Source organism: Amycolatopsis thailandensis (assembly GCF_002234405.1).
Lineage (GTDB): Bacteria > Actinomycetota > Actinomycetes > Mycobacteriales > Pseudonocardiaceae > Amycolatopsis > Amycolatopsis thailandensis.
Genome location: NZ_NMQT01000073.1, coordinates 1 through 112,283 on the forward strand (window position 1 = coordinate 1; position 112,283 = coordinate 112,283).

Below are 112,283 nucleotides of genomic sequence, written 5' to 3' on the forward strand. Positions count from 1 at the left end.
AGGGGGCCTTCACGTACTTGCGGGGTTATTCGGTGAAGTCGCCGGTGGCCTTGCGGACCTTGGTGAGCAGGTCGGTCAGCTGCTCGGTCTGCTTGCCGGTGAGCCCGGTCAGCCCGAAGTCGATCTCGGTGACCGCTTTCGTGGCCTCTTCGCGGCGTGCGCGGCCTTCGTCGGTGATCTCGACCAGCGTGGTCCGGCGGTCGGTCGGATGCGGGACGCGCTTGACCAGACCGTCCTTTTCCAGCCTGTCGACGATGTTGGTGACGCTCGTCGGGTGCAGCTGCAACCGCTCGCCCATCACGCGCATCGGCAGGTGGGACGCGCGGGCGAAGGTCAGCAGGACCAGCGCCTCGTACCGGGCGAAGGTCAGCCCGTGCGGTTTGAGCGCGCCGTCCACGGCGGACTGGATGATCTGCTGCACGCGCATGATCCCGGTCACCGCGGCCATGGTTTCGGACGGCCCGATGCGGGCCTCCCACAGCTGCGCCGCGCGGGCGATCGGGTCGAACGGCAACGGACGGCTCATGGCGTTCGAAGTTACCAGCGGGTACCCGTGCCATGGCGCGCGACCGGGTGTTATCCGTGGGAAAAGTGTCCGAACGAGGAGCAGAAGATGATCGTGGCTTTCAGTGTCAGCCCGTCCGCGGCCGAGGAGGACGGCGGTGTCAGCGAAGCCGTCGCCCGCGCGGTGAAAGTGGTGCGCGAGTCCGGCCTGCCGAATTCGACCAACGCGATGTTCACCAACATCGAAGGAGAGAGCTGGGATCAAGTGATGGACGTCGTCAAGCGCGCCGTCGAGGCCGCGGGCGAGGGATCGTCACGGGTCGGGCTGGTGCTCAAGGCCGACATCCGGCCGGGTTACGAAGGTCAGCTGACGGCGAAGGTCGAGCGGGTCGAGAAGCACCTGGGCGGCTAGGGGAGCGGCGGGGTGAAGGACACCAGCCACAGCTTGTCCTTGACCGCGATGGCCAGCGGGTAACCGAACGCGGTGCCATCGCCGAGCTTCCCGCTGACGGTCGCCGAAGTCGGCGCCAGATCGTCCGGCGCGAACTTCACCGTGACGTCGTGGGCGCCGCGGCCCGCCAGCGCGTCGAGATAGGACTTCGCGAAGTCGTCCGCCGAGGCGGGCGGGTAATCGATTAGCTCGGAGAGGGCCTCGGCGTCGTGCTCGTTGAGCGCGGCGGTGAGGCCCTCCCGCAGCTGTCCCGGGCTGGCGACACCGGGATCGGGTTGATGGGCGATCAGCACCGTGATGACGCTCACCCACGTGACCGCGATGGCGACGGCCACGGCCACCGTGGCCGTCCTGCGTGTCGGAATGTCGATCACCCCCTCGCAGCGAGCCTGCCGGACGGGGACCGTCCTGCCAAGCGGGCAGGCGGGGGCATGCGGTGAAACGGTCGGGGATGCGTGCCAGGATGGGGACCGTGACACACCCTCGCGGATCAGCATCGAAGACGGCGGCCCTGTCCGCCGCGCTTTCCGGCGCGGTCGACCTTTCCGCGCTCAAGGCGCGTGCCGAGGCGCCCCAGAAACAGCCTCCGGCCCCACCGCGGGCCCCGGCCGCGGACGGTGCCGCACCGGGCGGCCCCGCGACGGGCGGCGCCGTGATCGACGTCACCGAAGCGACGTTCCAGACCGAGGTCGTCGAGCGATCCCTCCAGCAACTGGTGGTCGTCGACCTGTGGGCCGAATGGTGCGGGCCGTGCAAGCAGCTCAGCCCGGTGCTGGAACGCCTGGCCGCCGAGTCCGGTGGCGCCTGGGTGCTCGCGAAGGTGGACGTCGACGCCAACCCGCGCATCGCGCAGCTCTTCGGCGCGCAGTCGATCCCGACTGTCATCGCCATCGGCGGCGGCCAGCCGGTCGACGCCTTCTCGGGCGCGCTGCCCGAACCCGAGATCCGCAAGTGGCTCGGTTCGCTGCTCGACGCCCTGCGCGACAGGCTGCCCGGCATCAAGGCCGCCGAACAGAACGGCGGCGGCGTCGAGGTGCCGGAGGACGAGCGGTTCACCGAGGCCGAGGAGGCCTTCGAACGCGGTGACTTCGCCGCGGCGCAGGCGGCCTACGAGCGCATCCTCGACGTCGAGCCGGCGAACGAGGAGGCCAAGACCGCGCTCGCGCAGGTGAAGTTCACCGCGCGCGCCGAGGCCGCGGGCCCGGACGCGATCGCGAAGGCCGACGCCGACCCGGCCGACCTCGACGCCCAGCTCGCCGCCGCCGACCTCGAAGTCGCCGGGCAGCAGCCCGAGGCGGGCTTCGCGCGGCTGATCGCGGCCGTGCGGCGGACCGCGGGGGACGACCGCAACAAGGCGCGGGAGCACCTGGTGGCGCTGTTCGAGCTGTTCGACTCCGCGGACGAGCGCGTGATGAAGGCGCGGCGGGATCTGGCGAGCGCGCTCTACTGAGCTTGGGTACCGCGCTCTACTGAGCTTGAGTACATGAAGGCCCCCTTCCTTGCGCTAGACGCTGTGAAGGGGGCCTTCATGTACTTGGGGCGGCGGCGTGCCGGGCCGGGGTGAAGGGGCTCCCGGGTGCCCCGAATGTGGCATTGGGGACACTCAACGTCCCCAATGCCACATTCGGCGCACACCCCAACTACACGCCCGGCTCGGGGCTCGGGTGCGGGAGGGCTCGGGTGCGGGAGGTGCAGGGTGCGGGTTTGGGGAGAGCGCGGCCCCCTCAACGCTATGAAAGGCCCCTTCATTGCAAAATTTGCAATGAAGGGGCCTTTCATGGCACTTCAGGGAGTCGTGACCGGGCCGATCAGCCGTACTGGGTCGAGCACACCGACGAGCTCTCCAGGTAGCCCTTCCGCAGTGCCTCGATCCGCTCGAAACCGTTGTCCACGCGCTTGCCGTTGACGTCGGCCGAGACCAGGCTCTCCGGGCTCAGCAGGTCCGAAATGGCCTCGTCGAGGTCACCGGCGGACAGCCGCAGCGTCGCGCCGGGAACCGAGCTGGCCTTCGCCCACGCACCGACCAGGCAAGCGGTGCGCAGTCCCGCGTTCGCGTTGTCGATCGACGCGCCGACACCCTTCTGGATGCCCATCGCGTAGCGGGACGCGATTTCGGAGAACGCGGCGAAGTCGCCCTTGCCCTCGCTGTGCCCGCTCTTCCACTCGGCTTCCTGGTCGACCGGCTGGGCGAGTTCGCGCAGCTTGGCCATGTCGATGCTGACCGTGTTGTTCGACGGGCAGTACGACGCGGGCGGGGTGCTGGGGCCGCCGGAGCAGCTGCCGTTGCCGTCCTCGGTGATCTCCGGGCCCGGGACACCGGCGCCCTTGAAGGCGTCGTCGAGGCTCTTCTTCAGGATCCCGATGATCTCCGCGTCGAGCTTCGAGTCGCCCTTGCCCTTGTCACCCTTGTCGAACGGGCGCTCGGTGATGCGCGCCTTGATGTTCTCCTCGTTCATCGCGGCGCATTCCTTCGGGCCCTTCTCGAACCCGACCTGGAACGCGTACGTGCGGTCGAACGCGGTGCCGTGCGCGCCCTGCTTCGTCGCGCTGGTGCCCGCCTGGTCGCGGATCAGGAACAGCGACGCCATGACCTGGTTCAGGCCCTCGGAGGTGGAGAGCCGGTAGAACTTGCTCTTCTCCTCGGCGACCCAGCGGAAGTAGCCGCCGGCGAAGCAGTCGGCCTGCTGCTCCTTGACGATCGACGGGGTGTTCTTCTTGATGTTGGCCTTCTCGCCGAGCCGGTACTGCACGGCGTGCCCGAGTTCGTGCGCGAGCACGACGGCGCTCGCCATCTTCCCGAAGCGCTCGCGCAGCATCGGCAGCAGCACGCCGCGGTCCCACGCCACCGAGTCGTCCGGCGGGCAGTAGAAGGCGTTGACCAGGCCCTTGACGCTGCCGCACTTGGTGTCTTCGTCGTCGGAGCGCGCGCTGTAGGACAGCAGCGACTTCAGCGGCTCGTACTGCTGGCCGAAGTCGCGCGGCATGACCTCGGTCCAGTAGGTCTGCGCGTCGGCGATCGCGGCGATGGCGAGCTGGTCGTCTTCGGAGCCGTCCTCGTTGCGGACCTGCAGGTCCGGCTTGGGGGCGTCCGGCTTCAGCCCGCTCTCGAAGTGGGTGACCGGCAGACCGGCGATGTCACCGGCTCCCGGCTGGCTGCCCTGCTGGCCCCCGGCGGTGCCGCCCTTGTCGTTGCAGGCGCTGAGCCCGAGAGCCATCACCGCCACGATCGCGATCAGAGCCGGGCGGCGAAAGCCCCGCAATCCCCCTTGGATCATCTTCACTCGCTTGTCGTCAGGGCCCCGACCGGGCCGCGCGTACACCGGCAAGCAGGGACCCTACCCAGCGCTTATGGCCCGCGTGCAGGTAATCCCCGAAGTGGGTCTTGAGCGGGGTGGGGGCGGTCCCGATATGGTCGCTCCTCATGAGAGCAGTCCGCCGGTTCACCGTCCGCGCGAGCCTGCCGGAGTCGCTCTCCGGCCTCGGTGACCTCGCCACGAATCTGCGCTGGACCTGGCATCCGCCCACCCGCGACCTGTTCGCGTCGATGGACGCGGAGCTGTTCAACCGGGTCCGCGATCCGCTGCGGATGCTCACCGCCCTGCCGCCTGCCAGGCTCGACGAGCTGGCCGTCGACGAAGCCTTCCTCGCCCACGCGCGCGAAGCGGTCGCCGACCTGGACCGGTATCTCGCCGAGCCGCGCTGGTACCAGAAGCAGGAAGACGCCGATCTCCCGCCGGCCGTCGCGTACTTCTCGATGGAGTTCGGCGTCACCGAAGCGCTGCCGAACTACTCCGGCGGCCTCGGCGTGCTCGCCGGGGACCACCTCAAGGCCGCGTCGGACCTCGGCGTGCCGATGATCGGCGTCGGGCTGCTCTACCGCGCCGGGTACTTCCGGCAGGCGCTGTCGCTCGACGGCTGGCAGGTCGAGCACTACCCGGTGATCGATCCCAACGCCTTCCCGCTGGAACTGCTGACCGACGGCGGCGAACCGGTGGTGGTCGACGTCGCCATGCCCGCCGGGCGGACCCTGCACGCGCAGATCTGGAAGGCCCGCGTCGGCCGGATCCCGCTGCTGCTGCTCGACACCGACACCGAAGCCAACGACGAGGATCTGCGCGCTGTCACCGACAGGCTCTACGGCGGTGACGCGGACCACCGCATCCGGCAGGAGATCCTGTCCGGGATCGGCGGCTTCCGCGCCGTGCGGCGGTACTGCGAGCTGACCGGGCACCCGCAGCCGAAGGTGTTCCACACCAACGAAGGTCACGCCGGGTTCCTCGGGCTGGAACGCGCCCGCGAGATCATCCAGACCGACGGGCTGGCGTTCGACGAGGCGCTGCCCGCCGTCCGCGCTGGCACCGTGTTCACCACGCACACGCCGGTCAGCGCGGGTATCGACCGGTTCCCCGTCGACCTCGTCCAGCGGTACTTCACCGACGGCAGGCTGGTCCCGGACGTCGACCCGCGCCGCGTGCTCGCGCTCGGCGCGGAGGACAACCCCGGCCTGTTCAACATGGCGCACATGGGTTTGCGGCTCGCCCAGCGCGCGAACGGCGTCTCGGCGCTGCACGGCCGGGTGTCGCGGAGGATGTTCTCCCGGCTGTGGCCGGGGTTCGACTTCGACGAGGTGCCCGTCTCGTCGGTCACCAACGGCGTCCACGGCCCGACGTGGGTGGCGCGCGAACTGAGCGCGCTGCTCGGGCGCAATCACGAGGAACTCGGTCTCGACGGCGCGCAGGGGAAGCCGCTGCGGGACGGCGTCAGCGACGAGCAGCTGTGGGCGCTGCGGCGCGAACTGCGGGAGAAACTGGTCGCCGAGGTGCGGCGCCGGGTGCGGGCCGCGTGGATGCAGCGCGGCGCGTCCGCGCTCGAACTCGGGTGGACCGACACGGTCTTCGACCCGGACGTGCTGACCGTCGGTTTCGCGCGCCGCGTGCCGACGTACAAACGGCTGACACTGATGCTGCGCGACCCGGAGCGCCTGCGCGCGCTGCTGCTCGACGAGCGGCGGCCGATCCAGCTCGTCGTCGCGGGCAAGTCGCATCCGGCCGACGAGGGCGGCAAGCAGCTGATCCAGCAGATCGTCCGGTTCGTCGACGATCCCGAGGTGCGGCGCCGCATCGTCTTCCTGCCGGACTACGACATGTCCATGGCGCGCTACCTCTACCGCGGCTGCGACGTCTGGCTGAACACGCCGGTGCGGCAACTGGAGGCGTGCGGGACCTCGGGGATGAAGTCCGCGCTCAACGGCGGCCTCAACCTGTCCATCCGCGACGGCTGGTGGGACGAGTGCTACGACGGCAGCAACGGCTGGGCGATCCCGACCGCGGACGGCGTCACCGACCCGCTGCGCCGGGACGAGCTGGAAGCAGCGGCGCTCTACGACCTGCTGGGCCACCAGATCGCGCCGCTGTTCTACGATCGCGACGCCGGCGGTGTGCCCGGCGGCTGGCTGTCGATGGTGTGGCACACCCTGGAGACACTCGGGCCGCGCGTGCAGGCCGCGCGGATGGTGCGGGAGTACGTCGAGTCCGGTTACCTGCCCGCCTCGCGGATGGTCGCGGAGGCGACGGGTGACGGGTATCGCGGCGCGCTTTCGCTGGCCGACTACCGGACCAAACTCGACGTCTCCTGGCCGCGGGTGCGGATCTTCGACACCGAACTGCTCGTCGAGGACGCCGCCCCGCTGGTCACCGGGACCGAGGTGACCATCCGGGCCCGGATCGACCTCGCCGGCCTCGAACCGTCCGAAGTGGACGTTCAGGCCGTCGTCGGGAAGGTGGGCGACGGGGACGAGCTGACCGGGCCGCTCACCGTGCCGATGTCCGGTGACGGGATCGGCGCGTTCGCCGCGCGGCTGAAACTGCCGCATCCGGGCTCGATCGGCTACACCGTCCGGGTGCTGCCGAAACACCGCCTGCTCGCCACACCGGCCGAACTCGCCCGGGTCGTCCACGCGTAAGCCTTCGTCAAGCCGGTACCGAACAAAAGAAACCGTCGATTCTCGATTTCCGCCGAACAATGCGGAACAGGCAGGTGAAATACACTTTGCCGGGCCGATCCTGAATCGCGGAGGAATGGTGGCTTCGGCGAAGGAAACGAAAACATCGCGCAGGGCCAAGGACCGGCTGCACCACGTCCACGCCCGGGCCGGGATCCAGCAGGACGGGTTGCGCCGTGCGCTGGGGCCGGAACTGCGGGCGATCTGGGGAGTCGCCGACGACGCCGAACCCGGCCGGGTGCGCGAGATCGTGCTTTTACGGCTGAACCGCGTGCTCGAACGGTTCGCCGATCCGCTCATGCCCGAGATCGTCTGGACCGCCTACAACCTCGGCGTGGATCCGGTGAACGGCGGCGCGGGCATGGTCGGCCGGATCAGGACCATGGTCGGGCGCGGCCGGGTGGCGGTCTCCGAGCGGACCTGCACCCGCCGGTTCTACGACTTCCTGGGGACCGTCAAGAACAGCTTGGACGGTTTTCAGGAAGACCTCACCGGAGAGGACTTCAGGCTCGCGTCGCGGTGGATCTCCGGGAACGTCCGCCCGGAGCGGGAGGAGACCGACGGCGGTCTGCGCGATCCCGTTCCCTCGGTCATGCGGATGTTCCTCGACGGCACGGTGTGGGGCCCCTCGGACGAGGCAGGCGCGCCGGTCCCGGCCCGGCTCGGCGCGCACGGCGACTGGCTCTGCGTCTTCACCGACGAGCGCCTGCTGGCCGAGTACCGCGCGCTCACCGGCGCCGGCTGGGCGCGGATCCGCCCCCGGACCGGCCGCGAGGTCGTACTCGCGGCCGCCAGGCGTGAGGTGGCGACGGGCGTCCTGGTCAACCCCAGGCCGTCGCGGGGCACCGGGATCCACGCGGCGCTCCCGCTCTCACCGGACTCGATCGCCCGGCTGGCGGTCCGCCGCTAGGGAACCGCGGGGGTGCCGCCCTCTCGGACCGGCAGGCCCGCCGAACGCCAGGCGCGGAACCCGCCTTCGAGATCGGTGGCGCCCGGCAGCCCGAGCCGCCGCAGATCGGCGGCGGCCAGGCTCGACGAGTACCCCTCGTTGCACACGACGATCACCGTCGAGTCCGGTTTCACCTCCGGCAGCCGCCATTCGCTGTCCGGCGCGAGCCGCCACTCGAGGTGGATCCGCTCGACGACCACCGAACCCGGGATCTCACCCTCTTCGAGCCGGTTGACGTGCGGGCGGATGTCCACGATCAGGGCGCCGTCGCGCTGCAGCCGTTGTGCCTGCTCGGGCTCCGCCCGGTTCAGTCCGGACCGGGCGGCTGCCAGCAGGTCGTCGATCGCGCTCATGCGCCCAGTATCGGGGCCAGCGAGGGGATCTCGGCGGGGACTTCGGTGAGGGAGCCGTACTCCCGGGTCGCGACCAGCGGCGGCGAGTAGGCGTGGACGCTGGCGGCGGGCTCGGAGCCGATGCCGGTCACCTGGTGCGCGCGCCCCGCGCCGAAGCCGATGCCCTCACCGGCGACGTGCGTGCGGCGCCGGATCGGGCCGCCGGGATAGCGGTACTCCTCGCCGAGCTCGCCCTGAAGCACGGTGAACGAGCCGGACGCGCCACCGTGGTCGTGCGGTTTGGTCTGCTGGCCGGGCAGCCAGGACAGCAGCCACAGTTCGACACCGTCGGTCAGCGCGAGCCGCGCCCACCATCGGCGCTCCTCGTCGAACCGCAGCAGGCCGCGCAGGCCCCCGGTCAGTTCGGTGGTGACGGTGGAGGTCAGATCGGCCAGCTCCCGGGGTGTCCAGAGCAGGCGCTCGGGGTGCAGCAGCTCGGGCAGCAGCGGATCGGTCAGCTGCGGGTGGATCTCGAAGTCCTGGCGGGACGAGACGGACGTGGTCACGGTGAGGCTCCTCGTGAAGGTTCGCGGGCAGGGCCGAACGCGGCGCGACACGGGTCTTCCCGGCACTCGGGGTGCCGGGCAAGAGCGGGAAATCAGCCGTGTCGCGCGGTGGTACACCCGGACGAGGCGACGAGGAGCAGGTCGATGGTGCGACGGCGCCAGAAAGAACCCCCGATGACGGGGAAGGCGGCGGCCACGGACCTGATCACGTCTTCGATGTTGCCACAGGCGCCACCGCGGCGGTTATTCCGGAGAGCTCTGTCTCACTCCCTGGACCTGCCGCTTTCCGCCGACCGGCGGCCCGGTGCACACCCGCGCGCGTGTCCGGACACAATGGGCGCGTGAGCGAGCCGATCCAGCCCAGCGAACTTGACGACCTCGTGGTGAGGATGACCGGTGTCGGGGTCCGCCGAACAGGCAACGACCTCCTCGCCGACCTCGACTGGACCGTGGAACTGGACGAGCGCTGGGTGGTGCTCGGCCCGAACGGCGCGGGCAAGACCACCCTGCTCCGGCTGGCCGCGGCCGAACTCCACCCGACCTCGGGAACGGTCGACCTGCTCGGCGACCGGATCGGCAAGGTCAACATCTTCGAGCTGCGCCCGCGGATCGGGTTCACCTCGGCCGCGATCGCCCAGCGGGTGCCCGCCGAGGAACGCGTCCTCGACGTCGTGGTGAGCGCCGGGTACGCCGTCGTCGGCCGCTGGCGTGAGGAATACGACAGCCTCGACACCGACCGCGCCCGCGAGCTGCTGGCCGCGCTCGGCATCCCGCACCTGGCCGAACGCACCTTCGGCACGCTGTCGGAGGGCGAGCGCAAGCGGACGCTGATCGCGCGTTCGCTGATGACCGACCCGGAGATGCTGCTGCTCGACGAGCCCGCCGCCGGACTCGACCTCGGCGGCCGCGAGGACCTCGTCGCCCGCCTGTCCGAGCTGGCCCTCGATCCCGAGGCCCCGGCCATGGTGCTCGTCACCCATCACGTGGAAGAAATCCCGCCGGGATTCACCCACGCGCTGCTGCTGCGTGACGGCCGCGCGGTCGCGTCCGGTCTCGTCGACGACGTCGTGACCAGCGAAAACCTGTCCAAGACGTTCGACCAGGATCTCCTGCTCGAACGGTCCGGTGATCGCTTCTTCGCCCGTCGCCGCTGACGGGTCGTACTGACCGGTAGCCTGCAATCTGTCTTGGACGGTTAAGGAGGACGGCGTGGGAGAGTTCGTAAGTCTCGAGGTCGAAGGCGGGGTCGGGACGATCCGGCTGGACCGCCCGCCGGTCAACGCGCTGAACAACCAGGTGCAGGCCGAGCTGGCCGAAGCGGCCCGTGAGGCGTCCGAGCGCGACGACGTGCGCGCGGTGATCCTCTACGGCGGCGAGAAGACCTTCGCGGGCGGCGCGGACATCAAGGAGATGGCCGAGCGCACCTACCCCGAGATCGCGAAGTTCGGCGCGGCGCTGACGGCGTCGCTGGCCACCATCGCGAACATCCCGAAGCCGGTCGTCGCGGCCATCACCGGCTACGCGCTGGGCGGCGGGCTCGAACTCGCGCTGACCGCGGACCGCCGGATCGCCGGCGACAACGTCAAGGTCGGCCAGCCGGAGATCCAGCTCGGCGTCATCCCCGGCGCCGGCGGCACGCAGCGCCTCGCGCGGCTCATCGGCCCGAGCAAGACCAAGGACCTCGTGTTCACCGGCCGCTTCGTGAAGGCCGAAGAGGCGCTGGCGCTGGGCATCCTCGACGAGGTCGTGGCGCCGGACGACGTCTACGCCGCCGCGCACAAGTGGGCCTCGCAGTTCGCGAACGGCCCGGCTGTCGCGCTTCGTGCCGCGAAGGCCGCCATCGACGGCGGTCTCGACACCGACCTCGCGAGCGGTCTCAAGCTCGAATCCCACCTCTTCGCCGCGCTGTGGGCGACCGAGGACCAGCGCAACGGCATGAAGTCGTTCATCGAAAACGGCCCTGGCAAGGCCACCTTCGAGGGGAAGTAAGCACGATGACCCAGGTGAACGACCCGGCGCCGAACCCCCACGCCACCGCCGAAGAGGTCAAGGCCGCCTTCGACGACCCCAAGCTCGCCAACGTGCTCTACCACGACTGGGAAGCCGGGACCTACGACGAGAAGTGGTCCATCTCCTACGACGAGCGCTGCATCACCTACGCGACGGACGTGTTCAACGCCGTCGCCGGTGAAGACGGCCAGCCGTACCCGACCGCGATGGAACTGGGCAGCGGCACCGGTTTCTTCCTCCTGAACCTGATGCAGGGCGGGGTGATCAAGAAGGGGTCGGTCACCGACCTCTCGCCCGGCATGGTCCAGGTCGCGCTGCGCAACGCCGAGAACCTCGGCCTCGACGTCGACGGCCGGGTCGCCGACGCGGAGCGGATCCCTTACGAGGACAACAGTTTCGACCTCGTCGTCGGGCACGCTGTGCTGCACCACATCCCGGACGTCCGCGCGGCGTTCGCCGAGGTGCTGCGGGTGCTGAAGCCGGGCGGCCGGTTCGTCTTCGCGGGCGAGCCGACGAAGGTCGGCGACTTCTACGCGCGCAAACTCGGCCAGATCACGTGGTATCTCACCACGAACCTGACCAAGATCCCGGTGCTCAACGGCTGGCGTCGTCCGCAGGAGGAACTCGACGAGTCCTCCCGCGCGGCCGCGCTGGAGGCCGTGGTCGACATCCACACCTTCGACCCGTCCGACCTCGAGTCGATGGCCCGCGGCGCGGGCGCGCAGGACGTCCGCGCGGTCACCGAGGAGTTCGCCGCCGCGCTCGCGGGCTGGCCGATCCGGACCTTCGAAGCCGCCGTGCCGCAGGAGAAACTGACCCTGCGCTGGCGTCTGTTCGCGTACCGGCTGTGGCTGCGACTGTCCGCTTTGGACAAGAAGCTGCTCGCGAAGGTGCTGCCACGCGAACTGTTCTACAACGTGATGATCACCGGCACCAAGCGTTCCTAGGTGCCTTACGCGTTCACCCTCGACGACGTCGCCTTCCTGCGCTCCGGCGCGGGAAGCGCGGCGCTCGCCGAATGCTCGTCCCTGCCGCTGACCGACAAGACCCGCATCGCCGACGTCGCCGCCGTCCGCCGGATCGCCCCGGACCACGCGGCCGCGGTGCTGGAAACGGTGGTGCTGCGGCGGAAGTCGTCGGCAAAACTGGACTCCGCGGACTCGTGGCTGTTCACCGGCGACGCCCTTCAGCAGGCCAGCGCCACCCTCGTCGCCCTGCACCGGGCGTCGCGACTGGCGGGCCGCGACGTCCACGACGTGACGTGTTCCGTCGGCGCGGACCTGATCGAGATCGCCCGGGTCGCTTCCCGGGCGATGGGCTCGGATCTGGACGAGGTCCGCCTGGCGATGGCGCGCCACAACGCTTCCGAGGCCGGGGTTTCGCCGGTTTTGGCGCGTGCCGACGCGTTGCGGCCGGTCAGCCGGTCTTCGGTCGTCGTGGCCGATCCCGCCCGCCGCGACTCCGCCGGGCGCCGGGCGTGGAAGCCCGCCGATTTCCTGCCGCCGCTGGACGGTCTTGTCGAGGCGTACGCGGGCCGCGAGCTTTCGGTCAAATGCGCGCCTGGCCTGGATTTCTCCATCGCGCCCTGGGCGGACGAGGTCGAACTGGTCTCTTTGGACGGCCAGGTCCGCGAGGCGTGCCTGTGGCGCGGGGTGGGCTCGACGGTTTCCCGCCGCGCGACGGTGTTGCGTTCGGACGGTGCACAGTGGACGATCACCGACGCCGATCCCGACGAGATTCCCCTGCGTGAGCCGGGGGAATGGATCGTCGACCCCGACGGCGCCGTCGTCCGGGCCGGACTCGTGCGGCATTACGCGGCGCGGCATGGCTTGTGGCAGCTCGACGAACGCATCGCGTACCTGACCGGGGACGTACCGCCACCGGGAATCCGGGCGTTCCGGGCGTTCGAGTACGGACCGTACAGTGAGAAGAATCTTCGTGTACTGCTGAAAAAACACGATATCGGTCGGCTGGAGATCCTGGTCCGCGGTCTCGACATAGACCCGGATGCCTTGCGGCGCAAGCTGAAACCTCGCGGTGGTGAAGAAGCTACTTTGGTTCTGACCAGAATCGGCCGTTCTGGAGTAGCGTTCCTTTGCCGCGCACAGCTGACGTGAGGAGCACTTCCATGAGCCGGTTCACCGGTCTGCTGAAACTGGCCGCAGCGGCGGCCGCCGGAGCCGTCCTCGCGGGCGGTGCCACCGCCATCGCGAACCAGGACGACGCGGCCTGGCGGCGCGGGCACGAGCCCGCCAACATCGGCCAGGTCAAGCTCGATGTGAAGGCCTACTACGGCGACGTCGTCGTCGACGGCAAGCACCAGTACTCGGACGGCAGCCGGTTCGTCTCCGACACCAAGCGCCAGGTCGCCGACGCCAAGCGCTATCTGCAGCGGAGGCTGGATCGCGGCGTGAAGAACCCCGCCGTCGTGTTCGACGTCGACGACACCGCCGAAGTCACTTATGGCTGGGAGGTCGACAACGACTTCGGTTTCGATCCGGTGAAGCAGCAGGAAGCGATCGACAAGGGCACGTTCGTCGCGAACAAGCCGGTGCTCGAACTGGCGAACTGGGCGGCGCAGCGCGGCGTGAAGATCTACTTCCTGACCGGCCGCAACGAGTTCCAGGGCCCGCAGTCGCTCAAGAACCTCGCGAACGAGGGCTACCCGGCGCCGGCGGGCGCGTTCTTCAAGCCGAAGACCACCGCGCCGGACTACCTGCCGTGCGGCCTGACCTGCACCACCGTCCAGTACAAGTCGGGCACGCGGAAGCGCATCGCCTCGACCGGCGCGACCATCGTGGCCAACTTCGGCGACCAGTTCAGCGACCTCGAAGGCGGTTACGCCGAGTTCCCGGTGAAGCTGCCGAACCCGATGTACTACCTGCCCTGAGGGGAATATCCGCGCGGGCCGCGTCGCTGTGACGGGTAGCGGAGAAACCCCCGAGGGAGCTGATCCATGCCTGACAAGAAGGTGCTGAAGCCCAGCGCGAGCCACCCGATCACGGTGGCGCCGAACGAGGCGCGAGTGGTCGTGACGGTCGGCGGGAAGGTCGTGGCGGACAGCGCGAACGCGCTCACGCTGCGAGAGGCGAACTACCCGCCGGCGCAGTACATCCCGCGTGCCGACGTCGACTTCGGCGTGCTGGAGCGGACGGAACACTCGACGTATTGCCCGTTCAAGGGCGACGCGTCGTACTACAGCATCCGCACCGGGGACGGCGTCGCCGAAAACGCCGTCTGGACCTACGAGGCGCCGCACGACGCTGTCGCCGAGATCAAGGACCACGTCGCGTTCTACCCGACGAAGGTGGACGCGATCGAAGAGCGCTGACCGCCGCCTCGCGCGTGCAATGAAGGGGCCTTTCATAGCAAAATTTGCTATGAAAGGCCCCTTCATTGCACGGGGGAGCCCTTCCGGAGCGCGGTCACACGAGGTGATTGATCCGGTCTCCGTCGGCGGCGAGAGAGGTGTCGGGCTCGATCCGCCAAGCGTCGAGGCCGGGTGTGTCGAGGAGCGCGTCGATCAGGGCCTCTTCGCCCGCGACCAGCGTCGAATTGAAGTCGACCTCGGTGGCCACGCACCACGCGCGGTCGTCCGGCCAGAACAGGTTGGGCGACTGCGCCTCGAACCAGCTCGGCCGGGGCCGCCAGCCGAGTTCCGTCGCCGAGGCCAGCGGCCCGGTGAACAGCAGGTAGTCGCGGCCGGGATGGCGCAGGCGCGGCGCGTCGAGGTGCTCGCGGGACAACGTCCTCTCGTCGGCCCAGCCGTAGCCCTCCCAGAGGCAGAACCAGGCGTCCGAAGCGGACGTGTGGTCGCCCAGGACGGCCAGCAGGGCGATGAGGCTGTGCGACGGCAGCGTGCCGCGTCCCGGCGGTGAACCCCGCCAGAGCGAGCCGGTGAGGTTCACCGGATCCGGCGAGCCGACGAGCGTGTGCCACTGCATGGCGCCGTGGGCGCGCCGTCCCGTTTCGGCCGCGGCTTCGCGCCAGCTCGCCCAGCCGCCGCGGTCGCGTTCGGCGGGATGGCAGAGCCGGGCGTAGGCGGCGTAACCACGTGGGACGGTGCGGCACGCAGCGCCGAACGCCCCGCCGAGCCTGGGGGAGATCCACTCGGCGGGGGACGGGTCGAGCACCGGCCGCAGCACGACGGCAAGTCTTCAGGAAGATCAAGTGACGCGCATCTTGTCGTTCTTGTCGGTGGGCGGGGGCATACTGCCGGGCGTGGGTGTTCCGCTGCGCCGCCGTTCGGGCCGTTCGGTGTACCGCGAAAGCACGCCGGTCGCGGAGGTGGCCGGCGTGGTCGAGAGTGCCTGGACGGGCTGGGTGGGGTGCCGTCGTCCGCTGCGGGTGTTCCCGGACGGTTGTGTGGACCTCGTCTGGGACGGGCGAGGGCTCGCCGCGGTCACCACGGTGCGCGGCGTGCTGAGACACGAGCTGCCGTCGGCGGAGTGGACCGTCGGGCTCCGGCTGAGGTGCGGTGTCGGCGGCGCGGTGCTGGGGCTGCCGATGACGGACCTGACGGCGGAGGCCACTCCGCTGCGCGACCTGTGGGCGGGAAGGGCCCGTCGCGCCGAAGCCAGGCTGGCCGAGTGCGGGGCACCGGGCGAGGCGCGGTCGCTGCTGGAGGAGCTGGTCGCCGAAAGGCTGCGGGACGTCGAGCTGGACGGTCTCTCGATCGCGGCCGCTCGCGCGCTGCGTTCGCCGGGTGCCCGCGCCGATCGGGTGGCGGCGGCGCTGGGCGTGAGCGAGCGTGGCCTTCGGCGGCACGTGCGGCACGAAATCGGCGTCGGTCCCAAGGAATTGCAGCGGGTGCTGCGGTTCCGCCGGTTCCTCAACCGGGTCGAGGCCGTCGCACGGGACCGTTCGTCACTCGCCGACGTCGCCGCCGAAGTGGGCTACGCGGACCAGTCCCACCTCGGGCGCGAATGCCGTCGGCTGTCGGACTCGTCGCCCGGCGCCCTCGTGCGATCGTGGACTGGCCGAAACGTTCCAGACTGAGCCTGGCCGCCGAGGCGAAGATCGGGAAGTGCCCGAACCTTTCCGCGTCACCATCGACATCCGGACCGACGATCTCGACATCAATGGGCACGTACGCGGCCCCGCCTATCTCGCGTACGCCGATCACGCGCGCTGGGAAAGCGTCTGGGCGGCCGGGGTGGACCCGCTGGCGCTCAAGGCCGCGAATCTCGGTCCGGTCAACCTCGAAACGACCATCCGGTTCCGCCGGGAACTCCGGGCCCGCGCACGGATCGACGTCCTGACCCGGTTCGTCTGGGAACCGGGCAAGATCTCGCTGGTGGTCCAGGAGTTCGTCACACCGGACGGCACCGTGGTGGCCGAAGTCGAAAGCCTCTCCGGGCTGCTGGATCTCGAACACCGCCGCCTGGTCCCGGATCCCGCGCTGCACTGGCGGAAGTACGCGGCGCGGCCGGAGATCCTCGGCCTGACGTGATCACCCGCCAGTTCTCCGCTGGTAAAGGCTGGTCGGCCAGGTCAGCTCGGGCGGATCCGCCACGTGCTCGAATCCCGCGCGTACGTAGAGCGCGCGCAAGGCGGGGTTGTCGCGCGTGGTCGCCACCCGGACGAAGGATTTGCCCCGCGCCGCCGCCCGCTCCCCGGCCCAGTCGATGATCCGGACCCCGAGCCCGGCTCCGGCCGCTTCCCGCGCCACCGCGAGGCGTCCCAGGTAGTAGGCCGGTTCCGTGTTTTCACCCCAGAGATCCGGCTCCGCTTCGGTGACCACGCAAGTCGCGATCGGCTTGTCGAGCCTGGTGATCAGCAGCGCTTCGCCCAGTGCGATCTGACGGTTCACCGATTCCCGGGGAAAACGTCGCGGCCATTGACGGATTCCGCGTCCGGTCAGCCACGCGGCGGCTTCGGCGAGGAGGTCGAGCACCGCGTCCTCCTCACCGGGGCGGGCCGGGCGGATGGTGGCGTCCGGGGTGAGCGGCTCGGGGCCGGCGATGATCGGCATGGCTCGATGATGCCTCGTGGCCGGGCCGTGGTGGTTGGATATCCGTCATGGGGGATGTCATCGACGAGAACCTCGTACGGAAGTTGATCGCCGCGCAGTTTCCTCGGTGGGATGGGGCGCCGGTCGGACGGTGGCCGTCCGGGGGCACGGTCAACGCCATGTTCCGGCTGGGCGACGACCTGGTCGTGCGGTTGCCGCTGACGGAAAGCGGCGCGGAGGACGTGGTGCTGGAGCGGACGTGGCTGCCCCGCATCGCGCCCCGGTTGTCCACGCGCATCCCGGAGTCGCTCGGGGCGGGGCAACCGGGCGAGGGCTACCCGTGGCCGTGGTCGGTCTATCGCTGGCTGCCGGGCGAGAATCCGCGGCCGGACGGCCCTTCGCAGTTGGCCGAAGATCTGGCCGAGTTCGTGCTGGCGATGCGGAGCATCCCTCTGGCGGGAGCGCCGAGGGCGTACCGCGGCGGGCCGCTCGCGGCGCTGGACACGGCCACCCGGTCGGCGATCGAGAGCCTGCGCGTCACCCCGGAGGAGAACGTCGACTGCGACGCTGTCCTTCGGCTCTGGGAGAACACGTTGCGAGCCGCAGACAGTGACGACGCGCAGGTATGGCTGCACGCCGATCTGATGCCGGGAAACCTGCTGGTGGACGGCGAAAGGCTTTCCGCGGTGATCGACTTCGGCTGTATGGGAGCGGGTGATCCGGCCTGCGATCTGTTCCCGGCGTGGAACCTGCTGTCCGACGAAGCGAGAGAAGTCTTCCGGGAAGCGCTGAAGGTGGACGAAGCCACCTGGAGCCGAGGCCGCGCGCGGACGCTTTCGCAGGCCCTGATCGCGTTGCCGTACTACCGGAACACGAACCCGGCGATGGCGGGCAACGCACGGCACGTGATCCGGACGGTGCTCCGGGAAATCACTTGATGCGCCGCCTACGGTTGCGGCATGACGAGGACGTTCCGGCTGGCCGAGGTCACCGCGGCCAACTTCGACGACGCGATCGGTGTGCGGGTTCGTCCTGACCAGAACCATCTGGTCGCGTCGGTCGTGAAGTCTCTCGCCGAGGCATACGTGTACCCCGGCACGGCCTGGCCCCGGCTCATTCTCGACGGTGACCGGCCGGTCGGTTTCCTCATGGCCTTCCTCGACATCGACTTCGCCGGTGACGGAACGGGCACCGATCTCCGTTCGGGTCTCTGGCGGCTCAACATCGCGGCCGGCGAGCAGGGCCGTGGCTGCGGCCGCTTCGCGGTCGAGGCTGTGTCCGCCGAGATCCGGCGTAGGGGCGGTAGCCGCATGACCACCACCTGGCATCCGGGCGAGGACGGGCCTGAGGGGTTCTACCTGAGGCTCGGTTTCGTCCCGACTGGAGAGACGAGCGGTGATCAGATGGTCGGTGAGTTGGCGCTGGACTAGGTTGCTCGCACCGGACCCGGCGCCGCTGACCGCCGCCCGCGAAGCGGACAAGCGCGTGGTGGGGGCCTGTCGGCACTTCGCCGTGCTTAGGTGCGCTATCGCGGAATCGCCGCTCGAGTCCACTGTGACCGGTGCGGACTACGATGCCTTGCTCGATGAGCTCGCGGGCGCGTGTGCCACCGACGATCCTGAGAACGTCACCGCGCTTTACGGTCATCAGGATCTACGCGTGCCGGAGAGCCTGAGCCGCTGACGAAGTCGGATCAGATCACTTTGCGGGAGGGCTGGCGGGGTTCGGCCTATGTCCTGAGGTGCATCGTGTTGCGTCTCGGTTCCCCGGTGGGGTCGAGGTAGGCGGGGGCGGTGAATTCGGGTAACCCGTCTAGGGCGATCTGGACTTTCCATTCGCTGTGGTGGATCAGCCGGTGGTGTTTGGTGCAGAGGAGCACGAGGTTGTCGATCTTCGTTTCGCCGTGGTGCCGCCAGAAAACAATGTGGTGCGCGGTGCAGCGCGGTACGGGCATGTCGCAGCCCGGGAACGCGCAGCCGCCGTCGCGGATCGTCAACGCGTACTTCTGCGCTAACGACACTGTTCGTTTGGATCGGCCGATGTCGAGTGGTTCGCCGGCGGTGCCGAGAACACCCGGCCTCACCCGAGCATCACACGCCAGAATCCGGGCGTCAGTCGCACTGATCGGCCCGACCAGATCCAGGTGAGCTTCACCGATATCCCGGATCAGGTCCTCATACGACATGGTGACCAGGATGTGGGTGGCTTCCCCGGCCTGACCGGGAAGATTCCGGCTGGTCGTCTTCAACCGCACGTAATCGGTGAAAGCATCCCCGTAGCGTTCGTCCTGGGTGCGGGAGTCCCGCACCCCGTCGATCGCCTTGTGGGGTTTGGCCAGCGGGTCGAGGTCGGACTTCAACCGCGCGTAGGTTTCCAGGTCGAGGGTGGCTTTCAGACCGAGGGTTCCGTCGCGGTGTTGGACGAACCGCAACTCCGGCCGCACATCCTTCGGGTCCTCGTTGCGGGGCTCTTTCCCATCAGGATCGAGCTTGTCCAACAGCCGCCGCCCGGCCCGGGCGATCGCGCGGGGCCCGGCACGGCGGGCGAGGTCGACCAGGATCTTCTCCCCGCCCCGCACCTCCTCCTCCGGCACACCCGACGGGATCCGCGCCAGAGTGCGGATGATCGCGTCGATCTGCGAACCACCGATCGCGCCTTCCGCAGCGGCCTCGGCGGTCAACGGCGCCAACGGAGGCTCAGGATCCCCGCCGATGGACGGACCGGGATGCAACGCCAGCACCCGATCCGCACGATCCTTGGCTTCCTTGTCCGACACCAGGAAATCCTCGAAAATCATCGCCGCCAACGTCGAATGACCACTGCACCCACGAACACCGCGAGCATTGATCTCCGCGAGGATCGCGTTCTGCTCCGCATCCACCCGACGTTTGACGACCTCTAGTTCCTGTTTGCGGGCATGCAACGCAGCCGTGTCGACGCGCCACCACTCGGTGCGCGTCGTCTCGGGTCTGTCGCTGTCGGCCACGAAATCAATGATACTCCGATTCGAACACTTGTGCTATGAAATATTAGGGGTAATTGTTCAAGTTCATTGGTTTTCGTTGGTGTGCCTTGGAATAATCTTGTTGTGAGAGAAGGGGGTGGCTGTCATATGGCAGGCTTGCGGCGTTGTTTGCCGCGTAGGCGGTGGAACTCGCTCGTGCTCGTGAAGAAATCACTCGGCTGTAGGGCAAGGTTGCCCAGCTGAGGTGCCGGCTGGGGATGACGGCGCTGCCTGAACGGTCGACCTTGTGCTAACCTCGACCCCGAGCCCCGTATGGGCCTACGCATGGAGGTAGCGGCTACTCGGCCACCAGAGATCGGCACACACCGTCTCTTGTCTTCGCTCATCCCCCGTCAGTGGGATGACGTCTCCATGCGTGCGCTCAGAACCCGGGTGTACCAAGACTTGTGCCCTTTTCCGGTGATCGTTCCGCGTCCTCCTGTCGACACAGCGATGGGAAAGGACAGCATTGACCGGCTTCAACGACCAAGTGATCAGTGAATTCAGGCAGAACAAGGGAAAACTCGGCGGCATGTTCGAGGGGTGGCGGCTGATCCTGCTGACCACCACCGGTGCCAAGAGTGGTGAGCGGCGCACGAATCCGTTGGGGTACCTCGAAATCGACGGCAAGACCGTCGTCGTCGCTTCGAACATGGGAGCGCCGAGGCATCCCGGCTGGTATCACAACATCCGGCACGATCATCGCGTCACGATCGAAACCGGGACCGAAAGCTACGAGGCGATCGCTGCCATCCCGCCCGCAGCGGAACGCGACACATTGTTCGCGAAGGTTGTCGCCGAGGATCCCGGATTCGCCGAGTATCAAGCGAAAACGACGCGTGAGCTGCCCGTCGTGATCCTGCACCGGATCGACGACCGGGTGCGGGGAATGGGGCACTTCCTGGTGGAGGTCCACGAGTGGCTGAGGGAGGAACTCAAGACAGTGCGCGCCGGGGTCGAAGACCTGGTGGCGGGCCGTGCCGATTCGCTCACCCTGGAGAAATCCTTGCGGGCACACTGTGTTTCGTTCTGCGAGGCGCTGACCAAGCATCACACCGGTGAGGACATGGGCGCGTTTCCGATGCTGGCGCAACGGTTTCCCGCGCTCGCGCCGGTGTTGGCGAAGCTTGGGGAGGACCACGTCGTCGTCGCGACGTCGCAGAAGCGGATCCGTGAACTCGTCGAGGGTTACGTCCACGGCGAGAGCGACCCGATCCGGTTGCGCGACGACTTCGACGAGCTCGCAGGCAAGCTGGAAGCCCATTTCGCCTATGAAGAACGAACCGTCGTGACAGCACTCAACGTGACGGCACACGGCTGATCGGGTGGATGCCCCGGGGACCGGCCCCGGGGCGTGTACCGTGGTAAACGGCGACGCCCCCGGGGCGCGACGCCGCGAGACGGTGGAATTCGCCCCTGGTCTCGCTGAAGACCGCGCGACAGCGGTCCCCTTTCGAAAGGTTTCATCGTCAGTACTCACAACACGAACAGTGCGCTGTTCAGTCATCCGCTCGAAGCCCAGGCCGAGCGATACGACCACAAGACCGCCCAGGGTGAGCGATACATGGATCTTTTTCGCGAACCCTCTTATCCCGCAATGGAACCTTCGGCCGACGCCGTTCGTTGAACAACCTGGTCCAACGTTTTGGGTGTCGTGTTGTCCAAGCACGCTCGCGCAGAATTCGTCGCGGGCATGCCTTTTCGTGCGCCGCGTCGTGCTCAGGCTCTCGCAGCTGACACAAGCCTCGGCCCTCGACAAGAAACGGCGACATGACCTCAGTTTTGAGACTCTCGGACACCGAAGAGCGGCGGACGCCGCAACCCTTGATGTCCGGGGAGCAGTCCCGCACCGAAAACCTCCTCGTCAAGCTGTTCGCGGTGGTCCCTCTGCTGGCGCTGGCCGCCTCCGTCCCCTTCGCGTGGGGCTGGGGACTAGGCTGGGTGGACCTCGGCCTGGCCGTCGGGTTCTACTTCCTGACCGGTCTCGGCGTGACCGTCGGTTACCACCGCTACTTCACCCACGGCGCCTTCAAGGCCAACCGCGGCCTTAAGATCGCCCTCGCGGTCGCAGGCAGCATGGCCATGCAGGGCCCGGTCATCGGCTGGGTGGCCGACCACCGGCGCCACCACGCGTTCGCCGACCGAGAAGGCGACCCGCATTCCCCGTGGCGGTTCGGCACCACCCCGGCCGCGCTCGCCCGCGGCTTCTGGCACGCCCACATGGGCTGGCTGTTCGAACGCGAGAAGACCAACGCTCGAAGGTTCGCCCCGGACCTGCTCGCCGACCGTGACCTCGCGCGCGTCGACAGGCTGTTCCCGCTGCTCACCGTCGTGACCCTGCTCGCGCCCGCCGTCCTCGGCGGCGTGATCACCTTGTCGTGGTGGGGCGCGGTCACCGCGTTCTTCTGGGCGAGCCTCGTCCGGGTGGCGCTGCTGCACCACGTCACCTGGTCGGTGAACTCGCTGTGTCACCTGATCGGCGACCGCCCGTTCGCCGCCCGCGACAAGTCCGCGAACTTCTGGCCGCTCGCCATCGCCTCGATGGGCGAGTCGTGGCACAACTCCCACCACGCCGACCCGACCGGCGCCCGGCACGGCGTCCGCCGCGGCCAGCTCGACATCTCCGCTCGGTTGATCCGGCTGTTCGAGAAGGCGGGCTGGGCGACAGACGTCCGCTGGCCGAAGGCCGATCGTCTCGGCCGCAAGCTCAACCCCGGCCACACTCTGTCACTGCGGCGGAGCACCTGAGCCGTTCACGATGGCGTCGATCAGCTCCGGCCCGTCGGAGAACGCCGGGTCGTTGTGATCGGCGCCGGGAACCTCGACCACCGTGGCACTCGCCGCCCGCGCCACTTCGCGGCTCTGCTCGGCCGGGACGACCGAGTCCGCGGAGCCGAAGACGACGGTGACCGGCGCCTCGACCCGCGCGACGTCGCCCCGGGTCGGGAACTCGTCCCGCAGCAGCCACCGGACCGGCAGGAACGGGTAGTGCCGCTGCCCGACCGAGGCGAGGTCGACGAAGGGCGAGCGCAGCACCAGAGCGGATGGCGGACGTTCGACGGCCAGCTCGGCGACCACCGCCGAGCCGAGGCTTTCGCCGAAGTACACCAATGGCGCACCGGCTTCGCGCGCCAAGAACTCCTGGGCGGCGCGGACGTCCAGCGCTAGCCCGTCCTCGGACGGGTCACCGGGATTACCCCCGTACCCGCGATAGTCCACGAGCAGCACCGACAGGCCGCGTGCGGTCAGCGCGCGGGCCAGCGGCGCCCGGTACGACCTATTGCCGGCGTTGCCCGGCGCCACCAGGACGGCCGCCTTCGCGGAGACGACCGGGAAGTACCAGCTCGCGAGGTGTAACCCGTCCGCGGTGGTGAGCGTGACGTCCCTGCCACCGGGCAGCACGTCGGCCGCGCCGGGCAGCGGGCCGCCCTCGGGGAGATAGATCAGCTCGCGCTGAAACGCGAACGCGCCGCCGAAGACCACGCCGACGATGGTGACCGCCACCGCCGTCCCGATCGACACCCGCCTGCGCATACCTCCATCATGCTCGTCACGAGTCCGGTTTGCCCTGTTCGGTGATCGCGCCGGTCACCACCGAGACCACGACGCACAGCGCGATGACGACCTCGGCCCAGAGGAAGGCCGTGTAGTCCAGCAGCGACCCGATCGGTGGCGAACCCGGGGCCAGATTGCGGAATCCGGCGAGCGCGAACAGGGTCGCGGCCATGAACCCGAACGACGGCCAGACCAGGCCGCGCCGTCGCGCGATCAGATGCCGGGCGCCGAAGAACACCGCGATGGCGAGACCCCACATGGTGATCATCATGAACAAGGCGAAGACCAGCACGCTGGTGGAGCGGCTGAACCGGACGTCGAGGCCGCCTTGGTCCTCCGTCGCGCGATAGTCCTTGACGGAGAAGGAGAACAGACTGTCCACTTTGTCCAGTGTGAACAGCACAGGCGCGGGTTCCCCGTTGTGGACGGCCGCGAACTCGATCCGCGCCTCGTAGCCGTCGAACGGGTAGTCCGTGACGGCTCCGCCGGTCAGCGCGATCGGGATGTCGAGACTGGAGATCCGCTGGTGCGCCGGGAAGACGCGGTCGTCGCGAAGGCTGGACGAAGACAGCAGCCGCAGTTCGCCGGCCGGCGCCACCCCGTCGTCTTCCCCGAACCGCCCGAGCGGGACGACCAGCACGCGCAGCACGGCCTCCCGCGCGGCGGCGTCCACCTTGAGGACGGAGGCGTTGACCTCGACCCGGTCCGGCGCGTGCGACCCGGCCCAGTGCCCGGTGTCGCCCGCGGTCCGGTCCGCGCTGTACAGCCACAGGCCGAGAGCGGCGGCGATCACCACGGCGGGTACGACGGCGATGGCCTTGACCGCCGGAGTGATCTTTCGCATGGCGGCCATCGTGGCAGTCCGGAGCCGGTTCGGCCGCGATTGTCATGCCGAAGGGTGATCAGGGCTTCGTCATGGCGAGACCGAACCGCGCGAACAAGGCCGGGTCGATGAAGGAGGTGATTTCGCGGATCCTGTCGTCCCGCAGGGACAGCACGTTGATCGACCAGGCGTGGTGGACGGCGTCCGCCGATTCGCCGACGTAGCAGGCGAAGGCCGGCTGGCCGTTGGCGGTGATGATCTCGTTGCGCCAGCTCGGGCATCGCCCGAGCGGGACCTCGGCGGCGAAGTCGGAGACGGCCTCGATGCCGCGATACCAGTGCGCGAGCGGCGGCATGGACCAGGTGACGTCTTCGGTCAGCAACGCCACGAGCGCGTCGGCGTCGCCGCGTTCCAGCGCGGAGGCGAAGTCCGCGGCGATCTCGCGGATCCGCGCGTCTTCGAGCTTCCGCGGCGTCCGCTGCCTGCCCCGTGACGGGGCCTTCTCGGCCACGATCGCCCGTGCGCGCTGCAGCGCGCTGTTCACCGCCGCAGCCGATGTGTCCATTATGGACGCGATTTCGGCGGCGGAGAAGCCGAGGACGTCGAAGAGCAGCAGCGCCGCCCGCTGGTTCCCCGGCAGATGCTGGAGCGCGGCGACGAACGCCAGCTCGACGGCCTCACGCTGCTCGTACCGGGTGTCCGGCCCGGCCGGGCCCCAGCCCAGGCTCCCGTCGGGGTACGGGCCGAGCCACGCGACCTCGGTCATCGGGGCGTGTTCGAGCACCGCCCGGTCACTCGACGGGCCGAGGTCCATCGGCAGGGCGCGCCTGCCGCGTGCGGCGGCGGTGTCGAGGCAGGTGCGGGTGGCGACGGTGTAGAGCCAGGTCCGCATCGAGCTCCGGCCCTCGAAGCGTTCCAGGCCCTGCCAGGCCCGCAGGAGCGCGTCCTGCAAGGCGTCGTCGGCGTCGTGGGCCGAGCCCAGCATGCGGTAGCAGTGGGTGTGCAATTCGCGGCGCAGCGGCTCTACCAGACGGTCGAACGCCGCGCCGTTTCCGTTGCGGGCTTCGGTGACGTCCGGGTCCTCGGCGCGCGGGAGATCTTCACTCACGGTCAACGATTGTGCTCTTACTTGGCGCGGAGCGCGGTGACCGCAGGGGTGAACATCGTCGTCTTGATCGCGGCCAGCGTGCCCCGGTCCTTGCCCGCCAGCGGGCGGACGAGGTCGGCCGCGTACTCCAGCAGCGCGGACTTCTCGGCGACGGCGTCCACGAGCCCCAGGTCCCGCGCGTCCGTGCCGCCGAAACGCCGTCCCGTGGTCATCGACGCGAGCGCGGCGGCGGGGGTGATCTTGCTCTGGATGAGCCCGGCCATCCCCGGCGTGAACGGGATGTTGATGTCGGCTTCGGGGAAGCAGAAGAAGCCGCGGTCGGCGCGCATCACGCGGAAGTCGTGCGCCATCGCCAGCATGGCCCCGGCGCCGAAGGCGTGCCCGTTGATCGCGGCGACCGTGTGCACGCCGAGGGTGAGCACCCGGGCCAGCAGTTCGTGGACGTCGGCGACGTACTGCGCGGCCTGGGCGGGGTTGCCGGTGAGCCATTCGAGGTCGAGTCCGTTGGAGTAGAACTTCCCGGATCCGACCGTGACCAGTACCGCGGGATCCGGATAGGCGACGACGGTGTCGAGCTGGGAATGGACGGTCTCCAGCCAGGACGGCGAGAAGCGGTTCTCGTCGTCCCCGAGGTCCAGCAGGAACACCGGGGCGTCGTGGCGAAGGGTCGGCATGGTCAGTCCTTTCGTGGGGGTGGGAGCAGGAGTATGGCGTGGACCGCGGCGGCGAGGCGGACGCGGGAGTCTTCAGGGATCGGCTCACCCGAGGTGAAGGCGCGGCGGAACAGGGCCGTCGGCAGATCGACCACGCAGGTGGTCAGTACCTCGACCGCTTGCGCGTCCCGCCGGTCCCAGAGCCGTTCGGCGAGCCTGACCAGCAGTGCGACCAGGCGTTTGTCGAGCGCCAGGAGATCTCCGGCGAGGTCTTCGGGGACCTGCGGGCCGAGCAGGTGCTCCTTCTTGACGGTGATGAGCAGACGGGCGGCCTCCGGCCTGCGGCCGGCGAAAGCGGCCGGTGCGTCCGCCGCCGCGGCGACCGCGGCGGCCGGGTCTTCGGCCTGCTCCGCCAGTTCGGTCTGAAGGTCGAGGAATCCGCTCGCCGCCCGGAGCCAGACGTGGGCCAGCAGGGCGCCGAGTGAGCCGAAAGCGTGGTAGATCGTGCCGTTCGGGACTCCCGCGGCGGTCGCGAGCGACCGGACGGTGACGCCTCGGGCGCCGCGCTCGACGACGAGGCGCTCGGCCGCGTCGAGCAGCCGGTCCAGGTCGTGCACGCGGGGGCGGGCCATGGCGCGAGAATAACAGAGCGCTTGCTCTAAAACCGGGGAACGACGCCCGCGAACGAGCTTTCCGAGGGTGTGACGTGCTTCACGCGCCGCGCTGTCACATCGGTCCGGAGGCAGGGGTCAACCCGACGAACCACCGAGACCCCAAGGAGAAACCGAAATGACCACCGCATACGTCATCGTCACCCTCTTCGGAGCGTTCATGGCCGCCTTCTCGGCCGCCTCGATCTTCTTCCGCGCCAAGTGGGTCGTGCAGCCGCTCGCCGATTACGGCGTTCCGCGCACCTGGTGGACCCCGCTCGGCGTCGCCAAGGCGGCGGGCGCGCTCGGCCTGGTCGCCGGCCTGTGGGTGCCCGCGCTCGGTGTCGCCGCCGGGATCGGCCTGGTGCTCTACTTCGCCGGTGCCGTGATCACGGTGCTCCGCGCGCACTGGCCGTCGCACGTCGCGTTCCCGCTGATGTACCTGGCGCCCGTCGCCGCTTCGCTGGTGCTCGGCTTCGTCGCCTGAAGTCAGACGCTGCGCAGCACCGAGACCACGACACCCAGCACTGCCGCACGATCCCCGTCTATGACCTCGTAGGCGGGGTTGCGCGGTTCGAGGTACACGTGACCGTCGCGGCGGCGGTACACCTTCACCGTGGCCTCTTCGTCGATCATCGCGGCGACGATCTGCCCGGAGTGCGCCTCCTGCTGTTGCTTCACCACGACGATGTCGCCGTCGCAGATCGCCGCGTCGATCATCGAGTCACCGCGCACCCGCAGCCCGAAGACGTTGCCCCGCCCGGTGAGTTCACGCGGAAGGGTCATCACGTCGTCGACGTGCTCGACGGCCGAGATCGGCGTGCCCGCGGCGATGTCACCGACGACGGGAACCGGCACGGAGTCCTCTGTGGATTCCCGGGAGGTGGTCCCGTGCAGGAAGGCGCGGACGTCGATGGGGCGGGAAATGGAGCTGCTGCGGCGGAGGAAACCCTTCTCCTCCAAGGCCGCCAGATGCTTCGACACCGAGGACGTCGAACGCAGTCCGACCGCTTCGCCGATCTCGCGCGTGCTCGGCGAGTACCCGTGCTCCACCACCCATTCGCGGATGGTCAGCAGGATCTTCTGCTGGCGCTCCGGCAGCGAAGCGGCTTCCTCGAACACGTCAAGATCGTGGTAGGCGGTCATCAACGGAATGGTAGTTCGTGCAGGCCGCCGCGATCGCGGCCGGTGGCCCTCGACCGGACGTGCACGTGAGTCAGGACGACCAAGGGACTGGTCTCGCTCAGGAAGCTCTGCTCCACCAGATCGAAGACCTCCCAGGTGGCGCTCATGGCGGCGAAGAAGCGTTCCATGTCTTCGTGGCCGCGCCAGTGAAGATCGGCCGGATGGCCGCCCGCCCGGGCCGAAAGTCCGATTCCTCGAACGCCTCCGCGAGGTTGACTCGAAGGTATGAACACGAAGATCACCGCCGCCGTCCTCGCCGCCGCGACGGCCACCGTCGCCCTGTCCGGATGCGGCCTCAGGGAAGGCTTGACCGAAAAGGCCAACGGGCACGTCAAGACGGTCGGCTACACGACCGGCGCGGCGGGCAAACGCGACAAGGACGCCCGGCTGCCGGAGTGGGTGCCGGACCGGGCGCGAGCGGTCACGGAGGTCATCCGGACGACGGGTTCCGAGCGGATCCTGCGGTTCACCGGCGGGACGCTGCCCGCCGACTGCGCCCCGGGGGCGGCCTCGACCCAGCCGGCCACGCTCGCGGCCCAGTGGTGGCCGCAGGGGCAGGAGAGCCGGACGGACAAGGTCTGCGGTGACTGGCACGTGCTCGTTCAAGGTGACGACGTGTTCGCGTTCAAGCCGGAGACGCTGGTGAGCACGAGGTCTTGAGTCACTCGTGCGGGGACAGCGCGTCGACGCACGCGGCGAGGTCGTGCAGCAGTCTGTCCCGCTGGGCCGCGGCAAGCGGTTCGAGCATCCGTTTCTCCACCTCGCGCACGAGACCGCTGGCGGCGCGGAGCTGAGCGCGCCCGGCGGGGGTGAGCGTGCTGGGCAGGGCGCGGCCTTGCGGCGCCGTCGTCGGACGGGTGACCAGCCCGCGGTCCTGTAATCCGCGCAGCACCAGGTTCATCGACTGCCGGGTGACGAACACGGCCCGCGCCAGTTCCGCGTTGGACAGCCCCGGCCGCTGTGACAGCACTTCGAGGCAGGAGTACTGCGGCACCGTGAGGTCGAGGGGGCGCAATGCGGCGTCCATAGCCGTGCGAAGCGCCGTCGCCGCTCGTTTCAGCAGGTACCCCACCGACTGGTCCAGCGGGCCGACCGTCTCGCCTTGACTCATGTCAGCATCATGACATATCTTAGCCATGTCAACACCCTGACATGGAGGACGACATGACCGTGACCGGACCCGATTTCTTCTCACTGCAAGTACGCGACCTCGACCGCGCCGCCGCGTTCTACGAGACCCACCTCGGACTGAGCAGACTGCCCGTCGCGCCGCCCCACGCGGTCGTGTTCGGCACCAAGACGATCCCGTTCGCGGTGCGGGAACCCGTGCCAGGCACCGACCTCGACGCCATCTCCCCGCGGCCGGGGTCGGGCGTGGCGCTGTGGCTGCACGCCGACGACACCCAGGCGCTGCACGACAGGCTGGTCGACGCGGGCGTCACCATCCTGACGGAGCCGTTCGACGGGCCGTTCGGCCGCACGTTCGCCTTCGCCGACCCGGACGGCTACGCGATCACCGTGCACGACAAGGCCTGAGCTCACCTGCCGGAGTCGCGAGTCGGAGGAGCCCGCGGGGCCCTTCTTCGGCTGACAGGGCGTGCCAGGCCGGTGCCAGCGTCGTGTGCGTGACCTGCCAGCGGATCGCGACAGTCTCTGGAATGTCATTCCAGTCGCGAATCCGAGGAGTCACCATGAACACCCCCGTCACGATCATCGGCGCCGGTCTCGGCGGCCTCACCCTGGCCCGCGTCCTGCACGTCCACGGCATCCCGTCGGAGGTCTACGAGGCGGAAGCGTCCCCGACCGCGCGGCTGCAGGGCGGGATGCTCGACATCCACGACTACAACGGTCAGCTCGCCCTCGCCGCGGCGGGACTGATGGACGAGTTCCGCGGCATCGTCCTGGAGGGCCGTCAGGCGCTGCGGGTCCTCAACGTCGACGGGACCGTCCTGTTCGAGCGTGAGGACGACGGCACGGGCGGCCGTCCCGAGGCGCAGCGCGGCGACCTGCGGAAGATGCTGCTCGACTCGCTCCCCGAGGGCACCGTCCGCTGGGGGCACAAGGTCGCCGGCGTCCGGACGCTCGACGACGGCCGTCACGAGGTGACGTTCGAAAACGGCACCCTCGTCGTCGCCGGGCTCCTGGTCGGCGCGGACGGCGCGTGGTCGCGCGTCCGGCCGCTGCTCACCGGCGCCGTCCCCGAGTACAGCGGCACGTCGATCGTCGAGACCTATCTGTACGACGCCGACACCCGGCACGCCGCCGTGGCGGAAACGGTCGGCGGCGGGTCGATGTTCGGGAACGGGAGCACGCCGGGCATGGGGATCAACGCCCACCGGGAAACCGGCGACACCTTGCACGCCTACGTGGAGCTCGTCCGGCCGCTGGAGTGGTTCGACGCCATCGACTTCTCCGACGCCGAGGCGGCCAAGGCGCGGATCGCCGCCGAGTTCGAGGGCTGGTCGCCCGAGCTCACCGCGCTGATCACCGACAGCGACATCGCGCCGATCCACCGTCCCGCCTACGCCCTGCCGTCCGGGCTGCGGTGGGATCGCGTCCCGGGCGTGACCCTGCTCGGCGACGCCGCCCATCTCGCGCTGGCGAACGGGGAAGGCGCCAACCTGGCCATGCTCGACGGCGCCGAGCTCGGCAAGGCCCTCGCGGCGCGTCCCGGCGACGTCGAGGCCGCGCTCGGCGAGTACGAGCAGGCCATGTACGTCCGGTGCGAAACGCCCATCGAAGAGGACTTCCTGCTCGAAAGCATCTTCGGTGACGAGATCCCTCAGCAGCTGCTCGACATTTTCGAGCGGCGGGACTGAGTCAGGCCCAGCCGAGCTTTTCGTAGAACGGGGTGATCCACGCCCGGAACCGCTCCCCGTGGATCTCTTGGGCGGCGGCGATCAGGGCGTCCGGGTCCTCGGCCGGTGTCAGGCCGCGTTCCCGGAGCCACTCGGCGAACATCTCGTGCGAGCCGCTGTGGTCGTCGTCTTCCTCGCGGTAGTAGTAGGCGGAGTCGTGGTCGACCGTGATCTCGGTGTCGAATCCCAGCAGCCGCAGGAAATCCCGGAAATCGCGGGCGACGACGTGCTCACCGCCCTCGTCGCCGAAGACCACGATCGGCAGCAGGGCGAGGTCCGTCTCGTCATCGGCTCGCCAGATCGCGTAGGTCGAGCCGCTCCCGTTCGCCTGGGCGAAGGGAATCACCCGCGAAAGGAACGCGGGGTCGTCCAGCTCCTGGGGGAAGCTGTTCTTGCGGTCGTAGTCGTGCAGCTCGAAGCCGTCGGCGAGGTAGTCGCGGGTCGAGTCGTAAAGGTCCTTCAGTTCGTTCAGGACCGGGATCGGTGAATACACGCGGTCACTCTAGGCGGATCCGGCCGTCGGACGGCCCGCTCCGGCGTAATCGTCGCCCTGCTTCCGGTAGGTGTGCACCTGCACCGCCTGTCCGGTCTGCGGGGCGTCGATCATCTGCTGGTTCCCGATGTACAGCCCGACGTGGTGGATCTTCGTGTTCGGCTCGCCGTAGAAGATCAGGTCGCCCAGCTGGGGATCGACCACCTTGCTGACGCTGTGGTACTGCGTGTGGGCGGTGCGCATGAGCTTCACCCCGGCGCTCGCGTACGCGGCCGTCGTCAGGCCGGAGCAGTCGAAACCGGGGTCGCCGCCGCCGGTGCCGTTGCCGCCCCAGACGTACGGCAGGCCGATCTTGTCGATGGCGAAGTTGACCGCGCTCAGCGCCGCCGCGTTCGGCGGCTGCGTGCTCTGGCCGACGGTGCCGTAGACGTTCACGGTGGCGAGGGTGCGGTGCATCAGCAGCGGCGCGGGCTGCAAGGTGCTCACCGCGCTCCACCACGTCTGGCCCTGGCCGAGGTCGCGCCCGCCCGCGCACAGGGCGCGGCCGGCGGTCAGCGTGGCGTCGTCGATGTTCTGCGGATTCGGTTTCCCGCCGCTCGCCGAGGCCTGGAACTGGCTCCACACCGACGGCGTCAGCTGAAGCGGTCCGCTGGCGTTCGCGGACGAGACGACCTTGTTGTAGAAGTCGCGGACCTCGACCGCGCCGAGCGGGACGGTCATCACGCCGTCGTCCTTCAGGCTCGAACCGGTGGCGCGGCCGTGATCCGAGCCGATCTTCCCGAGGGCCGCCAGCGTCACCCAGGACAGCCTGCAGCCCGGCGTCTCCTTGCTCAGCGTCACGGTGGTCTTCGCGTAGCCGGTCATCGCGCGCAGCGGGATGTCGAGCCAGCCACTGGTCTTCGACACCCAGGCGTCGAACTCCTGCCCCATCTGCTGCGGGACCTTCGGCTGTTCCTTCGGCATCTCCGCGGGGGCGGACGACGTCGGCGGAGCGGGCGGGGCAGACGCCGGCGCGGCGACGGCCTCCGGCTTCGGCCCTTCCTTCGGCGCGAAGGTGACCGCGGCGATCAAAGCGGCGCCCGCGACGACCACCGCGGCGATGATCACCGGAAGTCTGCGGCGGCGGGAGGTTCCCTGCTCCATCACCGGCCTCCGGTGAGCCGGCCGAGGACGAACTCGCGGAAGGCGTCGACGTCGGTGGTCAGCGCGACGTCGATGGTGCGGCCGGGCACGGCCTGCGGATCGGTGCTTCGCAGCCTTCGCCGGTCTACGAGCGTCGCCCCGCGCGCGGGGCCGAAGCCGCACTCGACGTCCACGGGGTACGACTCGGTGTGGAGGATGCCCGGCCGGATCGCTTCGGCCACCGCGACCGCGTCGTGCATGACCATCCCGGGGATGCCGAGGATCGGGGTGTAGTGCCGGACGTAGGTCGGGGTCAGCGCTTCGAGCGCCGCGCCGAGCGGGCCGGACGCGGCGAGTTTGCCGAGCCAATCCGTGTCGACCGAACACTGGTGCGTGATGTCGAGCGGGACCAGCACGGTCGGGATGTCCCCGTCGACCAGCACCCGGCGCGCGGCCTCGGGGTCGCTCCAGATGTTGAACTCGGCGGCCGTGGTGGAGTTCCCTTTGGTCACCCCGCCGCCCATGATGACGATCCGGCCGATCTTCTCGCGGATCTCCGGATGCGCCGCCAGCAGCAGCGCGATGTTCGTGAGCGGGCCGATCGGGGCGATGGTCACCGGCTCGTCGGCGGCCTCCAGCAGATCCACCAGGAGGCGGACGGCGCCGCGTCCGTCGAGCGGGCGCTTCGCCTCCGGCAGCGTGCCGGCGTGGCCGGACAGCCCGTCCTCGCCGTGGACGAACCCGGCGGGCTTGGCGTTGTCGTAGACCAGCGGCCGCGAGGCACCGGCGGCGACGGGGACGTCTTCGCGGCCGAAGAGCTGAAGCAGGCGGCGCGCGTTGGCCGTGGTGTGGCTCAGCGGGACGTTGCCGAACACCGTGGTCACACCGAGCAGGTCCACGTCCTCGGATTGCGTGGCCAGCGCCAGCGCGAAGGCGTCGTCGACCCCCGGGTCGGTGTCGATGATCAGCTTGGTGCCCATGCGCTTGCTCCCCTTTGCGGTCGGCGGCCTGATCACAGGTTACGGTCACCGGTATGACGTCCATGTGGGGTGCGCCCGCGCTGACGCGGCTCCGTGCCTGGGGCCAGGCCCGCCGTGATCCGCGGCAGGCGAAGTTCCTGACCAAGGATTCGCTGCGCTGGGTGCTGCGGAACCGCGCGTACACGCCTTGGTACCTGGTCCGGTACTGGCGGCTGCTGAAGTTCCGGATCGCGAACCCGCACATCATCCTGCGGGGGATGGTCTTCCTCGGCAAGGACGTCGAGATCCACTGCCGTCCCGGCTACGGACGGCTGGAGATCGGCCGCTGGGTCCACATCGGCGACGGCAACGCCATCCGCTGTCACGAGGGTTCGCTGCGCATCGGCGACAAGGCGGTGTTCGGCCGCCAGAACGTGCTCAACGGCTACCTCGACATCGAGCTCGGCGCGGCCACGCTCGTCGCGGACTGGGTGTACATCTGCGACTTCGACCACGTCACCACCGACATCACCGTCCCGATCAAGGACCAAGGCATCGTGAAGTCGCCGGTCCGGATCGGGCCGGACACCTGGATCGGCACCAAGGTCTCCGTGCTCAAGGGCACCCGGGTCGGCCGCGGCTGCGTCCTCGGCGCGCACGCCGTGGTGCGGGGCGACATCCCGGACTACTCGATCGCCGTCGGTTCGCCGGCGCGCGTCGTCCGGAACCGGCAGGACGACTACGCGGCCGACGCCGCCCGCCGCGAGGCTGTCGCGGACATGGCGCGTAAGGCGAACAAGGCACTCCAGAAAACCCTGGGCGTGGACTCGTAACTCGCGTGCTTGAACACGTGACTCGCGTGCTTGAAGACGGAACTCGCGTGTTCAGAGACGGATCTCGCGTGTTCCGCCTTCAAGCACGTGAGATCCGCCTCCAAACACGCGAGTGCGGTTTCTGAGCACGCGAGTCACGTGTTCGTGCACACCGGGAACTAGTCGCGCAGCTGCTCGCGGACCTCCATGAGCGCGAAGCCCAGGAGGTTCTGCCCGCGCCAGTAGTCGGGGCGGGTGGCGTTCTTGTCGTCGCGGGCGACGCCGCTGCCCCAGACCAGGTCCATCTTGGACGCCTCGACGATCACCTTGTCGCCGGTGCCCAGCAGGAACTCCCGCTCCTCGTCGTGCTGGCGGAACTTCTCCAGGTTGCCGTCGATCACGATGTCGAAGCGGTGCCGCTCCCACACCTCGGCGTCGAAGCCGGAGACCTCGCGGCCGAGGATCTTGGCGGTCTTGGGGTCCGGCGCCTGACGGATGGCCGCCGCGGCTTCGTGATCGCCGAACAGTTCCGCCTTGCTCGCCATCATGTAGTGCTCGGCCGTCGGGTACCGCTCGCCGTCCGCGACGAACGGCGCGAGCCACCACTGGCTCAGGCAGGCCGCGTTGACCCGGCCACTCTTGAGCGGCGTGTGGCCGTAGAAGAGCTGGTACTCGGGCTCCGCGCCGCTGTGGACCAGCTCGCGCAACGCATCGAGACTCCGGACTCCGTCGACCTTGCTCACCATGGCGACCAGTGGACCACAGACCACCGACAACCTCGTGAACCACCCACTGGACCACTCTCCGCCGTGGTCCGAGGCGGTCAGTACATTCAGCATTCGTGCAAGGGATCGAAACGGTGAGCGCCCGAACGGTCGAAGAGGCCGCCAAGCGATTGGCCGGGGTGGTGACCCGCACGCCGCTCGAACCGAACGAGCGGCTCTCGGCGCGGGTCGACGCCCGGGTCTGGCTCAAACGCGAAGACCTCCAGACCGTGCGCTCGTACAAGATCCGCGGTGCCTACAACTTCATCGTCCAGCTCGACGCGGAGCACCGGGAGCGCGGCGTCGTCTGCGCGAGCGCGGGCAACCACGCGCAGGGTGTCGCGTACGCGTGCCGACGTCTCGGCGCGGACGGCCGCGTCTACGTCCCGGGCACGACTCCCCGGCAGAAGCGCGAGCGGATCGCGACGCTGGGCGGTTCGCACATCGAGGTCATCGTCGTCGGCGAGACCTACGAAGACGCCTTCACCGCCGCGAAGCAGGACGCGGAGAGGACCGGCGCGACGCTGGTCCCCGCGTTCGACGCGCCGGAGACGGTCGCCGGGCAGGGGACGGTCGCGATGGAGGTCGTCGCGCAGCTCGGGTTCGTCCCGGACGTCATGGTGGTGCCGGTCGGCGGGGGCGGCCTGCTCGCGGGGATCGCCGCGTGGGCCGCGGAACGGGCGCCGGAGATGCGGATCGTCGGGGTCGAACCGGCGGGCGCGGCCTGCATGGCGGCCGCGCTGGCGGCCGGTGAGCCGGTGCGGCTCGAAGCCGTCGACACGTTCGTGGACGGCGCCGCTGTCGCGCTGGCCGGATCGGTCACGTATCCGCTGGTTCGCGACGGCGGTGTCGAACTCACCGACGTCGCCGAGGGCGCGATCTGCACGGAGATGCTCTCGATGTACCAGTCCGACGGCGTGATCGCCGAACCCGCCGGCGCGCTCGCGACCGCCGCGCTGGGCAAGACGGTGAAGATCGACCCCGGGCAGATCGTGGTGTGCGTCGTCTCCGGCGGCAACAACGACGTCAGCCGCTACGGCGAAGTGCTCGAACGGTCGCTGATCCACGAAGGACTGAAGCACTACTTCCTGGTGGGGTTCCCGCAGGAGCCCGGCGCGCTGCGGCGATTCCTCGACGAGGTCCTCGGACCGGACGACGACATCACGCGGTTCGAGTACGTGAAGCGCAACAGCCGGGAGACGGGCCCGGCGCTGATCGGCGTCGAACTCGCGCGCCCCGGCGACCTCGAAGGACTGCTGCATCGGCTGGAGGCGAGCCCGTTGCAGGTGGAACGGGTGGAGCCGGGCAGCCCGCTGTTCCACTTCCTGGTGTGACCCGCCCGCGTTTCGTCCTCTGGATGCTGTCCTTGAACGCGCAAGTACCGCATCCAGAGGACGAAACGCGATCTAGCGGAAAGCGGCGAGGTGGGTCCGGGCCCAGGTCGCGAACGGCCGCGGCTCCCGGCCGGTGAGGTCCTGGACGGCACCCGTGACCGCGGAATCGTCGAACTCGCCCTCGGCGAAGAAGCGGAAGAAGGCGTCGACGTACTTCTCCGGCATTTCCGCGCTCATCGTCGTCCGGGCCTCGTTGTCCGGCAACGGTTCCAGCCGTAGTTCCCGGCCGAGCAGTTCGCTCAGCACGCGGAGCCGGTCGGCGGGCCGGAGCGAACCCGGACCGGTGATGGCGTACGCCCGGCCCTCGTGTCCCGGCGTGGTCAGGGATTCGGCGGCGACGGCGGCGATGTCGTACGGATCGATCGTCGCCACCGGCACGTTCGCGAACGGCTCGCGGACGACGTCCCCGGCCCGCAGCTGCGGGATCCATTGCAGCGTGTTGGACATGAACCCGCTCGGCCGCAGGAAGGTCCAAGCCAGCTTCGACGCGCGCACCGCCGCCTCGGCCGCCATGTGCGTTCCGGCGACGGCGTTGTCCGGCTGCCCGCCGACGACCGAACGCGACGACAGCAGTGTCACCTGCTCGACGCCCGCGCCGCGCATCACCGCGAGCGCGCCGGGCATGTCGTCGTAGCCGCCGAGCAGGAAGACCGCCCGGACGCCTTCCAGCGCGGTCTTCAGGCTCGTCGGTTCGTTGAGATCGCCTATCACTCCTTCGACGCCGTCGGGCAGCGGCCGCGGCGTGCGGACCAGCGCTCTGACGGAATGTCCGCCGTTCGCCAGGATTCCGGTCAGTTCCGAGCCGACGTTCCCGCCTGCCCCGGTCACCAAGATCATGCAGTTCTCCCCAGTGCGGTGGCCGCCGTCACACCGGTGGCCGTCGTCGGCAACCCTGCCAGGGAGATCAAGACGGCTCAAGGCGCCTTCGGCACCGCCGGGTACGGGACGAAGGTGCTCGTGTTCTCGTCGACGGTCAGCTGCTTGCCGATCGTGGGGAACGCGCGCTGTGAACAGGCCGGACGTTCGCAGACTTTGCAACCCATGCCGATCGGGGTGGCCGCGGCGCGATCGTCGAGGTCGAGCCCGGTCGAATAGATCAGCCGTTTCGCGTGCCGGAGTTCGCAGCCGAGGCCGACGGTGAACGTCTTGCCGGGGCTGCCGTAGCCGCCGATGTTGCGCGAGACGGTCCGCGCGATCCAGAAGTAGCTCTTGCCGTCGGGCAGGGTCGCGATCTGGGTGAGGATCTTGCCCGGCTGGGTGAACGCTTCGTAGATGTTCCACAGTGGACACGCGCCGCCGACGCGGGAGAAGTGGAAACCGGCCGCGGACTGGCGTTTCGACATGTTCCCGGCCCGGTCGACGCGCACGAACGAGAACGGCACCCCGCGGTTCTTCGGCCGTTGCAACGTCGAGAGCCGGTGGCAGACCGTCTCGAAGCCGACGCCGAAGTGGTCGCACAGCCGCTCGATGTCGTAGCGGAAGCGTTCCGCGCAGGCCACGAACGGTCCGTAGGGGAGGATCAGCGCGCCCGCGAAGTAGTTCGCGAGCCCGACGCGGGCCAGTGACCGCGCGGCGGGCCCGGAGAACGCCCAGGAGTCGGCGAGTTCGGTGATCAGGTCGTCGTATTCGAGCAGGGCGATCTGTGAGGCCATCCGGAACGCCTGCTGCCCGACGCGCAGGCTCGGCGCCAGCCGCAGCACCCGCGGCCCCGGCTCGTACCGGTGCTGCTGGCCGTTGGCCTCGTCGATGCCTTCGTTCGTGACGTCGACGCCGTAGCGCTGGATCAGTGTCTCCTTCAGCGACGCGAGCACCTGACCGCGGTGCAGCGGGATGTCCCGCGCCATCCGTTCGGCGCGTTCGTCCAGCTCGGCGACGTAGTTCTCCCGCTCGTAGAAGAAGTCGCGGACCTCTTCGTGCGGCAGCGCGGTGGCGGCGCTGCCGTGCAGGCCGAGGCCGTTCTCCATGGTCAGCGCGGCGGTGTTCTCGACGGCGTTGCGGTAGCTGCGATGCAGTTTGACCAGGGCCTGGGCGATCGTCGGGAGGTTCGTGGCGAGGTCGTTGAGCTCGCTGTTCGTGACGTCCACGCCGAGCACCTCGTCGAGCAGCGCTTCCTTCACATCGGCCACCAGCCGCGCGGTGTCGTTGTTCGCGAAGAACTCGGTGTCCACTCCGAACGCCTGCGTGATGCGAAGAAGCACCGGGACGGTCAGCGGACGCGAGTTGTGCTCGATCTGATTGAGGTAACTGGGTGAGATCTCCAGCACACGAGCGAGATCAGCCTGGCTCATGGACCGGCTTTCACGCAGATGCCGCAGCTTCGCTCCGGCGAAGGTTTTGTCCACTGAGGCCTCTCTGTCCGCAAGGTTTCCGGGCCTGAACGATTCAGTGAACGGTCAAGCCCGTGGATTTTCGCTCCGCTTGCGAACGCGAGATTCGCAACCTTTGCAAGATGCTACGGAAGCTTCGCAGAAATTGGCAAATTGGAGCCCTGGATCGGATTTCCCCTGTCATGTCAGGGTCGAGTCAGGAAAGGCGATCACTCGCAAACTTCGCAACACCCGGGAGAATCCGATGACTCAGCACGCGCAGCAGCTGGAGCAGGCGGCCGCCGAACTGGCCAAGCAGTGGGAGACCGACCCCCGCTGGGCGGGCGTGAAGCGTTCGTACTCCGCGGCTGACGTGGTCAAGCTGCGCGGCAGTGTGGTCGAAGAGCACACGCTCGCCCGCCGCGGTGCGGAGAAGCTGTGGGACCTCCTGCACAACGAGGACTACGTCCACTCGCTGGGCGCCCTGACCGGTAATCAGGCCGTGCAGCAGGTCCGCGCCGGCCTCAAGGCCATCTACCTGTCCGGCTGGCAGGTCGCCGCCGACGCGAACCTCTCCGGCCAGACCTACCCGGACCAGAGCCTCTACCCGGCCAACTCGGTGCCCGCCGTCGTCCGCCGTATCAACAACGCGCTGGGCCGCGCCGACCAGATCAACTGGGCCGAGGGCAACACCGACATCGACTGGTACGCCCCGATCGTCGCCGACGCGGAGGCCGGCTTCGGTGGCCCGCTCAACGCGTTCGAGCTGATGAAGGGCATGATCGCCGCCGGCGCCGCGGGTGTGCACTGGGAGGACCAGCTCGCTTCCGAGAAGAAGTGTGGTCACCTCGGCGGCAAGGTGCTGATCCCGACCAAGCAGCACGAGCGCACGCTGAACGCCGCCCGCCTCGCCGCGGACGTGCTGAACGTGCCGTCGCTGATCGTCGCCCGCACCGATGCCCAGGCCGCCACGCTGATCACCAGCGACGTCGACGAGCGTGACCGCAAGTACGTCACCGGCGAGCGCACCGCCGAGGGCTTCTACAACGTCACCAACGGCATCGACCCCTGCATCGACCGCGGTCTGGCCTACGCCGAGTACGCCGACCTGCTGTGGATGGAGACCTCCAAGCCGGACCTCGAGGTCGCCCGCCAGTTCGCCGAGGCGATCAAGGCGAAGTACCCGAACCAGATGCTGGCTTACAACTGCTCGCCGTCGTTCAACTGGAAGAAGCACCTGGACGACGCGACGATCGCGAAGTTCCAGCGCGAGCTCGGCCACATGGGCTACAAGTTCCAGTTCATCACCCTGGCCGGCTTCCACGCCCTGAACTACTCGATGTTCGACCTGGCGCACGGTTACGCCCGCGAAGGCATGACCGCCTACGTCGACCTGCAGGAGCGCGAGTTCGCTTCGGAGGACCGCGGGTACACCGCCACGAAGCACCAGCGCGAGGTCGGCACCGGCTGGTTCGACAACGTCGCGACCGCGCTGAACCCGGAGAGCTCGACCACCGCGCTCGCCGGTTCCACCGAGGCCGAGCAGTTCTGATCCCTCGCAAGTAGGTGCCAGGTGGCGGTCTCCCGCCCTCCCCCCAAGGGAGACCGCCACCGCCCTTCCCCTTCTATCTCTCGCGAAGCCCAGCGGAGGCACACCATGGTTGAGAAGCTGAACTACCGGATCGACGTCTGCGGACCTGCCGGTGACCGGTTCGACGAGATCCTCACCCCGGCCGCACTGGACTTCGTGGCCAAACTGGACAACGCTTTCGCCGGCCGCCGCCGCGAGCTGCTCGACGCCCGCCGTCTGCGCCGCGAAGAGCTGCAGTCCGGCGAGAAGCCGCTGGGCTTCCTGCCCGAGACGCACGCCGTCCGCGACGACAGCAGCTGGTCGGTCGCCCCGGCCGCGCCCGGTCTCGAAGACCGCCGCGTCGAGATCACCGGCCCGACCGACCGCAAGATGACGGTCAACGCGCTCAACTCCGGTGCGAAGGTCTGGCTCGCCGACTTCGAGGACGCGACGTCGCCGACCTGGCACAACGTCATCGACGGCCAGCTCAACCTGTTCGACGCGATCCGCCGCAACATCGACTTCACCACCGAGGCGGGCAAGCGCTACACGATCGGCGACGAGCCCGCGACGATCGTCGCCCGCCCCCGCGGCTGGCACCTGGTGGAGAAGCACATCCGCATCGACGGCCGCCCGGTTTCGGCGAGCCTGGTCGACTTCGGCCTCTACTTCTTCCACAACGCGCGACAGCTCCTGGCCCGCGGCAGCGGCCCGTACTTCTACCTGCCGAAGCTCGAGAACCACCTCGAAGCGCGGCTGTGGAACGACGTCTTCCTGCTGGCGCAACGGGAACTCGGCATCCCGCGCGGCACGATCCGGGCGACCGTGCTGATCGAGACGATCACCGCCGCGTTCGAGATGGAGGAGATCCTCTACGAACTGCGCGAGCACATCGCCGGGCTGAACGCGGGCCGCTGGGACTACATCTTCAGCGTCATCAAGAACTTTTCCTCGCACGGCGCGGACTTCGTGCTCCCGGACCGCGCGCAGGTGACGATGACCGTCCCGTTCATGCGGGCCTACACCGAACTGCTGGTGAGCACCTGCCACAAGCGCGGGGCGCACGCCATCGGCGGCATGGCGGCGTTCATCCCGAGCAAGGACCCGGAGATCAACGCGACCGCGTTGCAGAAGGTGCGCCAGGACAAGGAACGCGAGGCGAACGACGGCTTCGACGGCTCGTGGGTCGCGCACCCCGGCCTCGTCCCGGTCTGCCGCGAGGTGTTCGACGAGGCGCTCGGCGGCTGGCCGAACCAGCTCGGCAAGCTCCGCGAGGACGTCGTCGTCACCGCCGAGGACCTGCTCGACGTCGCGAGCGCCGGTGGCGAGGTCACCGAAGCCGGTGTCCGCGCCAACATCAACGTCGCGCTGCGCTACGTCGACGCCTGGCTGCGGGGCACCGGTGCGGCGGCGATCCACAACCTGATGGAGGACGCCGCCACCGCCGAGATCGCCCGCTGCCAGGTGTGGCAGTGGATCCGCAACGGCACGAAGCTCGAAGACGGCACCGCGCTCACCCGCGAACTCGCAGTGTCCTATTTGGACGAAGAGCTGGCGTCGGTGCGGGCCGAGCTGGGCGAGGACAACCGTCTCGGCGACGCCTACGAGATCTTCACCGAGACCGCGCTGGGCGAGAAGCTGCCGAGCTTCCTCACCACCGGCGCGTACGCGCGGTACCTGACCACGCATTGATCAGGCTCCGGCCGCTCCTACCTGACGCGGGGCGGCCGGGTTCCACACCGGTTTGGGACGGTGTGGCCCAACGGGTCCGGTGGCGGAGGCTCCCCGCCGCCGGACCCGCTTCACGCGCACGCTCTTCCGGTAGCGCTGTCGGGCGTGCGTCCGTAGGTGTCATGAGGGGTCCCCATGAGACGTTTTTCGTCCCATGGGGACCCCTCATGACGTGCGGGCGGGGGACGCTTTCCTGAGCCCCGCCTCACCAGCGGAACGGGATGAAGCGGTCACGGATGGCGAATAGGTAGCGGTACCTAGTGATACCCCCGTTGTTTCGGCGGCGGGTCGCGCGGATGCTCTGCGCCGGGTGGGAATTCCGCCTGTTTCCCCGAGGAGCCACCATGAAGAAGCAGTTGAGAAGCGTCTTGGCCGCGGCCTTCGCGATCCTCGCCGTCGTCCTCGCCGCGCCGGCCGTGTCCGCCTCCGCGACGATCTCGGCGCGGCCGGACTGCGTCCGCCCCTGCCACTTCTGATCTTCGCCACCTAGAGCAGCCCGGGGGTCGTGCCCCTCGCGACCCGCGACACTCGTGGAGGGGGGATCCGGTTCCCCCGACGTACCGGGTTCCCCCTCCGCCCCAGCGCCGCGTGGGTCGTGAAGGGCCCCTTTCCTACCCTGAAGGTAGTGAAGGAGGCCTTCACGGACTCGGCAGACGCACCAGGTACACCAGCAGTCACAGCGGTAGCGTGTGAAGGCCCCCTTCCCTCGGCTCAGCCGAGGAAACTCGGCCTTCACACATTCCCCAGTACATGAAGGCCCCCTTCCTTGCGTCTAGCGCAAGGAAGGGGGCCTTCATGTACCGCAGGCGGACAAGCGCCGCGTTTAGTCCTCTGAATGCGGTTTACGGCTCGAAGGCGTTGCCCGTCGCGATCTTCGGGCGGCCCAGTTCCACCGGCTCGCCGACGCGAGCCCGCCGGTAGACCGCGACGGTCGCCTCCGCGATGCGCCCCCAGTCGAAGTCCGCCGCCAGGCGCGACTGCGCGGTCAGCGCCCGCCGCGCCGCGGCGACCTCGTCGTCCAGCACCGCCTCGACGGCGTCCCCGAGCGCGTCGACGTCGCCGGGGCTGAAGGCCAGGCCGGTCTCCCCGTCGACGACGACCTCGCCGAGCCCGCCCGCGGTGGACGCCACGAGAGGAGCCTTCGCGGCGGCCGCCTCGAGCGCGACGATCCCGAACGGCTCGTAGCGACTGGGCAGCACGACGGCGTCGGCCGCGGCCAGGATGGCGCGCAGTTCCCGGTCGGACAGGTGTCCGACGAAGTCCACGGCGCGGCGAACGCGCAGCTTGCGCGCCTGGTCGACCAGTTCCTCCAGATGCCTGCCCTTGCCGGCGACGACCAGCCGGGTCCCCGGTTTGGCGCGGCGGATCCGGGGGAGCGCGGCGAGCAGGTCCTGCACACCCTTCTCCCATTCCAGCCGTCCGAAGTACAGCAGCAGCGGCGCGCCGGAGGGGCTGTAGACCTCGCGCGCGTGCGCGACCTCTTCGGCGGGCACCTGCCAGGTGCGCTCCTCGATGCCGTTGTGGATCACGGTGACCGCGTCACCGTCGACCTCGAACAGATGCGCCACCTCGCGGCGCATGGCCTGCGAACAGGTGATCAGCGCGTCCGAGCGGTTCGCGAGCCACCATTCGACCGAGTGAACCTGCTGGTTCAGCGGATGCGAGAGCCAGCCGGAGTGCCGTCCGGCCTCGGTGGCGTGGATCGTGCCGACCAGCGGGACCCGCGCGGCCTCGGCGATCGCGATCGCCGGGTGGGTGACCAGCCAGTCGTGCGCGTGCACGACGTCCGGCTGCCAGCCGCGCAGCAGATCGGTCGCGGCGCGGACCATCGCGTGCCCCATGGCCAGCGTCCACGCGACGAGGTCCCGTTCGAAGGTCACGTGCAGCGGATCCTCGGCGACCCGGATGATCCGCACGCCCTCGACCACGCGATCGGTCCTCGGATGGGTCTCGGCGTCGGTGCCCGCCGTGTGACGGCACAGGACGACCACGTCGTGCCCCTGCCGGGCGAGGTGCCGGGCCAGGGCGTGGACGTGCCGTGCGAGTCCGCCGACGACCACGGGTGGGTACTCCCACGACAACATCAGCACGCGCATGGGTGGAGGTTACTCGTGAGTCGGTGGTCACCGGGACGGGGCGATCACCCACTGGTGAAAGCCGGGCGAGGGCGACAGGGGCGGCGATCTTTGCCACCATCGGGCCGATGACGTCTTCGGTGAACGCGGCCGAACCGGCCTTCAAGCCCGTCGAACCGGTCCTGTCGACCCCGTGGTCCGCGCAGGTCGGACCCGGCAACGCGCTGCCCGCGTACCCGCGCCCGCGACTCGTCCGCGAACGCTGGCTGAACCTCAACGGCGTCTGGGAGTACGCGGGGGACCGCTCGCCCGGCCGGAACGGGTACGGCGAGCGGATCCTGGTGCCGTTCCCGCCGGAGTCCGCGCTTTCCGGGATCGGGCGGCACGACGAAACCCTGTGGTACCGCAAGGTTTTTCAGGTCCCGTCCGAGTGGGACGGACAGCGGGTGATGCTCCGCTTCGGCGCCGTCGACCAGTCCGCGACGGTCTGGGTCAACAACCAGGAGGTCGCCGTCCACGAAGGTGGGTACACGGCCTTCAGCGCGGACATCACCGGCGTGCTGCGGCCGTCGGGATCGCAGGAACTGACCGTCCGCGCGATCGACCGGACCGACGCCTCGACGCATCCCGTCGGCAAGCAGCGCAACGCCCCGGAAGGGATCTTCTACACCGCCACGTCGGGCATCTGGCAGACCGTCTGGCTGGAGCCGGTGCCGTCCGCGCACGTCGCGGATCTGCCGCTGACCCCGGACCTCACGGGGGTGACGGTTGTGCCCAAGGTCACAGGCGGCGCTCGCGTCGAAGTGATCGTCAGCGAGCCCGGCGGCCCGGAGGTGGCACGCGTCGCGGGGGACGCGGGACGGCCGTTGCGCGCGGAGGTGCCTTCGCCGCGTCTGTGGACACCGGACGACCCCTACCTCTACGACCTCGAAGTCCGCTTGCTCGACGAGAGCGGCACCGTCCTCGACGTCGTCGAGTCCTACACCGGGCTGCGCACGATCGGGACGGTCGCCGACGCCGAGGGCAGGCCGCGGATCGCGCTCAACGGCCGGATCACCTTCCTCCACGGCCCGCTCGACCAGGGCTACTGGCCGGACGGGATCCACACCGCCCCCACCGACGAGGCGCTGCGGTTCGATCTGGAGAAGACCAAGGAACTCGGCTTCAACTTCGTCCGCAAGCACGTCAAGGTCGAGCCGGAGCGCTGGTATCACTGGGCGGACAGACTGGGCCTGCTCGTCTGGCAGGACATGCCCTCGCTCACCGTCTCCTTCGACGGTCCACCCGGGATCGCGCCAGACCCGGTGCCCGAGGCGAAGGCACGGTTCGAAGCCGAACTGATCGAGATGGTCGAGCAGTTGCGCGGGGTGACCTCGATCGTCGGCTGGGTGCCGTTCAACGAGGGCTGGGGCGAATTCGACACCGCGCGGATCGCGAAGCTGGTGAAGGACCTCGACCCGACCAGGCTCGTCGTCGCGAACAGCGGGGTGAACTGCTGCTTCTCGCGGCCGGACGACGGCGCGGGCGACGTCTACGACGACCACACCTACGTCGGACCGGGGAAACCCGCGCTGAAGGACCACCGGGTGATCGTCGACGGCGAGTACGGCGGCCTCGGCCTGGTGCTCGACGAGCACCGCTGGCCGGGGAAACCGCAGGCCTACGAGATGACGCCGACCTCGGCACGGCTGACCGAACGCTATGCCGAGGTCAGCGAACACCTCGAACGGATCGTCGCCGGAACCGGGCTTTCCGGCGCGATCTACACCCAGACCACCGACGTCGAGAACGAGGTCAACGGCCTGCTCACCTACGACCGCCGCGTGGTGAAGGCGGATCCGTCCGCGGTCTCCGCCCGCAACCGCGCGGTGACCGAGGTGGGTCAGCCCGGCTGAGGCTCGATCGGGCCGCCGGGGTCACGGACCCTGACGGGCACCCCGAGCAGCTGAGAAGGCAGCTGCCCGGGGTCGTGACCGGGGGTCATCCAGACGTCGATGGTGGGTGCGCCCTCGGCCTCGCCTTGCCCGACCCCGACCACTCCGGGGACGTCGTCGAGCCACCGCGACGCCGTGACGAGCGCGGCATCCACATCGGACACTTCGGCCACTACGGGTACACCCTGATCCCGAGCGCGGCCTCGACCAGCGTGATCCGGTTGACCACGGTGACCGCGGGCGAACCCGCGAACAGCAGGCCGACGGCGAAGTCGTTGTCCAGCTCCGCCACGATGCTGCCCGAGTCGCCACCGGCCGACATGTTGGTGGTGAGCAGCTGGTTCGCGAACCTGGCCACCCGGCCGCCGCCGTAGTTGACGTCCACCGTGGCGTTGATGTTCGTGATCCGCCCTGTGGTCCAGTTGGTGGTCCGGCCGGTCTTCTGCACCGCGAGGCCGACGGTCGGTGCCGGGTTCACGCCCCGGAGGTCGCCGACCCAGAAGATCCGCCGGTCGAGGTCGTGGAACTGGCCTTCGGCGACGGCCGCGTCGACGAAATTCAGCGGGACCGGCTGCCCGGGGGTGATGAACTTGATCGGCACGTACCGGCTCAGCCTGGCGATGATGTCGCTGGGGATGACGCCGCCGTCGAACGGGCCCGGCTGCAGGATCGGGTCGCCGATGGCCGCCGCGTTGGTGTTGGCCAGCACGTGGTTGTTGCTCAGGATGTAGAACCTCGGCGGTATGCCGGGCAGCGCGGCCGCGTCGTAGACGGCGGTGCCGTACGTGCCGGCGGTGATCTGGAAGTGGCCGACGCTCACCCCGCCGAACGCCGGGCGGAAACGCCGGGCCAGCGTCAGCGGATCGACGGCCTCACGGGGAGTTTCGACCTGGCGGACCGGCGGCGCCGCCGGTGCCTCGGCCAGCGACGGGGAAGCGCCGTTGACCTTCGGCGGCGCCACGGTCCGGCCCGCTTGCAGCACGCCGACCTGCTGGACGTCGGTGGGCACACCGGAAAGCGTCGCCGGGATGAGGTCGTCGTCACGGAGCAGCTCGCTCGGCAGCTTGGTGTCGACCAGGACCGTGATCGCCTTTTCCCCGGTGTCGGTTCCGCCCGACCACTTGGTGCCGAGCGCCACGCCCACGACGTTCTGCCTGTCGAGGAGCGCGTTCTCTTCGGACGCCTGCACTGTCGCCAGTGAGAGGAATTCCTTGGGCAGCATGTTCTTTTCGATCATTTCGGCCACACTTTTCTGGTTGTCGGCGTTGACGAAGTGCGGGAGCCCCGACGAAGGAGTCTTCCCCTGTCCGCGGGGCCGCGCCATAGTGCAATCGGGTAGACCGATTCACCTCTCTGTCGACGACAATTCCCTTGTCTGGCAAGGGTTTGTGAACGATAAACCAGCCATCGCGCGAGTGTCGCGGCTATTCGGGGACTTTGGTCACCGGTTCGCCGGAAAAGGAAACGGGCGGCTTTCCGGAGTGATCCGGAAAGCCGCCCGTGGAAGAGCGGAGTCAGCCGCCGATCGCGGCGTCGATGGCCTTGGTGATCGTTTCATCCTCGGGTTCGGTGCGCGGACGGAATCGCCCCACCACTTCACCGGAAGGGGCGACGAGGAACTTCTCGAAGTTCCACTGCACGTCGCCGGAGGCGCCTTCCGCGTCGGCCGCCTTGGTGAGTTCGGCGTAGAGCGGGTGCCGGGTCTCCCCGTTGACGTCCAGCTTTTCGAAGAGCGGGAACGAAACCCCGTACGTCGTCGAGCAGAAGGTCTGGATCTCCTCGGCGGTGCCCGGTTCCTGGCCCGCGAACTGGTTGCACGGGAACCCGACGACGGAGAAACCCTTGTCCGCGTAGCGTTCCTGCAACTTCTCCAGGCCGGTGTACTGCGGCGTCAGGCCGCACTTCGACGCCACGTTCACCACCAGCAGCGTCTTGCCTTCGAGCGTGCCGAGGGTGGTGTCCTCGCCCGCCAGCGTCTTCAGCGGGATGTCGTGGATCCCCATGGTTTCCCCTTTCGTCATTTCTTCAGCAGGTCACGCGCGTCGACGTGGCCGAACGGCCCGTCGTCGCGCCGGAACGCGGCCGCCGTGTCCCGGGCCCGCTCGTGCGCGCCGTCGCGGAGCAGCCCGGCGAGCGTGTCGAACCGGTCGGTGTGGACCTTCGCCCGCCGCCGCGCGTAGTCGGCGGCGGAATCCTTGGTGACCATGAACGCCCAGTCGCTCGAAAGCGCGAGCATCGCCTCGGCGACGGCCTGATCCCGGACGGCGTCGCGGGTCGTGGTGTCCATTCCGGCGACGAGGTCGAGCATCCGGTGCTGCAAGGCGGTGTTGTCCCGCACCATGTCGGCGACCTGCTCGCCGTCCCAGACCCGCCAGTCCTTGCCGGAACCCCACGACGATGCCGGGAGGTCGACCTTCCCGCCGAGGTGACCTGCTTCGAGCGCGCCCTTGAGCGTGGTCACGCGGACGCCCGCCTCGGGCAGCGCGCGCAGGACGCCTTCGAGCCACGCCGGTCCCTCGTGCCACCAGTGCCCGAACAGTTCCGTGTCGTACGCGGCGACGACGAGCGATTCGCGGCCGTGCTCGGCCTTGAGCGAGCGCAGCCGGGAGACGACGGTGTCGACGAAGTCCTGGACGTGGCCGCCGAGCGTGGCCGCCGCCATCGCCGGGTCGTACGGCGCCTTGTCCGGCGGCTCGATGGTCTTGCCGGTCACCCGCGACGGCTTGAGGCCGACCTCGTGCGCCCAGGTGTGGAAGTCGCGATAGGCGGCGTGGCCGGGGTAGCCGGCCTTCGGCGACCAGACGCGGTACGTGACTTCGAGGTCGCGGCCGAAGCAGACGACGTCGGAATCGCCGACGGTGCGGGCCGCCGACGTGTCGCCGTGCAGGGATGGCCCGTCGACCATGAACCGCTGGACGCCCGCGGCCGCGTACCCGGTCTCCATGCCGGGCGCGTAGCCGCATTCGGGTGCCCAGATGCCTTCGGGGCGCCGTCCGATCCGCGACGCGGTGTCGGCGAGGCCGCCGCGCAGCATGAAGTCGCGGACCGCCGGGTCGAGCAGCGGCTGGAACGGATGCGCCAGCGGGCCGCCGAGCAGCTCGATCGTGCCGTTGTCCACAAAGGACCGGAGGATCGGTGAGAAACCGTGCCGCCAGCGGGTTTCGAGTTCCTCCGACGCCTTGGTCGCCGTCCGGTACTCGCTCGCGGCGAGGTCGCGCAGCAGCGGGTCGCCGCGCCAGAGCGTCGACGCGTGCCAGGAGCGCAGCTGCCAGTGTCCGAGCCAGTCGTGGAAGGCGTCGATGCAGTACGGGTCGTCGAGCTGGGCGGCGAGGATCGGCGTCATGCCGAGGGTGAGGACGTCTTCGCGGCCCTCGTCGGCGAAGCGGCGCAGGAGGTCGACCATCGGCAGGTAAGAATGCGCCCAGGCCTGGTAGAGCCATTCCTCGCCGACCGGCCAGGACCCGTGGTGCGGCAACCAGGGCAGGTGGCTGTGCACGACGAGGCAGAACGTGCCTTCGTACTCGCTCATCGGCGCACCGCCACGGCGACCAGGTCGAGGCTGGCGTCGAGGTCTTCACCGTGGACGGCGAAATCCGCGGCCTGGATGCCTTCGACGTCGGCGAGCAGCTCCGCGGGCCAGGTCGCCTGGCCGGGAAGCTGTCCCATGACGACGTCGAGCTGGGCGTCGATGATCGAACCGCCGTATTTGGCGTCGAGCTTCGCGACGCCTTCGCCGTGGTGGAGGCCATGCAGGGTCTCGACCTCGAAGCCGGCGTCGCGCAGCAGTTCGTCCAATTCGGACGGTGCGAGTTCCCTGGTGTGGAACGGGTTCAGCGGGGTGTCGCTGTCCGGGGTGAAGGTCAGCCGGTTGGGTGTGGTGACGATCAGCCGTCCGCCGGGGGAGAGCACGCGGCGGCATTCGGCGAGGAAGGCGCCCTGGTCCCAGAGGTGCTCGATCACCTGGAAGTTGGCGACGACGTCGACCGAGGCGTCGCGCAGCGGCAGGAACACCAGGTTCGCCCTGGCCACGCCGATGCCGGGGTAGCGGCGGGCGACGTGCTCGGTGGTGGGGACGTCGTAGTCGAGCGCGAGCACCCGTTCGGCGACGGTGGCGATGAGCCCGGCGCCGTAGCCCTCACCGCAGCCGGCTTCCAGGACGGTCTTGCCCTCGCACAGCGGCAGGAGCTGTTGATACGCGGCCTCGTGGCGGCGGTACCAATAGTTTTCCTCGGCGATGCCCGGCACTGTGCGCTCACCGGTGAGGTGCAGCGCTTCGGCCCTGGTGGCTGGGGTGGTCACGCCGCGACCCTACCGGCCGGTCACTTCCCGCTCCGTCGCAGTTAGTCCTCTGGATGCGGTAGTTGCACGCGCAAGGACCGCATCCAGAGGACTAAACGCGCTGTCACGTTTCGCGGCGCTGTCCAGTCCAGAAGACATGCAACGGACAATCACCCGCGTACTGCTCGTCGTCTTCGGCCTCGTCGAACTGCCAGTCGGGCTGTGGCCACTGCTCAGCCCGGAGGGCTTCTACCGGGACTTCCCCGGCTTCCGCACCGGCTGGGTCGCCATGGACGGCCCCTTCAACGAACACCTGATCGCCGACTTCGGCGGCCTCAACCTGGCGCTCGCGGCGATCCTGATCGGCGCCGCCGTGATCGGGACGACCGCCGTGGCCAGGCTCGCCGCGCTGTCGACCTTCCTGTTCGGACTGCCGCACTTCCTCTACCACCTTGGCCACGTCTCGCACTTCGAGCCGGTGGACCAGGTGCTGATCGTCGTGACGACGGCGCTGGGCGCGGTCCTCCCGCTGGTCCTGGTGCTGATCCCCTCGAAGCGGGCTACACCGGCGACACCGTGATGCCGATGGCACCGGGGCCGAGGTGGGCGCCGAGGATCATGCTGGCGTCCACCAGGGTGCTGTCGACCATCTTGGGCAGCCGCGCGCGCAACCGCCCGCCGATCTCCAGGTCGCGTTCGTCCGGGCCGAACCGGGTGATCGCGATCTCGACGTCCTGATCGCCCGCGCAGTCCACCGCGAGGTCGACGAGTTTGTTGAGCGCCCGCCGCTGGCCCGGCACCCGGGTCAGCGGGGCGACCTCGCCGTTCTTCAGCGTCAGCAGGGGTTTGATCGAGAACGCGGAACCGAGGAACGCCTGCGCGGCGCCGATCCGACCGCCGCGGCGCAGGAACTCGAGCGTGTCGACGTAGAGGATCTCGCGGCTGCCGCGGAACCGGCGTTCGGCCGCGTCGATCACCCGGCTCGCCTGGCCACCGGCGGCGGCGACCTTGGCCGCCGACGTCGCCGCGAAACCGAGGCTCATCCCGGTGGTCCCGCTGTCGAGGACGTGCACCGGGATGTTCACCTGCTGAGCGGCTTCACGGGCGGCGTTCACCGTCTCCGACATCCGTCCCGAGATGTGGACGCTGACGATCGCCGAGGCGCCCTTGCTCGCGGCGTCCTGGAACGCCCAGAAGAACGCGGCGACCTCGGGCGGTGCCGTCTTCACCGGCGTTCCGGCGCGCAGGTGGTCGATGATTTCTTCGCGGTCGTAGCGGTTCTCCTCGTCGAACTGCTCTCCGACCTGCAGTTGGACCTGAACGACGCCGATTCCCCAGCGTTCGGCGACCGGGGCGGGGAGACTGGCGGTGGAGTCCGTGATCACGGCGACGGGGCCGGGCATGGAACGCATGGTGGGGCAGGTTAGCCCGTCACCCTCGCGGGGAGTACCCCGGAATACGGCCGTTCGGGTTAGTCGCCCGGTTACACTCACTTCCGGGTGAAATACCTGGACGATGGTCCCAGTAAAACGTGCATCCAGGTGAATGAGGTCACCTCGGCGGGCCGCGGCGGGAAAATGGCCCTAATCTACCGGCCAGTAGAGCTGTTGCCCCGTGGCCGACGCCGGCCACTAACGGGAGGTCGAAGTAGACCCATGACGAACATCGTTGTCCTGGTCAAGCAGGTACCGGACACCTACTCGGAGCGGAAGCTCTCCGGTGCCGACAACACTCTTGACCGCGAATCCGCCGACGCCGTGCTCGACGAGATCAACGAGAAGGCCGTCGAAGAAGCCCTGAAGATCAAGGAAGCCGGCGAGGGCGAGGTCACCGTCGTCTCGGTGGGTCCCGACCGCGCGACCGACGCGATCCGCAAGGCGCTGTCCATGGGTGCCGACAAGGCCATCCACGTCTCCGACGAGGCCCTTCACGGCTCCGACGCGATCGCCACCGCCAAGGTGCTGGCCGCCGCGATCTCGAAGGTCGAAGGCTTCGACCTGGTCATCACCGGTAACGAGGCCTCCGACGGCCGCGGTGGCGCCGTGCCGGCGATCATCGCCGAGCTGCTGGGCCTGCCGCAGCTGACCCACGTGAACGAGCTGACCGTCGACGGCTCCTCGATCAAGGCCGACCGCTACACCGAGGACGGCGTCACGCACCTCGAGGCGAACCTGCCCGCGGTCGTGAGCGTCGGCGAGAAGATCAACGAGCCGCGCTACCCCTCCTTCAAGGGGATCATGGCCGCCAAGAAGAAGCCGGTCGAGACGCTGACCGTCGCGGACCTCGGCCTCGACGCCGGCGAGGTCGGCCTCGGCAACGCCTGGTCGTCCGTGCTCGAAGCCTCCCCGAAGCCGCCGCGCACCGCCGGTGAGCGCGTCGAGGACGAGGGTGACGGCGGCAGCAAGGTGGCCGCCTACCTGGTCGCGCAGAAGCTCATCTGAGACAGGTTTCGAGGAGGAATAGGGAAATGGCTGAAGTACTCGTCCTCGTCGACCACGTCGACGGTGAAGTCAAGAAGGTCACGCTCGAGCTGCTGACGGCCGCTCGTGAACTGGGTGAGCCGTCCGCGGTCGTCGTCGGCCCGACCGGCACCGCCGCCAAGGCGAAGGAAGCCCTCGCCGCCCACGGCGCCGCCAAGGTGTACGTCGCCGAGGGCGACAACGCCACCGGCTTCCTGGTCACCCCGAAGGTGGATGTCCTCGCCGCGCTCGCGGAGCGGACCTCCCCGGCCGCCGTGCTCGTCGCGGCCAGCGCCGAGGGCAAGGAGGTGTCCGCTCGTGTCGCGGTCCGCCTCGGCTCCGGTCTGCTGTACGACGCCGTCGGCGTGAACGGCGACGGCAGCGTCGACCAGTCCATCTTCGGTGGCGCGTTCTCGGTGAAGTCCAAGTCCACCAAGGGTGTTCCGGTCATCTCGGTCCGCCCGGGCGCGGTCGAGGCGACCCAGGCCGACGGTGCCGCCGCCGAGGAGACCGTCGAGGTCCCCGCCGGTGACCCGGCGAAGTCCGCCAAGATCACCGGTGTCGAGCCGATCGTCGGCGGCGACCGTCCGGAGCTGACCGAGGCCTCGGTCGTCGTCTCCGGTGGCCGCGGTGTCGGCTCGGCCGACAAGTTCGACGTCGTCGAGACGCTGGCCGACTCGCTCGGCGCGGCCGTCGGTGCTTCCCGCGCCGCCGTCGACTCGGGCTACTACCCGGCGCAGTTCCAGGTCGGCCAGACCGGTAAGACGGTCTCGCCGCAGCTGTACATCGCGCTGGGCATCTCCGGTGCGATCCAGCACCGGGCCGGCATGCAGACCTCGAAGACCATCATCGCGGTCAACAAGGACGCCGAGGCGCCGATCTTCGAGATCGCCGACTTCGGTGTGGTGGGCGACCTGTTCAACGTCGCGCCGCAGCTGACCGAAGAGGTCCAGAAGCGCAAGGGCTGACGTCCTTTGTCAGTGAAGGGGTCGCCGGGATTATTTCCCCGGCGGCCCCTTTTCCGTGACCGGGAAGTGATCTCCCACCCTGAGAGAAGCCTGAGAACCCGCAATTAACTGAACGTGCACTAATCGGCCATCGGGCGCATTGTCGTTGGTACCCCTCCAGGGGTAGACCTTGGTTATGACGACGTCACAGCTCCTCGTCAGCACTGACCAGGCAGGTGTCGAACTCCCGGCCGACGCGCCGCGTTACTCCCTCCTCGTGGCCAATGGGAACGAAGAAGTCGTTGCCGCGCAACGTCTTCGCCATCAGGTTTTCGCCGAGGAAATGGGCGCGACGCTCAATTCGCCCGCACCCGGACTCGACGTCGACTACTTCGACGAGTTCTGCGATCACCTCGTGGTGCGCGACGACAACACCGGCGAGATCGTGGGTACTTACCGGATGCTGCCGCCGGATCGGGCCGCGCAGGCGGGAAAGCTGTACTCCGACAGCGAATTCGATCTCACGGCGCTCGACACACTACGTCCCTCTCTGGTCGAGACGGGCCGTTCGTGCGTGCATCCCGACCACCGCAGCGGCGCCGTGGTGAGCCTCGTCTGGGCGGGGATCGGGCGTTACATGCTGCTGGCCGGGCACCGGTACCTCGCGGGCTGCGCGTCCGTGCCGCTGACCGACGGCGGGGCCTACGCGGCCGGTGTCTGGGATGTCCTGCGCGCCAAGCACTACGCGGACGAATCCCTTCGGGTGACCCCGCTGAACCCGTGGCGGACCGATGGCGTCGAGCGGCCCGCCCGCGCGATCCTCCCGCCGCTCATCAAGGGCTACACGCGCCTGGGCGCGAAGACCTACGGACCGCCCGCGCTGGACGAGGATTTCGGCGTCGCGGACTTCTTCGTCCTGCTGGATCTGCACAACGTCGACGAGCGGTATCTCAAGTTCTTCCTGGGAGTGCAGGGATGACCCACGCCTGGATGCCGAAGTCGCCGTGCGGCGACGGCTGCCTGACCGAAGGGGCGCCGACGGTGGCGTTCCCGCGGCGCGTCCTGAGGTTCACCGCGGCGATCGGCGTCATCCTCGGTGCTTTCCTGTCCGCGCCACTGGTGCTCGTGCTGCGCGGCATGCCCCGTGAACGCTTGGTGCGCCTGCTTTTCGCGGGGATCCTTCGCTCGTTCGGGGTACGGCTGCGTGTGCTCGGTGACGAGAAGTTCCGCGCCGTTCCGGGCCGTGGGGCGCTCGTGGTCAACAACCACATCTCGTGGCTGGACATCATCGCGGTCAACGCCGTCCAGCCGATGCGGGCGCTCGCCAAGAAGGAGGTCGGCACCTGGCCGGTGCTCGGCCTGCTGGTCCGCCGTGGCGGCAGCATCTTCCTCGACCGGGAGAACCTGCGGAGCCTGCCCGCGACCATGGACGAACTCGCCGGCGCGATGCGCGGCGGATCACTCGTCAGTGTGACCCCGGAGGGCACCACCTGGTGCGGCCTGGGTTCGGGCCGGTTCCGCCCGGCGACGTTCCAGGCCGCGATCGACGGCGGTGTCCCGGTGCGGCCGCTCGCGCTGCGCTTCCGGCTCGCCGACGGGCGGGAGACGACGCAACCGGCGTTCATCGGGCCGGAGTCGCTCATCGCGTCGCTGCGGCGGGTCGCGGCGCTGCGGGGTCTGGTGCTGGAGGTGCACGTGTGCCCGGAGATCGCGCCGGGCCGCGCTTCGGACCGGCGTGAACTGGCCGCGCTGGCGGAATCCGCTGTGCAGGCGGCATTGGGGCGGGTGCAGATCCCGGCGCAGCGGCGGCGTCGTGCCCCGGCCGTGACTCCTGTCGCTCCTTCCGCCCCGGTCGCGAAGGTGCCCACTCAGTAACTCACGCGCAATGAAGGGGCCTTTCATAGCAAAATTTGCTATGAAAGGCCCCTTCATTGCAGTGGGGGTGACACACCGCAGCCTCAAGACAGCGTCAGCGTGATCTTCCCGCCCGCGTGCCCCGTCGCGCTTTCCCGGTGCGCCTCGGCGACATCGGCCAGTGCGTGAGCGGACCCCGGCTTGAGCTTCAGCCCCCGCGAGACGAGATCCTCCAGCACCGCCGCGGTCTGCTCCCCGCCCGCCGAGAACTTCAGCCCTTGCGCGTACGCGGAAGGGTCGGCGATGGTGACCAGCCGGTCGGGTGACCCGAGCAGTTCGACGGAGTCACCCAGGACGCCGAAGCCCGCCGCGTCGAACACCGCGTCGACGCCGTCCGGCGCGACCGAACGCACCCGCGAAACCCAGCCGTCGCCGTACCGCACCGGCACCGCGCCGAGCTCCTTCACCTCGTCCAGTGACGAAGCGCCCGCGAGCCCGACGACCGTGGCGCCCAGCGCGACGGCGGCCTGCGTCGCGATCCGGCCGACCTGGCCGCTCGCCCCGTGGAGCACGAGCGTTTCGCCGGGCTTGACCTCGAGTTCGCCGAGCACCCGCAACGCCGTTTCACCGGCGACGGGCAGAGAGGCGGCTTCGGCCCACGAAAGCCCGGCGGGCTTTCGGGCGATCGTGGTCGCCAGCGCGTACTCCGCGTACGACCCGGTGTCGGGCCAGCCGAAGACCTCGTCCCCGACGGCGAAACCGGCGCCTTCGCCGACCGCGTCCACCACGCCCGCGAATTCGAGGCCGAGGATGTGCGGGAACTCGATCGGCAGGACCTCCGCCATGGCACCGGACCGGATCTTCCAGTCGATCGGGTTGACCCCGGCGGCCTTGACCGCGACCCGCACCTGACCCGGGCCGGGCTCCGGCACCGGGACCTCGGCGGAGTCCAGGACGTCGGTGTCGCCGTACTGGGTGATGGTGATCGCTCGCATGTTCACTCCTCGTTGGTGTTCTTCGCTGCGATCAGTCAACCGGCGCCCGGACCACGCCCGAACCACTCGGACGAGCAGTGTTCGCTAGCCGGGCGAGCAGCGTCGCGAACGGCGGCCGCGCCTACTGTGGAGTCATGGACGAGTGGTCGGATCCGCTGTACGTGCTGAGCCAGGTCGAGCGCATGCTCGCCGCCACGCGCGCCGAACTCTTGCCGCGGTTCTCGGCGGCGGCTAAGGCTGTCCTGCCGCACCGGGCCGCCGCCATGGAGACCGGTGACTGCTCCCGCATCCCGGTCAAGGTCCACGGCGATCCGGCGATCACCGGCGCGGTCACGAGCGCCGAGCTCCAACGGCTCGCGGCGCTCGGCGTCCCGGGGCAAGCGGTGGTGACCGAAGAGAGGCTCGGCGGGAAGCGGCGGAAACTCGTCGTCCTGACGTCGGCTCCGGTGATCGGCAAGGGCGCGACGATCGCGCTCGTCCCCACCGAGGACGCGCCCGCGGACAGCGCGCTGGAGATCGCCGCCAAGCTGTGGGGCATCGTCAGCGTCAGCGCCGCCCAGCGCGCCACCGACCCCGAACCCGAGATCATCGCGAGCAACCTGGCGGCCGCGACGGCGCGGGCGCAGACGATCACCGATCTGGGCCAGACCCACGCGACCACGCTGGCGTCCCTGCTCGCCGTGCTGCGGTCCCGTCAGCTCGGCGACGCCGCCGCCCGCCAGAGCGCCACCGACCTCGCCGCGGCCGCGCTCGTCGAACTGCGCTCGATCGCCGATCGCGATCAGGAGCTCTCGGCGGAACCGGCGTCGGCGGCGTTCGACACCCTCGCCGCGCAGCTGGACCCCTTGGTGCGCCACGACGACATGACCGTCGACCTCGCCGGGCCCGGTGACGACCGGCCGCTCCCGCAGGACATCGCGCACACCGCGCGCACGGTCACCCGCGGCCTCGTGCTCGCCGCGCTGGAACGCGGCAGTTCCCGGGTCCGGGCGTCCTGGGCGATCGACGGCGGAGGTCTCCGGATCACCGTGCGCGACGACGGCCCGGACGTCGCCCGCGCCGTGCCGTCCGCCGGTCTCACCGAGCGGATCACCCCGCTCGACGGCCGTTGGGAGGTCGACGCCGTCCCCGGCTGGGGAGCCACGATCACCGCGATCCTGCCGCTGGGTGTCCCCGAGACCCCGGAGCTGCGCCCGCTGGACAGGTTGAACTCGCGTGAACTCGAGGTTCTCGCCGGCATCGCGCGCGGAAAGCGGAACCGGCAGATCGCCGAGGAACTCCAGCTGACCGAGCACACGGTGAAGTTCCACGTGCGGAAGATCCTGGGAAAGCTCGAGGTCACGTCGCGCGGCGAGGCCGCCGTGCTGGCGCGGGAGCTGCGGCTGGCGCCCGTCGGTCAGGTTTCGTGAGTGGCAAGGACGGTGAGAACGACCGGCATTTACCTATGACCGGTGGCAGACGACGTGACGGGGGAAGATTCAGGAGGTTCAACGGCCGGAATCCTCCACACACGATCACCCACCACCCAGCGGGCGTGACGCGAAGGGAGCCTTCCCCGCATCAGACGCCGTGAAGGGCGCTTTCCCCGCATGGCATGCGGGGAAAGCGCCCTTCAGCCCTCACCGACCGGCGCCCGTCAGCGCTTGACCTCCACCGAACTGGAGGTTGCACGCTTTTCCCATGACGATCACTGGGGAAAAGCCGAAGGGCGTGCTCTGGACACCGGAGCACCGCGTGACCACGATCGGGTTGCTGCTCATGGTCACGCTCATCGCGTTCGAGAGCATGGGCGTCGCGACAGCGATGCCGACGATGGTCGCCGACCTGGACGGTCTCGCCCTCTACGCCTGGCCCTTCACCACCTTCCTGGTCGCCAGCGTCGTCGCGACCGTCCTTTCCGGACGGCTCGGCGACCGCAAGGGCCCGGCGCCCGCGCTGCTCGCCGGGACCGCGTTGTTCGCGGTCGGGCTGCTGGTGGCGGGGCTCGCGCACGACATGCCGCTGCTCCTGCTCGGCAGGGCTTTGCAGGGGTTCGGGTCCGGTCTTCTGCTGGTCTCGGTGTCGCTGCTGATCGCGCTCACCTTCAGCGACCGTGAACGCCCGGTGATCTACGCCGCCAACGCCGCCGCGTGGGTGCTGCCCGCGGTGATCGGGCCGTCGATCGCGGGCGTGGTGACGGTGAGCGTCGGCTGGCGCTGGGTGTTCCTCGGGCTGATCCCGCTGACCGCCGTCGGCGTGGGGCTGCTGGTCGTCGTCACCCGCAAACTGCCCGGGCACGACCCCGGCGAGTCCGCGCGCCGCGCCGGGGTCGTGCCCGCGGTGGTCGCCGCCCTCGGCGTCGCCGCGCTCACCTGGGCGGCGCAGCACCCGTCCCTCGCCGCGCTGGCCTACGGCGGCGCCGGACTGGCCGCCCTGGCGTACGCGCTCCGCAAGCTCCTCCCCGCCGGGACGCTGACTTCGCGGCCGGGGTTGCCGACAGTGATCGCCTCCCGCGGGCTGATCGCGGGCGCGTACGCCGGGATGGAGGCGTACCTGCCGCTCACGATGACCGAGGTCCACGGCTACAGCCCCGCGCTGGCCGGACTGCCGCTGACGGTGACCGCGCTGGGCTGGTCGGCGGGGTCGATGCTGCAAGGCCGCATGCTCGACTGGTCGCGCGAGGCGTCCTTGCGGACCGGGTTCGCGCTGGTCGCGGCCGGTCTGGCGATCTTCGTCTTCGTCCCGCTGCCGTCGTTCCCCGCCTGGATGGCGTTCGTGGCGTCGGCGGTCGGCGGCTCCGGGATGGGCATCGCGATGCCCGCGATCTCGGTGCTGCTGCTCCGCTACTCGCCGGAGGCCGAACGCGGGTTCAACACCTCGGCGCTGCAGCTCGGCGACTGGGTCGGATCGGCCCTGACCATCGGTTTGGGTGGTGTTCTGCTCGCTTCGATCGCGTCGGCGAAGGAGCCGACGGTGGCGATCTTGGTGCTTTCGGTGCTGCTGACCGGCATCGCGCTGCTCGGGGTGCGGCTGACCGGCCGGTGGCCGTCGAGTATGAGCGGCACCACCCGCTGACCAGGGTGGGCTTGGTCACGCCCCGGAGCGGTCTACCCTGGTAAGGCGATGACCTATCTCGACCACGCGGCGACCACCCCGATGTTGCCCGAAGCCGTAGCGGCGATGTCCGAGGCGCTGTCCACTGTGGGCAACGCCTCCGCGCTGCATTCCTCGGGCCGCCGGGCCCGCCGCCGGGTCGAAGAGGCCCGCGAAGTGATCGCGGAGGCGCTGGGCGCCCGGCCGTCCGAGGTGATCTTCACCGCCGGTGGCACGGAGAGCGACAACCTCGCGGTCAAGGGCATCTTCTGGGCTCGCAACGGCGAGGACGCGAAGCGCCGCCGTGTGCTGTGCAGCACCGTCGAGCATCACGCCGTCCTCGAGTCCGTCGAGTGGCTGGAGCAGCACGCGGGCGCCGAGATCGTCTGGGTCGAGGTCGACGAGGCGGGCAGGGTGTCGCCGGAGTCGCTGCGCGCCGCCATCGGCGAGGACCCCGAGACGGTCGCGCTGGCCACCGTGATGTGGGCGAACAACGAGGTCGGCACGGTCAACCCGATCGCCGAGCTCGCCGCCGTCTGCGCCGAACACGAGATCCCGCTGCACACCGACGCCGTCCAGGCCGTCGGCGCGGTGCCGGTCGACTTCGCCGAGAGCGGTGCCGCCGCTTTGACCTTGACCGCGCACAAGCTGGGCGGCCCGTACGGCGTCGGCGCGCTGCTGCTCGGGCGCGACACCGCGTGCGTGCCGGTGCTGCACGGCGGCGGCCAGGAGCGCAGCGTGCGTTCGGGCACGCTCGACGTGCCCGCGGTGATCGCGTTCGCGACGGCGGTCAAGGCCACGGTCGAGGGCCGCGAGGAGTACGCGAAACGCGTCGCCGAGCTCCGGGACGACCTGATCGAAGCGGTCCGGCGCGAGGTGCCGGACGCGGTGCTCAACGGCGGCGAGGGCGAGCGCCTGCCGACGCACGCCCACTTCACCTTCCCCGGGTGCGCGGGGGACAGCTTGTTGATGCTGTTGGACGCCAAGGGCATCGAATGTTCCACCGGTTCGGCGTGCACGGCGGGGGTCGCGCAGCCGAGCCACGTGCTGCTGGCCATGGGCGCCGACCCGGCGGCCGCGCGCGGATCGCTGCGGTTCTCGTTCGGCCATACCTCGGCGCCGGAAGACGTTGAAGCGGTTTCGAAGGAGATCGCGGGCGTCGTCGACAGGGCGAGGCAGGCGGGACTCGCCGGAATGCGCAAGCAGACGCAGAAGCAAGAGGTGTGAGGAAGATGCGCGTACTGGCCGCGATGAGCGGGGGAGTGGACTCGGCGGTGGCCGCCGCGCGTGCCGTGGACGCCGGGCACGAGGTCGTCGGCGTGCACCTGGCGCTGTCGGCGAAGCCCGGCACGCTGCGCACCGGATCCCGCGGCTGCTGCACGATCGAGGACTCGGGTGACGCTCGCCGCGCCGCCGACATCCTCGGCATCCCGTTCTACATCTGGGACTTCGCCGAGCGCTTCACCGAAGAGGTCATCGAAACCTTCGTCGGCGAGTACGCGGCCGGCCGGACGCCGAACCCGTGCGTCACCTGCAACGAGAAGATCAAGTTCGAGGCGTTGCTGGACAAGGCGATGGCGCTCGGCTTCGACGCCGTCGCCACCGGGCACTACGCGCGACTGTCCCTTGTGGACGGTGTGCCGGAGCTGCGGCGCAGCGTCGACTCGGGCAAGGACCAGTCGTACGTCCTGGCTTCGCTGACCCCGGAGCAGCTGCGGCATTCGCTGTTCCCGCTGGGTGATTCGTGGAAGACCGACGTGCGCGCCGAGGCCGAGAGCCGCGGCCTGTCGGTGGCGAACAAGCCGGACAGTCATGACATCTGCTTCATCCCGGACGGCGACACGAAGAGTTTCCTGGAGAAGCGGCTCGGCCAGCGTCCCGGGCAGCTCGTCGACGCCGAGACCGGCGCCGTGCTCGGTGAGCACACCGGCGTGCACGGCTTCACCGTCGGCCAGCGCAAGGGGCTCGGCATCGAGGCGCCCGCGCCGGACGGGCGGCCGCGCTACGTGCTTTCGCTGGAGCCGGTTTCGGGCACCGTGAAGGTCGGTTCCGCACGGGACCTCGGCGTGAACGTGATCGAGGCGAATCGCCCGATCTGGCCGAGCGAACGGCCGCTGGACGGCCCGACCGAATGCGTCGTCCAGGTGCGCGCGCACGGCGGGATCGTCGAGGCCGTCGCGGAGGTTTCGGGTGACTCCGGTGACTCGGTGACCGTTCAGCTGCGGGAGCCGCTGAGCGGCGTCGCTCCGGGGCAGGTCGTCGTGCTGTACCGCACCGACGCGGCCGAAGGCGATCTCGTGCTGGGGAGCGCGAAGATCTCGGGGACCCGCTGACGGCTCGCATTTCGTCCTCTGAATGCGGTCCTTGCGCGTGCAACTACCGCATCCAGAGGACGAAATGCGGCAAGGGAACTAGAACTTCAGCTTGAAGCCGGTGTGTGTGGCTTCGAAACCGAGGCGTTCGTAGAACCGGTGCGCGTCCTCGCGTTTCACGTCCGACGTCAGCTGCACCAGCGCGCAGCCCCGCCGCCGGGATTCCTCGATGGCCCATGCCATCAGCTCGCCGCCGAGGCCGGAACCGCGATGGCTCGCCCGCACCCGGACCGCCTCGATCTGCCCGCGCAGCGCGCCTTTCCTGGCCAGGCCGGGAATGATCGACAGCTGGAGCGTGCCGACGGCCTGCCCGTCGTCGTCGGCGACGATCAGCAGCTGCGCCGGATCGGTGTCGATCTCCTCGAACGCCTTGAGGTACGGCGTGAGGTCGTCGGCGGAGTCGCGGGTACTGCCGATCTGGTCGTCGGCGAGCATGCCGACGATCGCCGCGACGTCTTCGCGCCGGGCGCGGCGGATGGTGATCATCGGTAGTGGCGCGCTCCGTCGGTCTCGGTCGCGGTGAGTTTTCCTTGTGCCACCAGCAGATCCAGATGCGAACCGGTCTCGAGGACGGCGAGCATCTGGTTGAACGGGTCCATCTCGTCGAGTGTGCGCTTCCGGCGCGTCCAGCCCAGCCGTAGCGCGACCTCGTACGCCGTCGTGACGTCCGCCGTGATCTCGGCGCCCATGACTTCGAGCCGGTCGCGATGGTGCTCCAGCAGTTCGTCCACGCGGGCGTGGACGCTGTCGGTGACGGGGCCGTGCGCGGGCAGCATGCGCCGGTCCGGCATCTCGCGCACCAGGCGCAGCGAGTCGAGGTAGTCGCTCAGCGGCAGGTCGGCGGGCACCGGCTGGAACCCGATGGACGGCGTGATGTGCGGCAGCACGTGGTCGCCGGAGAACACCAGACCCGCTTCTTCGTCGACGAAGACGACGTGACCGGCCGTGTGGCCCGGCGTGTGCACGACGTCGAACTCGCGGCCGGGCACGATCTCGCGCTTGCCGGGGACGAGCCACTCGTCGGGCTGCTCCCACAGATGCGCCTCGGTGTGCCGGATCCCGCCGAAGGCCTTGGCGAGCACGTCGACGACGGGGCCCGCGCCGCAGCGCTTCAGCAGGTCGACCTGCGCTTCCATCGGGAAGCGGTCCGGATCGCCGGAGCGCGTCAAAGACGGCTCTTCCAGCTTGCCGAGCCCGACCTTGCCGCCGAATTCGCGGCGCAGCTCCACGGCCATCGTGTAGTGGTCGCGATGCACGTGGGTGATCAGGAATTCGTCGATGTCGCCGAGGTCGGCGCCGAGCGCCTTCAACCCGCGGGAAAGCCTTTCGCGCGCGGATTCCAGCGCCCAGCCCGAGTCGACGAGGACCAGCCGGGTGCCGTCGGTGACGGCGTAGACGTTGACGGCGCGCAGCGCGTCGTGCGGGAGGGGCAGCGGGATCCGGTGGATCCCCGGCGAAACCGTGTAGACGCCTGGCTCGGCCCAGTCCCGTTCGCCGTCTTCTGGCAACGGCTCCATGGTGACCTCCGTCCCGGACGCACTCCAGCGTGCCGCCCCAGGTCTTCCACTTTGTGCCGCCGGAAGCCGAGTGTCCACTTGAGCGGGGTGAGACCCCGGTCACTCGGCGTTTGGCCCACGTTGCAGGGCAATGCAGATCAGTGCAGAACATGCCGGGCGATGTGTTGCGTATACGCAGACCAACGGGGTTACAGTGGCGCGGATGAGGTCGAATCTTCGACCGCGCAAGTCATCGCCGGAGCCATCCTGGTGGACAGCCCCGGCGATGAGTTGCCCCGGGGTCAGTGCTGGTACAAGGTTTCTAGCCCTAACAGCGCCAGTACGACCAGGGTTATCATGTGGTTCGCCGTCAGGGTCAGTTCGAACCTGACTCTGACGGCGAACCGGTTACTGCGGCCCTTTTGTGCCATGGGCCTTCACCTCCACCCCCTGAAGTACTGCGCGAGCATCTGCTCGGCAGAGTCGAGAAGCCAGGGGAGCCTCCTCGACGGCCGTACGAGGAGGATGTGGACGAGCTTCGCGATGCAGCGTAGAAGCCTGTTGTGACATGTTCGGCTCGACACGCGGGACTCGTCTGAGGCCAGATTATTGCGCTCGTGCAAGTCCAAAACAGAAGAAAGCCCCGTCGGGTGATGTCCCCAATGTGGCATTGGAGACGTTCAGTGTCCCCAATGCCACATTGGGGACATGGGCTGCCGGTACGACGGCCGTCAGCGATCGTCCTGCTTCAGCGCCGTATCGATGGTCAGCGCCGAGGCGACCACCATCGACGCCAGCGGATCCCGCAGCGGCCGGTGGATCTCGACGACGTAGTTGTCGGCGGTGGTGAACGCGGCCTTCACGAAACCGCCCCAGGTCTTGGTGATCCGCGCGATCTCGACGTCGGCGTGGTCCTTGATCACGAAGTTCCACGCCCGCCAGTTCTCCGCGAAGATCCCGCCGACCTTCTGCCCGTTGACCACGAAGCCCAGCCTGATCTTGCCGAAGACGTTCTCCTGCACGATCTCCCCGATCGGGGAGTCGTCGGCCTTCGTCACCAGGAAGCGGGATTTGAACACCTTCGCCGGCCGCGTCACCTTCAGCACCGTGCTGTGGTTCGCGTCGCGGATTTCGAAGCGGTGGGTCAGGAACTGGTCGTAGTTCGTGAGCAGCCGGATGGCCTTCTTCAGCGTGCTCTGCCCGACCTGGACGACGCCGCCGAGGCGGTTCCCGTTCTGGTCGAACACCCCGAACTCGTTCGACATCTCGATGAGTTTCGCGCGCTGGTTGACCACCAGCACGGGTTCGGAGAACAGGGTCCCGCCGCCGACGACCCCACTGCCCCGGCCCTGGGTTCCCCTCGCCACCTGCTCCCGGATCCGGTTCGGGTCGTGCGCGCCTTCGATGTCCAGCTCGATCATCTCGGCGTCGTGCGAAGGTCGCGTGTCGGCCGTCCAGGCCTGTCCGTCCCACCACCGGTACATCCGGGAGTTCTGCTGGTCGGGATACCAGCCGGCGGGCTGTGGAGAGCTCGTCATGGCAGGTCAGCGTAATGCGCCCGGCGCCGTCACGGGCTCGCCGACGGCAATTGCGGCGAATGTCCGTGTCGTCGGCCGCCCCGCCGCCCCGCGCACTCGGACCAAGGGGAGAATCCGGGTGTGAACGAACGACCTTGGCCGCTTGGCGCGGCGACCGCGATCGGTTCCCTGCCCGGCACCGACCCGGTCGAGGCCGCTTCGATCGTGTTCGGCGAATTGCCCGAATTCCCCTGTCTGCCCGAACTTCCCGCGCGCGGCGTCGGCGCCGACATGATCGGCCGGACGGCGGCGCTGCTGGTCGACCTCGCCGTCGAGGTGGTGCCGAGTGGCTATCGCGTCACCTCCCGTCCTGGGCACGACCACCGCCGCGCCCTCGACCTGATGAGCTGGGACCTCGACGCCGTCCAGGAGGCGCGGGAGAAGGCCGGCGCCGCGCCGCCGGTGTTCAAGGCGCAGGTCGCGGGACCGTGGACGCTGGCCGCGAACGTCGAACTCCCGCGCGGGCACCGGATCCTCACCGACCGGGGCGCGCTGCGCGACTTCGCCGAGTCGCTGCTGGACGGTCTGGCCTCGCACGTCGCGGAGCTGAAGTCGCGGATCGGCGCGCCCGTGGTGCTCCAGTTCGACGAACCGTCGCTGCCCGCCGTCCTCGACGGCGATCTTCCGACGGCCTCCGGCTACGGCACGATCCCCGCCGTGCCCGCGCCCGAGGCCCGCGAGCTGCTGTCGACGGTGATCTCCGGCGCGGAGCGCATCACCGGGCAGCCGGTCGCGGTGCACTGCTGCGCCGCGAAGCCGTCGATCTCCTTGCTGCGCGCGGCCGGGGCGAAGGCGATCGCCTTCGACTTCGCCCTGCTGAAGGGCGCTTCGCCCGCGCTGCTCGACGAAATCGGCGAGACGCTGGACTCCGGCACGACGCTGATGCTCGGACTCGTCCCCACGACCGACCCCGGCGCACCGGTGGAACTGCGTGACGTGGTCACGCCCGTCCTCAAACTCGTCGACCGGCTCGGCTTCCGCCGCGAGATCCTCGCCGAACGCGTCGTGCCGACCCCGGCGTGCGGTCTCGCGGGCGCCACGCCGGAGTGGATGCGCCGCGCGCTCACGCTCAGCCGGGAGGCGGGCAAGGCTTTCACCGAACCGCCTGAAGGCTGGTGACCGGCGCGGTAGCGTGCCCCTCATGCGTCTGTTCCGCCGATCCCGCAAAACCGAGGACGTTCCCGACCCCCGCACCGCCTGGCCGGAGCAGCCCGTCCCCGAGGACGCGGCCGCCGCGGCGGTGACGTTCTGGGAGGCGTGGTTCGCGCTCCTGCCGGAGGTCAGCGCCGCGCTCGGCGACCGCGAACCGCACCGGGTGGAACACGACCTCTGCACCATCGTCGAGGCGCTGCACCCCCGGCTGCACTTTTCCCTCGATCGTGGGCACCGGGCCATCTACTCGCTCGTGCTCACCGGTCAGGAGGATCCGGAACTGCGTCCGTACACCGACGCGTGGAAGGCCGCCGCGCCGCCGGAGGACGCCATCTGGGAGTACCACGACTCCGTGCCGCCGGTCCCCGATCCGAATGAGGTCACCGTCAACCTCGGCGAGACCCGCGTCGCGCTCGCCGACGTCCGGGTGACCGCGAAGGTGGACGAATCAGCCGGACGGGTGGACGTCACCGTGTTCCATCCGCTGATCGAAGAGCTGGCACCGGAGACCCGGACGACCATGACCTTCCTGCCGCTGGACGCCACGCTGGGTGAGCGTGTCGCGGCCGAAAGGCTGGGCAAGGTCGAGCTGGTGACCGAGGCGCGGGACGGGCAAGTGACCCTGCTGGAACTGCGCGAAATGGTCGGCCGACTCGGCTCGCCGACGCCGGAAAATGTCGGTCCCCCCGACTAGGGTTACCCCCGTGAGCAGCGAACTTCCCGAGAACATCGAGCCCGCGCAGGACGTCACGGACGTGCCGGCCGCCGTCCGCGAAAGGCATGCCGAACTGGCGGAGGAGATCCGCGGGCACCAGTTCCGGTACTACGTGCTGGATTCACCGATCGTGTCCGACGGCCAGTTCGACGAGCTGCTCAACGAACTCCTGGCCATCGAAGGCGAGCATCCCGGGCTGGTGACGCCGGAGTCGCCGACGCAGAACGTCGGCGGCACGTTCTCGACCGAGTTCGTCGCGTACGACCACCTGGAGCGCATGCTCAGCCTGGACAACGTCTTCGACGGCGAAGAGTTCGAGGCCTGGGTCGAGCGGGTCCAGAAGGAGATCGGCGCGACGAAGTACCTGGCCGAGCTGAAGATCGACGGGCTCGCGATCAACCTGCTGTACGAGAACGGCCGCCTGACCCGCGCGCTGACCAGGGGAGACGGCCGCACCGGCGAGGACGTCACGCTCAACGTCCGCACGCTGGAGCAGGTGCCGGATCGGCTGACCGGGACGGCCGAGTTCCCGGTGCCCGCGCTGGTCGAGGTCCGCGGCGAGGTGTTCTTCCGCGTCGAGGACTTCCTGGCGCTCAACGCGAAGATGGTCGAGGCGGGCAAGGATCCGTACGCGAACCCGCGCAACACCGCCGCCGGATCGTTGCGGCAGAAGGATCCGAAGATCACGAAGTCCCGCAACCTGCGGCTGATCTGCCACGGGCTCGGCAAACGCGAGGGCTTCGAGCCGAAGCGCCAGTCCGAGGCGTACGACGCGCTCGCCGCGTGGGGCCTGCCGGTCTCGCCGCACAGCAAGGTGCTGGGTTCGGGCAAGGAACTGCTGGAGCACATCCGGTACTGGGGCGAGCACCGCCACGACGCCGAGCACGAGATCGACGGCGTCGTCATCAAGGTCGACGAGGTCGCGCTGCAACGCCGCCTCGGCACGACTTCGCGCGCGCCGCGCTGGGCGATCGCCTACAAGTACCCGCCGGAAGAGGCGATCACCACCCTTCTGGACATCCAGGTCAACGTCGGCCGCACCGGGCGGGTCACCCCGTTCGCGGTGATGGAGCCGGTGAAGGTGGCCGGATCCACCGTCGCGATGGCGACCCTGCACAACCAGGAAGAGGTCAAACGCAAGGGCGTGCTGATCGGGGACAAGGTCGTCATCCGCAAGGCGGGCGACGTCATCCCCGAGGTGCTCGGCCCGGTGGCCGACGCGCGCACCGGCGAAGAGCGCGAGTTCGTCATGCCGTTGCGCTGCCCCAACTGCGATACCGAGCTGGCGTATCAGAAGGAGGGCGACATCGACATCCGTTGCCCCAACGCCCAGTTCTGCCCCGCGCAGCGGCGGGAACGGCTGTTCCACCTGGCGAGCCGGAACGTCTTCGACATCGAGGTCGTCGGGTACGAGGCCGCGGTGGCGTTGCTGGACGCGGGTGTCGTGCACGACGAAGGCGACATCTTCGACCTGGACGAGGAGAAGCTGCTCGAAGTCGAGCTGTTCCGCACCAAGGCGGGGGAGCTGTCGGCCAACGGGCGCAAACTGCTGGAGAACCTCGAAACCGTCAAGGACCGTCCACTGTGGAAGGTCGTCGTCGGCTTGTCGATCCGGCACGTGGGCCCGACGGCGGCGCAGGCGCTCGCGCGGGAATTCGGTTCGCTGGAAAAGATCGAAAACGCTTCCGAAGAGGAGCTGGCCGCCGTCGACGGGGTCGGCCCGACCATCGTCCGGGCCGCGAAGGAATGGTTCGAGGTCGACTGGCACCGCGAGATCGTCGAGAAGTGGCGCGCGGCCGGGGTGCGGATGGAGGAGGAGCGCGACGAATCCATCCCGCGCAACCTCGAAGGACTGTCGATCGTCGTCACCGGCTCGCTGAACGACTACTCCCGTGACGAGGCCAAGGAATTCATCATGGCCCGCGGCGGGAAGGCGGCCGGTTCGGTGTCGAAGAAGACGGCGTTCGTCGTCGTCGGCGACGCGCCGGGGACCAAGTACGACAAGGCCGTCCAGCTGAAGGTGCCGGTGCTCGACGAGAACGGCTTCCGGGTGCTGCTGGAAAGCGGCCCCGAGGCCGCCGCGGAACTGGCGCTGCCGACCGAGTCCGCCGAGGAGGAGCCTGGTGAGTGACCTGGAGATCCGGCCCGCTCTGGCCGGCGAACTGGAGGCGGTCGGGGAGCTCACCTTGGCCGCGTACTCCGCGGAACGGGGCCTCGTGGAAGGCGTCGGCTACGCGGCCGAGCTCGTCGACGCCACTCGCCGGGCGGAACAGGCCGAACTCCTGGTCGCGGTGGACGGTGACGGCACCCTGGTGGGCACGGTCACCATCGCGCGGCCGGGCACGCCGTTCGCCGAGCTGTCCCGCGAAGGCGAACTGGAGTTCCGCATGCTCGGCGTGCTGCCTTCGGCGACCGGGCGCGGCATCGGCGAGGCGCTGACCAGGGCGGTCATCGCCCGCGCGCGGGAACTCGGCGCGGACCGGGTGATGCTGTGCAGCCTGGTCACCATGACGCGGGCGCACCGGCTGTACGAGCGGCTCGGCTTCGTGCGGCTGCCCGAGCGGGACTGGGAGCCGCACCCGGGTGTGACGCTGATCGCCTACCGCCTGGAACTCACCTGATGTCATGAGGGGTCCCCATGGGACGAAATTCGTCCCATGGGGACCCCTCATGACACTTCAGGGCGCCGCGGCCCAGGGCCCGCGAAGGAGCGGTTCAGCTGTCCAGTACGACGGCGACGATCCCCGCGAAGTGCGCCAAGCGCGCCACTTCGGCGGCCCGGAAGTTCGGCCCGCCCGGCCGTGCGACCAGCAGCGCCTTCCCCGGCTTCCCCAGCGGCGTGGCCGCGAGTTCGGTCCCCAGTTCCTTCCACGTCTCCGGGACCCAGGCCTCCTCGGCGTCCAGGATGGTGGCGCGTTCCAGCGGCAGCCACGGCAGGTCCGTGATCGGCGTCTCGGGCGCGGCGCTGGACGACGCCAGCCGCAGCGCGCCGGGCTCCGAGTACTCGACGACGACGGCCCAGCCCGCCCGGATGATCCGCGGCACCCCTTCGGCGAGGATCTCCAGCCCCGCAGCGGGCTTCGCGGCGATCTCCTCGACCAGTTCCAGCTCGCGATGGGTGTCCAGCACCCCGGCGTACGGGCGGACGGCGTCGACCTCGACCCCGTCGACGCTTTCGGCGGCGGTGATCAGCGCGTCCGGCAGCCTGCCGGACGGGATTTCGACGACGAGGTCGTCGATGGCGAGACCACCGCTTCGTTCGACCACGTCCACACTCAGGATGTCGGCGCCGACGGTGCCGAGCGCGGTGGCGACCGCGCCGAGGGTCCCCGGAGTGTCCGGTAATTGGACCCGGATCAGGAACGACACACGCGCCCCTCTCGCATCAGGCGTTCCAGCCTCGCCGTGGAACGCGCTACGCCGGGCGCCGATTGTGACAGACCGGACGGTGTAACGGGGCCCGCCATCCGGCCTTCGGGATAACGAACCAGGCACTCCTCACCCGAAGCGCCCACCCAGGGCCGGAGCACGGGCCGCGGCGTAACCCAGTCGAGTCCGCCGACACCGCCACCATAGACTTGCAGCTTCCGACAGAACCCGCACAGCACACCCCGGGAGTCACCCGCGTGCCCAACATTTCCCGCGACGAGGTCGCACACCTCGCCAAGCTGGCCAGGCTTGCCGTCACCGAAGAGGAGCTGGACGTCTTCGCAGGCCAGCTCGACCAGATCCTGGACTCGGTGGCCAAGGTGAGCGAGGTCGCAGGCGAGGACGTCCCGCCCACGTCGCACGCCGTGCCGCTGACCAACGTGTTCCGCGAGGACACGGTCCGACAGGGGCTGACCCAGCAGCAGGCGCTCGCCGGTGCGCCGGCGAGCGAAGAGGGTCGTTTCCGGGTGCCGCGGATTCTGGGAGAAGAACAGTGACCGAGATCGTCAAGCTGACCGCCGCCGAACTGGCGGAGAAGATCCAGTCCCGTGAGGTCTCGGCCGTCGAGGTCACCCAGGCCCACCTGGACCGGATCGCCGAGGTCGACGAGCACATCCACGCGTTCCTGCACGTCGACACCGAGGGCGCGCTCGACGCGGCCCGCGCGGTGGACGCCGACGTCGCCGAGGGCAAGGCGCCGAAGTCGGCGCTCGCCGGGGTGCCGCTGGCGCTCAAGGACGTGCTGACCACCAAGGGCATCCCCACCACCGTCGGGTCGAAGACGCTGGAGAACTGGATCCCGCCGTACGACGCCACCGTGACGCGCAAGCTGCGCGAGGCCGGTGTCGTGGTGCTCGGCAAGACCAACATGGACGAGTTCGCGATGGGCTCCTCCACGGAGAACTCCGCGTTCGGCCCGACGCACAACCCGTGGGACCACGCCCGCATCCCGGGCGGTTCCGGCGGTGGCTCCTCGGCGTCCATCGCGGCGTTCGAGGCCGCGATCGCGATCGGCACCGACACCGGCGGCTCGATCCGCCAGCCCGGCGCGGTCACCGGCACCGTCGGCGTGAAGCCGACGTACGGCGGTGTCTCCCGCTACGGTCTCGTCGCCTTCTCCTCGTCGCTCGACCAGGCCGGGCCCTGCGCGCGGACGGTGCTCGACGCCGCCCTGCTGCACGAGGTCATCGCCGGGTACGACCCGATGGACTCGACCTCGATCGACGCGCCGGTCCCGCCGGTGGTCGCCGCGGCCCGCCAGGGCCTCACCGGGGACCTCAAGGGCGTCCGCGTCGGCGTCGTGAAGGAATTCGTCGGCGACGGCTACCAGCCGGGCGTGTTGCGCTCGTTCGAGGCCGCCGTCGAGCAGCTGCGCGCGCTCGGCGCCGAGGTCGTCGAGGTCTCGTGCCCGAACTTCACCTACGCGCTGCCCGCGTACTACCTGATCGCGCCGAGCGAGTGCTCGTCGAACCTCGCCCGGTTCGACGCCATGCGCTACGGCCTGCGCGTGTCCGACGACGGCGCGCACAGCGCCGAAGAGGTCATGTCGCTGACCCGTGAGAAGGGTTTCGGCGCGGAGGTCAAGCGCCGCATCATGCTCGGCACGTACGCGCTGTCTTCGGGCTACTACGACGCGTACTACGGCTCGGCGCAGAAGGTCCGCACGCTGATCACGCGGGACTTCGAAGCCGCGTACGAAAAGGTGGACGTGCTGGTCTCGCCGACCACGCCGACGACGGCGTTCAAGATCGGTGAGCGCGTCGACGACCCGATGGCGATGTACCTGGCGGACCTCTGCACCATTCCGTCGAACCTCGCCGGCAACGCCGCGATGAGTGTCCCGAGTGGACTGTCGCACGAGGACGGCCTGCCGGTCGGCCTCCAGATCATGGCCCCCGCGATGGCCGACGACAGGCTGTACCGCGTCGGCGCCGCCTACGAGGTCGCGCGTGACGCCGCCAACGGTGGCTCGCTGGTGCACGAGGTTCCGGAGCTGGGAGGAAAGAAGTGACCGCCGTGGTTGAGTTGATGGACTACGCCGACGTCATCGAGCGGTTCGACCCGGTGCTGGGCCTCGAGGTGCACGTCGAGCTGAACACGAACACCAAGATGTTCTGCGGCTGCGCCAACGAGTTCGGCGGCGAGCCGAACACGAAGGTGTGCCCGACCTGCCTCGGCCTGCCCGGCGCGCTGCCCGTCGTGAACGCCAAGGCGATCGAGGGCGCGATCCGCATCGGGCTGGCGCTCAACTGCGAGATCGCCGAATGGTGCCGGTTCGCCCGGAAGAACTACTTCTACCCGGACATGCCGAAGAACTTCCAGACCTCGCAGTACGACGAGCCGATCGCCTTCAACGGCTACCTCGACGTGACGCTGGACGACGGCGAGGTCGTGCGCGTCGAGATCGAGCGCGCGCACATGGAGGAGGACACCGGCAAGTCGCTGCACGTCGGCGGCGCCACCGGCCGGATCCACGGCGCCGAGCACTCACTGCTCGATTACAACCGTGCGGGCGTACCGCTGATCGAGATCGTCACCAAGACGATCGAGCACACCGGCGAGCGTGCCCCCGAGGTCGCCCGCGCGTACGTGAGCGCGCTGCGCGACCTGCTCAGCGCGCTGGACGTCTCCGACGTCCGCATGGACCAGGGTTCCCTGCGCTGCGACGCGAACGTCTCGCTGATGGCCAAGGACGCGACCGAGTTCGGCACGCGCACCGAGACCAAGAACGTCAACTCGCTGCGCAGCGTCGAGCGCGCCGTGCGCTACGAGATGACCCGCCAGGCGGCGATCCTCGCCGAGGGCGGCTCGATCAAGCAGGAGACGCGGCACTTCCAGGAGGCCGACGGCACCACGTCTTCCGGCCGCACCAAGGAGACCGCCGAGGACTACCGGTACTTCCCGGAGCCCGACCTGGTCCCGATCGCGCCGACGCGCGAATGGGTCGAGGAGCTGCGCAAGACGCTGCCGGAGATGCCGTCGGAGCGCCGCAAGCGCATCCAGCGCGAGTGGAGCCTGACCGACGAGGCGCTGCGCGACCTGCTCAACGTCGGCGCGGTCGACCTGGTCGCCGCCACCGTCGAGGCGGGCGCGACGCCGGACGAGGCCCGCAGCTGGTGGGTCAACACGCTGGCGCAGGAGGCCAACTCCCGCGAGATCGAGCTGGCGGAGCTGGCGATCACCCCGGCGCAGCTGGCCGAGGTCATCGCGCTGGTCAACGCCGGTGAGCTGACCAACAAGCTGGCCAAGGAGGTCGTGCAGGGCGTCCTCGCCGGCGAGGGTTCGCCCGCCGAGGTCGTCGAGAAGCGCGGCCTGAAGGTCGTCTCCGACGACTCCGCGCTCATCGCGGCGGTCGACGAGGCGCTGGCCGCGCAGCCGGACGTCGCCGAGAAGATCCGCGGCGGCAAGGTGGCCGCGGCCGGGGCGATCGTCGGCGCGGTCATGAAGGCCACCAAGGGCCAGGCCGACGCCAAGCGCGTGCGTGAACTGATCGTCGAGCGAGTCGGTGCCTGACCTCGCTTTGAAGAAGGTCACCTGGCGTGAGTGGCTCGGCCTCGCGGCCGGGCTGCTCGCGCTGGTGGCCTTGTTCCTCCCGTGGACGACACTGACCGCGTCGCGCCCGGAGATCGAGGACGCGCTGGGCACGCTGCCCGCCACCGACGTCACGCGCGACGCGTGGCACGCGGGTTTCCTCGCTTGGGCGCCGCTCTTCCTGGTGTTCCTGCCCGGTCTGGCCGTCGTGCTGTTCGGCCGGGTCGACGCCGTCCGCCGCGCCGGCCTGCCGCATCTGTGGCTGATGGCGGCCATCGGCGCACTGCTGCTGATGGTGCTCGGCTGGGCCACCCTCGACTGGCAGTTCGACGCCGACCAGCGCGGGATCTTCTCCGCCGCCGGCATCGAGATCGGCACGGGTGCCGGCCGCTACCTCGGCCTGGCCGCCGCCGTCGTCTCCGCCCTCGTCGCCTTTGTCGACGTCCGGCTCCTGCGCACCGAAACCCGCACGCGCCGCAAGTAGCCCGCCCCCAATGTGGCATTGGGGACACTCAACGTCCCCAATGCCACATTGGGTCCACAGCGAGACCGGTCAGTCCTTGCCGCCCCCGCCACCGCCGACCGACGGCGAGATGATGACCACGCGGTCGTCGCTCGACACCGGTGCGCCGCCGTCCTTGTTGACGGTCCCGGCCAAGGCCAGCTGAGGGTTGATCATGCTCATCGAACCCAGGCGCCCGAAGGTCTTCGGCGGTTTCCCGGTCTTCCCGTCCAAGGTGATGTTGGGCTTGCCGGTCACCGCGCCGTCCGGGGTGACCGGCAGGTTCTGCAGGTTCCCCGCCGTCGACGTCGTCACGTACACGTAGCCGACGGCGTCGACGAAGTCCGCGCAGCCGGCCACACCGGGCTTGTCGGTCCAGCTCCACGCCGGAGTGCTCAGCGGCTGACCGGCGCGAAGCCGGTACAGGACGTCCTTGTCGGCGACCCGGTCGGTCAGCCACAGGCGCGAACCGCTCTGGTCGCGGCACATCCCGCCGGGGGAGTGCACGCCGGTCGAGAAGACCGCCGAGCCCGCCGTGGGGTTGCCCGGCGCCGGTTTGCCGGAGGTGTCGATGCGCAGCACCTTCCCGGCGAGCGACGACGGGTCGGCCGCGAGCCCGGGGTTGCCCGCGTCGCCGGTGGCGACCAGGAGAGCGCCCTTCGCGTCGGTGCCGATCGCGCCGCGGTTGCCGCTGGAGCCCTTGGGGATGCCGGTCAGCACCGGTTTCGGCGTCTGCCCCTTCGCGAGCCGGACGACCCGGTTGTCGGTCGGGGTGGTGATGTAGGCGAAGACGAGCTGGTCTTCGGCGAAGCCCGGGGAGAGGGCGAGCGAGGTGAGGCCGCCGTCGCCGGAGCCGTCCACCGGGATGGCGGCCCAGCTGGCCGGATCCTTCCCCGCGGCGGCGAGCATGATCCGGCCGCTCTTGCGTTCGCCCGCGAGCGCGCTGGGCGAACTGCCGTCACCAGGGATCGCGGCCACGGCGGCGACGGTGTCCAGACAGGTCGCGATGACGGCCTTGTCGAAGTCCTTGCAGCCCTGCGGCGGCGGGATCGGCGTCTGCGACTGGTTCGGCCCGTTCCCGCGGCCGGGACCACCGGGGCCGGAATCACCCGCTTCACCGCCGGGCCCGACCTGCGGCGGGACCTCGGGGGACGGCGGATTGACCGGGGTGAACTTCTGCCCCGCGGCCGTGTTGTCGAAGTCGGCGCAGCCGGAGAGCATCAGCGCGCCACAGGCCAGGATGGCCAGCGGCGCGGTCCATTTCCGCCGGTACCGGGTACGCACGACGCAAGCGTAGGTGGGCGTACGTGAGCCACGGGTAAGCGGTACTCGATACCGTGGCGATCATGACCGTGACCGTGCTCGTACCCGACGAAGAGGGAGTGGCGGCGCTTTCGGAGATCGAAGGCGTGCGTCCGGTGGTGTACCGCCGCGGGGAGCCAGTGCCCGCCGAGGCCGCTCAGGCCGAGGTCCTCGTTACCGGCGAGGGGCCCAGCGAGGAACTCTGGCGCGAACTGCCGAACGTCAAACTCGTGCAGCTCCTGGTGGCGGGCGCCGAGGACTGGGTCGGCAAGGTGCCGGACGGTGTCCTGCTCTCGACCTGCCGCGGCGCGCACGGCGGGAGCTCGGCCGAATGGGTCGTCGCGGTCCTCCTGACGATCTACCGCGGTCTCGGCGGTTTCGCCGACGGCCACCGGCGGAAGCACTGGGAACGCCGGATCACCGACACCCTCCAGGGCAAACGGGCCCTCATCATCGGCGCGGGCGACCTCGGCAGGCATCTGCGCCGGCGGCTGGAGACGTTCGACGTGCGCTGCACGATGGTCGGCTCCACCGCCCGCGAGGGCGTCCACGGCGGGGACGAGCTCCCCGTCCTGCTGCCCGAACACGACATCACGGTCCTGATGGTGCCGCTCACCCAGCACACCCGGGGCATGGTCGACGCGGAATTCCTGGCCGCCATGCCGGACGACGCGATCCTGGTCAACGTCTCCCGGGGGCAGGTCGTGGTCACCGACGCGCTCGTCGCGGAACTCGCGTCGGGGCGGCTGCGCGCCGCCCTCGACGTCACCGATCCCGAGCCGCTGCCCGGCGGGCATCCGCTGTGGGACGTGCCGGGGCTGCTGCTGACCCCGCACGTCGCGGGCGCTGTGAGCGGGAGGCGGCAGCGCGCCTACGCGGTGGCCGTCCGGGAGCTGAGCCACTACATGAGCGGGGAGCTGCCGAAGAACCTCGTCCACGGCGAATACTGATCGGCGTGACGACACTTCACGTCGGCTGCGCGATGTGGACGCACAAAGCGTGGGCCGGGCGCTTCGTGCCACGATCGGTGGCGGCCGGGGAACGCTTGCGGGCGTACGCCGGATGGTGCAACGCGGTCGAGGGCAACACCACTTTCTACGCGACACCCGCCCGGGACACCGTCTCCACCTGGGCGCGGCAGACCGGCCCGGACTTCCGGTTCGTGGTCAAACTGCCCAAGGTCGTCACGCACGAGCGACGGCTCGCCGGTGTCGAGGTCGAAATGAGGGCGTTCCTGGACGCGATCGAACCCCTCGGCGACCGGGCGGTCCTGTGGACCCAGTTGCCCGCCTCGTTCGGCCCGTCGGACGTCGACGGCCTCGGCCGTTTCCTGCGGCGCCTCCCCGCCGGCCTCCGGCGTGCCGTGGAGGTGCGCCATCCCGACTTCTACGCCGGTTCGACGTCGCTGCTGGAGAGGGCCCTCGCCGGCGCGGCGGCCGAATGGGTGCCGTTCGACACCACGGTCTTCTTCGCGAGCCCACCGGTCAGCGAGGCCGAACAGGACGCCTGGGTCAAGAAACCCCGGCTGCCGCGACGGACGCGGGCGCTGACCGACCGGCCTGTCGTCCGCTACCTGGGCCGGGACTCGGTCGAGGAGACCGTCGAGGGGTGGCGCCCGTGGACCGAGGTGGTCGCCGGATGGCTGCGCGAAGGCCGGTCTCCGACGATCTTCCTGCACACCCCCGACAACGACGACGCGCCGGAGCTCGCCCGGCGGTTCCACGACGACGTGCGCGCCCTGGTGCCCGGCCTCGACCCGCTGCCCGAACCCGAACCGGTCGAACCGGCGACGCTGTTCTGAGCCGCTTCGTCACCGGACCGGCGGTTCGGTCGCCTGACGGGCCGGTTTCGCCTTACCCTTCGCGCGTGAGCGATGACTATCAGACCAGCATGATCTCGGACGTGGCCGACGCCGACGGCGGCCCGGGCCCGGCGGAGACCAGGGGTGGGATCGATCTCGGTCTGCTCGTCCTGCGAGTGGTGCTCGGCGTGACCATGGGCGCGCACGGGCTCCAGCACCTCTTCGGCGCCTTCGGCGGGCCCGGCGTCGGCGGCTTCGCCAAAGTGCTCGGCAGCCTCGGCTACACCAGCCAGACCACCCTGCTTTCGTGGATCACCGGGATCAGCGAGGTGCTCGGCGGCGCGCTCGTGCTGGTGGGCCTGTTCACCCCGGTCGGTGCCGCCGCGCTGCTCGGGGTCTGCGCGAACATCGTGTACGTGAAGTTCGGCGGCGGGTTCTTCCAGAAGGAGGGGCAGGGCTTCGAGTTCGAGCTCCTGCTGGGCGCGGCCTCGCTGACCGTGTTGCTCGCGGGCTCCGGGCGGCTCGCGCTGGACGTCAACACGCCGTGGCGGAAGCGACCGCTTTCGTTCGGGCTGATCGGGCTGTTGCTGGCCGCCGCCGCTTCGGTCGTGGTGATCGTCCTCTGCCGCTAGACCACCCCGCATTTAGTCGACTAAATGCGCTCGTTTTGCCTTGTCGCGCGCATGTCATGAGGGGTCCCCATGGGACAAGTTCCGTCCCATGGGGACCCCTCATGGCACTTGGGGGAAGGTGACCCCTACTTGTTCGGGTCCCGCACCGCGCCGGTGTCGGCCGAAGTCGCCATCCGCGCGTAGGCCCGCAGCGCGGCGGTGACCTTCCGGTCCCGCGAGACCGGCTGCCAGGGCCGCTCGCTCGCCTCCATCTTCGCGCGCCGTTCGGCCAGGACGTCCGCGTCGACGAGCAGTTCGAGACGGCGCTCGTGGACGTCGAGCAGGATCCGGTCGCCGTTCTGGACCAGGCCGATCGCCCCGCCCGCGGCGGCCTCGGGCGAGATGTGCCCGACCGAGATGCCCGACGAACCGCCGGAGAACCGGCCGTCGGTGATCAGCGCGCACTTCTTGCCGAGGCCGGAGCCCTTCAGGAACGCCGTGGGGTGCAGCATCTCCTGCATCCCCGGCCCGCCCGCCGGGCCCTCGTAGCGGATCACCAGGACCTCGCCGGGCTGGATCTCCTTCTTGAGGATGGCCGAAACCGCCTCCTCCTGGCTTTCCAGCACGCGGGCCGGGCCCTCGAAATGCCAGAGTTCCTCGTCGATGCCCGCCGACTTGATGACCGCGCCGTTCTCGGCGAGGTTGCCGCGCAGGATCGCGAGCCCGCCGTCCTTGGTGTAGGCGTGCTCGACGTCGTGGATGCAGCCGTCCGAAGCGTCGGTGTCCAAAGAGGACCAGCGGTTCTCGGTGGAGAAGGCCTCCGTGGTCCGGACCCCGCCCGGCGCGGCGTGGAAAAGTTCGACGGCCCGCTCCGACGGCTCCTTCGCGCGGATGTCCCAAGTGGACAGCCACGACTCCAGGTCCGGCGAGTGCACGGAGTGGACGTCGGTGTTCAGCAGCCCGCCGCGGTACAGCTCGCCCAGGATGGCCGGGATCCCGCCGGCGCGGTGGACGTCCTCCATGTGGTAGTCCGAGTTCGGCGCGACCTTCGACAGACACGGCACGCGGCGGCCGATGGCGTCGATGTCGTCGATGGTGAAATCGACCTCGCCCTCCTGCGCGGCGGCGAGGATGTGCAGCACCGTGTTGGTCGAGCCGCCCATCGCCATGTCGAGGGCCATCGCGTTCTCGAAGGCCTTCTTCGACGCGATCGAGCGCGGGAGCACGGACTCGTCGTCGTGGGAATACCAGCGCTTGCACAGCTCGACGACCGTCCGCCCGGCGTCCTCGAACAGTGCCTTGCGGGCGGCGTGCGTCGCGAGGGTGGAGCCATTGCCCGGCAGCGACAGCCCGAGCGCCTCGGTGAGGCAGTTCATCGAGTTCGCGGTGAACATGCCCGAGCACGAACCGCAGGTCGGGCAGGCCGAGCGCTCCACAATGGACAGCCCGTCCTCGTCGACGTCGGGGCTGGCCGACGCGGCGATCGCGGTGATCAGGTCGGTCGGCGCCTGCGCGACCCCGCCGACGACCACGGCCTTCCCGGCCTCCATCGGCCCGCCGGAGACGAACACCACCGGGATGTTCAGCCGCATGGCGGCGTTCAGCATGCCCGGGGTGATCTTGTCGCAGTTGGAGATGCAGACCAGCGCGTCGGCCTGGTGCGCGTTCACCATGTATTCGACCGAGTCGGCGATGATCTCGCGCGAAGGCAGCGAGTACAGCATTCCGCTGTGCCCCATGGCGATCCCGTCGTCGACGGCGATCGTGTGGAACTCGCGGGCGACGCCGCCCGCCTCCTTCACCGCGCCCGCGACGATCTCGCCGAGATCCTTGAGGTGCACGTGCCCCGGCACGAACTGCGTGTAGGAGTTCGCGATGGCGACGATCGGCTTGCCGAAGTCGCTGTCGGTCATCCCCGTGGCGCGCCAGAGCGAGCGGGCGCCCGCCGCGTTGCGGCCGTGGGTGGTGGTCCGGGAACGGAGTTGAGGCACGGCTGACTCCAAGGTTCGGGATGGGGACCAGGGCCTTGCCGGGCGAACCGGCGCCAAACTGGTCCTACCAATCCTACTCCCCGGAGGTCTCGTCCTTTTCCGGAGCCTTCTCCTCGACCTTGTCGATGTCGTCCGTCAGCCCGGACGGGTCGGCCATGTGGCCCGCGCTGACCAGCGAGATCACCGGCAGGTGACGGGTACGCACGGCGGGGAGGGCGATCTTGGACTCGTCCTTCAGCACCGCCTGCACCTTCGCCTTGTCGGTGATGGCGAGGCCCTTGAGCGAGGCCCACGGCAGGTCCCGGCGCCCGAACATGGTGCGGACTTCCAGCCCCTGGGACGTCGCCGTCGTGCGGGTCCGGATGACGAACACGGCCAGCGCGATCGGGAAGAGGTAGAGCCACTGGAGGTACGGCACGTCGCCGAACGCGACAGGCGTCACACAAACGACGAGGAAAGCGATCGCCAGCAACGCCGTGTTCGGGATCTTGAAGACGGCCTTGCGGTCCTCGTTCGCCTGTTCCGACTGCTTTTCTTCTGCCACGTCAAAGATGGTGCACCGCCGCCTTCCGCGCCTCGAACGCGGGTCGCGTCACGCGCCGAAGGTGTCCAGCATGCGGAATCGCCGTCCCGCAGAGTTGACACTCTTGACGGCGACCGACTAGCTTCACTCTCGTGACAACGCAGACCGGCCTCGTACTTCCCAAGCGCGTCGACGCTTAGGGAAGTCTCCGCTGCGTCGACGCGCGACCCTCGTGCGACCACTCCGGTCGGCGGGGGTTTTTTGTTGCCTGGAACAATTTCAATCGCCGAACCAGCAATGAATACCCGAACGAGTGACTAGACAAGACGAGGCAAACAGCGATGACTAGTGCCACCTCGCGAGCTGAAGCGAACACCGGAACCTCTGGAGCTCGTCCCAAGCCGGCGCCGCCGGCCGGGACCCCGGTGCGGGTCACGGGCGCGCAGTCGCTCGTCCGCTCGCTCGAGGCGGTGGGCGCGGAAGTCGTGTTCGGTATTCCCGGCGGCACCATTCTCCCGGCATACGACCCGTTGCTCGACTCGACGAAGGTCCGCCACGTCCTGGTCCGTCACGAACAGGGCGCGGGCCACGCCGCCACCGGCTACGCGCAGGCGACCGGCAAGGTCGGTGTGTGCATGGCCACTTCGGGCCCCGGCGCGACCAACCTGGTCACCCCGCTGGCCGACGCGAACATGGATTCGGTCCCGGTGGTCGCCATCACCGGTCAGCAGTCCCGCGCGCTGATCGGCACGGACGCCTTCCAGGAAGCCGACATCTGCGGCATCACGATGCCGATCACCAAGCACAACTTCCTCGTCACCGACCCGGCGGACATCCCGCGCACCATCGCGGAGGCCTTCCACCTCGCCTCGACCGGCCGCCCCGGCCCGGTCCTGGTGGACATCCCCAAGGACGTCCTCCAGGAGATGACCTCCTTCTCCTGGCCGACGGAGCTGCGGCTGCCGGGGTACCGGCCCACGCTGCGCCCGCACGGCAAGCAGGTCCGCGAAGCCGCGCGGCTGATCAGCAAGTCGCGGCGCCCGGTCCTCTACGTCGGTGGTGGCGTGGTCAAGGCCGACGCCTCGCGTCAGCTGATGGAACTCGCCGAGCTGACCGGGATCCCGGTCGTCACCACGCTGATGGCCCGCGGCGCGTTCCCCGACTCGCACCCGCAGCACCTCGGCATGCCGGGGATGCACGGTTCGGTCGCCGCCGTCGCCGCGATGCAGCGGTCGGATCTGCTGATCGCCCTCGGCGCCCGGTTCGACGACCGCGTCACCGGGCAGCTGTCCTCTTTCGCGCCGGACGCCGCCATCGTCCACGCCGACATCGACCCGGCCGAGATCTCCAAGAACCGCAAGGCGGACGTGCCGATCGTCGGCGACTGCGCGGAGATCATCACCGAGCTGATCGAGGCCGTCCGCGCCGAAACCGACAAGTCCGCGAAGCCGGATCTGAAGGACTGGTGGACGCAGGCGAGCGCCTGGCGTGACGACTACCCGGCCGGGTACGAGTGGCCCGAGGACGGGACGCTGTCCCCGCAGTACGTCATCGAGCGCATCGGTTCGCTCGTCGGCCCGGACGCGGTCTACACCGCGGGCGTCGGCCAGCACCAGATGTGGGCCGCGCAGTTCGTGAAGTACGAGAACCCGCGCACCTGGATCAACTCCGGCGGCCTCGGCACGATGGGCTTCGCCGTCCCGGCCGCGATGGGCGCCAAGTTCGGCGTGCCGGACAAGCAGGTCTGGGCCATCGACGGCGACGGCTGTTTCCAGATGACGAACCAGGAACTGGCCACCTGCGCCATCGAAGGCGCGCCGATCAAGGTCGCCGTCATCAACAACGGCAACCTGGGCATGGTCCGCCAGTGGCAGAACCTCTTCTACTCGGAGCGGTACTCCAACACCGATCTCGGTACCCATAAACACCGCATTCCCGACTTCACCCTCCTCGCGGAGGCGCTCGGCTGCGCCGGGCTCCGCTGCGAGACCAAGGAGGACGTCGACGCCACCATCCGGCGTGCCATGGAGATCAACGACCGCCCCGTCGTGATCGATTTCGTGGTGGGGAAGGATGCCCAGGTGTGGCCGATGGTGGCCGCGGGCACCGGTAACGACGAAATCATGGCCGTGCGCGGGATCCGTCCGCTCTTCGACGACGACGAGGTCGCCGCCGAGGCCGAGATCAACGCCGCGGCAGAAGGAGACGCCCGATGAGCGTGCACACCCTGAGCGTTCTGGTCGAGAACAAGCCCGGTGTCCTCGCGCGGGTTTCCGGACTGTTCTCCCGGCGTGGTTTCAACATCGAATCCCTCGCCGTCGGGCCCACGGAGAATCCCGAGGTGTCCCGGATGACGATCGTGGTCGCCGTCGAAGAGCTACCGCTCGAACAGGTGACCAAACAGCTCAACAAGCTGGTCAACGTCATCAAGATCGTGGAATTGGAAAAATCCACAGCCGTGCAGCGTGAACTGCTGCTCGTGAAGGTCCGGGCCGACAACACCGTGCGCAGCCAGGTCCTCGAAACAGTGCAGTTGTTCCGCGCGAAGGTGGTGGACGTGTCTCCCGAGGCGCTCACCGTCGAAGCCACCGGGACCTCGGACAAGATCGGTGCCCTGCTCCGGATGCTGGAGCCCTATGGCATCCGTGAACTGGTCCAGTCCGGAATGGTCGCGGTCGGCCGGGGCTCTCGCTCGATCACCGCCACCTCCGCCCGCTAGAAAATCTTTGTCTGTAAGTCAGGAAAGGAAGTAGTACCCCTCATGGCAGTGGAAATCTTTTACGACGACGACGCGGACCTTTCGATCATCCAGGGTCGCAAGGTCGCCGTGATCGGCTACGGCAGCCAGGGTCACGCGCACTCGCTGAGCCTGCGCGACTCCGGCGTCGACGTCCGCATCGGCCTGCCCGAGGGCTCGAAGTCGCGGGCCAAGGCCGAGGAGCAGGGTCTCCGCGTGCTCACCCCGGCCGAGGCCAGCGCCGAAGCCGACCTGATCATGATCCTCGCGCCGGACACCAAGCAGCGCTTCATCTACGAGCAGGACATCGCGCCGAACCTCAAGGACGGCGACGCGCTGTTCTTCGGGCACGGCTTCAACATCCGCTACGACCTGATCAAGCCGCCGTCCAATGTGGATGTCGCCATGGTCGCCCCGAAGGGCCCGGGCCACCTGGTCCGCCGCCAGTTCGTCGACGGCAAGGGCGTCCCGGCGCTCATCGCGGTCGAGCAGGACGCCTCCGGCAACGCGCAGGCGCTCGCGCTCTCCTACGCGGCCGCCATCGGTGGTGCCCGCGCCGGTGTCATCAAGACGACCTTCACCGAGGAGACCGAGACCGACCTCTTCGGCGAGCAGGCCGTTCTCTGCGGTGGCGCTTCCGCGCTGGTGCAGACCGGTTTCGAGGTGCTCACCGAGGCCGGCTACGCCCCGGAGATCGCCTACTTCGAGGTGCTGCACGAGCTGAAGCTGATCGTCGACCTCATGTACGAGGGCGGCATCGCGCGTCAGCGTTACTCGATCTCCGACACCGCCGAGTACGGCGACCTGACCCGCGGCCCGCGCGTCATCTCGCCGGCGGTCAAGGAAGAGATGAAGAAGATCCTCGGCGAGATCCAGGACGGCACCTTCGCCCGTGAATGGGTCGCCGAGGACGAGGCCGGACGGCCGAAGTTCAACGAGCTCGAGAAGAAGGGTGACGAGCACCCGATCGAGGCGACCGGCAAGAAGCTGCGCGACCTGATGTCGTGGGTGGACCGGCCGATCACCGAGACCGCCTAGTTTTCAGGCCGAAGGGGCCCTTCGCCGCGTGAGACGCGGTGAAGGGCCCCTTCGTTTTGCGTGCTGGAAAGCGATAACGTGGGCACCATGAGTGAGCAGCCGGTGGACGACAAGGCCCACATCCGGCACGAACTGGACTTGAGTGACGCGCGGTGGATTCGGGCGGAGCCGGATGGCGCGAACGTCGAGGACTGCGTCGAGTACGCGATGGTGCCGCACACCGACGGCGTCGTCTACACCGCGATGCGCCAGGCTTCGCTTCCGGAAGGCGACGTCCTCGTGTTCACGCCGTCGGAATGGGACGCGTTCGTGAAAGGCGTCCGGGACGGCGAATTCGACCTACCTGGTTAGACGCGCGCGAGAAGTTCGTCGAGCCGCCCGGTCGCGGCCGCGATGGCGAGATGGTCGGCGTAGTCACGGGATTCGACGATCAGCCCGTCGCGCACGCGCAGCACGAAGATGTTGGAGACGCGGAATTCCCGGCTGTCTCCCGCCGTGCCCTGGTAGTCGAACTCGCCGATCACGACCTCGGGGTCGAGGGTCTCGTGGACGACGAGATCCCGGACCTGGAACCGGACCTTGCCCTGTTCGCCGAACTTGAAATGCTCGCGCAGGTCTTCCCGGCTCTCCAGGGTTTTCGCCCCGGGCAGGAACGGGTGCGTGACATGGGTTTCCTCGGCGTAGAGCTCCGGCAACCCGGCCCAATCGCCGTCCGCGACGCCGTGGACGAGCCGCTCGAAGACGCCGCGCGGGCTCTTCGGATCCGCCGTCGGCTCGGGGCGGGGCGGAACAGGCGTGAGCTCGCGTTCCGCGGTCTCGTAACTCTTCCTCAGGTCCTCCAGGCCATCGCGCGCCGCGATAAGGCGCAGGTAGTCGTGGTAGTCGCGTGAGTGGGCGATGAGTCCGCCGCGTACCCGGAGGAGCTGGATATTGGCCATGTCGAAGGACTTCCCGGTGTCCAGCGCCTCGCCGACGTTGCGATACTCGGCGATGATCACCTCCGGGTCGGTCGTCCCGTGAATCAGGACATCCGCCCTGCTCATCCGTACGTTGAAGCCTCCGCCGAAGTTCCGGCGGAGCGTCTCGCGACCCTTGAACCGGGTCGGGACGGGCGGGCGCTGCGGGTTCTCGACGACGGCGTCTTCGGCGTAGAGGTCGAAGAGGTCTTCCCAGTTTCCGGCGGTGATGCCTTCGGACAGCCTGTCGAAGATGTCGGGGGGTGTGGTCATGAAGGTCTCCCAGTCGGACAAGAAACGGAGTCTGTAGTCCGTCTTTGACGATACGGACTACAGACTCCACTTGTCCACCGGTGGCTGGGGATCGGGAATGTCATGAAAGGGGCTTTCAGGACGTAAAATGTCCTGAAAGCCCCTTTCGTGACATTCGGGACCTTGTCGTGAGCCCCGGGATGTCATGAGGGGTCCCCATGGGACGAAATCTGTCCCATGGGGACCCCTCATGACACAACGGTCAGGAGTTCCGCAGTACCGCCAGGATCTCCGCCTGCCCGAAGTGTTCGGCCCACCCCAAGGCCGATGACGAGTACAGCGAGTCCTTGAGCGAGGGATCCGCCCCCGCCGCCAGCAACGCGCGCACCGCGTCCACGTGCCCGCCCTGCACGGCCAGGTGCAGCGCCGTGACGCCCTCCCCGTGCGAAAGCCCGCCGAACGTCCCCTGACGGTTCACCGAAGCGCCCAGCTCCGCCAAAGTCTCGATCGCCGAAGCCTTTCCCTGAGCGGCGGCCCAGGTCAGCGCCGTACCCCGGTAGACGTCGGCATCCACGTGAGCGCCGCGAGCCACCAGGGTCCGCACCGCCGAGGACCGGTCGTTCCGCGCGGCCCACGAAAGCGCCTCGTCGACGATTTCGGCCGGATCGTCGCCCGGCCGCCATTCCGGGAAACCGCTGTGCGGCCGGTGGAACTCGCGATGCGCGCCCGCCGCGGGGGAGAGCGTGCCGTCCGGTGCGAGCAGCTCGTCGAGCAGGTCCGCCCGGCCGAGTCCCGCCGCCACCCGGAGGTTGCCGGGGGAGAGGTCACGCGAGGCCAGCACTTCGGCGGCCTCGCGGTGACCCCAGAACAGCGCGACCACCAGCGGCGTCCCGCCGTCCCCGCGTGCGGGCACGTCGACCGGGGCGCCCGCGTCGAGCAGCATCGTGACCAGCAGCGGAAGCCCGACGTACCCGGCCTGGTGCAACGCGGTCCAGCCGTGGACGTTGGCCGACGCCGGATCGGCCCCGTGGTCGAGCAGGATCCGGCACAGCCGCTCGTCGCGGGTGGCGGTGGCCATGCCGAGCAGGTCGTTCCCGTTCTTCCCGTGCGCGTGGACGAGTGTGGGCAGGTCGCCGATCAGGCGCGCGAGCCCGGCGAGGTCCCGCGCGTCGATCGATTCCCGTGCCTGTTCGAAAGCGAGTTCAGCCGGTGAAGTCACGCTTCCGCACGCTACCGCCCACCCCCGACAAAAGCCGCCATTCCGTCAGCGGGATCCGCTCGTCCCCGGTGAGGACTTGCAGGCAGACGTGGTCCGCGCCGGCATCCAGGTGCTCCCGCACTCGCGCCGAGATCGCGTCCTCACCGACGGCGACCAGCGCGTCCACGAGCCGGTCGGAACCGTAATCCTCTTCGGTGAAGCCGAATCGCCGCAGATTCGCCCGGTGGTGGGCCGCCAGTTCCAGGTACATCGAAACGTGCTTCCGCGCGATTTCCCGATCTGAACCCAGCACGACGGCCTGCTCGACGGCGAGGAAAGCCGAAGGACCCATGATCCGCCGTGCCCGCGCTGTGTGCTCGACGGGGACGAAGTAGGTATGCGCCCCCGCTGTGCGTTCCGCGGCCAAGGAGAGCATCTTCGGTCCCAGCGCGGCCAGCAGCCGCCGGCGTGGCGAGTCCGGTGTGGACAGTTCGATACCGTCCATTTCGTCGAGGTAGTCCCTCATCGCTTCCAGCGGTTTCGCGCCCGGCAGGTGCCCGCCCAGGCCGAGGACGAACCGGTCGGGATAGGCCTCGGAGAGTGTCCGCTCCGCGGCGGCCGCGGCGACGGGCGCCCGGTGGGAGAACCGCGCGATCCCGGTGGCGACCTTCAGCCGGGACGTCGCCGCCAGCAGCAGTCCCGCCTGTGTGAAAGCCTCCCGTCCCAGATACTCCCCGAGCCACAAGGTGTCGAACCCCAGCTCCTCGACTTCCGCGGCCGCCTCGCGGACTTCGCCGATTTCCTTGCCGTCGAAGGAGAACGTCCAGATCCCGACGCTCATCGGGTCACCTCCGTCAGTGCCGGGGCGAGCCGTTCCAGCTGAGTCACCATCGCGTCGAGGTCGTCGCCGACCGGGCTGACGAGCACGGTGTCCGCCCCGGCGTCGACGAGTTCCTTGATCCGCCCGGCGATCCGCTCCTCGTCACCCCACGCGGTCAGCCCGTCCACGAGCCGGTCGCTGACGCCGTCCATGTCGGCGTCCGTATAGCCCAGCCGTTTCCAGCCGTTGAAGTAGTGCGGGATGCCGTAGTCCTTCATCAGCCCGATGCTCTTCGCGACGTCCGCCCGCGCCTCCTCTCGATCGCCGAGCAGCACGGAATGGGTGGGAACGAGCAGCTTGTCCTCGCCGAGGATCTCGCGGGAGTACGGCGTGTGCTCGAAGGGCTGGGCGAACGGGTGTGCGCCGTCCGTCAGTTCCCGCGCGAGTTCGAGCATCTTCGGGCCCACAGCGGCGAGAATCGTCGGAAACGGGACGGGCGAGGGGACTTCCGCCTCGGCGGCCGACAGCGCCGTGAGGTATTCCCTGGTCTGTTCGAGCGGCCGGTAGGCCGAACCGGCCTTCGCCGCCTGGCTCGGGTGACCGATGCCAACGCCGAGGACGAACCGTCCGGGAAAGGCGTGTGCGAGCGTTCGTCCACCGCTCTGGGTGGTGTAGGCCGGTCGCGACCACATGTTGGCGATCCCGGTGCCGATCACCACGCGATCGGTGGAAGCGAGGGTGATGGCGCTGTGCGCGAACAGTTCCCGGCTGCCCGGTCCTTCACCGCCCCACACCGTGCGATACCCCAGCTCCTCCAGTCGCCGCATCGCGCGCAGTTCCGTGTCCGGCGGCGCGGCCAGCGGCGCGAGCGGCAGCCAGACGCCCACCGGTCCCAGCCGGTCCCGGGTCTCTTCGATCAGGTTCATTCGGTTCTCTCCAGCTAACATGAGGCAGCCTCCGGTTATCTCGCCGACTATACGGAGGCTGCCTCCGATTTGTCGAGGATAGGCTCGGTAGTGCGATGGACACCGAGAAGAAGCCGCTGCGGGCGGACGCCCGGCGCAACTACGAGCGCCTCCTCGAAGAAGCGAGGCATGCCTTCGCCGCGCACGGGGTCGAGGCCTCACTGGAAGAGATCGCCCGCCGGGCCGGTGTCGGCATCGGGACGCTCTACCGGCATTTCCCGACGCGGGAGGCCTTGGTCGAGACGGTGCTCCGCGACAGGTTCGACGGCCAGGCCGCGAAAGCTCGTGAACTCCTGGACTCGCCGGAGCCGCTGGACGCGTTGAGGACCTGGCTCGCCGGGATGGGGGCGGAGTCGGCGCGCTACCGCGGCCTGCCCGAACTGATGGTCGACGTGCTCGACGACGAGACCTCGCCGCTGTACGCGTCGTGTCACGCCATGCGAGACGGCGTATCCCACCTGATGGAACGGGCGAAGGTCTCGGGCGGGCTCCGGGCGGACGTCACAGTGGACGAATTGCTGGTGCTGCTGCACGCGCTTTCCTGGGCCAGTGAACACCTTTCGGGTGACAAGGGCCTCGAACGCCTCGTCGATCTCGTTTTCGCCGGATTACGGGCGAGTTAACAATCCCCTGTCACCAGGTCTAAACTGCGGCGCAACCGGGCACAACGGCGTGACCGTCAACCGCTTCGAGGCACTTTTTCCCGTCGAGAAGCCAATCCACCCCGAGTCGCAGGCACAGACCAGATAGTGGGAGCCGTATCGTGACCAAGCCGAACAAGCCCGTCGTCCTCATCGCCGAGAAGCTCGCTCCTTCCGTGCTGAGTGTCTTCTCCGACGAGGTCGAGGTCCAGCATGTGGACGGCACGGACCGTCCCGCGCTGCTCGAAGCCGTGAAGACGGCGGACGCGCTGCTCGTGCGGTCCGCGACGAAGGTCGACGCCGAGGTCCTCGCCGCCACCACCTCGCTCAAGGTGGTCGCCCGCGCCGGCGTCGGGCTGGACAACGTCGAGGTCCCCGCCGCCACCGAACGCGGTGTCCTGGTGGTCAACGCGCCGACGTCGAACATCGTCTCCGCCGCCGAGCACGCCGTCGCGCTGCTGCTCGCGGTCGCCCGCCGGGTCCCCGCGGCGGACCAGAGCCTCCAGGGCGGCGCGTGGAAGCGCAGCGCCTACTCGGGCGTCGAGATCCAGGGCAAGACCGTCGGTGTGGTCGGCCTCGGCAAGATCGGCCAGCTGTTCGCGCAGCGGCTCGCGGCGTTCGACACCAAGATCATCGCGTACGACCCCTACGTCTCGGCCGCCCGCGCCGCGCAGCTCGGCATCGAGCTGGTCACGCTGGACGAGCTGCTGGAGCGCGCCGACGCGATCTCCATCCACCTGCCGAAGACCCCGGAGACCAAGGGGCTGATCGGCGCCGAGGCGCTCAAGAAGACCAAGCAGGGCGTCATCATCGTCAACGCCGCCCGCGGTGGCCTGATCGACGAGCAGGCGCTGGCGGACGCGGTGAGCTCCGGCCACGTCGGCGGCGCCGGCATCGACGTCTTCGTCACCGAGCCCACCACCGAGAGCCCCCTGTTCGGCCTGCCGAACGTCGTCGTCACCCCGCACCTGGGCGCGTCGACCGCCGAGGCGCAGGACCGCGCGGGCACCGACGTCGCGAAGTCCGTGCTGCTCGCGCTGCGCGGCGACTTCGTGCCGGACGCGGTGAACGTCGCCGGTGGCGGCACGGTCGGCGAGCACGTCCGGCCGTACCTCTCGCTCACCCAGAAGCTCGGCACCGTGCTGACCGCGCTCAACCCGAAGGCGCCCGCCTCGGTCACCGTCGTGGTCAAGGGCGAACTGTCCAACGAGGACGTCAGCGTGCTGCCGCTCGCGGCCGAGCGCGGCGTCTTCTCGGGCGTCGTCGAGGACCAGGTCACCTTCGTGAACGCGCCGCGCGTGGCGGAGGAGCTGGGTGTCCAGGTCGATCTGGTCACCGAGCCCGAAAGCCCCAAGTTCCGCAGCCTGGTCACCGTCCGCGCGGTGCACGCCGACGGCACCACGCTTTCGGTGTCCGGTTCGGTCACCGGCAAGGACGAGGTCGAGAAGCTGGTCGAGGTCAACGGCCGTCACTTCGACCTGCGCGCCGAGGGCAACGTGCTGCTGCTGGAGTACCCGGACCGCCCCGGCATCATGGGCCGCGTCGGCACGCTGCTCGGCGAGGCGGGCATCAACATCGAGGCCGCGCAGATCAGCCAGACCACCGACGGCGCGGACGCCGTCATGCTGCTGCGGGTGGACCGTTCGGTGGACTCGCACCTGCTGGAGCCAATCGGCGCGACCGTCGGCGCGCACACGATCCGGGCCGTCAACTTCGGCTGACCTGAAAAGCCTGTAGCGAAAGCCGCGTCCCCCGGACGCGGCTTTCGTTATATGTCAACACGTTACCGGCGTTACAAGAATACTTCTCGCCGGTAGTCAGAGGGTTGCGAAGAGCAAGATTCAATAACGGTGAAAAATGCCTACTGAAGTCGGGCTGGTCCCCGGATAGGTTCTTCCGGCGAGGCCGAACCATCGCGCCGTCAAGGGCACGGCGCGGCGCCGGGGCTCACCGTCGGGGGTGTGTTCGAGCGGCAGGCAGGTTCCGAGTCTAGGCCTCGAGTGAGGGCACTTACTCATGAACAGATCCCGCGTACCCCGATGGGCCATCCGCTCGTCGGCCGCGGTCTTCGCCGCGTTGCTCGCGACGTCCGTGACCGGGGCGACCGCGGCCGCGCAGGACGTCCCTCTCGCGGACGGCATCACGCCGGCGAAGATCGACCGTAACGGCTTCCAGGGGAAGGTCGAGCCGAAGCTCAAGGCCGCCCAGGGGCAGATCACCGCCTTCGTCGAGCTGGCCAAGCAGCCCGCCGTCGACGCCTTCAACGCCGAGCAGAACAAGGGCGCCGGCAAGGAGAAGGCGAAGAAGGCCGCGAAGGACGCCAAGGCCGACGCCGCCGCGACGGTGAACTCCGTCGTCGGACAGCTCAAGGCCGCGGACGCCGGCACCCAGCTGGTCACCCAGACCTCCAACGCGGTCGCCGGCGCGGTCGTCACCGCCGACGCGGCGAAGATCCGCGAGCTGGCGAAGCGGCCGGACGTCGTCTCGGTAAAGAAGGTCGTGCCGAAGACCCGCACGAACTCCAGCGCGGTCCAGCTGACCAACACGCTCGCGTCGTGGCAGCAGACCGGCCGCTACGGCGACGGCATCCGCGTCGGCGTGATCGACGACGGCATCGACTACACCCACGCCGACTTCGGCGGCCCGGGCACGCCCGAGGCGTACAAGGCGATCAACCGCGACCAGGCCACCCCGGCCTTCCCGACCGACAAGGTCGTCGGCGGTGTCGACCTGGTCGGCGACGCCTACGACACGGGCAGCAGCGACCCGGCCCTACACGTCCCGAAGCCCGACCCCAACCCGCTCGCCTGCGGCCACCACGGCACGCACGTCGCGGGCACGGTCGCCGGGTTCGGTGTGGACGAAGCGGGCAAGACCTTCACGGGCGACTACAAGAAGCTCAACAAGAAGAAGCTCGAAGCGATGCAGATCGGCCCGGGCACCGCGCCCAAGGCCCTGCTGTACGCGATCAAGGTCTTCGGCTGCGACGGCTCGACCAACGTCACCTCGCAGGCGCTCGACTGGTCGCTCGACCCGGACGGCGACGGCGACTTCACCGACCACCTCGACGTGGTCAACCTGTCGCTGGGCGGCGACTTCGCCACCCCGGACGACCCGGACTCGCTCTTCGTCCGCAAGATCGCCGCGAACAACGTCGTCCCGGTGTTCTCCGCGGGCAACGGCGGCGACCTCAACGACGTCGGCGGCGCGCCGGGCAACACGCCCGAGGCGCTGACCGTCGCCAGCAGCCGTGACGCGTCCGTCCTGCGCGACGCCGTCGAGGCCGTGGCCCCCGCCGGGGTCAAGGGCGCGAAGACCGGCCAGTTCAGCCAGAACTACGCGACCTACGAAACGCTCGACGTCACCGCGCCGGTCGTCGCCCTCTCCGCGGCCAACGCGGCGGGCTGCAACCCGTACTCCGACGCCGACAAGGCCAAGGTCGCGGGCAAGATCGTCTGGCTCGAATGGGACGACAACGACGCGACCCGCGCCTGTGGTTCGGGCGCCCGCTCGAACAACGCGCAGGCCGCCGGTGCCAAGGGCGCGCTGTTCTCGTCCACGCTGGAGCACTTCTCGGCCGGTATCGCGGGCAACGCGGCCACGCCGACGTTCCAGCTGACCGGCAGCGCCACCGCTTCGGTGCGCCCGGCGCTGACCGCCGGCACGCTCCAGGTCCGCATGACCGGCAAGGGCCGAGTGTCCGTGCCGACCTTCGACCAGTCCATTGTGGACACCCCGAGCTCGTTCACCTCGCGTGGCGGGCGCGGTCCGGCCGTCAAGCCGGACGTCTCGGCGCCCGGTGACTCGATCTCGTCCGCGCTGGCGGGCAGCGGGGCGGGCCGTCTGGTCATCTCCGGGACGTCGATGGCGGCGCCGCACACCTCGGGTATCACCGCCCTGATCCGTCAGGCGCACCCGGACTGGTCGGTCGAAGAGGTCAAGGCCTCGGTCATCAACACCGCCGGCCACGACATCCACGACGCGTCGGGCCGCACCTACGCGCCGCAGCGCGTCGGCAGTGGCCGGATCGACGCGAAGGCCGCGCTGGACAACCAGGTCCTGGCCTACGTCGTCGACAACCCCGGCTCCGTCACGGTCAACTTCGGCGTCGTCGAAGCGGGCGGCCCGGTCACCCTGACCAAGACGGTCAAGGTGGTCAACAAGGGCATCAAGCCGGTCGAGTACTCGGTGGGCTACGAAGCCGTGAACGCGCTTCCCGGTGTCGAGTACACAGTGGACAAGCCGACCGTCAAGCTGAGCCCGCGCGGTGTCGCGACGGTGAAGGTGACTCTGAAGATCGCCGACCCCAAGGCGCTCCGCAAGGTCATCGACCCCACCATGGCGACCACGCAGGTCGGCCTCGCCCGGCAGTTCGTGGCGGACGCCTCCGGCCGGATCGCGTTCACCCCGAAGAGCGGCACGACCGTCCCGCTGCGGCTCTCGGTGTACTCCGCGCCGAAGCCCGTCTCGTCCATCAACACCCCGGGCAACGTCAACTTCGGCGCCGGCCAGAACCAGGCCGTGCTGAACCTGACCGGCAAGGGTGTGGACCAGGGCACCGGTTCGCAGCGGTACCGCTCGCTGATCAGCGTGCTCGAACTCCAGGCGGAATCCCCGCAGCTGCCGGAGTGCGACGGCAACGTCACCACCGACTGCACCCTGAACCAGACCGCCAAGGGCGCCGACCTGCGCTACATCGGCGCGGCGTCGACGGCCCCGCTGGCCAAGGCGCAGGGTGAGCCGGAGAACGCGTTGCTGGCCTTCGGTCTCACCACCTGGAGCGACCTGGCCAACCTGGGCAGCAACACCTCGCCGTTCGTGGACATCGACACCACGGGCGACGGGCAGCCGGACTTCGAGACCTACGTCACGAAGGTGACCGCGACCGACGTCCTGGTGGCCGTCACGGTGGCGCTCAAGCCGGGCTTCCCGCAGGTGGACATCCAGCCGGTCAACGGCCAGCTCGGCGACGTCGACACGAACGTGTTCGACACCAACGTCGTCGTGCTGCCGGTGAGCATCGCCGCGCTGGGCATCGACCCGAACGCCGCGTCGCACAAGATCAGCTACACGGTCGGGACCTCCGGGTTCTACGCGGCGCCGGGTGCGGGCTCGTCGACGATCGACTACGTCGGCACGCCGCTCGCGTTCGACGCACTGGCTCCCGCGTACACGGTCCAGGGTGGCGGCGACGCCGCGCTGGGCTACGTCGCGAAGCCGGGCACGGCGCTGGTGGTCAACCGCAACACGGCCGCGCAGGACACCGTCCTGGGCCTGCTGGCGATCGATCACCACAACGCCTCGGGCAACCGGGCGAACGTCGTGAAGATCCAGACGAACAACGGCAACGGCAACACGGGCGTCGACCGGCCGGGCAACGGCGGCAGGCACACCGGCCGTCAGCCGATCGGTGTGGGCTGACGCGGTAGTGCGGTAACCCGCGTTCGATGAGGTGAGGGACGCCCTGGCGGCATGCTTTCCGCCAGGGCGTCCCTTCTTGTATTCACCCTTTCGGCTGTCTCGCTCTGTGGGAGGCTCCGGCATAAGGGTGGTGCGGCTACGGCTACCGGGCTACAGCCGGTAACCTTCCGCTGCTGGCGTTTTCTTGCGGATGGGCCATCCGGACTGCCGGTGGCCTGGTCTACGGAGGTGTGTGGATGCGGCTCGCGGTGATCCCAGGAGACGGGATCGGGCCCGAAGTGGTCTCCGAGGCGCTCAAAGTGCTCGGTGAGGTCGTACCGACGGCGGAGACCACGAACTACGACCTCGGCGCCGCCCGGTGGCACTCCACCGGTGAGCTGCTCCCGGAGTCGGTACTCGGTGAACTCCGTCAGCACGATGCGATCCTGCTGGGCGCGGTGGGCGACCCGACGGTGCCGAGCGGCATTCTGGAGCGTGGCCTGCTGCTGCGTCTCCGGTTCGAGCTCGACCACCACGTGAACCTGCGCCCCGCCCGGTTGTACCCGGGGGTGCGCGGCCCGCTCGCCGAGGGCGGCGAGATCGACATGGTCGTCGTGCGTGAGGGCACCGAAGGCCCCTACGCCGGCAACGGTGGCCTGCTGCGCAAGGACACCGACCACGAGATCGCGACGGAGGTCAGCGTCAACACGGCGTTCGGCGTCCGGCGGGTGGTGACCGACGCGTTCAACCGTGCCGAGGCGCGGCCGCGCAAGCACCTGACGCTCCTGCACAAGACGAACGTGCTGGAGTACGCGGGTTCGCTGTGGTCGCGGATCGTCGAAGAGGTCTCGCTGGAGCACCCGGAGGTGACCGTCGCGTATTCCCATGTGGACGCGGCGATGATCCACCTGGTGACCGACCCGTCCCGGTTCGACGTCATCGTGACCGACAACCTGTTCGGCGACATCGTCACCGACCTCTCGGCGGCGGTGACCGGCGGCATCGGGCTGGCGGCGAGCGGGAACCTCGACATCACGCGGCGGAACCCGAGCATGTTCGAGCCGGTGCACGGCAGCGCGCCGGACATCGCGGGCCAGGGTCTCGCCGACCCGACCGCCGCGGTGCTGTCGGTCTCGCTGCTGCTGGACCACTTGGGACAGAAGGAAGCGGCGCGGCGGATCGAGGCCTCGGTGGCCTTCGACCTCGCGACCCGCGACCAGGCGTCGCCCGGTGCGACGCACGCTATCGGTGACCGGCTGGCGGCCCTCGTGTCGTCGAACGTGCGCCCGGTCACTCAGTAGTTCTCACGACGGGCTGAAGGGGCCCTTCGCCGCATCTCACGCGGTGAAGGGCCCCTTGTCGTTTCAGGCGAGGGGAAACTCGTGACTCGCGTGCTTGGACACGTGACTCGCGTGCTTGGACATGTGACTCGCGTGCTTGGACACGTGACTCGCGTGATCAGGCACGGGACTCGGTGTTCCGCCCCCGATCACGCGAGTCACGGCCCCGATCACGTGAGTCACGTCTCCAAGCACGCGAGTCCCGTGTCTGATCACGCGAGAGTCGGTTCGCGCCACCCGGCACCTTCAGTCCTCCCAGAAAGTGGGAACTCTCGCCCGGCTTGTGGACGCCCGGGGAGAGCGTGTGCCATGATGCGTCCGTGACCTCCTGCACCATCATTATCGCCGAGCGCGCCGGATAACAGCTCCACAAGAGCCCCCGGCGCGCAACCTCTCGCACCCATGCGGGAGGTTTTTTTGTTGCCTGAACCAGTTTCACCACCACCACGAGGAGTTCCCCGTGACCCGCAAGGAGCCCGCCGATACACCGCTCGGCGACGCTTTCCACCTGTACGACACGACGTTGCGCGACGGTGCGCAGCGCGAGGGGATCTCCTACTCCGTCACGGACAAACTGGCGGTGGCGAGGCTGCTCGACGATCTCGGGGTCGGGTTCATCGAAGGCGGATGGCCGGGCGCGCTGCCCAAGGACACGGAATTCTTCTCCCGCGCCGCTTCGGGTGAATTGAAACTGAACCACGCCGCCCTCGTCGCCTTCGGTGCGACGCGGAAAGCGGGAACCACCGCGGACCAGGACAAGCAGGTGCGGGCCCTGCTCGATTCCCAGGCCCCGGTGATCACGCTGGTGGCCAAATCGGATCTCCGTCACATCGAGCGCGCGCTGCGGGTCGACGTCGACGAGGCGTGCGAGATGGTGCGCGACACCGTCGCTTTCCTCGTCGGCGAAGGACGTCGCGTATTCCTTGACGCGGAACACTTTTTCGACGGCTACGCGTTCTCCCCGGACACCGCCCTGAAGGTGCTCGACGCGGGAATGAACGCGGGCGCCGACGTCGCCGTGCTGTGCGACACCAACGGCGGCCAGTTGCCGCTCGGCCTCGCGGAAACCGTCCGCGAGGTCAAGGAAAGGACCGGATTCCGGCTCGGAATCCATTGCCAGGACGACACTTCCTGCGCGGTGGCGAACTCCGTCGCCGCCGTGCAGGCCGGCGTGACGCACGTCCAGTGCACCGCCAATGGTTACGGCGAACGGGCGGGTAACGCCGATCTATTCGCCGTGACCGGGAATCTGGTGACCAAGCTCGGAATGGAGGTCCTCCCGACCGGAGGCGCCGCCGAGCTCACCCGGGTCTCCCATGCCCTTGCCGAAATCGCCAACCTCGCCCCCTACACCCACCAGGCTTACGTAGGGGCGTCGGCCTTCGCCCACAAGGCGGGACTGCACGCGAGCGCGATCAAGGTGGATCCGTTGCTGTACAACCACATCGATCCAGCTTCTGTCGGCAATGACATGCGGGTACTGGTCACCGAGATGGCCGGCAGGGCCAGCCTGGAGCTCAAGGGACGTGAGCTCGGGGTCGACCTTGCCGGCCAGCCCGAGGCGCTGACGAGCGCCGTCCGCAAGGTGAAGCGGCTCGAATCCGAAGGCTGGTCCTTCGAGGCCGCGGACGCTTCACTGGAACTGCTGCTGCGGCGGGAGGTCGACGGCCCGCAGAGCGACGTCCTCGACGAACCGCCGTTCGAACTCGAGTCGTACCGGGTCGTCCTGGACCACCGCTCCGACGGCCAGGTCGTCTCCGAGGCGACGGTGAAAGTGCACGTCGGCGGGCAGCGCGTGATTGCGACCGCCGAGGGCAACGGCCCGGTGCACGCGCTCGACGCCGCGCTGCGCGAGGCGCTCAGCCCGCATCTGTCCTGGTTGGACAGTGTGGAGCTGGCCGACTACAAGGTGCGGATCCTGCCCGGCCATCCAGGCACCGACGCCGTCACGCGCGTGCTCGTCGAGACCAGCGACGGCGAGCGGGAATGGACCACCGTCGGCGTGCACGGCAACATCGTCGAAGCGAGCTGGCTCGCGCTGTGCGACGCGCTCGTGCACAAGTCCCTCAGCGAGGGTCCGGCGTGAGGAGTCGTACAGTGGGGGAGTGCGTCTAGCCCGAATTGCTCATCCCGGTGGTGTCGCGTTCGCTTCGATCGAAGGGGACGGCGACGACGCCCAGGTACTGGAAATCGCCGAGCACCCCTTCGGCAACAACCCCAACTTCACCGGCAAACGCTGGCCGCTGGCCGACGTCCGCCTGCTCGCGCCGATCCTGCCGTCGAAGGTGATCGCGGTCGGCCGGAACTACGCGAAGCACGCGGCAGAGTTCGGCAACGAGATCCCGACGGACCCGATGCTGTTCATCAAGCCGTCGACCACGGTGGTCGGCCCGAACGTGCCGATCCGCCGCCCGCGCGGCGTCGGCCGCGTCGACTTCGAGGGTGAGCTGGCGATCGTCATCGGTCAGCCGGTCAAGAACGTGCCCGCCGCCCGCGCGGCGAGCGCGATCCTCGGCTACACCGTGGCGAACGACGTCAGCGCGCGTGACCTGCAGAAGTCCGACGGTCAGTGGGGCCGGGCGAAGGGGTTCGACACCTTCTGCCCGCTGGGCCCGTGGATCGAGACCTCGCTCGACCCGGCCGACCTCGCGCTCAAATCCGAGGTGGACGGTGAGCTCAAGCAGGACGGCCGGACGTCGGACCTGGTGCACAAGATCCCCGAGCTGGTCGAGTTCGTGTCCGGCGTGATGACCCTGCTGCCCGGCGACGTCATCCTGACCGGCACCCCCGAGGGTGTCGGCCCGATCGAAGACGGCCAGTCGGTCTCGATCACCATCGAAGGCATCGGCACCCTGACCAACCCGGTCCAGGACGTCTGACGCGTGCCATGAAAGGTCCTTTCCTCGCAAAATTTGCTAGGAAAGGACCTTTCCTAGCGTTCGGGGTCAGTTACCGGCCGGTTCCATCGCCCGCCGCGCGAAGGCCGGGGCGTGCTCGGGCCGCAGCCCCAGGCCCAGCAGCCGTGCCGGGAAATAGGACAGCACCGGGAAGCGGCTGAACAGCTTCACCATCACCGGGGGCGGGCCGTTGCGCTTGCCTTCCATAACCGGCCGCATGATGTTCTTGTGCAGCAGCCGTTGCAACCCCTGCACCAGCATCGTGGGCGCGAGACGGCGTTTGCGGACCTTCGCCAGGTCCGCCACCGACGGCCTGCCCTTCCGCAGCGGCTCCGCGAGCAGGGTGGCGGCCGCGACCGCGTCCTGCACCGCGAGGTTGATGCCGACCCCGCCGACCGGTGACATCGCGTGCGCCGCGTCACCGACGCACAGCAGGCCGTCGAGGTGCCACTTCCGCAGCAGGTTCATCTTGACGTCGAGGAACTTGACGTCGTCGGTCGTTTTCAGCTCATCCACGCGATCCGCGAACTCGGGGCAGACCTCGGCCACGCTCTCCCGGAACCAATCGATGCCCTTGGTGCGCAGGTCGTCGCCCTTCGGGCCCAGGTAGGCGACCTGGAAGTAGCCCTTGCGCGGCAGTGGCACGGCGAAGCGGCGATTCCGCATCTTCGGCGTCAGCCTGCCTTCGAGTTCGCCGTCCTCGCGCGAGATCCGGAACCACCACGCGTCGAACGGGGTGTCGTACTCCTTCGGGATCAGCCCGGCCTCGCGCCGGGCCAGCGACCAGCGGCCGTCGGCGGCGATCACCAGGTCGGCGCGCAGTTCGCCGGTGGTGCCCTCGGCGGTGCGGTAGCGGACCCCGCTCACCCGCCCCTGTTCCATGATCAGCCCGGTCATCTCGGTGCTCTGCCGCAGCGTGAACGTGGGTTCCTTCGCGCCGGCGTCGGCGAGCAGGTCCAGGAAATCCCACTGCGGGACCATCGCGATGTACGGATGCGCCACCTTCAGCCTGGTCAGGTCGGCCAGGCGCATCATCGTGCCGTCCTCGGCGGGGAAGCCCGCGTAGGAGATCTCGCTGTGCGGCAGGCTGAGGAACTTTTCACCGAGGCCCAGCTCGTCGAGCAACGTCAACGTCGACGGGTGCACGGTGTCGCCGCGGAAGTCCCTCAGGAAGTCCTTGTGCTTCTCCAGCACCGTGACCTCGACACCGGCCCTGGCCAGCAGCAACCCGGCGACCATCCCCGCGGGGCCACCGCCGACGACCACGCAGTTCGTGCGTTCGTTCATCCGTCCCACCCCTTCGAAAACCCTTATTCATCACTTGTTGAATAAGGTCAGCATGCACCCGCCCGACCGGCGCGTCAAGCGCCATCCGGGGGGATACGCTGATCGGGCTATGGCCCGGATCTCACCGGTTCGCGTGCTCCCCGGCGGCCGGAAAACACCGTCCAAAAAGGACTCGATTGTCCATGAAGGACAGCGGTCGCGAAGGGGTCCTTGTGGACGGTCGGTACCTTAAGGACGGCAAGGATTTCCGGTGTCGTCACAGGGTGTGCGCGCGCCGAATCGGATCGGGTGCCGGGTATCGACATTTCACCCGGCCGGTCGCGTTAGCCGTTGCCCGGTAACTAAAACACGTCATCTCATCAACTGGGAGTAGAGTGCCCGCGCCGGAACAGAGCAGGCTTTATCACCTCATCGGCAGAGTCGCGATCGCGCTGGGTGCCCTAGCCTCACTTGGTGGATTTCGCTCTCGTGCCCCGGACCTCGTCACGAACCACGCCGGAAGCTCCCGACGGAGCCCCCTGGGAGCCCCCGGAGTTACGGTTGGTGTGCCTCGACATCGATGACACGCTGATCGACTGCACGGCCGCGATCCGGCTCAGCCTTCGGGCGCTCACCGGCCAGAACGACCTTTGGCCCTTGTGGGATCTCATCACCGAAGAGCACGTCGCGCTGGTGGTCGCGGGCGAAATCGATTACGCGACCATGCATCACAAGCGTACTGAATGTTTCCTCGCCGAGATCGGCATTCTCGCCGACGAAGAGCAGGTCAGCGGCTTCGAAAGACGCCGTCGTGAAATCCTCACCCGTTCGTGGCAATTGTTTGAAGATGTCCTCCCTTGCCTGGAATGGCTGCGGGCCGCCGGTGTCCTCGTCGCGGCCGTCACGAACGCCTCGGGCACGCATCAGCGCAAGAAGATCGCCGATCTCGGCCTCGCCCGCTTCTTCGATCACGTGGCCATCGCCGGTGAACTCGGAGTAGCCAAACCGGACCCGGCGATGTTCCACTCGGTCTGCCTCGGCCTCGGCTGCGATCCCGCGCAGGCCGTCCACGTCGGCGACAAACTCGACACCGACGCCATCGGCGCCCGCGACGCCGGCCTGGGCGCCGTCTGGCTCGACCGGGACGGCATCGCCGAGCGCGCCCCAGCGGGCGTCCACACGATCTCCGGCCTCGACGAGCTCCCTGAGCTGCTCGTTTCCGAGTTCGCGAAGCTCGGTGTCCCGGCTCAGCGCGCTACTGAGACCCCCGCTTTCACGGTGCGGAACAGCGTGCTCTAGTATTTCTTCTCGTGCGGTGCTGAGCCGGTCAAGATCGGAACGGCACTTCACTGGGGTATGGTGTAATTGGCAGCACGACTGGTTCTGGTCCAGTTAGTCTAGGTTCGAGTCCTGGTACCCCAGCTGGAGAACTCTCCGGAGTGAAACACAGAGTGACCCCCCTGCGAAGGCGGGAAAACCGGTCTGGTAAGTTTCTCCACAGCAACACAGCAGGAGAACAACTGAAAAACCTCCTCTCGGAGGAGGAAGATCCTAGCCCCCGTCGTCTAGCGGCCTAGGACGCCGGCCTCTCACGCCGGTAGCGTGGGTTCGAATCCCATCGGGGGTACAAGCAGCTACCACGCAAAGAGCGTCGATCATTTTGATCGGCGCTTTTTGCTATTTCGGGAGCTGACATGGCGTCGGTGATCCTTTCTCCTGCTTCCGCAATCGCGGGCACCTGATCTGCTGGCAGTTTAACCCCAATCGTCACTTCGTCGCCGTGGCCGTTCAAATGCACGGTGAGTTGAGTCACTTCGAAGAGCGCCTGAAGAAGGGGCTGCGGTGCTCTGGCCAAGTTGACCCGTAGACAGGGAACAGCGTCCAGGAGGCTCAGGTCCGATGGTGTGGGTGGTGCTGGAGTCTCGGTGTCTTGCGCGCCCAGCTGCGCCACTTCGGCTTGAACGGTGTTCTCGCTCGCTGCCAGTTCGTTGAAACTTTGCCTCAGCGCTTTCGTGAACGGGTCGTCAGGTGCGCCGTCTTGGGCTTGTCGAAGCAGGGCTTCCTAGTTTGCGTTCGATGTCGGTGAGCTGTCGTTGGAGGCGTTCTCTGTTTTCGGTGCGTGCTTGTGCGGCGCTGTCGTCCACAGTGGCCAGGTCGGCTTCCAGAATGGACGTACGGTCAGGGCCGAAGATCGTGTCGGCGAAGAAGCGTTCGACGGCGTCCAGGAGCTTATCTTCGCGGATCCTGACCGCGGTGGGCAGATCGGCATGTGGGTCGGCACTGCCGCAGTTGTTCTTTTGGGACCAGCCAGCAGTGTCACCGGCGCCCTGAGCAGCACGGTGGTGACGTTGTCCATCACGGCGGCTCTCGCCGGAGCCGCAAACGTCGCTCTCGGCCGAGTCGGCAGGTGCGGAGCCTCCGCCGCGGTTCCCGGCGTCAATCCCCCTTGCCTTGTATGAGGAAATCCGGCGGGCCTCAGGAACGGTGCCGGTTGATTTCCTTTGGTGTCACCCACAGGGATGGTCGCTCCGGCTACGGCCCACTCATCGGTTCGGTGGCCACGAATTGTTCATGATCCGGATCAGAGCAGGACTGGTCTGACGAGGGTCGTGTTCGATGTTCGCCCGAGGAAAAGGAGCACGTTTGTGAGCACCATTCGTCGCCGCATCATCGTTGCCGCCGCCTTGCCCGCTGCGGCTTTCGCCCTTCTTCTGTCCGGCGCCGGCGCCGCTTCGGCTGCGCCCGCCGCATCCGCCGTGTCGGCGCCCGCCGACCACGACAACGGCCATGGTCACCACCATCACCACGGACTCGGCCTCAATCTGAATCTCAGCGTCTTGCTGGGCCTGCACGGTCACGGCATCGGCTGGGACGACGACGAGTGCGATGACCATGGTGGTCTTCTGGGCCTCGGCTGATCCAGCTCGATGGGGGCCTCGCGCAATGCTCGTGCGAGGCCCCCATAAGAAATGAGCCTCTGGCCAGGGGCGTCAGTCGATGTGGGGACTGGACCAAGCTGCCTGCCAGGTGGATACGAAAGCAGGCTGTCCGCGAAGTTCAGCCCTGCCGCCGGTGCCTCATGGCCCGGTGGACGGGGTACGCCCGATGTCGTGCGTAGCCAGGACACGGGCGGGAAGGAGATCGTACGTGTTTGGCAAACGCTATGCCGCATCGATGATCAACCGGAGTGCGGAGAATCAGCAGGACCGGCGCCGTTTCCTGCGTGCCGCCGGGGTGACCGGTCTGGGTGTGGTCGGTGCGGGCGCGCTGGGCGGCCTGACCGTTCCCGCCGCGTCCGCGGGCACCGTCCGGCAGGCGGCGGGAGAAGCGGCGGCCGAAGGGGTCAGCGACGGGGCGGTGCTCAATTTCGCGCTCAACCTCGAGTACCTGGAAGCCGAGTTCTATCTGCACGCCGTCACCGGTAAAGGGCTCGCCGACTCGCTCACCACGGGGACCGGCACCCGCGGCGGGGTTACCGGTGGCCGTGCCGTGAAATTCAAGACCAAGGCCGCGAAGCAGTACGCGCAGGAGATCGCCGGGGACGAGAAGGCCCATGTCGAGTTCCTGCGTACCGCGCTCGGATCCGCGGCGGTGAGCCGTCCGGCGATCGACCTGCAGTCCAGTTTCACCGCTGCGGCGCAGGCCGCGGGCCTTGTCCGGAAGGGACAGAGCTTCGACGCGTTCGCGTGCGAGGAGAACTTCCTTTTGGCGGCGTACTTGTTCGAGGACGTCGGCGTCACCGCGTACAAGGGCGCCGCGCCGCTGATCACCAACAAGACCTACCTCGAAGCCGCTGCCGGAATCCTCGCGGTGGAGGCGTACCACGCCGCGAACATCCGCTCCGCGCTTTACCAGCACTCCGGCGGGATTCTCGGGCTCGGTCTGCTCGGCCGTGACCTGCGGGAGGCCAGTGTCAAGCTGTCGAACGCCCGGGACAGTCTCGATGGAAAGACCGATCTCGACCAGGGTGTCGTGGACAACGACGGCCGGGCGAACATCGTGCCGACCGACGCCAACGGCATCGCTTACAGCCGTACTCCGGGCCAGGTCCTCAACATCGTCTATCTGAACCCGAAGGCCGTCACCTCCGGCGGGTTCTTCCCCAAGGGTGTCAACGGTGACGTGAACACCAGCGACCCGAACGGCTGATCACACGTCTGGCCGGTCCGGGTGTACTCCAGACCCGCCCGGGCCGGCCAGGTGAGTCCACAAGAGACACTCGGGTAAGTCAGCGCTCGTAGTACATCCGGGTGGGAACGAGTGCCCACACCACTTTTCCGGTTCCCTCCGGCCGGACGCCCCACTCGAGTGACAGATGTGCGACGAGAAGAAGCCCGTGATAGCCGGGAACCGATCGGCCTTCGGCCCTCGATTGCAGTTCCTCGGTGTCTGGGTCGTCGTCGGTGACCTCGATCAGGACACCGCGGGTCTGCCTGGTGATCCGGAGTTCTCCGGGAGTGGTGTATCGGTAGGCGTTGGCGACCAGTTCGTCGAGTACGAGCAGTACGGCGCCCAAAGGTTCGTTGCCGCGGCCGAATCCCAGGCAGTTGGCCACGGTCGACCGCACGCGGCGTTGTTCGGGGCGCTTCGCCAGGCTGAGGGTGATCTCCGCGGTCCAGGCGACGCGTTTGATCAGGCGGTCGAGTTCGAAGCTGATGTCATCCGGGAATTCTGAGTCCTCGCGCATCCCGCCCCCTGTCGACACCGGTCAACGGGTTTTCGGGACAGCACGGGAATCGGGCGGGCGGCGTCACTCGTTCGGTCGGCACGGGACGACACAGCGGGGCACCGGCTCGGCCGGCGCCCCGCTGTGTCGTGCTCGACGAGGATCAGTCGGTGATGTGCAGGTCGTTGCCGGAGCCGACGGTGAGGTGGCTCAGGTCGGCGGCGATGCCGCCGCCGAGTGCGCCGTTGCCGACATTGCTGACGACGTCGTGGACGTCGTTGACCGAGCCGGCGTGCGAGCCGATGTCCCCGATGTGGTTGGTGACGTCGCCGACGTGGTTGGTGACGTTACCGACGGCCGAGTCGTTCGCGACGTCGTCGAGGTGGGAGGTCACGCCGGACACCTTGCCGGCGATGTCGCCGACGCCGTGGGCGGTCACGTCGCCGATGGTGTGCTCCAGGCCGGTGTTCACGCCCAGCGTGCTGGTGAGGTCGCCGACGGTGGAGCCGACACCCTGGGTGCCGTCGATCGCCGAGTCGAGGCCGGAGACGTCCTGCAGCCCGGAAGTGAGGTTGCCGCCGTCGAGCGCGCCGGTGACGTCGCCACCGGTGACGTTGCCCGCGACATCGCCCACAGCCCCGGTGACCGCGCCTACCGGGGCGACCTCCCCGCCGCCGATGTTGTCGATCTTGCCCGCGAGGTCGCCCGCCGCGGTGAAGGGAGCGGCGACGTTCTGCGTGATGGCGGTCATTCCGCCGACGGCGCCGAGCACGTTGTTCTCGGAGGTGGCGTCGCCGAGGGAGAGGCTCTGGGTGAGGGCCTTGAGCTGCTCGATGGCACCGGCCTGTCCGGTGGTGATCGAGTCGAGGTCGAGGCCGTTCTCGCCACCGAGGGTGTTCGTGGGGGCGTAGTCGAGGACGAGCGGCAGGATCTCGTGCAGGTCCGCGCCCGAAATGTCGCCGAGACCGGCGTCGTTCAGCACCTGCTGCGGGTTGCTCCCGAAAGAGTCGCGAGCCGACGGGTCGTTGAGCAGGTTGAGCGTGAAGTCGTACAGGGACTGCGTGGGGTTCATCGACCAGGCTCTCTGTGGGGACTGTGGTTCCGTGGACGGACCGAAGTTAGGGCGAGTCCCGAGGCCGTGACATCGGGTGCGGCGCCTAAAGGTGATCTCGCGAACCACCGAGGGGGTCTCATCACCCGTTAGGGGATGTCATTCGGATGTGACCGGGGTCTCACTTGGCAACAGGGGGTCATGACGCCCATCTGCCGGGACCGCCGGTCTCGAAATCCTGATGGGTGACCGATTCCGGGGCACCGAGTCCAGGGAGGTGCTCAGCGTCATGGAGGAGCTGCTGCCGTCGCAGCTGAGAGACGTGCTGACCGCGATCGATGCCGACCCGCGGGCACCGGTGCGAGTTGTCCTGTCCGGTCCGCCCGGGTACGGGAAATCGACGGCTTTGGCCGCGGTCGCGCGTCACTATCGTGCTGCCGCCGTCACCGTCGTCTCCCGCGAGGACTTGAAGGAAGGGAAGCCGGCCGCCGATGCGGTGGTCCTGATCGATGACGCCGACACACTCGCGCCCGACGAGCAGGAGGTGTTGATCGATCTGGCGGCCGGGGTGTCCCGGCTCGTGGTCACGCATACTCCCGGCGCGGCGGGATTCGTGGCCGCGGAGCTGCTCACCTCGGTCACCCGGCACGTGCGCCTGCCAGGCTGGACCGTGCAGGACGTGGCCCGGTTCGCGGGCAGGCCGCTCGGCTCCGAGCGAGCGGCGGCCGTCCAGCGCGCGACCGCCGGGGTACCGAGGCTGGTGGCTCGCTGCCTCGCCGCACCCGTCGTCGACGAGTTGATCGACGAATTACGGAGCGAGCTGGATCAGCTCGGCGAACAGGGAACGACCTACCTGATCGTGGCCGGTGTCGCGGGCGGCCGGGACATCGAACTGCTCGCGGTCGCCTTGGGCGGATCCCGAGACGATGTCTCGGCGGTCGTCGACCGGGTCCGGGGCGCGGGGTTGCTCGCCGCCGATGACACCGTGCCGCCAGTGGTGGCGCGGGCGGTGCGTGACCATGTCGGTGTCGATCGGATGCTGACCGTGCTGGTGCGGATGCTCGAAGCCCTGCTCGTCGCGGGGCAGCCGGTTCTGCCGATCGCTCGTGAGCTGCAGCGGCTCGGGGCCGGGGGAGCGGTCGTGAGGGAGGGGCTCGAAGCGGCGGCCGCCGAAGTGGTCCTGGACGACCCTGCCATCGCGGCCGACCTCTACGCGGCGGCGGCGCGAGGTGGCAGTTCACGGACGAGGCTGGCGCCTGCCTGGGCGCGGGCCGCGGTCCTGTCGGGGCGGCTCGACCTCGCGTTGCGGCTAGGTGACGAACTGCTCGGCTCGGCCGACCCCACGGCACGGCATCGTGGCGCGCTCGTGGTGGGGACGGTCATGGCCCGGCGCGGTGATCTCGCCCGCGGAGCGGAACTCCTGCGCTGGTCCGGCGAGCCGGGGGCGCTGCTGCTCGCGGACTTGGCGGGTGTCGCGCTCGGTGAAGTCGCAGCCGAAGAGCAGACCGTCGCCGGGACGCCTGTGCCGGCGTACGGGCATGTCGCCGGACGGTTGCTCGACGGGATCCGCGAGTCCGTCACCGGACGATCCGAGGCCGCGCTGACGACCTTGCTCGCCTCCGCGGACACCGCCGAGGCCACCGGTATGGCACATCTCCTGCCGGATTCCCCCGCCGCGCTCACCGCGACAGTGGCTCTGCACGCGGCCGAGTTCGATCTCGCCCACGGTGTCCTGACCCGCGCGGCCGTCAGCGAGCGGCACGAGCTTCTGCTGGGCTGGACCGCGATGCTCCGCGGCGACCTCGCCACGGCCGAAACACACCGTTCCACCGTGCAAGAGCGGGCCGGTCGGCTGCCACCGCGGGACGAGTTGTTCCTGCGCGCCCTCGAACTCGGACTGGCCCGCCGCGCCGACACTCCGGACGCGACCCGAGGGAGCTGGGCCGGTGCGTACGAGGCGATGATGAGACAGCCGGCGGATCTGTTCTCCTTGCTGCCCTTGGGAGAACTGCTCATCGCGGCGGCACGGGTGGGTGAGGGCTTCCGGGTCGCAGCCCACCGTGAACGGGCCTTCGAACTGCTCACCCGGCTCGGCAGACCCATGTTGTGGTCGGCCTGGCTGGACTGGTCCGTGTTCCACGCCGCCGTCGTCTCCGGTGACCGGCAAGCCGCCCGCGACGCGATCGAGAATCTCACCGGGCACTCCACGAGCGGGCGCCTGGTTCCCGCGTTCGCCGCCGCGGGTGCCCAATGGCTCGCGGTCCTGGACGGGGTCATCGATGTCGAGGCGGTACTGGCCGGAGCGGGGCTGCTCCACCGCGCCGGTCTGAGCTGGGATGCCGCCCGGCTGACCGGGCAGGCCGCGATCCGCGCCACCGACCGGACCGCCATGACGACTTTGCTGCGTGCGGTCAAGCGATTCCCGTCCGCGGTGAGCGGTGTCGCCGAAACCGCGGCGTCCGCTCTCGCTGAGCCACCTGCCCTGACCCCGCGGGAAAGCGACATCGGCCGCCTCGTCGTCGACGGCCATACCTATCGCGAAATCGGCGAGCTACTGCATATTTCCGGGAAGACCGTGGAGCATCACATGGCACGAATACGTGCCAAGCTCGGTGCCCAGGACCGCCGCACGACAACCGCTCTGCTCAGTGGAATTCTCGGCGACGAATAGAGAAAGGACAGCGGTGTCCCGGGAACGAAATCCGGGACACCTTCCGGCGGCGACGGTCTTCAGGACGACCGATCCGGTCCGTTTCGGTCGAGTCGCAGAACTTCGGCCCGGGCGTGCGCGACCCGGCTGGTTTCCCGGCCTTCGGCGTGGGCGATCTCGCGTGCGAGGTCTTCGGCCGCTTCGATCTGGTGCCGGGCGCGACGCCGGTTGTGCCCGCTCTTGCGGAAGTTCTTGCGGTCCTTGCGCAGTCCGCTGACCGCGTCGAGCAGCGCGGGCCCGACCACTCCGGCCTCGGCTTCCGGGCTGAGCAGGTCGCGCATCCAGTTCCGCTCCCGGCGGGCGGCGCGGCGCAGGACCGCGAACAGCGCGACGAGCTCGACGGCCGCGATCACGAACGGCAGCACCACGGTCAGCGGACCGCCGCCGCCGAGGCCGGTCATGTCGTCCCAGGCGAAGTGGAACACCATGGCCATGGCCATGGTCAGCACACCGGGCACCACCCGGCGCTCCCCACGGGTACGGCCCAGCACCCACATCAGCCCGGTGCAGAAGATGGCGCTGAACAGCGCGTGCGACACGATCCCGGACGCGCCGCGGACGAGGAAAATCTGCAGCGACGTGCCGAGCTGGTTCGCGCCGAAGTTCTGGGCGGCGCCGTTGTAGACGTAGAGCACGTCCTCGAACACCTGGAAGCCCAGGCCGATGTACGCGCCGATGATGAAACCGTCGTAAGCGCTGCGGACCAGCCGTGGGGCGAGCCCGATCAGGAGGACGAGCCCGAGCGCCTTGCCCAGCTCTTCGTTGATCGGGGCGCTGAGCCCGGCGGCCCAGCTGTCGGCGAAGGCGGTGCCGCCGACCTTTGCCCAGATCTCCAGCAGTGCGGTGTTGGCAGGGAGCGCGATCCAGAACGTCGCGGCGACGCCGCCCCAGGCGAAGCCCGCCGTGAGGAGTCCACCCGGCTGGGCGGTGTAGCGGTTCTGGTGGCGCAGCACCAGCAACCACGGCACGAGGTACAACGCGAACAGCAGCACGCCGCCGGTCAGGGCCGGGGTGTAGAAACCGCCGGCGCCGAAGTATCGCGCGATCGCCAGCGCGCCGCCGCCGATGCCGAGCAGGTACACCCAGAAAGCCAGGTTGTGCGGCTGGAAGAACCGGAACGGCACGCCCCAGCCCGACTCCTTGATCGCGGCCAGCTGGGCCGCCTTGCCGCTCATCGGGCCGCGCCCGGGGTGATGCCGCGCAGGAACGCCGTCACTTCGTCGCGATAGCGCTCGAACTGGTCTGGCGCGGTGCGTACCCGGACCAGCAGCGCGGGGGCGGTATCGGCGGGCTGCCCGACCTTGAAGGCGACGTCCAGCACGTCGCCGGCCGGGCCGGTGCTTGCCTGGACGACCCCGGTCAGCCCGGCGGCGGTCGTGATGGTGCCGCGCGCTCCGTCGAGACCCGGCGCGTCGCCTTCGGACCGGTCTACCTGGTCGAGGAACGCGTCTGCCGACCCGGTGTAGGAGGCGCCGCGCAGGTCGATGGTCGCGCCGCCGGTGGCCAGGGTGATCTGCAGTGCAGTCGGGCTCGCCGAAGCAGCGGTGCCGGTGAGGGTGCCGCTTTCCAGTTGCCAGCCGACCGGCGGGACCGCCGTCGCACCGGCGCCAAGGTCGAGAACGTCACCCGCTTTGACCTCGTTGTGCCATGGAATCGCGGAGTTCAGCGCGGGCAGCCCGTAGATCAGCACCAACGCCGCGGCGAGCGCTACCAGCGCTGGGGTGAAGGTCCGCCGGTCGAGCCCGAGGAAACGGTGCTCGACCGGCACCCAGCCTTGCGGTATCTCCTGCGCATCACCCGTCACGTGCACCTCTCTCACGCCCTGATCCGGTCGCCACGAACTATAAGAGCGTTCCTGTTCGATTCGCACTTCGTGACGCCCCGGAGCCTGGCCGGCTGCCGCCGAGCTTGAACCCGCCGTGCCACGCTCTGTCTCCGGCTAGAGCCAGGACGCGAGTTTGTCGAGGATCTTCGTCTTCGTGGCGGCGCCGTTGAGGGTGGTGACGGGTTCGCCGTCGACGAACAGGATCATGGTCGGGATCGAGAGAATGCCGTAGTCGCCCGCGATCTCCGGGTTGTCGTCGATGTCGATCTTGACGACGGTGAGCTTGTCGCCGTGTTCGTCGGCGAGCTCGGCGAGCACCGGGGCAAGGGCTTTGCAGGGGCCGCACCAGGGTGCCCAGAAGTCGACCAGTACGGGCTTCTCCTGGTTCAAGACCTCGGCGGGAAACGTGTCCGTGGTGATGGATTCGACGCTCATGGTTCTGCTTTCTCTTGTGCTCAGCCGAAGGTGAAGGAGAACGCCTGGACGCCGGAGCCGACAGTGACGTCGAGCGCCCCGGCTTCGATGTCCTGTGTGGACAGAAGCTGGTACGAGTTCGGGGTGCCGTCGACCTGGATGGTCTTGGTCTGTCCCTTGGCGGTGTAGGTGACGGTTCCCTTGCCTGCCAGGACCATCCGGACTTCTTTGGCGCGGTAGTTGAGCAGGATCTTCCCCTCGGCGCCGGTGGGGGTGATGTTCTGGCTGGTGAGGGTCCAATCGCCGTTGAGGACGAAGGTGTCCGGCGGCTGGGTGGCGGGGTAGGCGAAGGTCTTCGCGCCCGCGGTGTAGTCCTCGGTTCCGGCGAAGTTGACGCGTTTGGTGGAGCCGAGGTAGGTCTCGCGGGTGATGGCGGAAGTGTCCGGGGTGTCGTCGGTGGTGCCGGTGGCGGCGGGGAGCCGGACGCCGGGGTCGGCCTTGGTGAGCAGCTCGCGGATGAGTTTCTCAGTGGTGGCGTAGTCGCCTTCGCCGAATTTGATGTGCCGCACGGTGCCGTCGGCGTCGATCAGGTAGTGCGCGGGCCAGAACCGGTTGCGGTAGTTGGTCCAGGTCGACAGGTTGTTGTCGAGGGCGACCGGGTAGCCGATGCCGAACTTGTCGGCGGCGGCTTTGACGTTGCCGGGTTCCTTTTCGAAGGCGTATTCGGGGGAGTGGACGCCGATGACCTGGAGGCCGGCGTCGCGGTAGGCCTTGTCCCAGGCGGTGACGTGCGGGATGGAGCGCTGGCAGTTGATGCAGGAGTAGGCCCAGAAGTCGAGCAGGACCACCTTGCCGCGCAGTTGTGCCAGGTCGATCGGTGCGTTGCCGGGGGTGTTGAACCACTGCTGGATGTCTTTGATGTCGGGGGCTTTTCCGCAGCTTTCGAGGTCCTTGGCGCCGTCGGTGCAGAGGTCGAGGTCCTTGTTCTGGTCGTTCTCCAGTCCGCCGAGGTTCAGTGCCTTCTTGACTTGCTCGGAGTTGTTGATGTCGTTCTGCAATCCGCTGGTGTAGTCGGGGATGGCCCGCTGGAGCAACGCCGGGAGGTTGAACACCAGCCCGATGGCGAGCGCGATCATCACGATGCCCGCGGTGATCCGGATACCGCGCTGACGTTTGCGGAAGGCCTTCACCCGTTCGGCGACCCGGCGCCCGGCGAGGGCGAAGATCAGCAGCGGGAGCGCGGCGCCGATGGCGAAGGTCGAGGTGAGCACGACGGTGTCGAGGCCGATCTTCCCGGTCGATCCGGCGACCGTGATCGCGGCGAGCACCGGGCCCGCGCACGGTACGTAGACCGCGCCGAGGCCGAGGCCGAGTGCGAAGCCGCCGCGGTTGGCGTCGGGGCGTCGTTGCGGGATCCAGCTGAACGGCTTCTCCAGCAGGTGCTCGAACTTCGGGACGATGAGCCCGATCCCGATCAGTGCCAGCACGATCAGGCCCGCCCAGCGCAGAACATCCTGCGGCAGCCCGAGAATCGACAAGAGCAGCGAGCCGAACAAGGTCACCAGGGTGAAACTGACCACGAGACCCAGGATGATCAGGTAGGGACGCGAGCGCGGGACCTTCGTCTCGACTGGGGCGTCCGCTGTCGCGACGCCCCCGCCGTTCTGTTCCTTGTGGACGGACGGCTTGGCGCTTTGCACGCCGCCGGAAAGGAAAATGACCGGCAACACCGGGAGGA

109 protein-coding genes and 2 tRNA genes (1 of these 111 running past the window's edge) are annotated in these 112,283 nt (G+C 69.0%); 63 read left to right on the plus strand and 48 right to left on the minus strand.

Going from position 1 to position 112,283, the window contains the following annotated elements; all coding sequences use genetic code 11:
• Positions 1–25: 25 nt before the first annotated feature.
• Positions 26–526 (minus strand): MarR family winged helix-turn-helix transcriptional regulator, encoded by a 501-nt coding sequence (locus CFP71_RS20510; RefSeq protein WP_037341773.1) that lies wholly within the window; start codon positions 524–526, stop codon positions 26–28.
• A gap of 87 nt (positions 527–613) precedes the next feature.
• On the opposite strand from CFP71_RS20510, the gene CFP71_RS20515 reads away from it, so the two are divergent.
• Positions 614–916 carry a thiamine-binding protein gene (locus tag CFP71_RS20515; RefSeq protein ID WP_093935487.1) on the plus strand — a complete coding sequence of 101 codons (303 nt, stop codon included), beginning with the start codon at positions 614–616 and terminating at the stop codon, positions 914–916.
• On the opposite strand, the gene CFP71_RS20520 is transcribed toward CFP71_RS20515, so the two are convergent.
• Positions 913–1,329 carry a hypothetical protein gene (locus CFP71_RS20520; protein ID WP_093935488.1) on the minus strand — a complete coding sequence of 139 codons (417 nt, stop codon included), beginning with the start codon at positions 1,327–1,329 and terminating at the stop codon, positions 913–915. The genes CFP71_RS20515 and CFP71_RS20520 overlap by 4 nt on opposite strands.
• 98 nt (positions 1,330–1,427) lie before the next feature.
• Between CFP71_RS20520 and CFP71_RS20525 the strand changes: the two genes are divergently transcribed.
• The gene (locus CFP71_RS20525) at positions 1,428–2,405 is read left to right on the plus strand and encodes a tetratricopeptide repeat protein (protein WP_093935672.1); all 978 of its coding nucleotides are present in this window, start codon (positions 1,428–1,430) and stop codon (positions 2,403–2,405) included.
• 358 nt (positions 2,406–2,763) lie between these two features.
• Here CFP71_RS20525 and CFP71_RS20530 read toward each other — a convergent pair whose 3' ends face one another.
• Entirely contained in the window at positions 2,764–4,230 is a 1,467-nt protein-coding gene (locus tag CFP71_RS20530) for a neutral zinc metallopeptidase (protein ID WP_378275668.1), read from the minus strand.
• Between the two features lie 146 nt (positions 4,231–4,376).
• On the opposite strand from CFP71_RS20530, the gene glgP reads away from it, so the two are divergent.
• Together glgP and CFP71_RS20540 are read left to right on the plus strand one after the other, a co-directional pair.
• Entirely contained in the window at positions 4,377–6,917 is a 2,541-nt protein-coding gene (gene glgP / locus CFP71_RS20535; protein WP_093935490.1) for an alpha-glucan family phosphorylase, read from the plus strand.
• A 115-nt stretch (positions 6,918–7,032) separates the two neighbouring features.
• Positions 7,033–7,866, plus strand: coding sequence for a hypothetical protein (locus tag CFP71_RS20540; RefSeq protein ID WP_093935491.1), 834 nt, complete (start codon positions 7,033–7,035; stop codon positions 7,864–7,866).
• Here CFP71_RS20540 and CFP71_RS20545 read toward each other — a convergent pair.
• Positions 7,863–8,258 carry a rhodanese-like domain-containing protein gene (locus CFP71_RS20545; RefSeq protein ID WP_093935492.1) on the minus strand — a complete coding sequence of 132 codons (396 nt, stop codon included), beginning with the start codon at positions 8,256–8,258 and terminating at the stop codon, positions 7,863–7,865. The genes CFP71_RS20540 and CFP71_RS20545 overlap by 4 nt on opposite strands.
• The gene (locus tag CFP71_RS20550) at positions 8,255–8,803 is read right to left on the minus strand and encodes a cysteine dioxygenase (RefSeq protein WP_093935493.1); all 549 of its coding nucleotides are present in this window, start codon (positions 8,801–8,803) and stop codon (positions 8,255–8,257) included. Before CFP71_RS20550 ends, CFP71_RS20545 begins: the two co-directional genes overlap by 4 nt.
• Before the next feature lie 341 nt (positions 8,804–9,144).
• Between CFP71_RS20550 and CFP71_RS20555 the strand changes: the two genes are divergently transcribed.
• The 6 genes from CFP71_RS20555 to CFP71_RS20580 all read left to right on the plus strand — a co-directional run bounded on the left by CFP71_RS20555 (position 9,145) and on the right by CFP71_RS20580 (position 14,144).
• Positions 9,145–9,957, plus strand: a complete 813-nt coding sequence (locus CFP71_RS20555; protein WP_093935494.1) for an ABC transporter ATP-binding protein — start codon at positions 9,145–9,147, stop codon at positions 9,955–9,957.
• A gap of 55 nt (positions 9,958–10,012) precedes the next feature.
• Positions 10,013–10,792, plus strand: a complete 780-nt coding sequence (locus CFP71_RS20560) for an enoyl-CoA hydratase/isomerase family protein (protein ID WP_005167845.1) — start codon at positions 10,013–10,015, stop codon at positions 10,790–10,792.
• Positions 10,793–10,797: 5 nt separating this feature from the next.
• Positions 10,798–11,760: a class I SAM-dependent methyltransferase gene (locus tag CFP71_RS20565; protein WP_093935495.1), complete on the plus strand. Its 963-nt coding sequence runs from the start codon at positions 10,798–10,800 to the stop codon at positions 11,758–11,760.
• Positions 11,761–12,930, plus strand: a complete 1,170-nt coding sequence (locus CFP71_RS20570) for a class I SAM-dependent methyltransferase (protein WP_093935496.1) — start codon at positions 11,761–11,763, stop codon at positions 12,928–12,930. It begins immediately after the preceding gene.
• Between the two features lie 11 nt (positions 12,931–12,941).
• Positions 12,942–13,703, plus strand: a complete 762-nt coding sequence (locus CFP71_RS20575) for an HAD family acid phosphatase (protein WP_093935497.1) — start codon at positions 12,942–12,944, stop codon at positions 13,701–13,703.
• A 66-nt stretch (positions 13,704–13,769) separates the two neighbouring features.
• Positions 13,770–14,144 carry a DUF427 domain-containing protein gene (locus CFP71_RS20580; protein ID WP_093935498.1) on the plus strand — a complete coding sequence of 125 codons (375 nt, stop codon included), beginning with the start codon at positions 13,770–13,772 and terminating at the stop codon, positions 14,142–14,144.
• A 94-nt stretch (positions 14,145–14,238) separates the two neighbouring features.
• On the opposite strand, the gene CFP71_RS20585 is transcribed toward CFP71_RS20580, so the two are convergent.
• The gene (locus CFP71_RS20585) at positions 14,239–14,958 is read right to left on the minus strand and encodes a hypothetical protein (protein ID WP_093935499.1); all 720 of its coding nucleotides are present in this window, start codon (positions 14,956–14,958) and stop codon (positions 14,239–14,241) included.
• A gap of 76 nt (positions 14,959–15,034) precedes the next feature.
• Here CFP71_RS20585 and CFP71_RS20590 point away from each other — a divergent pair, with 76 nt between their 5' ends.
• Both CFP71_RS20590 and CFP71_RS20595 read left to right on the plus strand, forming a co-directional pair.
• The gene (locus CFP71_RS20590; RefSeq protein ID WP_093935673.1) at positions 15,035–15,811 is read left to right on the plus strand and encodes a helix-turn-helix domain-containing protein; all 777 of its coding nucleotides are present in this window, start codon (positions 15,035–15,037) and stop codon (positions 15,809–15,811) included.
• A 28-nt stretch (positions 15,812–15,839) separates the two neighbouring features.
• Entirely contained in the window at positions 15,840–16,265 is a 426-nt protein-coding gene (locus CFP71_RS20595) for an acyl-CoA thioesterase (RefSeq protein ID WP_093935500.1), read from the plus strand.
• Here the strand turns inward: CFP71_RS20595 and CFP71_RS20600 are convergent, their stop codons facing one another.
• A complete protein-coding gene (locus CFP71_RS20600) occupies positions 16,266–16,787 on the minus strand; it encodes a GNAT family N-acetyltransferase (RefSeq protein WP_093935501.1) in 522 nt (173 codons plus the stop codon).
• A gap of 47 nt (positions 16,788–16,834) precedes the next feature.
• Here CFP71_RS20600 and CFP71_RS20605 point away from each other — a divergent pair, with 47 nt between their 5' ends.
• Genes CFP71_RS20605 through CFP71_RS44655 form a run of 3 tightly spaced genes read left to right on the plus strand, consistent with a single transcriptional unit; the run spans position 16,835 to position 18,449 of the window.
• Positions 16,835–17,704 (plus strand): aminoglycoside phosphotransferase family protein, encoded by an 870-nt coding sequence (locus CFP71_RS20605; RefSeq protein WP_093935502.1) that lies wholly within the window; start codon positions 16,835–16,837, stop codon positions 17,702–17,704.
• Between the two features lie 21 nt (positions 17,705–17,725).
• Positions 17,726–18,196, plus strand: coding sequence for a GNAT family N-acetyltransferase (locus CFP71_RS20610; RefSeq protein WP_093935503.1), 471 nt, complete (start codon positions 17,726–17,728; stop codon positions 18,194–18,196).
• A gap of 1 nt (position 18,197) precedes the next feature.
• Entirely contained in the window at positions 18,198–18,449 is a 252-nt protein-coding gene (locus tag CFP71_RS44655; protein ID WP_208635995.1) for a hypothetical protein, read from the plus strand.
• Positions 18,450–18,495: 46 nt separating this feature from the next.
• Here the strand turns inward: CFP71_RS44655 and CFP71_RS20620 are convergent, their stop codons facing one another.
• Entirely contained in the window at positions 18,496–19,761 is a 1,266-nt protein-coding gene (locus tag CFP71_RS20620) for an HNH endonuclease signature motif containing protein (protein ID WP_093935505.1), read from the minus strand.
• Positions 19,762–20,239: 478 nt separating this feature from the next.
• Between CFP71_RS20620 and CFP71_RS20625 the strand changes: the two genes are divergently transcribed.
• Together CFP71_RS20625 and CFP71_RS20630 are read left to right on the plus strand one after the other, a co-directional pair.
• Positions 20,240–21,091 (plus strand): nitroreductase/quinone reductase family protein, encoded by an 852-nt coding sequence (locus tag CFP71_RS20625; protein ID WP_093935506.1) that lies wholly within the window; start codon positions 20,240–20,242, stop codon positions 21,089–21,091.
• A gap of 449 nt (positions 21,092–21,540) precedes the next feature.
• A complete protein-coding gene (locus CFP71_RS20630) occupies positions 21,541–22,518 on the plus strand; it encodes an acyl-CoA desaturase (RefSeq protein ID WP_208635996.1) in 978 nt (325 codons plus the stop codon).
• On the opposite strand, the gene CFP71_RS20635 is transcribed toward CFP71_RS20630, so the two are convergent.
• Genes CFP71_RS20635 through CFP71_RS20655 form a run of 5 tightly spaced genes read right to left on the minus strand, consistent with a single transcriptional unit; the run spans position 22,498 to position 26,541 of the window.
• Positions 22,498–23,304, minus strand: a complete 807-nt coding sequence (locus tag CFP71_RS20635) for an alpha/beta hydrolase (protein WP_093935508.1) — start codon at positions 23,302–23,304, stop codon at positions 22,498–22,500. The genes CFP71_RS20630 and CFP71_RS20635 overlap by 21 nt on opposite strands.
• A 16-nt stretch (positions 23,305–23,320) precedes the next feature.
• Positions 23,321–24,169 carry a DUF4436 family protein gene (locus CFP71_RS20640; RefSeq protein ID WP_093935674.1) on the minus strand — a complete coding sequence of 283 codons (849 nt, stop codon included), beginning with the start codon at positions 24,167–24,169 and terminating at the stop codon, positions 23,321–23,323.
• Between the two features lie 58 nt (positions 24,170–24,227).
• Positions 24,228–25,256 carry a sigma-70 family RNA polymerase sigma factor gene (locus tag CFP71_RS20645; protein WP_093935509.1) on the minus strand — a complete coding sequence of 343 codons (1,029 nt, stop codon included), beginning with the start codon at positions 25,254–25,256 and terminating at the stop codon, positions 24,228–24,230.
• A gap of 17 nt (positions 25,257–25,273) precedes the next feature.
• Entirely contained in the window at positions 25,274–25,930 is a 657-nt protein-coding gene (locus CFP71_RS20650) for an enoyl-CoA hydratase-related protein (RefSeq protein WP_093935510.1), read from the minus strand.
• Positions 25,931–25,932: 2 nt separating this feature from the next.
• Positions 25,933–26,541, minus strand: coding sequence for a TetR family transcriptional regulator (locus tag CFP71_RS20655; protein ID WP_093935511.1), 609 nt, complete (start codon positions 26,539–26,541; stop codon positions 25,933–25,935).
• 157 nt (positions 26,542–26,698) lie between these two features.
• On the opposite strand from CFP71_RS20655, the gene CFP71_RS20660 reads away from it, so the two are divergent.
• A complete protein-coding gene (locus CFP71_RS20660; protein WP_093935512.1) occupies positions 26,699–27,046 on the plus strand; it encodes a DoxX family protein in 348 nt (115 codons plus the stop codon).
• Between the two features lie 2 nt (positions 27,047–27,048).
• Here CFP71_RS20660 and lexA read toward each other — a convergent pair whose 3' ends face one another.
• Together lexA and CFP71_RS20670 are read right to left on the minus strand one after the other, a co-directional pair.
• Positions 27,049–27,705: a transcriptional repressor LexA gene (gene lexA, locus CFP71_RS20665; protein WP_093935513.1), complete on the minus strand. Its 657-nt coding sequence runs from the start codon at positions 27,703–27,705 to the stop codon at positions 27,049–27,051.
• Positions 27,705–27,851, minus strand: coding sequence for a hypothetical protein (locus tag CFP71_RS20670; protein ID WP_244199762.1), 147 nt, complete (start codon positions 27,849–27,851; stop codon positions 27,705–27,707). Before CFP71_RS20670 ends, lexA begins: the two co-directional genes overlap by 1 nt.
• Before the next feature lie 118 nt (positions 27,852–27,969).
• Here CFP71_RS20670 and CFP71_RS20675 point away from each other — a divergent pair, with 118 nt between their 5' ends.
• A complete protein-coding gene (locus CFP71_RS20675; RefSeq protein ID WP_093935514.1) occupies positions 27,970–28,404 on the plus strand; it encodes a hypothetical protein in 435 nt (144 codons plus the stop codon).
• A 1-nt stretch (position 28,405) separates the two neighbouring features.
• Here the strand turns inward: CFP71_RS20675 and CFP71_RS20680 are convergent, their stop codons facing one another.
• Positions 28,406–28,855, minus strand: a complete 450-nt coding sequence (locus CFP71_RS20680; protein ID WP_093935515.1) for a MarR family winged helix-turn-helix transcriptional regulator — start codon at positions 28,853–28,855, stop codon at positions 28,406–28,408.
• A gap of 53 nt (positions 28,856–28,908) precedes the next feature.
• On the opposite strand from CFP71_RS20680, the gene CFP71_RS20685 reads away from it, so the two are divergent.
• Together CFP71_RS20685 and CFP71_RS20690 are read left to right on the plus strand one after the other, a co-directional pair.
• Positions 28,909–29,280 (plus strand): VOC family protein, encoded by a 372-nt coding sequence (locus CFP71_RS20685; protein ID WP_093935675.1) that lies wholly within the window; start codon positions 28,909–28,911, stop codon positions 29,278–29,280.
• A gap of 155 nt (positions 29,281–29,435) precedes the next feature.
• Positions 29,436–30,563 carry an FAD-dependent oxidoreductase gene (locus CFP71_RS20690; RefSeq protein ID WP_093935516.1) on the plus strand — a complete coding sequence of 376 codons (1,128 nt, stop codon included), beginning with the start codon at positions 29,436–29,438 and terminating at the stop codon, positions 30,561–30,563.
• A gap of 1 nt (position 30,564) precedes the next feature.
• Here the strand turns inward: CFP71_RS20690 and CFP71_RS20695 are convergent, their stop codons facing one another.
• The 3 genes from CFP71_RS20695 to CFP71_RS20705 are packed head-to-tail and all read right to left on the minus strand — an operon-like array spanning position 30,565 to position 33,197.
• Positions 30,565–31,095 carry a hypothetical protein gene (locus CFP71_RS20695; RefSeq protein WP_093935517.1) on the minus strand — a complete coding sequence of 177 codons (531 nt, stop codon included), beginning with the start codon at positions 31,093–31,095 and terminating at the stop codon, positions 30,565–30,567.
• A 9-nt stretch (positions 31,096–31,104) separates the two neighbouring features.
• A complete protein-coding gene (locus tag CFP71_RS20700) occupies positions 31,105–32,238 on the minus strand; it encodes a C40 family peptidase (protein ID WP_093935518.1) in 1,134 nt (377 codons plus the stop codon).
• Positions 32,238–33,197 carry a nucleoside hydrolase gene (locus tag CFP71_RS20705; protein WP_093935519.1) on the minus strand — a complete coding sequence of 320 codons (960 nt, stop codon included), beginning with the start codon at positions 33,195–33,197 and terminating at the stop codon, positions 32,238–32,240. The genes CFP71_RS20700 and CFP71_RS20705 overlap by 1 nt, the downstream gene beginning before the upstream one ends.
• A 53-nt stretch (positions 33,198–33,250) precedes the next feature.
• Here CFP71_RS20705 and CFP71_RS20710 point away from each other — a divergent pair, with 53 nt between their 5' ends.
• On the plus strand, positions 33,251–34,009 hold the full coding sequence (locus CFP71_RS20710; RefSeq protein WP_093935520.1) for an acyltransferase: 759 nt from the start codon (positions 33,251–33,253) through the stop codon (positions 34,007–34,009).
• A gap of 158 nt (positions 34,010–34,167) precedes the next feature.
• Here the strand turns inward: CFP71_RS20710 and CFP71_RS20715 are convergent, their stop codons facing one another.
• Positions 34,168–34,734: an NADAR family protein gene (locus CFP71_RS20715; protein WP_208635997.1), complete on the minus strand. Its 567-nt coding sequence runs from the start codon at positions 34,732–34,734 to the stop codon at positions 34,168–34,170.
• Positions 34,735–34,829: 95 nt separating this feature from the next.
• Between CFP71_RS20715 and ilvA the strand changes: the two genes are divergently transcribed.
• Positions 34,830–36,086, plus strand: a complete 1,257-nt coding sequence (ilvA, locus tag CFP71_RS20720; protein ID WP_093935521.1) for a threonine ammonia-lyase IlvA — start codon at positions 34,830–34,832, stop codon at positions 36,084–36,086.
• Between the two features lie 72 nt (positions 36,087–36,158).
• On the opposite strand, the gene CFP71_RS20725 is transcribed toward ilvA, so the two are convergent.
• Together CFP71_RS20725 and CFP71_RS20730 are read right to left on the minus strand one after the other, a co-directional pair.
• Positions 36,159–36,983, minus strand: coding sequence for an NAD(P)H-binding protein (locus tag CFP71_RS20725; RefSeq protein WP_093935522.1), 825 nt, complete (start codon positions 36,981–36,983; stop codon positions 36,159–36,161).
• A gap of 77 nt (positions 36,984–37,060) precedes the next feature.
• On the minus strand, positions 37,061–38,488 hold the full coding sequence (locus CFP71_RS20730) for a short-chain fatty acyl-CoA regulator family protein (protein WP_093935523.1): 1,428 nt from the start codon (positions 38,486–38,488) through the stop codon (positions 37,061–37,063).
• Positions 38,489–38,717: 229 nt separating this feature from the next.
• Between CFP71_RS20730 and aceA the strand changes: the two genes are divergently transcribed.
• From aceA to CFP71_RS45370, 3 genes are all read left to right on the plus strand, one after another.
• Positions 38,718–40,004 carry an isocitrate lyase gene (aceA, locus tag CFP71_RS20735; protein ID WP_007031644.1) on the plus strand — a complete coding sequence of 429 codons (1,287 nt, stop codon included), beginning with the start codon at positions 38,718–38,720 and terminating at the stop codon, positions 40,002–40,004.
• Positions 40,005–40,109: 105 nt separating this feature from the next.
• Positions 40,110–41,714 carry a malate synthase A gene (aceB, locus tag CFP71_RS20740; RefSeq protein ID WP_093935524.1) on the plus strand — a complete coding sequence of 535 codons (1,605 nt, stop codon included), beginning with the start codon at positions 40,110–40,112 and terminating at the stop codon, positions 41,712–41,714.
• Between the two features lie 383 nt (positions 41,715–42,097).
• Positions 42,098–42,229, plus strand: a complete 132-nt coding sequence (locus CFP71_RS45370) for a hypothetical protein (protein ID WP_279629232.1) — start codon at positions 42,098–42,100, stop codon at positions 42,227–42,229.
• A 366-nt stretch (positions 42,230–42,595) separates the two neighbouring features.
• On the opposite strand, the gene CFP71_RS20745 is transcribed toward CFP71_RS45370, so the two are convergent.
• Positions 42,596–43,849 carry a glycosyltransferase family 4 protein gene (locus CFP71_RS20745; RefSeq protein WP_093935525.1) on the minus strand — a complete coding sequence of 418 codons (1,254 nt, stop codon included), beginning with the start codon at positions 43,847–43,849 and terminating at the stop codon, positions 42,596–42,598.
• A 107-nt stretch (positions 43,850–43,956) separates the two neighbouring features.
• On the opposite strand from CFP71_RS20745, the gene CFP71_RS20750 reads away from it, so the two are divergent.
• The gene (locus tag CFP71_RS20750; RefSeq protein WP_093935526.1) at positions 43,957–45,723 is read left to right on the plus strand and encodes a glycoside hydrolase family 2 protein; all 1,767 of its coding nucleotides are present in this window, start codon (positions 43,957–43,959) and stop codon (positions 45,721–45,723) included.
• Here the strand turns inward: CFP71_RS20750 and CFP71_RS20755 are convergent.
• The 5 genes from CFP71_RS20755 to CFP71_RS20775 form a co-directional block, all read right to left on the minus strand.
• Entirely contained in the window at positions 45,711–45,935 is a 225-nt protein-coding gene (locus tag CFP71_RS20755) for a hypothetical protein (protein WP_093935527.1), read from the minus strand. The genes CFP71_RS20750 and CFP71_RS20755 overlap by 13 nt on opposite strands.
• A complete protein-coding gene (locus tag CFP71_RS20760) occupies positions 45,935–46,999 on the minus strand; it encodes a chymotrypsin family serine protease (RefSeq protein ID WP_093935677.1) in 1,065 nt (354 codons plus the stop codon). The genes CFP71_RS20755 and CFP71_RS20760 overlap by 1 nt, the downstream gene beginning before the upstream one ends.
• Positions 47,000–47,276: 277 nt before the next feature.
• Complete coding sequence (locus tag CFP71_RS20765; protein WP_093935678.1) at positions 47,277–47,765, minus strand: glutathione peroxidase; 489 nt, start codon at positions 47,763–47,765, stop codon at positions 47,277–47,279.
• Between the two features lie 14 nt (positions 47,766–47,779).
• Positions 47,780–49,291, minus strand: a complete 1,512-nt coding sequence (locus CFP71_RS20770) for a 1,4-alpha-glucan branching protein domain-containing protein (RefSeq protein WP_093935528.1) — start codon at positions 49,289–49,291, stop codon at positions 47,780–47,782.
• The gene (locus tag CFP71_RS20775; protein WP_093935529.1) at positions 49,288–50,061 is read right to left on the minus strand and encodes a class I SAM-dependent methyltransferase; all 774 of its coding nucleotides are present in this window, start codon (positions 50,059–50,061) and stop codon (positions 49,288–49,290) included. Before CFP71_RS20775 ends, CFP71_RS20770 begins: the two co-directional genes overlap by 4 nt.
• 136 nt (positions 50,062–50,197) lie before the next feature.
• Between CFP71_RS20775 and CFP71_RS20780 the strand changes: the two genes are divergently transcribed.
• Positions 50,198–50,620, plus strand: a complete 423-nt coding sequence (locus CFP71_RS20780; RefSeq protein ID WP_093935530.1) for a hypothetical protein — start codon at positions 50,198–50,200, stop codon at positions 50,618–50,620.
• Here CFP71_RS20780 and CFP71_RS20785 read toward each other — a convergent pair.
• Positions 50,601–51,452 carry a DegV family protein gene (locus CFP71_RS20785; protein ID WP_093935531.1) on the minus strand — a complete coding sequence of 284 codons (852 nt, stop codon included), beginning with the start codon at positions 51,450–51,452 and terminating at the stop codon, positions 50,601–50,603. The genes CFP71_RS20780 and CFP71_RS20785 overlap by 20 nt on opposite strands.
• Before the next feature lie 243 nt (positions 51,453–51,695).
• Between CFP71_RS20785 and CFP71_RS20790 the strand changes: the two genes are divergently transcribed.
• The 4 genes from CFP71_RS20790 to CFP71_RS20805 all read left to right on the plus strand — a co-directional run bounded on the left by CFP71_RS20790 (position 51,696) and on the right by CFP71_RS20805 (position 55,321).
• Positions 51,696–52,481, plus strand: coding sequence for an electron transfer flavoprotein subunit beta/FixA family protein (locus tag CFP71_RS20790; RefSeq protein WP_093935532.1), 786 nt, complete (start codon positions 51,696–51,698; stop codon positions 52,479–52,481).
• Positions 52,482–52,507: 26 nt separating this feature from the next.
• Positions 52,508–53,467 (plus strand): electron transfer flavoprotein subunit alpha/FixB family protein, encoded by a 960-nt coding sequence (locus tag CFP71_RS20795; RefSeq protein WP_093935533.1) that lies wholly within the window; start codon positions 52,508–52,510, stop codon positions 53,465–53,467.
• Between the two features lie 175 nt (positions 53,468–53,642).
• A complete protein-coding gene (locus CFP71_RS20800) occupies positions 53,643–54,425 on the plus strand; it encodes a GNAT family N-acetyltransferase (RefSeq protein WP_093935534.1) in 783 nt (260 codons plus the stop codon).
• A complete protein-coding gene (locus CFP71_RS20805; RefSeq protein ID WP_093935535.1) occupies positions 54,422–55,321 on the plus strand; it encodes a lysophospholipid acyltransferase family protein in 900 nt (299 codons plus the stop codon). Before CFP71_RS20800 ends, CFP71_RS20805 begins: the two co-directional genes overlap by 4 nt.
• An 83-nt stretch (positions 55,322–55,404) precedes the next feature.
• Here CFP71_RS20805 and CFP71_RS20810 read toward each other — a convergent pair whose 3' ends face one another.
• Positions 55,405–56,295 (minus strand): NADP-dependent oxidoreductase, encoded by an 891-nt coding sequence (locus tag CFP71_RS20810; protein ID WP_093935679.1) that lies wholly within the window; start codon positions 56,293–56,295, stop codon positions 55,405–55,407.
• A 134-nt stretch (positions 56,296–56,429) separates the two neighbouring features.
• Between CFP71_RS20810 and CFP71_RS20815 the strand changes: the two genes are divergently transcribed.
• The 4 genes from CFP71_RS20815 to mnmA all read left to right on the plus strand — a co-directional run bounded on the left by CFP71_RS20815 (position 56,430) and on the right by mnmA (position 61,700).
• The gene (locus CFP71_RS20815; RefSeq protein ID WP_093935536.1) at positions 56,430–57,704 is read left to right on the plus strand and encodes a helix-turn-helix transcriptional regulator; all 1,275 of its coding nucleotides are present in this window, start codon (positions 56,430–56,432) and stop codon (positions 57,702–57,704) included.
• A 271-nt stretch (positions 57,705–57,975) separates the two neighbouring features.
• On the plus strand, positions 57,976–59,349 hold the full coding sequence (locus tag CFP71_RS20820) for an MFS transporter (RefSeq protein ID WP_093935537.1): 1,374 nt from the start codon (positions 57,976–57,978) through the stop codon (positions 59,347–59,349).
• Positions 59,350–59,397: 48 nt separating this feature from the next.
• Positions 59,398–60,594 (plus strand): cysteine desulfurase family protein, encoded by a 1,197-nt coding sequence (locus CFP71_RS20825; protein WP_093935538.1) that lies wholly within the window; start codon positions 59,398–59,400, stop codon positions 60,592–60,594.
• A gap of 5 nt (positions 60,595–60,599) precedes the next feature.
• On the plus strand, positions 60,600–61,700 hold the full coding sequence (mnmA, locus tag CFP71_RS20830) for a tRNA 2-thiouridine(34) synthase MnmA (RefSeq protein ID WP_093935539.1): 1,101 nt from the start codon (positions 60,600–60,602) through the stop codon (positions 61,698–61,700).
• Positions 61,701–61,778: 78 nt separating this feature from the next.
• Here mnmA and CFP71_RS20835 read toward each other — a convergent pair whose 3' ends face one another.
• The 3 genes from CFP71_RS20835 to CFP71_RS20850 all read right to left on the minus strand — a co-directional run bounded on the left by CFP71_RS20835 (position 61,779) and on the right by CFP71_RS20850 (position 64,773).
• Entirely contained in the window at positions 61,779–62,225 is a 447-nt protein-coding gene (locus CFP71_RS20835; protein WP_208635998.1) for a GNAT family N-acetyltransferase, read from the minus strand.
• Positions 62,222–63,256 (minus strand): MBL fold metallo-hydrolase, encoded by a 1,035-nt coding sequence (locus CFP71_RS20840; RefSeq protein ID WP_093935540.1) that lies wholly within the window; start codon positions 63,254–63,256, stop codon positions 62,222–62,224. The genes CFP71_RS20835 and CFP71_RS20840 overlap by 4 nt, the downstream gene beginning before the upstream one ends.
• A gap of 710 nt (positions 63,257–63,966) precedes the next feature.
• Positions 63,967–64,773 carry an LURP-one-related family protein gene (locus tag CFP71_RS20850; RefSeq protein ID WP_093935542.1) on the minus strand — a complete coding sequence of 269 codons (807 nt, stop codon included), beginning with the start codon at positions 64,771–64,773 and terminating at the stop codon, positions 63,967–63,969.
• Between the two features lie 120 nt (positions 64,774–64,893).
• On the opposite strand from CFP71_RS20850, the gene CFP71_RS20855 reads away from it, so the two are divergent.
• The 4 genes from CFP71_RS20855 to CFP71_RS20870 are packed head-to-tail and all read left to right on the plus strand — an operon-like array spanning position 64,894 to position 69,300.
• Positions 64,894–65,931 carry a methionine synthase gene (locus CFP71_RS20855; protein WP_093935543.1) on the plus strand — a complete coding sequence of 346 codons (1,038 nt, stop codon included), beginning with the start codon at positions 64,894–64,896 and terminating at the stop codon, positions 65,929–65,931.
• 22 nt (positions 65,932–65,953) lie between these two features.
• Positions 65,954–66,658, plus strand: a complete 705-nt coding sequence (locus tag CFP71_RS20860) for a hypothetical protein (RefSeq protein ID WP_093935544.1) — start codon at positions 65,954–65,956, stop codon at positions 66,656–66,658.
• Positions 66,659–66,668: 10 nt separating this feature from the next.
• Entirely contained in the window at positions 66,669–68,810 is a 2,142-nt protein-coding gene (gene ligA, locus CFP71_RS20865; protein ID WP_093935545.1) for an NAD-dependent DNA ligase LigA, read from the plus strand.
• On the plus strand, positions 68,803–69,300 hold the full coding sequence (locus CFP71_RS20870) for a GNAT family N-acetyltransferase (RefSeq protein WP_093935546.1): 498 nt from the start codon (positions 68,803–68,805) through the stop codon (positions 69,298–69,300). Before ligA ends, CFP71_RS20870 begins: the two co-directional genes overlap by 8 nt.
• A gap of 94 nt (positions 69,301–69,394) precedes the next feature.
• Here the strand turns inward: CFP71_RS20870 and CFP71_RS20875 are convergent, their stop codons facing one another.
• Positions 69,395–70,048: an ACT domain-containing protein gene (locus CFP71_RS20875; RefSeq protein ID WP_093935547.1), complete on the minus strand. Its 654-nt coding sequence runs from the start codon at positions 70,046–70,048 to the stop codon at positions 69,395–69,397.
• Positions 70,049–70,305: 257 nt separating this feature from the next.
• Between CFP71_RS20875 and gatC the strand changes: the two genes are divergently transcribed.
• From gatC to CFP71_RS20895, 4 genes are read left to right on the plus strand one after another with little or no spacing between them, the layout of a single operon-like run.
• A complete protein-coding gene (gene gatC / locus CFP71_RS20880; RefSeq protein ID WP_093935548.1) occupies positions 70,306–70,605 on the plus strand; it encodes an Asp-tRNA(Asn)/Glu-tRNA(Gln) amidotransferase subunit GatC in 300 nt (99 codons plus the stop codon).
• Complete coding sequence (gatA, locus tag CFP71_RS20885; protein ID WP_093935549.1) at positions 70,602–72,119, plus strand: Asp-tRNA(Asn)/Glu-tRNA(Gln) amidotransferase subunit GatA; 1,518 nt, start codon at positions 70,602–70,604, stop codon at positions 72,117–72,119. The genes gatC and gatA overlap by 4 nt, the downstream gene beginning before the upstream one ends.
• Complete coding sequence (gatB, locus tag CFP71_RS20890) at positions 72,116–73,621, plus strand: Asp-tRNA(Asn)/Glu-tRNA(Gln) amidotransferase subunit GatB (protein WP_093935550.1); 1,506 nt, start codon at positions 72,116–72,118, stop codon at positions 73,619–73,621. Before gatA ends, gatB begins: the two co-directional genes overlap by 4 nt.
• On the plus strand, positions 73,614–74,123 hold the full coding sequence (locus CFP71_RS20895; protein WP_093935551.1) for a hypothetical protein: 510 nt from the start codon (positions 73,614–73,616) through the stop codon (positions 74,121–74,123). The genes gatB and CFP71_RS20895 overlap by 8 nt, the downstream gene beginning before the upstream one ends.
• Before the next feature lie 69 nt (positions 74,124–74,192).
• Here the strand turns inward: CFP71_RS20895 and CFP71_RS20900 are convergent, their stop codons facing one another.
• Positions 74,193–75,425 carry a PQQ-dependent sugar dehydrogenase gene (locus CFP71_RS20900; protein ID WP_093935552.1) on the minus strand — a complete coding sequence of 411 codons (1,233 nt, stop codon included), beginning with the start codon at positions 75,423–75,425 and terminating at the stop codon, positions 74,193–74,195.
• Between the two features lie 62 nt (positions 75,426–75,487).
• On the opposite strand from CFP71_RS20900, the gene CFP71_RS20905 reads away from it, so the two are divergent.
• From CFP71_RS20905 to CFP71_RS20915, 3 genes are all read left to right on the plus strand, one after another.
• The gene (locus CFP71_RS20905; RefSeq protein WP_093935681.1) at positions 75,488–76,393 is read left to right on the plus strand and encodes a 2-hydroxyacid dehydrogenase; all 906 of its coding nucleotides are present in this window, start codon (positions 75,488–75,490) and stop codon (positions 76,391–76,393) included.
• Between the two features lie 32 nt (positions 76,394–76,425).
• Positions 76,426–77,244, plus strand: coding sequence for a DUF72 domain-containing protein (locus CFP71_RS20910; RefSeq protein ID WP_093935682.1), 819 nt, complete (start codon positions 76,426–76,428; stop codon positions 77,242–77,244).
• Between the two features lie 89 nt (positions 77,245–77,333).
• Positions 77,334–77,876: a DoxX family protein gene (locus CFP71_RS20915; protein ID WP_093935683.1), complete on the plus strand. Its 543-nt coding sequence runs from the start codon at positions 77,334–77,336 to the stop codon at positions 77,874–77,876.
• A gap of 125 nt (positions 77,877–78,001) precedes the next feature.
• Here CFP71_RS20915 and ilvD read toward each other — a convergent pair whose 3' ends face one another.
• Complete coding sequence (gene ilvD, locus CFP71_RS20920; protein ID WP_093935553.1) at positions 78,002–79,846, minus strand: dihydroxy-acid dehydratase; 1,845 nt, start codon at positions 79,844–79,846, stop codon at positions 78,002–78,004.
• 73 nt (positions 79,847–79,919) lie between these two features.
• Positions 79,920–80,390 carry a PH domain-containing protein gene (locus CFP71_RS20925; protein WP_093935554.1) on the minus strand — a complete coding sequence of 157 codons (471 nt, stop codon included), beginning with the start codon at positions 80,388–80,390 and terminating at the stop codon, positions 79,920–79,922.
• A 320-nt stretch (positions 80,391–80,710) separates the two neighbouring features.
• Here CFP71_RS20925 and CFP71_RS20930 point away from each other — a divergent pair, with 320 nt between their 5' ends.
• From CFP71_RS20930 to CFP71_RS20945, 4 genes are all read left to right on the plus strand, one after another.
• A complete protein-coding gene (locus CFP71_RS20930) occupies positions 80,711–82,585 on the plus strand; it encodes an acetolactate synthase large subunit (RefSeq protein WP_093935555.1) in 1,875 nt (624 codons plus the stop codon).
• A complete protein-coding gene (ilvN, locus tag CFP71_RS20935; RefSeq protein ID WP_005162051.1) occupies positions 82,582–83,088 on the plus strand; it encodes an acetolactate synthase small subunit in 507 nt (168 codons plus the stop codon). Before CFP71_RS20930 ends, ilvN begins: the two co-directional genes overlap by 4 nt.
• Positions 83,089–83,130: 42 nt before the next feature.
• Positions 83,131–84,144: a ketol-acid reductoisomerase gene (gene ilvC, locus CFP71_RS20940; protein WP_005162052.1), complete on the plus strand. Its 1,014-nt coding sequence runs from the start codon at positions 83,131–83,133 to the stop codon at positions 84,142–84,144.
• 87 nt (positions 84,145–84,231) lie between these two features.
• Entirely contained in the window at positions 84,232–84,495 is a 264-nt protein-coding gene (locus CFP71_RS20945) for a DUF397 domain-containing protein (protein ID WP_093935684.1), read from the plus strand.
• Here CFP71_RS20945 and CFP71_RS20950 read toward each other — a convergent pair.
• The 4 genes from CFP71_RS20950 to CFP71_RS20965 form a co-directional block, all read right to left on the minus strand.
• Positions 84,492–85,373 carry a nuclear transport factor 2 family protein gene (locus CFP71_RS20950; protein WP_093935556.1) on the minus strand — a complete coding sequence of 294 codons (882 nt, stop codon included), beginning with the start codon at positions 85,371–85,373 and terminating at the stop codon, positions 84,492–84,494. The two genes, CFP71_RS20945 and CFP71_RS20950, sit on opposite strands and share 4 nt — an antisense overlap.
• Positions 85,374–85,614: 241 nt before the next feature.
• Positions 85,615–86,571 carry an ankyrin repeat domain-containing protein gene (locus tag CFP71_RS20955; protein ID WP_093935557.1) on the minus strand — a complete coding sequence of 319 codons (957 nt, stop codon included), beginning with the start codon at positions 86,569–86,571 and terminating at the stop codon, positions 85,615–85,617.
• A complete protein-coding gene (locus CFP71_RS20960; protein WP_093935558.1) occupies positions 86,555–87,391 on the minus strand; it encodes a TIGR03620 family F420-dependent LLM class oxidoreductase in 837 nt (278 codons plus the stop codon). The genes CFP71_RS20955 and CFP71_RS20960 overlap by 17 nt, the downstream gene beginning before the upstream one ends.
• Positions 87,388–88,296, minus strand: a complete 909-nt coding sequence (locus tag CFP71_RS20965; RefSeq protein WP_093935559.1) for a TIGR03620 family F420-dependent LLM class oxidoreductase — start codon at positions 88,294–88,296, stop codon at positions 87,388–87,390. Before CFP71_RS20965 ends, CFP71_RS20960 begins: the two co-directional genes overlap by 4 nt.
• Before the next feature lie 95 nt (positions 88,297–88,391).
• On the opposite strand from CFP71_RS20965, the gene CFP71_RS20970 reads away from it, so the two are divergent.
• From CFP71_RS20970 to CFP71_RS20995, 6 genes are all read left to right on the plus strand, one after another.
• Positions 88,392–88,958: a TetR/AcrR family transcriptional regulator gene (locus tag CFP71_RS20970; RefSeq protein ID WP_093935560.1), complete on the plus strand. Its 567-nt coding sequence runs from the start codon at positions 88,392–88,394 to the stop codon at positions 88,956–88,958.
• Between the two features lie 140 nt (positions 88,959–89,098).
• Positions 89,099–90,697, plus strand: a complete 1,599-nt coding sequence (gene serA, locus CFP71_RS20975; RefSeq protein ID WP_093935561.1) for a phosphoglycerate dehydrogenase — start codon at positions 89,099–89,101, stop codon at positions 90,695–90,697.
• 295 nt (positions 90,698–90,992) lie between these two features.
• Positions 90,993–94,397, plus strand: a complete 3,405-nt coding sequence (locus CFP71_RS20980; RefSeq protein WP_093935562.1) for a S8 family serine peptidase — start codon at positions 90,993–90,995, stop codon at positions 94,395–94,397.
• 236 nt (positions 94,398–94,633) lie between these two features.
• On the plus strand, positions 94,634–95,677 hold the full coding sequence (locus tag CFP71_RS20985; protein WP_020630865.1) for a 3-isopropylmalate dehydrogenase: 1,044 nt from the start codon (positions 94,634–94,636) through the stop codon (positions 95,675–95,677).
• Positions 95,678–96,176: 499 nt separating this feature from the next.
• Positions 96,177–97,802 carry a citramalate synthase gene (gene cimA / locus CFP71_RS20990; protein WP_093935563.1) on the plus strand — a complete coding sequence of 542 codons (1,626 nt, stop codon included), beginning with the start codon at positions 96,177–96,179 and terminating at the stop codon, positions 97,800–97,802.
• Between the two features lie 19 nt (positions 97,803–97,821).
• Positions 97,822–98,595, plus strand: a complete 774-nt coding sequence (locus CFP71_RS20995) for a fumarylacetoacetate hydrolase family protein (RefSeq protein WP_093935564.1) — start codon at positions 97,822–97,824, stop codon at positions 98,593–98,595.
• A 66-nt stretch (positions 98,596–98,661) separates the two neighbouring features.
• Here CFP71_RS20995 and CFP71_RS21000 read toward each other — a convergent pair whose 3' ends face one another.
• Positions 98,662–99,900, minus strand: a complete 1,239-nt coding sequence (locus CFP71_RS21000; protein WP_167406216.1) for an FAD-dependent oxidoreductase — start codon at positions 99,898–99,900, stop codon at positions 98,662–98,664.
• 543 nt (positions 99,901–100,443) lie between these two features.
• On the opposite strand from CFP71_RS21000, the gene CFP71_RS21005 reads away from it, so the two are divergent.
• The 5 genes from CFP71_RS21005 (at position 100,444) to CFP71_RS21025 (ending at position 104,028) form a co-directional block, all read left to right on the plus strand.
• Complete coding sequence (locus tag CFP71_RS21005; RefSeq protein WP_167406221.1) at positions 100,444–101,178, plus strand: HAD family hydrolase; 735 nt, start codon at positions 100,444–100,446, stop codon at positions 101,176–101,178.
• A gap of 51 nt (positions 101,179–101,229) precedes the next feature.
• Positions 101,230–101,301: transfer RNA gene (locus tag CFP71_RS21010), tRNA-Gln, on the plus strand.
• 132 nt (positions 101,302–101,433) lie between these two features.
• Positions 101,434–101,506: transfer RNA gene (locus CFP71_RS21015), tRNA-Glu, on the plus strand.
• A gap of 1,018 nt (positions 101,507–102,524) precedes the next feature.
• Entirely contained in the window at positions 102,525–102,797 is a 273-nt protein-coding gene (locus tag CFP71_RS21020; RefSeq protein ID WP_093935567.1) for a hypothetical protein, read from the plus strand.
• Between the two features lie 229 nt (positions 102,798–103,026).
• Positions 103,027–104,028, plus strand: a complete 1,002-nt coding sequence (locus tag CFP71_RS21025) for a ferritin-like domain-containing protein (protein WP_093935568.1) — start codon at positions 103,027–103,029, stop codon at positions 104,026–104,028.
• Positions 104,029–104,107: 79 nt separating this feature from the next.
• Here CFP71_RS21025 and CFP71_RS21030 read toward each other — a convergent pair whose 3' ends face one another.
• Both CFP71_RS21030 and CFP71_RS21035 read right to left on the minus strand, forming a co-directional pair.
• Positions 104,108–104,566 (minus strand): ATP-binding protein, encoded by a 459-nt coding sequence (locus tag CFP71_RS21030; RefSeq protein ID WP_093935569.1) that lies wholly within the window; start codon positions 104,564–104,566, stop codon positions 104,108–104,110.
• A gap of 142 nt (positions 104,567–104,708) precedes the next feature.
• Positions 104,709–105,617, minus strand: a complete 909-nt coding sequence (locus tag CFP71_RS21035) for an IniB N-terminal domain-containing protein (protein ID WP_093935570.1) — start codon at positions 105,615–105,617, stop codon at positions 104,709–104,711.
• A 220-nt stretch (positions 105,618–105,837) separates the two neighbouring features.
• Here CFP71_RS21035 and CFP71_RS21040 point away from each other — a divergent pair, with 220 nt between their 5' ends.
• The gene (locus tag CFP71_RS21040; RefSeq protein ID WP_093935571.1) at positions 105,838–108,267 is read left to right on the plus strand and encodes a helix-turn-helix transcriptional regulator; all 2,430 of its coding nucleotides are present in this window, start codon (positions 105,838–105,840) and stop codon (positions 108,265–108,267) included.
• Between the two features lie 59 nt (positions 108,268–108,326).
• Here the strand turns inward: CFP71_RS21040 and CFP71_RS21045 are convergent, their stop codons facing one another.
• The 4 genes from CFP71_RS21045 to CFP71_RS45375 form a co-directional block, all read right to left on the minus strand.
• On the minus strand, positions 108,327–109,481 hold the full coding sequence (locus CFP71_RS21045; RefSeq protein WP_093935572.1) for a PrsW family intramembrane metalloprotease: 1,155 nt from the start codon (positions 109,479–109,481) through the stop codon (positions 108,327–108,329).
• Entirely contained in the window at positions 109,478–110,110 is a 633-nt protein-coding gene (locus CFP71_RS21050; protein ID WP_093935573.1) for a hypothetical protein, read from the minus strand. The genes CFP71_RS21045 and CFP71_RS21050 overlap by 4 nt, the downstream gene beginning before the upstream one ends.
• Before the next feature lie 135 nt (positions 110,111–110,245).
• Positions 110,246–110,566 (minus strand): thioredoxin, encoded by a 321-nt coding sequence (trxA, locus tag CFP71_RS21055; RefSeq protein ID WP_093935574.1) that lies wholly within the window; start codon positions 110,564–110,566, stop codon positions 110,246–110,248.
• A 20-nt stretch (positions 110,567–110,586) separates the two neighbouring features.
• On the minus strand, positions 110,587–112,283 hold the 3' portion of the coding sequence (locus CFP71_RS45375; RefSeq protein WP_093935575.1) for a cytochrome c biogenesis protein DipZ. 61 nt of this gene lie beyond the right edge of the window; the window shows 1,697 of its 1,758 coding nt (coding positions 62–1,758); the start codon falls outside the window, past its right edge; it ends in the stop codon at positions 110,587–110,589.

Excerpts from the sequence above, each read along its gene's own strand:
- trxA (WP_093935574.1), bottom strand. The coding sequence starts at position 110,566 with ATGAGCGTCGAATCCATCACCACGGACACGTTTCCCGCCGAGGTCTTG.
- CFP71_RS20930 (WP_093935555.1), top strand. The coding sequence starts at position 80,711 with ATGACTAGTGCCACCTCGCGAGCTGAAGCGAACACCGGAACCTCTGGA.
- CFP71_RS20710 (WP_093935520.1), top strand. The coding sequence starts at position 33,251 with ATGACGTCCATGTGGGGTGCGCCCGCGCTGACGCGGCTCCGTGCCTGG.
- CFP71_RS20825 (WP_093935538.1), top strand. The coding sequence starts at position 59,398 with ATGACCTATCTCGACCACGCGGCGACCACCCCGATGTTGCCCGAAGCC.
- CFP71_RS20835 (WP_208635998.1), bottom strand. The coding sequence starts at position 62,225 with ATGATCACCATCCGCCGCGCCCGGCGCGAAGACGTCGCGGCGATCGTC.
- CFP71_RS20545 (WP_093935492.1), bottom strand. The coding sequence starts at position 8,258 with ATGAGCGCGATCGACGACCTGCTGGCAGCCGCCCGGTCCGGACTGAAC.
- CFP71_RS20815 (WP_093935536.1), top strand. The coding sequence starts at position 56,430 with ATGGACGAGTGGTCGGATCCGCTGTACGTGCTGAGCCAGGTCGAGCGC.
- CFP71_RS20965 (WP_093935559.1), bottom strand. The coding sequence starts at position 88,296 with ATGAACCTGATCGAAGAGACCCGGGACCGGCTGGGACCGGTGGGCGTC.
- CFP71_RS20605 (WP_093935502.1), top strand. The coding sequence starts at position 16,835 with ATGGGGGATGTCATCGACGAGAACCTCGTACGGAAGTTGATCGCCGCG.
- CFP71_RS20510 (WP_037341773.1), bottom strand. The coding sequence starts at position 526 with ATGAGCCGTCCGTTGCCGTTCGACCCGATCGCCCGCGCGGCGCAGCTG.
- CFP71_RS20945 (WP_093935684.1), top strand. The coding sequence starts at position 84,232 with ATGAGTGAGCAGCCGGTGGACGACAAGGCCCACATCCGGCACGAACTG.
- CFP71_RS20530 (WP_378275668.1), bottom strand. The coding sequence starts at position 4,230 with ATGATCCAAGGGGGATTGCGGGGCTTTCGCCGCCCGGCTCTGATCGCG.
- CFP71_RS20750 (WP_093935526.1), top strand. The coding sequence starts at position 43,957 with ATGACGTCTTCGGTGAACGCGGCCGAACCGGCCTTCAAGCCCGTCGAA.
- aceA (WP_007031644.1), top strand. The coding sequence starts at position 38,718 with ATGACTCAGCACGCGCAGCAGCTGGAGCAGGCGGCCGCCGAACTGGCC.
- CFP71_RS20860 (WP_093935544.1), top strand. The coding sequence starts at position 65,954 with ATGCGTCTGTTCCGCCGATCCCGCAAAACCGAGGACGTTCCCGACCCC.
- CFP71_RS20780 (WP_093935530.1), top strand. The coding sequence starts at position 50,198 with ATGCAACGGACAATCACCCGCGTACTGCTCGTCGTCTTCGGCCTCGTC.
- CFP71_RS21045 (WP_093935572.1), bottom strand. The coding sequence starts at position 109,481 with ATGAGCGGCAAGGCGGCCCAGCTGGCCGCGATCAAGGAGTCGGGCTGG.
- CFP71_RS20850 (WP_093935542.1), bottom strand. The coding sequence starts at position 64,773 with ATGACGAGCTCTCCACAGCCCGCCGGCTGGTATCCCGACCAGCAGAAC.
- CFP71_RS45370 (WP_279629232.1), top strand. The coding sequence starts at position 42,098 with ATGAAGAAGCAGTTGAGAAGCGTCTTGGCCGCGGCCTTCGCGATCCTC.
- CFP71_RS20690 (WP_093935516.1), top strand. The coding sequence starts at position 29,436 with ATGAACACCCCCGTCACGATCATCGGCGCCGGTCTCGGCGGCCTCACC.
- CFP71_RS20800 (WP_093935534.1), top strand. The coding sequence starts at position 53,643 with ATGACGACGTCACAGCTCCTCGTCAGCACTGACCAGGCAGGTGTCGAA.
- CFP71_RS20575 (WP_093935497.1), top strand. The coding sequence starts at position 12,942 with ATGAGCCGGTTCACCGGTCTGCTGAAACTGGCCGCAGCGGCGGCCGCC.
- CFP71_RS20670 (WP_244199762.1), bottom strand. The coding sequence starts at position 27,851 with ATGAGCGCCACCTGGGAGGTCTTCGATCTGGTGGAGCAGAGCTTCCTG.
- CFP71_RS20660 (WP_093935512.1), top strand. The coding sequence starts at position 26,699 with ATGACCACCGCATACGTCATCGTCACCCTCTTCGGAGCGTTCATGGCC.
- CFP71_RS20745 (WP_093935525.1), bottom strand. The coding sequence starts at position 43,849 with ATGCGCGTGCTGATGTTGTCGTGGGAGTACCCACCCGTGGTCGTCGGC.
- CFP71_RS20580 (WP_093935498.1), top strand. The coding sequence starts at position 13,770 with ATGCCTGACAAGAAGGTGCTGAAGCCCAGCGCGAGCCACCCGATCACG.
- aceB (WP_093935524.1), top strand. The coding sequence starts at position 40,110 with ATGGTTGAGAAGCTGAACTACCGGATCGACGTCTGCGGACCTGCCGGT.
- CFP71_RS20715 (WP_208635997.1), bottom strand. The coding sequence starts at position 34,734 with ATGGTGAGCAAGGTCGACGGAGTCCGGAGTCTCGATGCGTTGCGCGAG.
- lexA (WP_093935513.1), bottom strand. The coding sequence starts at position 27,705 with ATGACCGCCTACCACGATCTTGACGTGTTCGAGGAAGCCGCTTCGCTG.
- CFP71_RS20705 (WP_093935519.1), bottom strand. The coding sequence starts at position 33,197 with ATGGGCACCAAGCTGATCATCGACACCGACCCGGGGGTCGACGACGCC.
- CFP71_RS21000 (WP_167406216.1), bottom strand. The coding sequence starts at position 99,900 with ATGAACGAACGCACGAACTGCGTGGTCGTCGGCGGTGGCCCCGCGGGG.
- CFP71_RS20770 (WP_093935528.1), bottom strand. The coding sequence starts at position 49,291 with ATGAGCGAGTACGAAGGCACGTTCTGCCTCGTCGTGCACAGCCACCTG.
- CFP71_RS20840 (WP_093935540.1), bottom strand. The coding sequence starts at position 63,256 with ATGGAGCCGTTGCCAGAAGACGGCGAACGGGACTGGGCCGAGCCAGGC.
- CFP71_RS20985 (WP_020630865.1), top strand. The coding sequence starts at position 94,634 with ATGCGGCTCGCGGTGATCCCAGGAGACGGGATCGGGCCCGAAGTGGTC.
- CFP71_RS20805 (WP_093935535.1), top strand. The coding sequence starts at position 54,422 with ATGACCCACGCCTGGATGCCGAAGTCGCCGTGCGGCGACGGCTGCCTG.
- CFP71_RS20630 (WP_208635996.1), top strand. The coding sequence starts at position 21,541 with ATGACCTCAGTTTTGAGACTCTCGGACACCGAAGAGCGGCGGACGCCG.
- CFP71_RS20765 (WP_093935678.1), bottom strand. The coding sequence starts at position 47,765 with ATGGGGATCCACGACATCCCGCTGAAGACGCTGGCGGGCGAGGACACC.
- CFP71_RS20675 (WP_093935514.1), top strand. The coding sequence starts at position 27,970 with ATGAACACGAAGATCACCGCCGCCGTCCTCGCCGCCGCGACGGCCACC.
- CFP71_RS20810 (WP_093935679.1), bottom strand. The coding sequence starts at position 56,295 with ATGCGAGCGATCACCATCACCCAGTACGGCGACACCGACGTCCTGGAC.
- CFP71_RS20640 (WP_093935674.1), bottom strand. The coding sequence starts at position 24,169 with ATGCGAAAGATCACTCCGGCGGTCAAGGCCATCGCCGTCGTACCCGCC.
- CFP71_RS20970 (WP_093935560.1), top strand. The coding sequence starts at position 88,392 with ATGGACACCGAGAAGAAGCCGCTGCGGGCGGACGCCCGGCGCAACTAC.
- glgP (WP_093935490.1), top strand. The coding sequence starts at position 4,377 with ATGAGAGCAGTCCGCCGGTTCACCGTCCGCGCGAGCCTGCCGGAGTCG.
- CFP71_RS20905 (WP_093935681.1), top strand. The coding sequence starts at position 75,488 with ATGACCGTGACCGTGCTCGTACCCGACGAAGAGGGAGTGGCGGCGCTT.
- CFP71_RS20785 (WP_093935531.1), bottom strand. The coding sequence starts at position 51,452 with ATGCGTTCCATGCCCGGCCCCGTCGCCGTGATCACGGACTCCACCGCC.
- CFP71_RS20685 (WP_093935675.1), top strand. The coding sequence starts at position 28,909 with ATGACCGTGACCGGACCCGATTTCTTCTCACTGCAAGTACGCGACCTC.
- ilvC (WP_005162052.1), top strand. The coding sequence starts at position 83,131 with ATGGCAGTGGAAATCTTTTACGACGACGACGCGGACCTTTCGATCATC.
- CFP71_RS20915 (WP_093935683.1), top strand. The coding sequence starts at position 77,334 with ATGATCTCGGACGTGGCCGACGCCGACGGCGGCCCGGGCCCGGCGGAG.
- CFP71_RS20655 (WP_093935511.1), bottom strand. The coding sequence starts at position 26,541 with ATGGCCCGCCCCCGCGTGCACGACCTGGACCGGCTGCTCGACGCGGCC.
- CFP71_RS20910 (WP_093935682.1), top strand. The coding sequence starts at position 76,426 with ATGTGGACGCACAAAGCGTGGGCCGGGCGCTTCGTGCCACGATCGGTG.
- ilvN (WP_005162051.1), top strand. The coding sequence starts at position 82,582 with ATGAGCGTGCACACCCTGAGCGTTCTGGTCGAGAACAAGCCCGGTGTC.
- mnmA (WP_093935539.1), top strand. The coding sequence starts at position 60,600 with ATGCGCGTACTGGCCGCGATGAGCGGGGGAGTGGACTCGGCGGTGGCC.
- CFP71_RS20950 (WP_093935556.1), bottom strand. The coding sequence starts at position 85,373 with ATGACCACACCCCCCGACATCTTCGACAGGCTGTCCGAAGGCATCACC.
- CFP71_RS20635 (WP_093935508.1), bottom strand. The coding sequence starts at position 23,304 with ATGCGCAGGCGGGTGTCGATCGGGACGGCGGTGGCGGTCACCATCGTC.
- CFP71_RS20540 (WP_093935491.1), top strand. The coding sequence starts at position 7,033 with ATGGTGGCTTCGGCGAAGGAAACGAAAACATCGCGCAGGGCCAAGGAC.
- CFP71_RS20980 (WP_093935562.1), top strand. The coding sequence starts at position 90,993 with ATGAACAGATCCCGCGTACCCCGATGGGCCATCCGCTCGTCGGCCGCG.
- CFP71_RS20725 (WP_093935522.1), bottom strand. The coding sequence starts at position 36,983 with ATGATCTTGGTGACCGGGGCAGGCGGGAACGTCGGCTCGGAACTGACC.
- CFP71_RS21035 (WP_093935570.1), bottom strand. The coding sequence starts at position 105,617 with ATGAACCCCACGCAGTCCCTGTACGACTTCACGCTCAACCTGCTCAAC.
- CFP71_RS20700 (WP_093935518.1), bottom strand. The coding sequence starts at position 32,238 with ATGGAGCAGGGAACCTCCCGCCGCCGCAGACTTCCGGTGATCATCGCC.
- CFP71_RS20960 (WP_093935558.1), bottom strand. The coding sequence starts at position 87,391 with ATGAGCGTCGGGATCTGGACGTTCTCCTTCGACGGCAAGGAAATCGGC.
- CFP71_RS20600 (WP_093935501.1), bottom strand. The coding sequence starts at position 16,787 with ATGCCGATCATCGCCGGCCCCGAGCCGCTCACCCCGGACGCCACCATC.
- CFP71_RS20565 (WP_093935495.1), top strand. The coding sequence starts at position 10,798 with ATGACCCAGGTGAACGACCCGGCGCCGAACCCCCACGCCACCGCCGAA.
- CFP71_RS20610 (WP_093935503.1), top strand. The coding sequence starts at position 17,726 with ATGACGAGGACGTTCCGGCTGGCCGAGGTCACCGCGGCCAACTTCGAC.
- CFP71_RS20790 (WP_093935532.1), top strand. The coding sequence starts at position 51,696 with ATGACGAACATCGTTGTCCTGGTCAAGCAGGTACCGGACACCTACTCG.
- CFP71_RS21030 (WP_093935569.1), bottom strand. The coding sequence starts at position 104,566 with ATGCGCGAGGACTCAGAATTCCCGGATGACATCAGCTTCGAACTCGAC.
- CFP71_RS20680 (WP_093935515.1), bottom strand. The coding sequence starts at position 28,855 with ATGAGTCAAGGCGAGACGGTCGGCCCGCTGGACCAGTCGGTGGGGTAC.
- CFP71_RS20760 (WP_093935677.1), bottom strand. The coding sequence starts at position 46,999 with ATGATCGAAAAGAACATGCTGCCCAAGGAATTCCTCTCACTGGCGACA.
- CFP71_RS20515 (WP_093935487.1), top strand. The coding sequence starts at position 614 with ATGATCGTGGCTTTCAGTGTCAGCCCGTCCGCGGCCGAGGAGGACGGC.
- CFP71_RS20650 (WP_093935510.1), bottom strand. The coding sequence starts at position 25,930 with ATGCCGACCCTTCGCCACGACGCCCCGGTGTTCCTGCTGGACCTCGGG.
- CFP71_RS21040 (WP_093935571.1), top strand. The coding sequence starts at position 105,838 with ATGGGTGACCGATTCCGGGGCACCGAGTCCAGGGAGGTGCTCAGCGTC.
- CFP71_RS20820 (WP_093935537.1), top strand. The coding sequence starts at position 57,976 with ATGACGATCACTGGGGAAAAGCCGAAGGGCGTGCTCTGGACACCGGAG.
- CFP71_RS20795 (WP_093935533.1), top strand. The coding sequence starts at position 52,508 with ATGGCTGAAGTACTCGTCCTCGTCGACCACGTCGACGGTGAAGTCAAG.